This window comes from Acidovorax sp. (assembly GCF_034519795.1).
Classification (GTDB): domain Bacteria; phylum Pseudomonadota; class Gammaproteobacteria; order Burkholderiales; family Burkholderiaceae_C; genus Acidovorax.
On sequence record NZ_JAXHOB010000004.1, the window covers coordinates 1 to 113,973 of the forward strand.

The 113,973-nt window shown below is 67.7% G+C and carries 99 protein-coding genes, 1 tRNA gene, 1 pseudogene and 2 riboswitches (1 of these 103 only partly in view); of the genes and pseudogenes, 38 read left to right on the forward strand and 63 right to left on the reverse strand.

Features of this window, described 5'->3' with window-relative positions; all coding sequences use genetic code 11:
* The first annotated feature begins 215 nt into the window (after positions 1-215).
* Together U5N23_RS03790 and U5N23_RS03795 are read left to right on the forward strand one after the other, a co-directional pair.
* Positions 216-1,001, forward strand: a complete 786-nt coding sequence (locus U5N23_RS03790; protein WP_416208568.1) for an AsmA family protein — start codon at positions 216-218, stop codon at positions 999-1,001.
* 94 nt (positions 1,002-1,095) lie between these two features.
* On the forward strand, positions 1,096-1,611 hold the full coding sequence (locus U5N23_RS03795; protein ID WP_322591511.1) for a M23 family metallopeptidase: 516 nt from the start codon (positions 1,096-1,098) through the stop codon (positions 1,609-1,611).
* Positions 1,612-1,886: 275 nt separating this feature from the next.
* Here U5N23_RS03795 and U5N23_RS03800 read toward each other — a convergent pair.
* From U5N23_RS03800 to U5N23_RS03825, 6 genes and pseudogenes are all read right to left on the reverse strand, one after another.
* Positions 1,887-5,149, reverse strand: a pseudogene (locus U5N23_RS03800) (error-prone DNA polymerase).
* A 12-nt stretch (positions 5,150-5,161) separates the two neighbouring features.
* The gene (locus tag U5N23_RS03805; RefSeq protein WP_322591512.1) at positions 5,162-6,688 is read right to left on the reverse strand and encodes a DNA polymerase Y family protein; all 1,527 of its coding nucleotides are present in this window, start codon (positions 6,686-6,688) and stop codon (positions 5,162-5,164) included.
* Positions 6,648-7,484, reverse strand: a complete 837-nt coding sequence (gene imuA, locus U5N23_RS03810; RefSeq protein WP_322591513.1) for a translesion DNA synthesis-associated protein ImuA — start codon at positions 7,482-7,484, stop codon at positions 6,648-6,650. The genes U5N23_RS03805 and imuA overlap by 41 nt, the downstream gene beginning before the upstream one ends.
* 400 nt (positions 7,485-7,884) lie before the next feature.
* Positions 7,885-7,961: transfer RNA gene (locus U5N23_RS03815), tRNA-Pro, on the reverse strand.
* A gap of 243 nt (positions 7,962-8,204) precedes the next feature.
* A complete protein-coding gene (infA, locus tag U5N23_RS03820) occupies positions 8,205-8,453 on the reverse strand; it encodes a translation initiation factor IF-1 (RefSeq protein WP_007856902.1) in 249 nt (82 codons plus the stop codon).
* A gap of 393 nt (positions 8,454-8,846) precedes the next feature.
* The gene (locus U5N23_RS03825) at positions 8,847-10,076 is read right to left on the reverse strand and encodes an HPP family protein (protein ID WP_322591514.1); all 1,230 of its coding nucleotides are present in this window, start codon (positions 10,074-10,076) and stop codon (positions 8,847-8,849) included.
* Positions 10,077-10,425: 349 nt separating this feature from the next.
* Between U5N23_RS03825 and U5N23_RS03830 the strand changes: the two genes are divergently transcribed.
* From U5N23_RS03830 to asd, 8 genes are all read left to right on the forward strand, one after another.
* On the forward strand, positions 10,426-11,613 hold the full coding sequence (locus U5N23_RS03830; RefSeq protein WP_322591515.1) for an ABC transporter substrate-binding protein: 1,188 nt from the start codon (positions 10,426-10,428) through the stop codon (positions 11,611-11,613).
* A 155-nt stretch (positions 11,614-11,768) separates the two neighbouring features.
* Entirely contained in the window at positions 11,769-12,407 is a 639-nt protein-coding gene (locus U5N23_RS03835) for a LysE family translocator (protein WP_322591516.1), read from the forward strand.
* Positions 12,408-12,435: 28 nt separating this feature from the next.
* Positions 12,436-13,299, forward strand: a complete 864-nt coding sequence (locus tag U5N23_RS03840) for a branched-chain amino acid ABC transporter permease (protein ID WP_322591517.1) — start codon at positions 12,436-12,438, stop codon at positions 13,297-13,299.
* Positions 13,300-13,345: 46 nt separating this feature from the next.
* Entirely contained in the window at positions 13,346-14,338 is a 993-nt protein-coding gene (locus U5N23_RS03845; RefSeq protein ID WP_322591518.1) for a branched-chain amino acid ABC transporter permease, read from the forward strand.
* On the forward strand, positions 14,331-15,110 hold the full coding sequence (locus tag U5N23_RS03850) for an ABC transporter ATP-binding protein (protein ID WP_322591519.1): 780 nt from the start codon (positions 14,331-14,333) through the stop codon (positions 15,108-15,110). The genes U5N23_RS03845 and U5N23_RS03850 overlap by 8 nt, the downstream gene beginning before the upstream one ends.
* Before the next feature lies 1 nt (position 15,111).
* Positions 15,112-15,840: an ABC transporter ATP-binding protein gene (locus tag U5N23_RS03855; RefSeq protein ID WP_322591520.1), complete on the forward strand. Its 729-nt coding sequence runs from the start codon at positions 15,112-15,114 to the stop codon at positions 15,838-15,840.
* A gap of 33 nt (positions 15,841-15,873) precedes the next feature.
* The gene (locus U5N23_RS03860) at positions 15,874-17,106 is read left to right on the forward strand and encodes a hypothetical protein (RefSeq protein WP_322591521.1); all 1,233 of its coding nucleotides are present in this window, start codon (positions 15,874-15,876) and stop codon (positions 17,104-17,106) included.
* Positions 17,107-17,141: 35 nt separating this feature from the next.
* Positions 17,142-17,993: an archaetidylserine decarboxylase gene (gene asd / locus U5N23_RS03865; RefSeq protein WP_322591522.1), complete on the forward strand. Its 852-nt coding sequence runs from the start codon at positions 17,142-17,144 to the stop codon at positions 17,991-17,993.
* Between the two features lie 13 nt (positions 17,994-18,006).
* Here the strand turns inward: asd and U5N23_RS03870 are convergent, their stop codons facing one another.
* The 16 genes from U5N23_RS03870 to U5N23_RS03945 all read right to left on the reverse strand — a co-directional run bounded on the left by U5N23_RS03870 (position 18,007) and on the right by U5N23_RS03945 (position 35,550).
* Positions 18,007-18,216 (reverse strand): hypothetical protein, encoded by a 210-nt coding sequence (locus tag U5N23_RS03870; protein ID WP_322591523.1) that lies wholly within the window; start codon positions 18,214-18,216, stop codon positions 18,007-18,009.
* A 307-nt stretch (positions 18,217-18,523) separates the two neighbouring features.
* Positions 18,524-19,342, reverse strand: a complete 819-nt coding sequence (gene hutG / locus U5N23_RS03875) for an N-formylglutamate deformylase (RefSeq protein WP_322591524.1) — start codon at positions 19,340-19,342, stop codon at positions 18,524-18,526.
* A 35-nt stretch (positions 19,343-19,377) separates the two neighbouring features.
* Positions 19,378-20,766 (reverse strand): formimidoylglutamate deiminase, encoded by a 1,389-nt coding sequence (locus U5N23_RS03880; protein WP_322591525.1) that lies wholly within the window; start codon positions 20,764-20,766, stop codon positions 19,378-19,380.
* Complete coding sequence (locus U5N23_RS03885; protein ID WP_322591526.1) at positions 20,763-21,896, reverse strand: histidinol-phosphate transaminase; 1,134 nt, start codon at positions 21,894-21,896, stop codon at positions 20,763-20,765. Before U5N23_RS03885 ends, U5N23_RS03880 begins: the two co-directional genes overlap by 4 nt.
* On the reverse strand, positions 21,893-23,284 hold the full coding sequence (locus U5N23_RS03890) for an FAD-binding oxidoreductase (protein WP_322591527.1): 1,392 nt from the start codon (positions 23,282-23,284) through the stop codon (positions 21,893-21,895). The genes U5N23_RS03885 and U5N23_RS03890 overlap by 4 nt, the downstream gene beginning before the upstream one ends.
* A gap of 4 nt (positions 23,285-23,288) precedes the next feature.
* Positions 23,289-24,551, reverse strand: coding sequence for an imidazolonepropionase (gene hutI / locus U5N23_RS03895; protein WP_322591528.1), 1,263 nt, complete (start codon positions 24,549-24,551; stop codon positions 23,289-23,291).
* A gap of 9 nt (positions 24,552-24,560) precedes the next feature.
* Entirely contained in the window at positions 24,561-25,136 is a 576-nt protein-coding gene (locus U5N23_RS03900) for a HutD family protein (protein ID WP_322591529.1), read from the reverse strand.
* Positions 25,137-25,223: 87 nt separating this feature from the next.
* Entirely contained in the window at positions 25,224-25,979 is a 756-nt protein-coding gene (locus tag U5N23_RS03905; protein ID WP_322591530.1) for an IclR family transcriptional regulator, read from the reverse strand.
* A 19-nt stretch (positions 25,980-25,998) separates the two neighbouring features.
* Entirely contained in the window at positions 25,999-27,720 is a 1,722-nt protein-coding gene (hutU, locus tag U5N23_RS03910) for a urocanate hydratase (RefSeq protein WP_322591531.1), read from the reverse strand.
* Positions 27,721-27,771: 51 nt separating this feature from the next.
* Positions 27,772-29,355: a histidine ammonia-lyase gene (gene hutH / locus U5N23_RS03915; RefSeq protein WP_322591532.1), complete on the reverse strand. Its 1,584-nt coding sequence runs from the start codon at positions 29,353-29,355 to the stop codon at positions 27,772-27,774.
* 71 nt (positions 29,356-29,426) lie between these two features.
* Positions 29,427-30,233, reverse strand: a complete 807-nt coding sequence (gene hutC, locus U5N23_RS03920) for a histidine utilization repressor (RefSeq protein ID WP_322591533.1) — start codon at positions 30,231-30,233, stop codon at positions 29,427-29,429.
* A 23-nt stretch (positions 30,234-30,256) separates the two neighbouring features.
* Positions 30,257-31,039, reverse strand: coding sequence for an ABC transporter ATP-binding protein (locus U5N23_RS03925; protein ID WP_322591534.1), 783 nt, complete (start codon positions 31,037-31,039; stop codon positions 30,257-30,259).
* Positions 31,036-31,872: an ABC transporter permease gene (locus tag U5N23_RS03930; RefSeq protein WP_322591535.1), complete on the reverse strand. Its 837-nt coding sequence runs from the start codon at positions 31,870-31,872 to the stop codon at positions 31,036-31,038. The genes U5N23_RS03925 and U5N23_RS03930 overlap by 4 nt, the downstream gene beginning before the upstream one ends.
* A 22-nt stretch (positions 31,873-31,894) precedes the next feature.
* Positions 31,895-32,860, reverse strand: coding sequence for an ABC transporter substrate-binding protein (locus tag U5N23_RS03935; protein WP_179681045.1), 966 nt, complete (start codon positions 32,858-32,860; stop codon positions 31,895-31,897).
* 299 nt (positions 32,861-33,159) lie between these two features.
* Positions 33,160-34,308, reverse strand: a complete 1,149-nt coding sequence (locus U5N23_RS03940) for an acyl-CoA dehydrogenase family protein (protein ID WP_322591536.1) — start codon at positions 34,306-34,308, stop codon at positions 33,160-33,162.
* Positions 34,309-34,326: 18 nt separating this feature from the next.
* Entirely contained in the window at positions 34,327-35,550 is a 1,224-nt protein-coding gene (locus tag U5N23_RS03945) for a CoA transferase (RefSeq protein ID WP_322591537.1), read from the reverse strand.
* Between the two features lie 95 nt (positions 35,551-35,645).
* On the opposite strand from U5N23_RS03945, the gene U5N23_RS03950 reads away from it, so the two are divergent.
* Positions 35,646-36,578, forward strand: coding sequence for a LysR substrate-binding domain-containing protein (locus U5N23_RS03950; RefSeq protein ID WP_322591538.1), 933 nt, complete (start codon positions 35,646-35,648; stop codon positions 36,576-36,578).
* 1 nt (position 36,579) lies between these two features.
* Here the strand turns inward: U5N23_RS03950 and U5N23_RS03955 are convergent, their stop codons facing one another.
* Genes U5N23_RS03955 through U5N23_RS03970 form a run of 4 tightly spaced genes read right to left on the reverse strand, consistent with a single transcriptional unit; the run spans position 36,580 to position 39,569 of the window.
* Positions 36,580-38,064, reverse strand: a complete 1,485-nt coding sequence (locus tag U5N23_RS03955) for a HAMP domain-containing sensor histidine kinase (RefSeq protein ID WP_322591539.1) — start codon at positions 38,062-38,064, stop codon at positions 36,580-36,582.
* Positions 38,061-38,753, reverse strand: coding sequence for a response regulator transcription factor (locus U5N23_RS03960; protein ID WP_322591540.1), 693 nt, complete (start codon positions 38,751-38,753; stop codon positions 38,061-38,063). Before U5N23_RS03960 ends, U5N23_RS03955 begins: the two co-directional genes overlap by 4 nt.
* A 17-nt stretch (positions 38,754-38,770) precedes the next feature.
* A complete protein-coding gene (locus tag U5N23_RS03965) occupies positions 38,771-39,070 on the reverse strand; it encodes a hypothetical protein (RefSeq protein ID WP_322591541.1) in 300 nt (99 codons plus the stop codon).
* Between the two features lie 19 nt (positions 39,071-39,089).
* Positions 39,090-39,569 (reverse strand): Spy/CpxP family protein refolding chaperone, encoded by a 480-nt coding sequence (locus U5N23_RS03970; protein WP_322591542.1) that lies wholly within the window; start codon positions 39,567-39,569, stop codon positions 39,090-39,092.
* 988 nt (positions 39,570-40,557) lie between these two features.
* Between U5N23_RS03970 and U5N23_RS03975 the strand changes: the two genes are divergently transcribed.
* Positions 40,558-41,325 carry a heparan-alpha-glucosaminide N-acetyltransferase gene (locus U5N23_RS03975; RefSeq protein WP_322591543.1) on the forward strand — a complete coding sequence of 256 codons (768 nt, stop codon included), beginning with the start codon at positions 40,558-40,560 and terminating at the stop codon, positions 41,323-41,325.
* A 64-nt stretch (positions 41,326-41,389) separates the two neighbouring features.
* On the opposite strand, the gene U5N23_RS03980 is transcribed toward U5N23_RS03975, so the two are convergent.
* The 5 genes from U5N23_RS03980 to U5N23_RS04000 all read right to left on the reverse strand — a co-directional run bounded on the left by U5N23_RS03980 (position 41,390) and on the right by U5N23_RS04000 (position 45,122).
* A complete protein-coding gene (locus tag U5N23_RS03980; RefSeq protein ID WP_322591544.1) occupies positions 41,390-42,175 on the reverse strand; it encodes a peptidylprolyl isomerase in 786 nt (261 codons plus the stop codon).
* Positions 42,176-42,242: 67 nt separating this feature from the next.
* Entirely contained in the window at positions 42,243-42,527 is a 285-nt protein-coding gene (locus U5N23_RS03985) for a BolA family protein (protein ID WP_322591843.1), read from the reverse strand.
* A 5-nt stretch (positions 42,528-42,532) separates the two neighbouring features.
* Positions 42,533-43,072, reverse strand: coding sequence for a septation protein A (locus U5N23_RS03990; protein ID WP_322591545.1), 540 nt, complete (start codon positions 43,070-43,072; stop codon positions 42,533-42,535).
* 158 nt (positions 43,073-43,230) lie between these two features.
* A complete protein-coding gene (msrB, locus tag U5N23_RS03995; RefSeq protein WP_322591546.1) occupies positions 43,231-43,638 on the reverse strand; it encodes a peptide-methionine (R)-S-oxide reductase MsrB in 408 nt (135 codons plus the stop codon).
* The gene (locus U5N23_RS04000; protein ID WP_322591547.1) at positions 43,635-45,122 is read right to left on the reverse strand and encodes a protein adenylyltransferase SelO; all 1,488 of its coding nucleotides are present in this window, start codon (positions 45,120-45,122) and stop codon (positions 43,635-43,637) included. The genes msrB and U5N23_RS04000 overlap by 4 nt, the downstream gene beginning before the upstream one ends.
* A gap of 419 nt (positions 45,123-45,541) precedes the next feature.
* Between U5N23_RS04000 and U5N23_RS04005 the strand changes: the two genes are divergently transcribed.
* Both U5N23_RS04005 and U5N23_RS04010 read left to right on the forward strand, forming a co-directional pair.
* The gene (locus tag U5N23_RS04005; RefSeq protein ID WP_145699468.1) at positions 45,542-45,835 is read left to right on the forward strand and encodes a DUF4148 domain-containing protein; all 294 of its coding nucleotides are present in this window, start codon (positions 45,542-45,544) and stop codon (positions 45,833-45,835) included.
* Positions 45,836-45,895: 60 nt separating this feature from the next.
* Entirely contained in the window at positions 45,896-46,189 is a 294-nt protein-coding gene (locus tag U5N23_RS04010; RefSeq protein WP_322591548.1) for a DUF4148 domain-containing protein, read from the forward strand.
* 149 nt (positions 46,190-46,338) lie between these two features.
* On the opposite strand, the gene U5N23_RS04015 is transcribed toward U5N23_RS04010, so the two are convergent.
* From U5N23_RS04015 to U5N23_RS04025, 3 genes are read right to left on the reverse strand one after another with little or no spacing between them, the layout of a single operon-like run.
* Positions 46,339-47,094, reverse strand: a complete 756-nt coding sequence (locus tag U5N23_RS04015) for a GntR family transcriptional regulator (RefSeq protein WP_322591549.1) — start codon at positions 47,092-47,094, stop codon at positions 46,339-46,341.
* Between the two features lies 1 nt (position 47,095).
* Positions 47,096-48,871, reverse strand: a complete 1,776-nt coding sequence (locus tag U5N23_RS04020) for a glycerol-3-phosphate dehydrogenase/oxidase (RefSeq protein WP_322591550.1) — start codon at positions 48,869-48,871, stop codon at positions 47,096-47,098.
* Positions 48,868-50,418 (reverse strand): FGGY family carbohydrate kinase, encoded by a 1,551-nt coding sequence (locus tag U5N23_RS04025; RefSeq protein WP_322591551.1) that lies wholly within the window; start codon positions 50,416-50,418, stop codon positions 48,868-48,870. The genes U5N23_RS04020 and U5N23_RS04025 overlap by 4 nt, the downstream gene beginning before the upstream one ends.
* A gap of 181 nt (positions 50,419-50,599) precedes the next feature.
* Between U5N23_RS04025 and U5N23_RS04030 the strand changes: the two genes are divergently transcribed.
* The 8 genes from U5N23_RS04030 (at position 50,600) to U5N23_RS04065 (ending at position 61,880) form a co-directional block, all read left to right on the forward strand.
* Positions 50,600-51,646 (forward strand): substrate-binding domain-containing protein, encoded by a 1,047-nt coding sequence (locus U5N23_RS04030; RefSeq protein ID WP_322591552.1) that lies wholly within the window; start codon positions 50,600-50,602, stop codon positions 51,644-51,646.
* 11 nt (positions 51,647-51,657) lie between these two features.
* Positions 51,658-53,178 carry a sugar ABC transporter ATP-binding protein gene (locus tag U5N23_RS04035; protein ID WP_322591844.1) on the forward strand — a complete coding sequence of 507 codons (1,521 nt, stop codon included), beginning with the start codon at positions 51,658-51,660 and terminating at the stop codon, positions 53,176-53,178.
* On the forward strand, positions 53,175-54,209 hold the full coding sequence (locus tag U5N23_RS04040; RefSeq protein ID WP_322591553.1) for an ABC transporter permease: 1,035 nt from the start codon (positions 53,175-53,177) through the stop codon (positions 54,207-54,209). The genes U5N23_RS04035 and U5N23_RS04040 overlap by 4 nt, the downstream gene beginning before the upstream one ends.
* Positions 54,206-55,213 carry an aldo/keto reductase gene (locus U5N23_RS04045; RefSeq protein WP_322591554.1) on the forward strand — a complete coding sequence of 336 codons (1,008 nt, stop codon included), beginning with the start codon at positions 54,206-54,208 and terminating at the stop codon, positions 55,211-55,213. Before U5N23_RS04040 ends, U5N23_RS04045 begins: the two co-directional genes overlap by 4 nt.
* A gap of 34 nt (positions 55,214-55,247) precedes the next feature.
* Positions 55,248-56,102 carry an aldolase gene (locus tag U5N23_RS04050; RefSeq protein WP_322591555.1) on the forward strand — a complete coding sequence of 285 codons (855 nt, stop codon included), beginning with the start codon at positions 55,248-55,250 and terminating at the stop codon, positions 56,100-56,102.
* A 194-nt stretch (positions 56,103-56,296) separates the two neighbouring features.
* Positions 56,297-60,976 (forward strand): LamG-like jellyroll fold domain-containing protein, encoded by a 4,680-nt coding sequence (locus U5N23_RS04055; RefSeq protein ID WP_322591556.1) that lies wholly within the window; start codon positions 56,297-56,299, stop codon positions 60,974-60,976.
* A 253-nt stretch (positions 60,977-61,229) separates the two neighbouring features.
* Positions 61,230-61,523, forward strand: a complete 294-nt coding sequence (locus U5N23_RS04060; RefSeq protein WP_322591557.1) for a DUF4148 domain-containing protein — start codon at positions 61,230-61,232, stop codon at positions 61,521-61,523.
* Between the two features lie 60 nt (positions 61,524-61,583).
* Positions 61,584-61,880 (forward strand): DUF4148 domain-containing protein, encoded by a 297-nt coding sequence (locus U5N23_RS04065; RefSeq protein ID WP_322591558.1) that lies wholly within the window; start codon positions 61,584-61,586, stop codon positions 61,878-61,880.
* A gap of 104 nt (positions 61,881-61,984) precedes the next feature.
* On the opposite strand, the gene U5N23_RS04070 is transcribed toward U5N23_RS04065, so the two are convergent.
* A complete protein-coding gene (locus U5N23_RS04070; protein ID WP_322591559.1) occupies positions 61,985-62,623 on the reverse strand; it encodes a 3-oxoacid CoA-transferase subunit B in 639 nt (212 codons plus the stop codon).
* A gap of 2 nt (positions 62,624-62,625) precedes the next feature.
* Positions 62,626-63,333 carry a CoA transferase subunit A gene (locus U5N23_RS04075; RefSeq protein ID WP_322591560.1) on the reverse strand — a complete coding sequence of 236 codons (708 nt, stop codon included), beginning with the start codon at positions 63,331-63,333 and terminating at the stop codon, positions 62,626-62,628.
* Between the two features lie 90 nt (positions 63,334-63,423).
* On the opposite strand from U5N23_RS04075, the gene U5N23_RS04080 reads away from it, so the two are divergent.
* Positions 63,424-63,966 carry a PAS and helix-turn-helix domain-containing protein gene (locus tag U5N23_RS04080; RefSeq protein WP_057206148.1) on the forward strand — a complete coding sequence of 181 codons (543 nt, stop codon included), beginning with the start codon at positions 63,424-63,426 and terminating at the stop codon, positions 63,964-63,966.
* 168 nt (positions 63,967-64,134) lie between these two features.
* Here U5N23_RS04080 and U5N23_RS04085 read toward each other — a convergent pair whose 3' ends face one another.
* The 11 genes from U5N23_RS04085 to U5N23_RS04135 all read right to left on the reverse strand — a co-directional run bounded on the left by U5N23_RS04085 (position 64,135) and on the right by U5N23_RS04135 (position 75,514).
* Positions 64,135-64,524, reverse strand: coding sequence for a carboxymuconolactone decarboxylase family protein (locus U5N23_RS04085; protein ID WP_322591561.1), 390 nt, complete (start codon positions 64,522-64,524; stop codon positions 64,135-64,137).
* 114 nt (positions 64,525-64,638) lie between these two features.
* Positions 64,639-66,843 (reverse strand): catalase/peroxidase HPI, encoded by a 2,205-nt coding sequence (gene katG / locus U5N23_RS04090; RefSeq protein WP_322591562.1) that lies wholly within the window; start codon positions 66,841-66,843, stop codon positions 64,639-64,641.
* 143 nt (positions 66,844-66,986) lie between these two features.
* Positions 66,987-67,904 carry an SMP-30/gluconolactonase/LRE family protein gene (locus tag U5N23_RS04095; protein ID WP_322591563.1) on the reverse strand — a complete coding sequence of 306 codons (918 nt, stop codon included), beginning with the start codon at positions 67,902-67,904 and terminating at the stop codon, positions 66,987-66,989.
* Positions 67,905-67,930: 26 nt separating this feature from the next.
* Entirely contained in the window at positions 67,931-68,830 is a 900-nt protein-coding gene (locus U5N23_RS04100; RefSeq protein ID WP_322591564.1) for an amidohydrolase family protein, read from the reverse strand.
* A gap of 6 nt (positions 68,831-68,836) precedes the next feature.
* Positions 68,837-69,793, reverse strand: a complete 957-nt coding sequence (locus tag U5N23_RS04105) for a tripartite tricarboxylate transporter substrate binding protein (protein WP_322591565.1) — start codon at positions 69,791-69,793, stop codon at positions 68,837-68,839.
* 17 nt (positions 69,794-69,810) lie between these two features.
* Positions 69,811-70,803 carry a tripartite tricarboxylate transporter substrate binding protein gene (locus U5N23_RS04110; RefSeq protein ID WP_322591566.1) on the reverse strand — a complete coding sequence of 331 codons (993 nt, stop codon included), beginning with the start codon at positions 70,801-70,803 and terminating at the stop codon, positions 69,811-69,813.
* A 48-nt stretch (positions 70,804-70,851) separates the two neighbouring features.
* A complete protein-coding gene (locus U5N23_RS04115; protein ID WP_322591567.1) occupies positions 70,852-71,790 on the reverse strand; it encodes an NAD(P)-dependent oxidoreductase in 939 nt (312 codons plus the stop codon).
* Positions 71,787-72,473, reverse strand: coding sequence for an RraA family protein (locus tag U5N23_RS04120; RefSeq protein ID WP_322591568.1), 687 nt, complete (start codon positions 72,471-72,473; stop codon positions 71,787-71,789). The genes U5N23_RS04115 and U5N23_RS04120 overlap by 4 nt, the downstream gene beginning before the upstream one ends.
* 65 nt (positions 72,474-72,538) lie before the next feature.
* On the reverse strand, positions 72,539-73,534 hold the full coding sequence (locus U5N23_RS04125; protein WP_322591569.1) for a tripartite tricarboxylate transporter substrate binding protein: 996 nt from the start codon (positions 73,532-73,534) through the stop codon (positions 72,539-72,541).
* A 17-nt stretch (positions 73,535-73,551) separates the two neighbouring features.
* On the reverse strand, positions 73,552-74,472 hold the full coding sequence (locus tag U5N23_RS04130) for an amidohydrolase family protein (protein WP_322591570.1): 921 nt from the start codon (positions 74,470-74,472) through the stop codon (positions 73,552-73,554).
* Positions 74,473-74,518: 46 nt separating this feature from the next.
* The gene (locus U5N23_RS04135; protein ID WP_322591571.1) at positions 74,519-75,514 is read right to left on the reverse strand and encodes a tripartite tricarboxylate transporter substrate binding protein; all 996 of its coding nucleotides are present in this window, start codon (positions 75,512-75,514) and stop codon (positions 74,519-74,521) included.
* Positions 75,515-75,636: 122 nt separating this feature from the next.
* On the opposite strand from U5N23_RS04135, the gene U5N23_RS04140 reads away from it, so the two are divergent.
* Genes U5N23_RS04140 through U5N23_RS04150 form a run of 3 tightly spaced genes read left to right on the forward strand, consistent with a single transcriptional unit; the run spans position 75,637 to position 77,406 of the window.
* A complete protein-coding gene (locus U5N23_RS04140) occupies positions 75,637-76,428 on the forward strand; it encodes an IclR family transcriptional regulator (protein ID WP_322591572.1) in 792 nt (263 codons plus the stop codon).
* Between the two features lie 31 nt (positions 76,429-76,459).
* Positions 76,460-77,041 (forward strand): peroxidase-related enzyme, encoded by a 582-nt coding sequence (locus U5N23_RS04145; RefSeq protein WP_322591573.1) that lies wholly within the window; start codon positions 76,460-76,462, stop codon positions 77,039-77,041.
* Between the two features lie 8 nt (positions 77,042-77,049).
* Positions 77,050-77,406 carry a hypothetical protein gene (locus tag U5N23_RS04150; protein WP_322591574.1) on the forward strand — a complete coding sequence of 119 codons (357 nt, stop codon included), beginning with the start codon at positions 77,050-77,052 and terminating at the stop codon, positions 77,404-77,406.
* Between the two features lie 13 nt (positions 77,407-77,419).
* Here U5N23_RS04150 and U5N23_RS04155 read toward each other — a convergent pair whose 3' ends face one another.
* The 4 genes from U5N23_RS04155 to U5N23_RS04170 all read right to left on the reverse strand — a co-directional run bounded on the left by U5N23_RS04155 (position 77,420) and on the right by U5N23_RS04170 (position 82,771).
* Positions 77,420-80,497, reverse strand: a complete 3,078-nt coding sequence (locus U5N23_RS04155) for an EAL domain-containing protein (RefSeq protein WP_322591575.1) — start codon at positions 80,495-80,497, stop codon at positions 77,420-77,422.
* A gap of 157 nt (positions 80,498-80,654) precedes the next feature.
* Complete coding sequence (locus U5N23_RS04160) at positions 80,655-81,077, reverse strand: acyl-CoA thioesterase (protein ID WP_322591576.1); 423 nt, start codon at positions 81,075-81,077, stop codon at positions 80,655-80,657.
* Positions 81,074-81,970, reverse strand: a complete 897-nt coding sequence (locus U5N23_RS04165; protein ID WP_322591577.1) for a DMT family transporter — start codon at positions 81,968-81,970, stop codon at positions 81,074-81,076. The genes U5N23_RS04160 and U5N23_RS04165 overlap by 4 nt, the downstream gene beginning before the upstream one ends.
* 18 nt (positions 81,971-81,988) lie before the next feature.
* Positions 81,989-82,771: an SDR family oxidoreductase gene (locus tag U5N23_RS04170; protein WP_322591578.1), complete on the reverse strand. Its 783-nt coding sequence runs from the start codon at positions 82,769-82,771 to the stop codon at positions 81,989-81,991.
* Positions 82,772-82,911: 140 nt separating this feature from the next.
* Here U5N23_RS04170 and U5N23_RS04175 point away from each other — a divergent pair, with 140 nt between their 5' ends.
* Complete coding sequence (locus U5N23_RS04175) at positions 82,912-84,618, forward strand: electron transfer flavoprotein-ubiquinone oxidoreductase (RefSeq protein WP_322591579.1); 1,707 nt, start codon at positions 82,912-82,914, stop codon at positions 84,616-84,618.
* Positions 84,619-84,675: 57 nt separating this feature from the next.
* Here the strand turns inward: U5N23_RS04175 and U5N23_RS04180 are convergent, their stop codons facing one another.
* The 11 genes from U5N23_RS04180 to U5N23_RS04230 all read right to left on the reverse strand — a co-directional run bounded on the left by U5N23_RS04180 (position 84,676) and on the right by U5N23_RS04230 (position 98,760).
* Complete coding sequence (locus tag U5N23_RS04180) at positions 84,676-85,794, reverse strand: AIR synthase-related protein (RefSeq protein WP_322591580.1); 1,119 nt, start codon at positions 85,792-85,794, stop codon at positions 84,676-84,678.
* Between the two features lie 203 nt (positions 85,795-85,997).
* Positions 85,998-87,686, reverse strand: a complete 1,689-nt coding sequence (locus tag U5N23_RS04185; RefSeq protein ID WP_322591581.1) for a methyl-accepting chemotaxis protein — start codon at positions 87,684-87,686, stop codon at positions 85,998-86,000.
* A 115-nt stretch (positions 87,687-87,801) separates the two neighbouring features.
* A complete protein-coding gene (locus U5N23_RS04190) occupies positions 87,802-91,458 on the reverse strand; it encodes a hydantoinase B/oxoprolinase family protein (RefSeq protein WP_322591582.1) in 3,657 nt (1,218 codons plus the stop codon).
* A gap of 41 nt (positions 91,459-91,499) precedes the next feature.
* Positions 91,500-92,048 (reverse strand): hypothetical protein, encoded by a 549-nt coding sequence (locus tag U5N23_RS04195; protein WP_322591583.1) that lies wholly within the window; start codon positions 92,046-92,048, stop codon positions 91,500-91,502.
* Positions 92,049-92,079: 31 nt separating this feature from the next.
* Positions 92,080-93,045, reverse strand: coding sequence for a TRAP transporter substrate-binding protein (locus U5N23_RS04200; protein ID WP_322591584.1), 966 nt, complete (start codon positions 93,043-93,045; stop codon positions 92,080-92,082).
* Positions 93,046-93,101: 56 nt separating this feature from the next.
* Complete coding sequence (locus tag U5N23_RS04205; RefSeq protein WP_322591585.1) at positions 93,102-94,394, reverse strand: TRAP transporter large permease subunit; 1,293 nt, start codon at positions 94,392-94,394, stop codon at positions 93,102-93,104.
* Positions 94,395-94,416: 22 nt separating this feature from the next.
* The gene (locus tag U5N23_RS04210) at positions 94,417-94,926 is read right to left on the reverse strand and encodes a TRAP transporter small permease (protein WP_322591586.1); all 510 of its coding nucleotides are present in this window, start codon (positions 94,924-94,926) and stop codon (positions 94,417-94,419) included.
* A 130-nt stretch (positions 94,927-95,056) separates the two neighbouring features.
* Positions 95,057-96,022 carry a TRAP transporter substrate-binding protein gene (locus U5N23_RS04215; protein ID WP_322591587.1) on the reverse strand — a complete coding sequence of 322 codons (966 nt, stop codon included), beginning with the start codon at positions 96,020-96,022 and terminating at the stop codon, positions 95,057-95,059.
* An 18-nt stretch (positions 96,023-96,040) separates the two neighbouring features.
* On the reverse strand, positions 96,041-96,865 hold the full coding sequence (locus U5N23_RS04220; protein ID WP_322591588.1) for a putative hydro-lyase: 825 nt from the start codon (positions 96,863-96,865) through the stop codon (positions 96,041-96,043).
* Positions 96,866-97,317: 452 nt separating this feature from the next.
* Positions 97,318-98,226 (reverse strand): LysR family transcriptional regulator, encoded by a 909-nt coding sequence (locus U5N23_RS04225; protein WP_322591589.1) that lies wholly within the window; start codon positions 98,224-98,226, stop codon positions 97,318-97,320.
* A 75-nt stretch (positions 98,227-98,301) separates the two neighbouring features.
* Positions 98,302-98,760 (reverse strand): Lrp/AsnC family transcriptional regulator, encoded by a 459-nt coding sequence (locus U5N23_RS04230; RefSeq protein WP_007860247.1) that lies wholly within the window; start codon positions 98,758-98,760, stop codon positions 98,302-98,304.
* Between the two features lie 435 nt (positions 98,761-99,195).
* On the opposite strand from U5N23_RS04230, the gene U5N23_RS04235 reads away from it, so the two are divergent.
* From U5N23_RS04235 to U5N23_RS04280, 10 genes are all read left to right on the forward strand, one after another.
* Positions 99,196-100,167, forward strand: coding sequence for a TRAP transporter substrate-binding protein (locus tag U5N23_RS04235; RefSeq protein WP_322591590.1), 972 nt, complete (start codon positions 99,196-99,198; stop codon positions 100,165-100,167).
* A 109-nt stretch (positions 100,168-100,276) separates the two neighbouring features.
* Positions 100,277-100,771 (forward strand): TRAP transporter small permease, encoded by a 495-nt coding sequence (locus U5N23_RS04240; RefSeq protein WP_322591591.1) that lies wholly within the window; start codon positions 100,277-100,279, stop codon positions 100,769-100,771.
* Positions 100,768-102,045 (forward strand): TRAP transporter large permease, encoded by a 1,278-nt coding sequence (locus U5N23_RS04245; RefSeq protein WP_322591592.1) that lies wholly within the window; start codon positions 100,768-100,770, stop codon positions 102,043-102,045. Before U5N23_RS04240 ends, U5N23_RS04245 begins: the two co-directional genes overlap by 4 nt.
* A 14-nt stretch (positions 102,046-102,059) precedes the next feature.
* Positions 102,060-102,143: riboswitch (glycine riboswitch) on the forward strand.
* A 21-nt stretch (positions 102,144-102,164) separates the two neighbouring features.
* A riboswitch (glycine riboswitch) is annotated at positions 102,165-102,296 on the forward strand.
* A gap of 50 nt (positions 102,297-102,346) precedes the next feature.
* Positions 102,347-103,483 carry a glycine cleavage system aminomethyltransferase GcvT gene (gene gcvT / locus U5N23_RS04250; RefSeq protein ID WP_322591593.1) on the forward strand — a complete coding sequence of 379 codons (1,137 nt, stop codon included), beginning with the start codon at positions 102,347-102,349 and terminating at the stop codon, positions 103,481-103,483.
* An 87-nt stretch (positions 103,484-103,570) separates the two neighbouring features.
* Entirely contained in the window at positions 103,571-103,945 is a 375-nt protein-coding gene (gcvH, locus tag U5N23_RS04255) for a glycine cleavage system protein GcvH (protein WP_322591594.1), read from the forward strand.
* Between the two features lie 40 nt (positions 103,946-103,985).
* Positions 103,986-106,874 carry an aminomethyl-transferring glycine dehydrogenase gene (gene gcvP, locus U5N23_RS04260; protein ID WP_322591595.1) on the forward strand — a complete coding sequence of 963 codons (2,889 nt, stop codon included), beginning with the start codon at positions 103,986-103,988 and terminating at the stop codon, positions 106,872-106,874.
* Positions 106,875-107,775: 901 nt separating this feature from the next.
* Positions 107,776-108,129 carry an FKBP-type peptidyl-prolyl cis-trans isomerase gene (locus U5N23_RS04265; RefSeq protein ID WP_416208573.1) on the forward strand — a complete coding sequence of 118 codons (354 nt, stop codon included), beginning with the start codon at positions 107,776-107,778 and terminating at the stop codon, positions 108,127-108,129.
* 40 nt (positions 108,130-108,169) lie between these two features.
* Positions 108,170-109,237, forward strand: coding sequence for a MerR family transcriptional regulator (locus tag U5N23_RS04270; protein WP_322591597.1), 1,068 nt, complete (start codon positions 108,170-108,172; stop codon positions 109,235-109,237).
* A 69-nt stretch (positions 109,238-109,306) separates the two neighbouring features.
* Complete coding sequence (locus U5N23_RS04275) at positions 109,307-109,690, forward strand: hypothetical protein (protein ID WP_322591598.1); 384 nt, start codon at positions 109,307-109,309, stop codon at positions 109,688-109,690.
* A gap of 104 nt (positions 109,691-109,794) precedes the next feature.
* A complete protein-coding gene (locus U5N23_RS04280; RefSeq protein ID WP_322591599.1) occupies positions 109,795-111,123 on the forward strand; it encodes an MFS transporter in 1,329 nt (442 codons plus the stop codon).
* Between the two features lie 127 nt (positions 111,124-111,250).
* Here U5N23_RS04280 and U5N23_RS04285 read toward each other — a convergent pair whose 3' ends face one another.
* Positions 111,251-111,913 carry an NAD(P)H-dependent oxidoreductase gene (locus U5N23_RS04285; protein ID WP_322591600.1) on the reverse strand — a complete coding sequence of 221 codons (663 nt, stop codon included), beginning with the start codon at positions 111,911-111,913 and terminating at the stop codon, positions 111,251-111,253.
* Positions 111,914-112,136: 223 nt separating this feature from the next.
* Here U5N23_RS04285 and U5N23_RS04290 point away from each other — a divergent pair, with 223 nt between their 5' ends.
* Positions 112,137-113,973, forward strand: partial view of an ATP-binding protein gene (locus U5N23_RS04290; protein ID WP_322591601.1) — the 5' portion only. The gene runs 347 nt beyond the window's last position; the window shows 1,837 of its 2,184 coding nt (coding positions 1-1,837); it begins with the start codon at positions 112,137-112,139; its stop codon lies off the right edge, out of view.

The window sequence follows — 113,973 nt, forward strand, 5'->3', positions numbered from 1 at the left end:
GCCAAGGCCAGCAACACCCACCGTGGCAAGACCGATGGCAAGGTGCTGCCGGACGCCAACTTTGGTGGCCGAGCGCTGGAGTGCCATGGACATGGACATCGCGTTCAAGGGAGAGCACATCATCCGATCCGAAAGCCTGCCGCCGGAAGACCTGAGCCTGCGGGTAGCCAAGGCGGACAACGCGCAACCTCAGGCTTGCGCCGCTGACCTTTGGCGTGGCCAAGGGCAAGATCGAATCGGGAGGTCGTCATCGATGGCCGCACGCCCCCCTCAAGGCACAGATACGCGGCAAGGTGGAGGGGCTCCAGCTCTCGGCCCTCTTTCCCAAGGTGGAGCTCATGAAAAAGAGCTTTGGCCGCATGGATGGCGCCGTGGCCCTGCACAGCAGCGGCAACAACGTGGCCGACCTCCTGGGCAAGGGCACGGGCGAGGCGCGCCTGTATGTGCGCGAGGGCACGCTGAGCAAGCAGATGCTGGACCTGGCATCCCTGAACGTGGGCAGCATCGTCGTGGGCAAGCTGTTCGGCGACGACAAGGAGGTGCGCCTGCGCTGCGCGGTGGCCGACTTCACCGTGGTCGATGGCCTGGCGCAGACGCGCGTGGTGAAAATGAGCACCGACGATGCAGTGATCGAGGCCACCGGCACCATTGACCTGGGCACGGAAGCGATGAACCTGCGCATCAAGCCCGAGTCGCTGGAGTGGAAGTTCTTCTCGCTGCGCACCCCGCTGTACGTCAGGGGTACCTTTAGCAACCCGGATGTCGGCGTGGAACCGGGGCCCCTGCTGCTGCGCGCAGGCGCTGCGGTGGTAGCGGCGGTGGCGGCACCGGTGGCCCTGGCGTTGCTGCCGGTCACCGTGCCGGCCGCCGATGACGACACCTACTGCAAGCCGCTGCTGGACCTGGCCAAGGAGCCTGTGAAGCCGGGTGCCCAGGGCGCTGCAGGCACGACATCGCAGCCCGCGCGGGATGCCGCCAGCCGGCAGCGGCCAGCGCGCTGAGTCGGCCTGCGGTTTCTGGGCAGGCGCAGTGCGGGAATAATCCTCCCTTTTTCTCACCGGTGCGCTGCATGGCCGACGCGGTGCGCCCCCCTGCATGAAGACTCTCCAATCCGTGGGCCTGGCCCTGCTCGGGCTGTTGCTCATTGGCCTGATCGCCCCTGAACGCATCCGCATCCCCGTGGCCGGAGCCACCACGAAGGACTGGAATGCCCAGTCGTTCTGGTTCGAGCCCTGGGGCACGTCGGGCGTGCACAAGGGCATCGACATCTTCGGCAAGGCGGGGGCGCCCGTGCTCAGCACCACGGATGGCATCGTGCTCTTCACGGGCGAGATCGCCAAGGGCGGCAAGGTGGTGCTGGTGCTCGGGCCGCGCTGGCGCCTGCATTACTTTGCCCACCTGGACCGCATCGGCACCCATGCGCTGGCCCCGGTGGCCTCGGGCAGCCCCATCGGCACCGTGGGCGCCAGCGGCAATGCCCAAGGCAAGCCGCCGCATCTGCACTATTCCATCGTGCGGCTGCTGCCTGCGCCGTGGAAGATCGACGGGGCGACCCAGGGTTACAAGAAGGCCTTCTTCATGGACCCAGGCGCGTACCTGAAAGCGCAGTAGCCGCAACGCTCATACGGATTGCATTTGATCGTATAGCCAGTGTCCCGAGTTAGAAATTCGTTGAATAAATCTGCCGACAATCCCCGCCATGCGTCGTTGCAAATGCTCGCCATGCGCCCGGCATGTCTGCGCTTTGCGCCTAGCTTGGCAGCGATTTCGGCAGATTTATTTCTTCAACGAACTTCCAACTCGGGACACTAGGCGGGAAGCTGCAGACAGTGCCATAGCACGGCAAGGCGAACCAACAACGCTAGACGGTCAAAGGCGAATCCGTATCAATGGAAGTCCCGGCTGCCATCGAGTGCCCCGGCCATGCGGCCCAGCAGCGGCGTCAGGTCCTTGAAGCGCTGCGCCACCAGGTGGCGCACCACGAAGGCTTCGCCTGCGACGTCTTTCCCTTTTTCTTCGTCCTCCCCATGCCGGCTGCACTGCCACACCCCTGCACGGCCAGCAGGCGTGAGCGCAGGATGGCGTCGCGCCACCGCTCCACCATGGCGGGCCAGACGATGACGTTGACGGGGCCGGTTTCGTCCTCCAGCGTGACGAACATGGTGCCCTTGGCCGAGCCGGGCCGCTGGCGCACGGTGACGATGCCGCAGGCGCGCACCAGCCGGCCATCGGGCACATTGCGCAGTTGCAGCGCCGTGAGCAGGCGCCAGCGCGCAAGCCGGCTGCGCAGCAGCGACAGCGGGTGGCGGCGCAAGGTGAGGCCCGTGGCGGCGTAGTCGAACAGGATTTCTTCGCCCTCAGGCGCCTCGGGCAGTTGCAGCGGGGCTTCGTGCACGGGCACGTCGCGCAGCAGGGCCGGTGCGGTGTGCTGGGCGCTGGCGTCCCACATCTGCTGGCGCCGGTGGCCCGAAAGGCGGGCCAGTGCGTCGGCCGCGGCCAGCACCTGCATGTCCTGGTGGTTCAGGCGGGCACGCAGGGCCAGGTCTTCGGTGCTGGCAAAGGGGCCGCCCTGCACACGGGCCTCGACCAAGCGTTCTGCCGCAGCTGTCTCCAGGCTGCTCACCAGGCGCAGGCCCAGGCGCACTGCGGGCTGGGGCAGCGGTGGTGCGGGCAGGCCCTTGGCCGGTTGCAGCATTTCGGGCGTGCCCTCCAGCGTGCACTCCCAGTCGCTGCAGGTCACGTCGATGGGCAGCACGCGCACACCATGGCGCCGCGCGTCCTGCACCAGCTGCGAGGCGGTGTAAAAGCCCATGGGCAGCGAATTGAGCAGCGCCGCCAGGAAGCAGGCGGGCTCATGGCATTTGAGCCAGCTGCTGCTGTAGGCCAGCAGGGCAAAGCTGAAGGCATGGCTTTCGGGGAAGCCATACTCGCCGAAACCCAGCATCTGCTTGAAGACACGCTCGGCGAAATCACGCGGGTAGCCGTTGTCCACCATGCCATCAATGAGCCGCTTCTCGAAACGGTGCACGCCGCCTGTGCGCTTCCACGCGGCCATGGAGCGGCGCAGGGCATCGGCCTCCGATGCGGAAAATTTGGCGGCGATCATCGCGATCTGCATCACCTGTTCCTGGAAGATGGGAATGCCCAGCGTGCGCTTGAGTGCTTCTTCAAGCTCCTTTTTCTCAAGCACCAACGGCTCGCCTTTGCGTTGCCGCTCACGCGCCTGCAGATAGGGGTGCACCATGCCGCCCTGGATGGGCCCCGGCCGCACGATGGCGACTTCCACCACCAGGTCGTAGAAGACGCGTGGCCGCAGGCGCGGCAGCATGCTCATCTGGGCGCGGCTTTCGATCTGGAACACGCCCACGGTGTCGGCGGCGCAGATCATGTCGTAGGTGGCAGGGTCTTCGGCCGGCACCTGGGCCAGCGACCAGCGCTCGCCGCGCAGACCCGCACGCAGGTCCAGGCAGCGGCGCAGGGCGCTGAGCATGCCCAGGGCCAGCACGTCCACCTTCATCAGGTGCATCTCATCGAGGTCGTCCTTGTCCCACTGGATGATGGAACGATTTTCCATGGCCGCGTTCTCCACCGGCACGATGCGTGTGAGCAGCCCCTGCGTGAGCACGAAGCCGCCCACATGCTGGCTCAGGTGGCGCGGAAATCCCTTGAGCTGTGCCGACAGCTGCAGCCACAGCTCGGCGGTGTGCAGGCTGATGGGTTCGCCCATGGCCTGCGCCATCTCCTGCAGACGGTGCGCCGCGAATTCCTCATCGAACCAGTGGTGGTCCTTGGCGAAGGCATCGACCAGTTGCGCAGGCACGCCCAGGGCCTTGCCCACGTCGCGCAGCACGCTGCGCGTGCGGTAGCTGGTGACCACGGCGGCAATGGCGGCACGGTTGCGGCCGTACTTGGTGTAGACGTACTGGATGACCTCCTCGCGCCGGTTGTGCTCGAAGTCGACGTCGATGTCGGGCGGCTCCTTGCGCTCCTTGCTGATGAAGCGCTCGAACAGCAGCTTGGTGCGCTCGGGGTCCACCTCGGTGATGCCCAGGCAGTAGCAGACGGCCGAATTGGCGGCCGAGCCCCGGCCCTGGCACAGGATGCCCTCGCCGCGCGCAAAGCGCACGATGTCGTGCACGGTCAGGAAGTACATCTCGTACTGGCAATCGGCGATCAGCGCGAGCTCGCGCAGTACCTGTGCCACCACCTTCTCGGGCACGCCCTGCGGGTAGCGGCCGCGCGCGCCCTCCCAGGTCAGCCAGGCCAGGCCCTCCGCAGGCGTCATGCCCTCGGGCACGGCTTCCAGCGGGTACTGGTACTTGATCTCGTCCAGGCTGAAGGTGCAGCGCGCCGCAATCTCCAGCGTGGCCGCCAGCAGCCCGGGCGGGTAGATGCCGGCCAGGCGCACGCGCTGGCGCAGGTGGCGCTCGGCATTGGGCTGCAGGGCAAAGCCGCATTCGGCCACGGTACAGCCCTGGCGCACGGCGGTGATCACGTCCTGCAGCGGCTTGTGCGAGCGCAGGTGCATGTGCACGTCGCCCGCCGCCACCAGGGGCACGCCGGTGTGGCGCGACACCTGCTGCAAGGTGGCCAGCCACAGGTCGTCGTCGGGCCCGAGCAGCAGCTCCACCCCGAGCCAGAAGCGCTGGCCGAAATGGGCCTGCGCCTGTTCCACACAGGCCAGCAGTGCAGCGGTGTCCAGCGCATGCTGCACACTGCGGGCGGGGATGAGCAGCAACTCGCAGTCCTGCAGCTGTGCCACCTCGGACACCGGCCCCAGCTCATAGGTCCCCTTGGGCGCGGTGCGCCGCGCGGCGCTGATGAATTCGCACAGGTTGCCCCAGCCCTCGATGTTGCGCGGCAGCGCCACCAGCCGAAAGCCCGGGTAGGCGAACTCGCTGCCCGGGATGAACTGCAGGCCCAGTTCCTTGGCCGGGCCGTGGGCCCGCACCACGCCGGCCACCGAGCATTCGTCGGTCAGCGCCAGGGCCCGGTAGCCCAGCTCGGCCGCGCGCGCCACCAGGTCCTGGGGCTGCGAGGCGCCGCGCTGGAAGCTGAAGTTGGAGATGCAGTGCAGCTCGGCATAGTCCGGCAAGGCCAGCGGTGCGGCGGGGGCGGCCGGTGGGCGATCAGGAAGGGTGTGGGCCATGGTGCATTTCCATCACGCATACAGGCCCTGCAGGAACCAGCGGTCGCGCGACGCCCCCGCAGGCGCATGCGCCAACCGCTCGCGAAAGATCCAGATGCGGCCGGCCACAGGGCTCAGGGCCACGAAGTAGTCGCGCTGCACCAGTCCGCTGCGGCCTTGCGGACCTTGGCCGCCCTCACCCCCATCGGCGTCTTGGGCACAGGCCCCCTCCTCCCACCAGGCGGCATCGAAGCGGTGCGGCCCGGCCAGCAGGCCCAGCGGCCCCTGGTAGCACGGCCGGTGGCCCTGCATGGCCAGGCGCTGTGGCGTGCGCAGCAGCCAGGTGGGCCACAGCACGGCCTCGGGCGCATGCTCGCCCTGCAGCACCCTGGCCACGGCGCCCCCCGGGGCTGCGGCCGCCATGGGCTGCCAGCGCTGCATGCACTCGGGCCGGTGGTCTGCCTGCAGGGTGACGGACTGCACCTGGTCCGCCCCCAGGCGGGCCGACAGGCGCTCGACCAACTGGTGCCAGGCCTCGCCCTCCCCGTCCGTCCCAGACGATCCGTCGGGTGGCAGCAGGCTGGCGCTGGCATGGGGCAGGGGCGCAGTCTCCAGCGCGCGCAGCGTGATCTGGTTGGCCGGTGCGGCCAGGGGGGTGCGCGCCAGGTTTTCGGCCAGCAGGCGGCGCAGGTGGGCCAGTTCGTGCGTGGGCTGGGCGGTGCGCACGGGCAGTGCATGCCAGGGGGCGATGGGCACGCCATCGACCCGGCGCAGGTCGTGCCGCCAGGCCAGCTCCAGCGCCAGCACGCCCTGCTGGCGCGCCTGCAGCCAGGCCTGCAGGGCCGACAGCAGGCGGCTGGCGGACCACAGCAAGGCATCGGCCGAGGTGGCCAGCGCCGGCAGCTCGGCCGTCAGCTCGAAGCGCTCGGGCAGCTCCACCCAGGCGTGGTTGTGGGCGATGTGGCCGTAGGCCCGGTCCAGCGCCAGCAGCACGGCCGCGCCCAGCCGCCGGGCCACGCCATCGCGCGGCAGCGCGCGCAAGGCGCCCCAGGTGCGGCAGCCCATGCGCGCCAGGCTGGGCAGGTGCGGATGCAGCGCTGTCAGCGTGTGCAGCGGCAGGCCATCGGGCAGGTGCCGGGGCAGGGGCTGGCCTGCCAGTTGCAGACGAAGCAAGGCCAGGGCCTGCAGCGAGGTGGAGGCCTCGGCAAAAGGGGTCCAGCGCCTGGTTTGCTCCGCAGGCTCTGGGGATGGATCTGGATCGCCTGCCCCTGCGGGCGGATCGGTGCGCCAGGGCGGGCTGCGCAGCTGCAATTGCACGAGCAGCGCCTCGCGCCCGCCCCACAGGCGCTCGGTGCCCGAGACCTCCAGCAGCAGGGCCTCGCCGTCCACCCGCGCCACGCGCGGCGTGAACTGCAGCGCCCACCAATGCTCATGCGGGGCTTGCGGCAGGGGCTGGCGCGGCCCGGCTGCGGCCGGCAGTACGGCCACACCAGGGCGGGCATCGCTGTCCGTACCCGTGTCAGTGGGGGTGGGCGGCAACGGCCATGCGATCCAGTGCATGCTGCACACCTCCTGCGGCAGGCAAGCGATCCAGCCACGCCGCCCATGGCAGCACCACGGCAGGCCGCGCTGGCGGCTGTGGGGGCGCACGCCGCCCTTCGCCGCGCGCGGCCGACGCGGCCAGCACCCGGGACAGCGCTGCATTGCTGGCGGGCAGCACCACGGCCTGCTCCATGGGCGGCCCGCGGCGCTTGAGCACCTGCACCTGCATCTGCGCACCGCCCGCGCCATCGACGGCCTCGACCCACAGCCGCAGCGGCGCGGGCGATGCCTGCTGGCGCGCCCTGGCCGGGCGGAACACCCACAGCAACTGGCCCATCTGCGCGGCCGCCAGCTGCAGTCGCCTCAGCGATTCGGGCGCAGCCTGCGGCAGCCAGGCCAACACCGCCTGCACGTCGCGGCAGCGCAGGGCCTGCTCGGCCGCCCACAGCGTCTGCGCTGCAGAAGTGGTCTGCACACGGCACAGCCGCGCCGCATCCAGCCCACCCGCGCGCAGGGCCGGTGCAAAGGGCTCATGGGGCGGTGCCACCAGCACCACGGCCCCCGGCCGCGTGGCCGTGGCCTGGGCCAGGGCTGGCAGAACCAGTTGCCATACATGCAGGCCCGCCGCCGGTTGCAGCACCTCGGTCATGGCGCCCACGGGCCAGCCCCCGCCCGGCAACTGCGCATCGAGCCCCGCATGCCCCGTGGCCTGCACCCGTGCCGCAGTGGATGTGCCCAGTTGGTCGGCCAGCCACACGCCTGCCAGACGCGGTGCTGTGCTGGCAGCCAGGGAACGGAGGGGGACGGCGGACATGGGAGGGGCAAACGCGTGGGGGCATGCGCAAAAGCTCAGGCGACGGCGGAAAACCGCTGCGCACGCACCAGGGCCCTGGGCAGGGCATGCCTGTACATGGAGCCCGGGATGAAAGCCGAATACTGTGTTTTCATCCAGTTATCGTACCCGATTCCGGGTCGCGTGGTGGCTTTTCAGAGCATTCCTGCAGGTCATTGGCACCCGCCAGGGCGCTGGCCCAGGCTGCGCGGGCTTCATGGCCCACAACGGCAGAAAACTCGGGGGAAAGGATGATGCGGGGAGATCAGCGATGGCAAGCAGTTGCACCATGGCAGGGTCAGCGCGAACACACTCGCGTGCCAATGGCGACCCGGAAATGACAAAAGGCCTGCAGAATTGCTTCTGCAGGCCTTGCCAATAATGGTCGGAGCGGCGGGATTCGAACTCGCGACCCTCTGCTCCCAAAGCAGATGCGCTACCAGGCTGCGCTACGCTCCGACAGCTCGTATTCTAACCCGGGAAATTTCGGGTTCTGGCCAAATGCGCGCTTTTTTTGATTTTTTTGCAGCGACTGCACCGGACCAGGGTTCCATCGGCAGTGCTGTCATGCATCCAGGGGCGATGCAAACTGCGGAGATGGGGGAAAACTCAATCAATCAACCAACAACCAACGGGAAACAACTGCGGCGAGCCCGCAGGCACCAGCGCACGACCGCATCGCGGCCGCGTGGTGGCCAGCAATCAGCGGCTCGACGGACCTGGGCCGCGGCCGGCCAGGTGGCGGAAGGTGATGCGGCCCTTGGAAAGGTCGTAAGGCGACATTTCCAGGGAGACCTTGTCACCCGCCAGGATGCGGATGTGGTGCTTGCGCATCTTGCCGCCGGTGTAGGCAATCAGCTGGTGACCGTTGTCCAGCGTCACGCGAAAGCGCGAGTCGGGCAGCACTTCGGTCACGGAGCCTTGCATTTCAATCAGTTCTTCTTTGGCCATGTTCTCTTGTCTTTTCAAAAATCAAAAAATCTAGTGATCGGCACCTGAACGCTGGGGCATCCACCACGGCCGATGCAGCGTGGTCGGGCTCGACACACGGTGCATTGCGGGCGGTGGGAGTCGCTGCACCCGGGGCGCAGATCAGGCAGAGGGCCGGGGAGACGGCTTCATACGGATTTGCATTTGATCGTGTAGCCAAGCGGGAGCCGCAGACAGTGCCATAGCACGGCAGGCAAACCAACTATCGCTTACGGTCAAAGGCAAATCCGTATCAATGGACAGGCAGAGCGCTGTGCATAGCCTGTCGATTGTACCGCGATGTACCCCGGCTTGCCTATGGCAGGGGCGCTGCAGTGTCGCGGGACGGCACCAGGGGGGCCCTCCAGAGCCTCGTCAGGCAGCCGCATCCTGGCCTTGCACGGCGGCCGCCAGGGTGCGCACCAGGTCGGTCTGGGTGATGATGCCCACGAGGTGCCCGCCTTCGTCGACGATGGGGATGTGGTGGTGCCCGCCCTGAGAGAACAGGGGCACCAGGTCCATAGCGTGCTGGCCGACCTGGGCCACCTGCACGGGGTGCGACATGATCTCGCCCACGCTGGAAGGCTTGCCGCTGCGGCCTTTGACCAGGGCGCGCAGGCGCTGGCCCAGGCCCTCGTGCAGGTCGAGGTTGGCCAGGCGCATGAAGTCGGCCACCGTGACGATGCCAAGCACCTGCCGGCCGGCATCCACCACAGGCAGGGCCTTGATCTTTTCGCTGCGCATCAAGGCCCAGGCATCCTTGAGCGACACGCCCTGCTCCACCGCCATGGCCGGCCGGGACATGATGTCCGCGCAGCGCAGCTCGCCCAGCGTGCGCTGGAAAGCGGCGCGGCCCGCCAGCTGCAGCAGGCCTTCCAGGTCGGCGCGACTCACGTCCAGCACCTGGTTGTAGTGCGCCAGTGCCGCATCCACATCCGATGCGGCAAATGCGCCCTTGGCCACAGCGGTGCGCGCGGGGGACTGCTGCGGATGCGGGTAGCTGCGCCCGGTCAGGCTGTTGTAGACCACACCCGCCAGCAACAGCACCAGCACATTGAAGAGAACAGGAAACGCTGCCAGGTGCAGGCCATCGCCCGCCGTGAGCACCATGTACAGCGCCATGGAACCACCGGGCGGGTGCAGGCAGCGCAGCGGCACCATGAGCGCAATGGCAAGGCCCACCGCCAGCGCCCCCGCCAGCGCCGGGTCGGGCACCAGTGCAGCACACACGGCCCCCACCATCGCCGACAAGGTGCTGCCGCCCAGCACCGGCCAGGGTTGGGCCAGCGGGCTCGACGGCATGCCGAACACCAGCACGGCACTGGCGCCCAGCGCGCCCAGCATCCAGGGCCCATGGGCATGCCCGCCACCCACCCACCAGCGGCTGAGCACCGCCGTCAGGAAGATGCCCAGCACGGCACCCACGATGAAGCGCAGGCGTTCGCGGCCATCGATGCCCAGCGGGGCCGGCCAGAAATGGCGCAGCCAGCGCACGGTGCGCACGCGCGGGGACAACCGTGCCGCCGTGGGCGGGGTGGACGAAGACGTGGGATCGGGCCCGGGCGCCGGAGAGGGGGGAATGGAGGACGGGTGCGGTGCAGACATGCAGCCAGCCATTGTGCCGGGTGGCGGCTTGATGTGCACCAATTGGGTGCAAACCCGCTGCTGCCACGGTGGGTAAACGGGTGGACTATGCTCGAAACTACCTACCGCCTCCCCTCAAACGGCTGCACACGGCCTCAAAAACATGCTCTATACTGCATGTGTACCATGCCAAGTGCAGTTTACTTCACACTTGTTTTCCCCATGGATGGCCTGGAAACAATCCCCACGGAGCACGCCCGTGGGCCGCTGAAGGACGCCAGCAGCCAGCGCCGGTACGGGTAAGCCATAGGTTTTCACACAGGGGCTTGGGGTTAAATTACTTTAAGCCTAAACAAAGGAGACACTCCCCATGACCACTCGCCGCCTCGTCATCAGCCGCAGCGCAGCCCTCGTCGGCGCCGCTTCCACGGGCCTGCTGCTGCCCTCCATCGTGCGGGCCCAGAGCGGCAAGGTGCGCGTGGGCTTCATGCTGCCCTACACCGGCACCTTCGCCCAACTGGGCGTAGCCATCGAGAACGGTGTGCGCATGGCCATCGACCAGCAGGGTGGCAAGCTCGGCGGGCGCGAGATCGAGTGGTTCAAGGTGGACGACGAGTCCGAGCCCAGCAAAGGCGTGGAAAACGCCAGCAAGCTGGTGCAGCGCGACAAGGTGGATGTGCTGATCGGCACCGTGCACTCGGGCGTGCAGATGGGCATCCAGAAGGTGGCGCGCGACACCGGTGTGCTCAACCTGATCCCCAATGCCGGCGTGCATGCCGCCACCCGGGGGCTGTGCGCGCCCAACGTGTTCCGCACCTCGTTCAGCAACTCCCAGCCCACGCTGGCGCTGGGCAAGGCGATGGTGGACAAGGGCCACAAGAAGGCTGTCTGGATCACCTGGAAGTATGCTGCGGGCGAGGAAGCCTTCGAGGGCTTCAAGCAAAGCTACACCGCCGCTGGCGGCACCATCGTCAAGGAACTGGGCCTGCCCTTCCCGAACGTGGAGTTCCAGGCACTGCTGACCGAGATCGCCGCGCTCAAGCCCGATGCCGTGGCCTGCTTCTTCGCCGGTGGCGGCGCGGCCAAGTTCATCAAGGACTATGCGGCCGCCGGCCTCAAGGACAAGATTCCGCTGTATGGCTCGGGCTTCCTGACCGAAGGCGTGCTCGATGCGGCCGGCCCTGCGGCCGACGGCATCGTCACCACCATGCACTACAGCGACGCGCTGGACACGCCGCGCAACAAGCAGTTCCGCCTGGAATACGCCAAGGCCTTCCGCAGCCAGCCCGACGTCTATGCCGTGCAGGGCTATGACACCGGCCTGCTGCTGGTGCAGGGCGCCAACGCCGTCAAGGGCGACCTGGCCGCCAAGCCGGCGCTGTACAAGGCGATGGAGAGCGCCGTGATCGACAGCCCGCGGGGCAAGTGGACCATGAGCAAGGCGCACAACCCCGTGCAGGACATCTACCTGCGCGTGGTCGAGAACAAGGAAAACAAGGTGGTCGGCATTGCGGCGAAAGCCCTCTCCGACAGCGGCGCCGGTTGCCGCATGGCCTAAGCACCACCGCACACCTGGCGCAGCGGCGGGCCTCGGCCTGCCGTGCGGAGCGCTGGCCCTGCGGGTTTTGACACAATGGCAGCGCCTGCCAACGCGGCAGGCCAGTCCTTCGTGCGCCCGGACCTTGCGGCCACCCCCTTGGATCACCCTCTTCCATGACCCTCAGTACCTACCTGCTCTACCTGGCTGCCGTGGCCCTGCTGGTGCTCTCTCCCGGCCCGACCATGCTGATGTGCATGACCACCGCGCTGCAGCACGGCCCACGCCGGGCCATGGCCGCCGCAGGGGGCAGCGTCACTGCCGTGCTGGGCACCATGCTGCTGTCGGCCCTGGGCCTGGGCGCGCTGCTGGCCGCCTCCGAGACCGCCTTCTGGATCCTCAAGGCCGCAGGCGCCGCCTACCTGATCTGGCTGGGCATAAAGACCTTCCGCAGCCAGGGCAGCGTGTTCGACCAGATGCCCGAGGGCGCCACTGCGGCGCCCGCCGTGTCGGCACGCCGGCTGTTCGTGCAGGGCCTGATCGTGGGCGGCAGCAACCCCAAGGCCATCCTGTTCTTCACGGCCTTCTTCCCGCAGTTCCTGAACCCGGCGCTGTCCTTCGCGCCGCAGTTCGCCGTCCTGGCCGCCACCTTCGTGGCCTTCGAGTTCACGGTGCTCACGCTGTGCGCCCTGGGCGTGGCGCGTCTGGCCCCTGTTCTGCGCTCGGGCAACCGCATGCGCTGGTTCAACCGCATCTCGGGCGGGCTGTTCACCCTGATGGGCTCGCTGCTGCTGGCCACGCGCCGGGCGGCCTGAGACATCCCATCGCCATCTTCCGCACGCCATGGACTTCGCTACCTTCCTGATCCAGTTGCTCAACGGCGTGCAGTACGGCCTCTTGCTGTTCATGCTGGCGGCCGGCCTCACGCTGATCTTCGGGATCATGGGCGTGGTGAACCTGGCGCACGGCAGCTTCTACATGCTGGGTGCCTACCTGGCGTATTCGCTGTCGGGGTATTTCGGCAGCCTCACGCTGGCCATCCTGGGCGGTGCGGTGCTGGCCGTGGCCTTCGGGTTGGCGCTCGAATGGCTGCTGTTTCGCCACTTCTACCACCGCGACCACCTGGACCAGGTGCTGCTCACCTTCGGGCTGATCTACATCTTCGAGGAGCTGCGCTCCATCCTCTGGGGCGACGACGTGCACGGCGTCGCCATCCCGAAGCTGCTGGACTGGTCGATCCCGCTCACCGACACCCTGTCCTACCCGGTGTACCGTTTGTTCATCTCGGGCGTGTGCATCGTGCTGGCCATCGGCCTGTACCTCTTGATCTCCAAGACCCGCCTGGGCATGAAGATCCGCGCCGGCGCCTTCAACCGCGACATGGCCGAATCGCTGGGCGTGAACATCAAGCTCATCCACGCCATCGTGTTCGCGCTGGGCGTGGGCCTGGCGGCCGTGGCCGGCATGGTGGCGGCCCCCGTCTCCAGCGTCTACCCGAACATGGGCTCCTCGGTGCTCATCATGTGCTTCGTGGTGGTGGTCATCGGCGGCATCGGCTCGGTGCGCGGGGCCCTGATCTCGGCGCTGCTGGTGGGCCTGGTGGACACCTTCGGCAAGGTGCTGCTGCCCTCCGTGGCCGGCATGCTGGTCTACATGCTGATGGCAGCCGTGCTGCTGTGGAAACCCGAAGGTCTTTTCAAACAATGACAGCCGTTCCTGTGATCCTTGCCCTGCCAGCCCCCCGGAGGCCCGCATGAGCGCGCCCCGCACCAACCTGGAGGTGCTGCCGCGCAGCGTGCAGTTCGTGCTGCTGCTGGGCCTCGTCGCGCTGCTGGCCTTTCCGTTCGTGGGCAGCGACTTCTATGTGCAGATGGTCACGCGCATGATGATCATGGCCATCTTCGCGATGAGCCTGGATCTGCTGCAGGGCGTGACCGGCCTGGTCTCGCTGGGCCATGCGGCCTACTTCGGCGTGGCCGGCTATGCGCTGGCCTTTCTCACCCCGGCCGATGCGCCGGTGAGCCTGTGGTGGACGCTGCCGGCAGCGGTGGCGGGCTCGGCCCTGGTGGCGCTGTTCATCGGCTTCTTCGTGGTGCGCACGCACGGCATCTACTTCATCATGGTGACCATGGCGTTCGCGCAGATGGTGTTCTACCTGTTCTTCGACAACAAGGTGCTGGGCGGCTCGGACGGCATCTACATCAACCTGCGCCCCGATGCCTCGGTGTTCGGCTGGCCGCCGTTCGACCTGGAAGGGCGCCGCACCTTCTATTACTTCACGCTGGCGCTGGTGGTGCTGGTCTATGTGGGGCTGCGCCGCCTGCTGTGGAGCCCGCTGGGCCGGGCGCTGGCGGGCATCCGCGTCAACGAGCACCGCATGCGCGCCATGGGTTTTTCCACGCAGGGCTACAAGCTCACGGCCTTCACGGTCGCCGGCGCCCTGGCGGGCCTGGCGGGCTACCTGTGGGGGGCGCAGACAGGCTATGTGAACCCCGAGCTCATGGGCTTTCACATGAGCGCGCACGCCATCATGATGGTCATCCTGGGCGGCATGGGCAATTTCGCGGGGGCCATCGTCGGGGCCTTCGCGTTCGAGTACCTGCTGCATGTGTTCAAGGACATCACCAAGCACTGGCAACTGCTCATGGGCAGCTTCATCGTGCTGGTGGTGCTGGTGGCGCCGCGCGGGCTGCTGGGCATGCTGGTGCGCCTGCGCGCCGCCAAGGGAGGCACGGACCATGGCTGAGCACGAAGTCCTGCTGTCGGCCCGCAAGATCACCAAGCGCTTCGGCGGCCTGGCCGCCGTCAACGGCGTCTCGGTGGACCTGTGGCGCGGGCGCATCCATGCGGTGATCGGGCCCAACGGCGCGGGCAAGTCCACGCTGACCAACCTGCTCTCGGGCGACCTGCCACCCACTGCGGGCCAGATACGGCTGGGCAGCACCGAGGTGACGGGCTGGGCATCCGAGCGCATCTCGCGCCAGGGCCTGGGCCGCAGCTACCAGAAGACCAACATCTTCCTGCCCTTCACCGTGCACGAGAACGTGCGCCTGGCCGCTCAGTCGCGCGACCCGCAGCAGCCCTGGAACCCGCTGCGCTGGTGGCGCGACACACGCCAACAAGGCCCGCACAACCGCGCCAGCAGCGAGCGCGTGGACCGGGCCATCGAACTGGCGGGCCTGCAGGCGCGGCGCGATGCCGTGGCCGGCACCATGAGCCATGGCGAGCAGCGCCAACTCGAAATCGCCATGACCCTGGCCACCGAGCCCCAGGTGCTGCTGCTCGACGAGCCCCTGGCCGGCATGGGCGTGGCCGAGGCCGAGCGCATGGTGCAACTGCTGCTGCGCATCAAGCCGGGCCACGCGATGATGCTGGTGGAGCACGACATGGACGCCGTGTTCGCCCTGGCCGACCACCTGACGGTGATGGTCAACGGCGAGGCCATCGCCAGCGGCACGCCGCCCGACGTGCGCGCCGATGCCAACGTGCAGGCCGCCTACCTGGGCGAGGAGCACTGACATGGCACAACAGCAACACAACACTCCTCTCATCGAAGCCCGCGGCCTCAACACCTTCTACGGCGCCAGCCACATCCTGCACGGGGTGGATTTCACCGTGGGGCAGGCCGAGACCATCGGCCTCATGGGCCGCAACGGCATGGGCAAGAGCACCTTGCTCAAGTCGCTCATGGGCCTGGTGAAGCCGCGCTCGGGCAGCGTGGCCGTGGCCGGGCGCGACACCACGGGCCGACCGCCCTACGAGGTGGCGCGCCTGGGGATTGCCTACGTGCCCGAGGGGCGCGGCATCTTCGGCAACCTGAGCGTGGTCGAGAACCTGCAGATGGCCGCGCGCGCCGGCACGCGCGGCCAGCGCGACTGGACCTACGAGCGCGTGCTGGAGACCTTTCCGCGCCTCAAGGAGCGCCTGGGCCATGGCGGCCAGCAGCTCAGCGGCGGCGAGCAGCAGATGCTGACCATCGGCCGCGCACTGATGACGAACCCCGACGTGCTCATCCTCGACGAGGCCACCGAGGGCCTGGCCCCGCTGATCGCGCGCGAGATCTGGCGCATCTGCAGCCTCATCAAGGCCAGCGGCATCAGCAGCGTGATCGTCGACAAGAACTGGAAGCACGTCACCCAGATCACCGACCGCAACGTCATCCTGGTCAAGGGCCAGGTGGTGTTCGAAGGCAGCTCAGAGACCCTGTGCTCCCAGCCGCAACTGCTGGAGCAGCACCTGGGCGTGTAGCATCCGGCGGTCTCTGCACCGCCATGCTCGCCCATGTCCCCTGCCCTCGCCATCTTCCTCTCACTGCTTGCCGCCCTGGTGCTGCTCAACACCTGGGCCACGCGGCGCGTGCTGCGCAGCCACGAGTTCGGCAACCGCAAGGCCTTGATGGTGATGGGCATCTGGATCCTGCCCTTCCTGGGCGCATTCATGGCGCGCTACCATTTTGCGCCGCCAGCGTGTTCCGAGTCCGCTGCCCTGGACTGGCAGGACCCGGGCAGCGAACAGCCCCCCGCGCCCGAAGTCCTGCACATCGCCGGCCTGGCACCCTTCGAGGTCCAGGACCACCTGAGCACTCCCGACGACCTGCCCGTGATGGACTGGCAGGCACTCGACCAGTGGGCCGGACAGGCGGCCAGCCCCGAAGCCACCACAGCGGCCATCGCCCTGGGCCGCCGCGTCTGGCTGCTGCACCTGCGCGATGCGATCGGCCCGCACATGCACCTGCACGAGGGCCCGGACGTCTCCATCCTGTCGCCCCTGGAGCCGCCCGTGGTGCAGGCCATGGCGGACTATGTGGCGAAGACGCGCCAGCGCATCGCGCGCGTGCTCGATGGCGTGGCCCGTTTCCCCCCGGGCGAGAAGAGCGTGCTGCTGGTGCTCGAGAGCGAGGAGCTCTACTACCACTACGTGGGCCAGTTCTACCCCGATGGCGGTGAATTCGCCTTCAGCGGCGGCATGTTCATCCACAACGGCTGCCCGCACTTCGTGGTGGTGCAGGCCGACCTGTCGACCATCGAGCCCGTGATCGCGCACGAACTCACGCACAGCGCCCTGTCGTACCTGCACCTGCCCACCTGGCTCGACGAAGGCCTGGCCGTGAACACCGAGCACCGCTTGACAGGCGCGCGCCACCCTGCGCAGACGCCGCAGGCCATGCACCAGCGCCACCTGGCGTTCTGGAATGCCGAGCGCGTGCAGGAGTTCTGGTCGGGCGACTCCTTTCACCGCACCGATGATGGCAACGCCCTGTCGTACGACCTGGCCCGGATTGCGGTGGAGCAGCTGGCGCGCGACTGGCCCGCGTTCAGCCGCTTCGCGACCAGCGCCCGCCGCAGCGATGCGGGTGCCGAGGCCGCCGCCAGCGCACTGGGCATCGACCTGGGCAGCTACATCGGCGCGCTGGTGCAGGCGTCCGAGGACTGGGCACCCCGCCCCGCTGCCTGGCCAACGCAGCCTGCACAACAGGCTGCACACCTACATTTTTTGAGCGCCCGCCATCAGTAGAATGGCCCGCACCCCTTTCCAAGGATGTTCCCACAGTGTCTGACAGCTTCGCCGTTCTCCCCCAGTACCTGATGCCCAAGCAGGCCATGACCGCCCTGGCGGGAAAATTCGCCTCGGCCCAGCTCGGAGGGCTGACCACCTCGGTGATCCGTGGCTTCGTGTCCCACTACAAGGTGAACATGGCGGAGGCTGCCAATCCGGACATCGCGGCCTATGCCTCGTTCAACGACTTCTTCACCCGGGCCCTGCAGCCCGGAGCGCGGCCGCTGGCCGATGCCGACCTGATCTGCCCCGTGGACGGCGCCATCAGCCAGTTCGGACCCATCCAGAAGGACCAGATCTTCCAGGCCAAGGGCCATTCGTACTCCACCACGGCGCTGGTGGGCGGCGATTCGTCGCTGGCTGCGCGCTTTGACGATGGCTACTTCGCCACCTTGTACCTGAGCCCGCGCGACTACCACCGCATCCACATGCCCTGCGCAGGCCAGCTCACGCGCATGGTGCATGTGCCTGGCGACCTGTTCTCGGTGAACCCGACCACGGCGCGTGGTGTGCCGGGCCTGTTCGCGCGCAACGAGCGCGTGGTGTGCTTCTTCGACTCGGCCCACGGGCCCTTCGTGCTGGTGCTGGTGGGCGCGACCATCGTGGGCAGCATGGCCACCGTCTGGCATGGCCAGGTGAACCCGCCGCGTACCGGCGTGCTGCGCCACTGGGACTATCCCGCCGGCCAGGTGTCGCTGCAAAAGGGCGAGGAAATGGGCCGCTTCCTGCTCGGCTCCACCGTGGTGATGCTGTTCCCCAAGGGGCCGTTCCGCTTCAACCCCGCATGGGCGCCCGCAGGCCCCGTGCGCCTGGGCGAGGCCATGGCGCACCACCAGGCGGTGTAGGCGCTGCCTGCGGTCAGGCCCTGTCGGGCATGCGCGCGAGATGGAAGGCGGTGGGCGCCACCCGCAGCGTGTCGGGATGCACGGGGTTCTCATGCCCCACCAGGTAGACCATCATGGCATTGCGGCGCACGACGATGTGGCTCACCGTCTCGCGGCTCAACCCCAGGTGCACGAAGGCGCCAGGCTTGAACAAAGGCATGTAGTAGAAAGCCGCTGGGTCCACGGGGATGCGGCTCCTTCCGCAATGGTGGCCAGAGGGCGCACCTGCGGCCCTGCGAGGACCGCTGGGCCCATGGTAGCACCGATACCCGGCCCACGGCGGCCCGGCCGACGGTAAAGCTTGCGCGGCCTCAGAGGCTGGGAGTTTTTTGGCCGTGTCCGAATGGCGCGCCAAAACGCCCTGGATCTAGGCGCAAAGCACAGCCATAGCTCGGGCTATAGCCATAGCTCGGGCTATGGCGAGCATTGGCAACGACGAGCCGGGGTGTTTTGGCGTGCAAGGCGGGCATGGACGAAAGACTCTCAGCCTCTCAGCCTTTGGCGCGCGCCCGGGCAAAGGCCAGCGCGGCCTCCAGCATGCGTTGCAGGTGCGGCTGCACGCGAGCCGCCACCTCGGGCAGGTAGTCGAACGGCAGGGCTTCCTGCATGTAGCTGCACTGCGTCATCTCCAGCTGCACGGCATGCACGTTCTGCGCGGGCTGGCCGTAGTGGCGCGTGATGTGTCCGCCCTTGAAGCGGCCGTTGAGCACGGCGGTATAGCCCGGCGCGGCCTGCGCAATGGCCAGCAGCTCCAGCGCCAGCGCCGGGTCGCAGCTTTCGCCGTTGGCCGTGCCCAGGTTCAGGTCGGGCAGCTTGCCCTCGAAAAAGCGCGGCAGCACCGAGCGGATCGAATGCGCGTCCCACAGCACCGCCACGCCATGCGCGGCGCGGATGCGGTCGAGCTCGGCGCGCAGCTGCGCGTGGTACGGCGCCCAGAGGGCATCGCGGCGCGCCGCCACCTCGGTGTCGTCGGGCATGTCGCCGCGCGTGTAGATGGGCGTGTCGTCGAAGGTGTCGACCGGGCACAGGCCGGTGACGCTCTGGCCGGGGTAGAGGCTCGCGCCATCGGGCGGGCGGTTCAGGTCCACCACGTAGCGCGAATGCGTGGCCGCGAGGATGGATGCGCCCATGCCTTTCGCAAAATCGTACAGGCGCTCCAGGTGCCAGTCGGTGTCGGGCACCTGGCGGCATTCGTCGGTGAAGCGCGCGGCGATCGCCGGTGGCACATGGGTACCAACATGGGGCATGGAGACCAGCAGCGGCGCGGTGCCCTGGTGGAAGGTGAAGGCGGGTTGGGTGGTGATGCTCATGGCGTGGGTATCAGGGGACGCTTGTCAAAGTTCGTTCATTGTGGCGCGATGGTGGCCGCACGGGCCTGCGCAAAGGCAATGGCCGCACTCTCGTGCAAGGCATGGCGGCCGGCGGCAACCCGCTGCACGCCGCCCACCCACAACCGCTGCAGCGCACTGGTGCGGTGGCTGCCGAACACATGGGCCGAGAGCATGGATGCCACCGGCAGCCCGGCCAGCGCAATGTGCGCCGGGTCCAGCACCGCGAAATCGGCCTGCTGGCCCACGGCCAGCCCGGCCACAGGGCGGCCCGATGCCTGCGCCCCGCCCTGCACGGACGCGAGCCACATGGCCGTGCCCACCTGGGGCTGCGCGGCGCTGGCGAGCACGTTGCGCTGGCGCAGCGACAGGCGCTGGCTGTACTCCAGCATCAGCAATTCCTCGGCCGCATTCACGCAGGCGTGGCTGTCCGAGCCCACGCCCCAGGCGCCGCCATGGCCCTGCCAGCGCGGCATGTCGAAGATGCCGTCGCCCAGGTTGGCCTCGGTGGTGGGGCAGATGCCGGCCACGGCACCGGTGCGCGCCGCGTCGGCATATTCCTGCAGTGTCATGTGCGTGGCATGCACCAGGCACCAGCGCGCGTCCACGGCCGCGTGGTCCAGCAGCCACTGCACGGGGCGCTGGCCGCTCCAGGCCAGGCAGTCGTCCACCTCCTGCGTCTGCTCGGCGATGTGGATATGGACAGGGGCGTGCGCATCGATGGCGGTGAGGCCCTGCACGGCGGCGGCCAGGCTGTCGGGCGGCACGGCGCGCAACGAGTGCGGCGCCAGGCCCAGGCCCGCGCCCTGGGCCTTGGCCAGGGGAGACAGGCGCTCCAGTAGCGCGAGCATGCTGTCGGTGCTGCGGATGAAGCGCGCCTGGTCCGCACGCGGTGGCCTGGCGCCGAAGCCGCTGGTCTGGTAGAGCACCGGCAGCAGCGTGATGCCGATGCCCGCATTGCGCGCCGCGCGCAGCAGCGCCAGCGACAGCGTGGCATCGTCGGCATAGGGCCGGCCGCCCCGGTCGTGGTGCACGTAGTGGAACTCGCAGACCGAGGTGTAGCCGGCTTCGAGCATCTCCACATAGAGCCAGGTGGCAATGGCCTCCAGCGACTCGGGCGTGATCTGCGCCGCAAAGCGGTACATCAGGTTGCGCCAGCTCCAGAAGCTGTCCTGGCTTTCACCGCGGTATTCGGTGAGGCCTGCGAAGGCGCGCTGAAAGGCATGCGAATGCAGGTTGGGCATGCCCGGCACCACGGGGCCGGCAGCGCGCGGCGCCGCGCCAGCGGCACTGCCCGGTGCCACCGACTGCAGCCGGCCCGCAGCGTCCCACTGCAGCAGCACGTCGCGTGCCCAGCCACCGGGCAGCAAGGCGTGCTCGGCAAACAGCATGGTGGTGGCGCTCATGCAGCCACCTCCAGGATCGCGGCCAGCACGTCGGCGAAACGCGTGTTCTCCGCCTCCGTACCGATGGAGACACGGATGAAGCGCTCGAAGCCCGGCTCCTTCCAGGGCTTGGTGATCAGGCCCCGGGCCAGCAGGGACTCGTTCACCGGGCCATTGGGGCGGCCGATGTCCAGGAACAGGAAGTTGGTGGCCGAGGGTGCAATGCGAAGGCCCGGCAGCGCCTGCAGGCGCTGCACCAGCACGCCGCGCAGGCGCACCGTCTCGGCCACGCCCTGGCGCATGAAGGCCTCGTCGCCCCAGGCGGCCAGCGCCGCCGCCTGGGCCGCATGGTTCACGTTGAACGGGGTGCGCACCCGGTCGAGCAATTGCACCAGTACCGCGTCGCTGGCCAGGCCGTAGCCCACGCGCAGGCCCGCAAGGCCCCAGGCCTTGGAGAAGGTGCGCAGCACGGTCCAGGGCCCGGCACGGCCCTGCAACAGGGCCAGCACATCGGGGTAGCTCTGCGCATGGCAGGCGTACTCGTAGTAGGCCTCGTCCACCACCAGCAGGGTGTGCGCAGGCGTGGCTGCGAGCAGGCGCTCGAACTCCTGCGCGGTGAACATGCAGCCCACGGGGTTGGAGGGGTTGGCCAGCATGGCGATCTTGGGGCCGCGCGACAGCGCTTCGCACCAGGCGTCCACATCGAAGCCGAGTTCCGGCGTCAACGCCAGCAGCTCGACCTGCGCACCCATCATGCGCGGGTAGATCTCGTGCAGGCCGAAGGCCGGGCGTTGGGTCAGCACCCGGTCGCCCTGCGACAGAAAGGCCTGGCACAGCATCTGCAGGATGTCCTCGGACCCATTGCCCACGACGATGCGATCCGCTGCAATGCCTGTGCGTGCCCCGATGGCGGCGCGCAGCGCGGTGCAGTTCGCATCGGGGTAGGTGCCCACGCGCTCCGCCAGGTCCACCAGCGCACGCGCCACTGCGGGGCTGGCGCCATAGGGGTTCTCGTTGCTGGCCAGGCGCGCGATCTCGGTCACGCCGTAGCGCTGGCGCACCGCCTCGGACGACAGGCCCGCGTTGTAGGCGGGCAGCGGGGGCACCTCGGGGCGGGCCAGGGCCTGGATGGCAGATGCAGCAGCGTTCATAGGTCGAATACCTTGCCGGGGTTCATGAGATGGAGGGGGTCCAGCGCCTGCTTGACGGCGCGCATGGCCACCAATTCGGCCGGGGTGCGGCTGGCGTGCAGGTAGGGCTTCTTGTGCAGGCCGATGCCATGCTCGGCCGAGACGCTGCCGCCGAATGCCGCAACCTGGGCGTACACCAGCTCTTCGACAGCGCCCTCCTCCCCGTTCACGGTGGAGGCATCGGTGGACAGGTGCAGGTTGCCGTCGCCGATATGGCCGAAGAACACGCTAAGGTGACCGGGCCAGCGCGCGGACAGCGCGGAACGGCATTCCTCGGCGAAGCGGCCGATATCGGCCTGCGGCAGACTCACGTCGAAGTTGATCGGGGGGTGCATGTGCGCGGGCAACTCGGCCGTGGCCTCGCGGATCTTCCACAAGGCTTGCGCCTGGGCCTGCGATTGGGCGATGGCGGCATCGATGGCTTCACCGGCCTCCATGGCTTCGCCCAACACTTCTTCCAGCGCGTCGCGCAGGCCGGCTTCGTCCTGGCCGCCGACGTCGATGAGCGCAGCAAACGGGTGCGGCGCCTCGAAGGGCTCGCGCAGCGCCTGCCAGCGCAGCGAGGCCTCGACGAAACAGCGCCACATGAGCTCGAAGGCCGAGAGCGCGCCCGGAAAGCGCCCTTGCAGCCGGGCCAGCAGCGCCAGCGCGGCGTCGAAATCGGGCAGCGCCACCAAGGCCGTGGCCCGGGCGCGCGGCAAGGGCCGCAGGCGCAGCAGTGCGCGCGTGACCACGCCCAGCGTGCCCTCGGCGCCAATGAACCACTGCTTGAGGTCGTAGCCCGTGTTGTTCTTGAGCATGGGCCGCAGCATGGGCAGCAGCGTGCCATCGGCCAGCACCACCTCCAGCCCCAGCACCTGTTCGCGCACCATGCCGTACTGCAGCACGCCATTGCCGCCGGCATTGGTGGAGACGGCCCCGCCCACCTGGGCCGAGCCGCGCGCACCGAAGTCCACGCCGAACTGCAGGCCCACGGCGAGCGCGGCCTCCTGCACCGCCTGCACGGTGGCCCCGGCCTGCACCGTCAGCGTGGCAGAGCGTGCATCCACCGCCTCGATGGCGTTCATGCGCTCCAGCGACAGGGCCACCCCGTCCGCACAGGGCACGGCGGCACCGGCCAGCCCGGTGAGGCCGCCCTGGGGCACCACGGGCACGCGGTGGGCATGGCACAGGCGCAGCAGGACCGAGACTTCCTCGGTCCTGCGCGGGCGCACCAGCGCCAGCGGTGGCACGGGGGCCGTGCCGCTCCAGTCGGTGTGGTGGCGCGCGGGCACGGCATCGCCCACCTGCACGCGGTCGGCACCGAGCGCATTGACCAGTGCTGCCAGGAATTCACTGTGCGTGGCCATGGACTCAGGCCCCTTTCACGATGCGCCCCTGGCGCACGATGGTGCGCGCGGGCTTGTGGCCGAACCAGTAGGCCAGCTCCGCCGCATCGGCCAGCGGCCAGAGCACGAAATTGGCCGGGCGGCCCGATGCGATGAGGCCGTGCGTGTCCTGCAGGCCCAGCGCGCGCGCGGCGTGTGTGGTGATGCCGGCCAGTGCCTCGGGCACCGTCAGGCGGAACAGCGTGCAGGCCATGTTGGCCATGAGCAGCAGGCTCAGCGCGGGCGAGGTGCCGGGGTTGTGGTCGGTGGACACGGCCATGGGCACGCCGGCCTCGCGCAGCGCGTCGATGGGCGGCAGGTGCGTGTCGCGCAGCGTGTAGTAGGCGCCGGGCAGCAGCACGGCCACGGTACCAGCCTGCTTCATCGCATCGATTCCCGCTTGCGAGAGATGCTCGATGTGGTCGCACGAGAGCGCACCGTAGCGCGCGGCCAGCGCGGCCCCACCCATGTCCGAGAGCTGCTCGGCATGCAGCTTGACGGGAATGCCCAGTTGTTTCGCAGCGGCAAACACCTGCTCGGTCTCGGCCAGCGTGAAGGCGATGCGCTCGCAGAACACGTCCACCGCATCCACCAGGCCCTCGGCGGCCAGCGCGGGCAGCATCTCCTTGCAGACCAGGTCGGTGTAGTCCTGGCTGCGGCCCGCGTATTCGGGCGGCAGCGCATGCGCGCCCAGGAAGGTGGTGCGCACCGTCACGCCCAGCGCCTCGCCCAGGCGGCGCGCCACGCGCAGCTGCTTGCGCTCGTGCTCCAGCGCCAGGCCGTAGCCGGACTTGATCTCGATGGCGCAGACGCCCTCGTCCAACAGCGCCTGCAGGCGCGGCAGGGCCAGGGCGAAAAGTTCCTCCTCGCTGGCCTCGCGCGTGGCGCGCACCGACGAGACGATGCCACCACCGGCCCGGGCCACCTCTTCGTAGGTGGCGCCCGCCAGGCGCATCGCGAATTCGTTGGCACGCTGGCCGCCATAGACCAGGTGGGTATGGCAGTCCACCAGGCCGGGTGTGGCCAGGGCGCCCCGCGCGTCGAAGCGCGGCAGGGCATTCCAGGCCGCGGGCCAGGCATCCTCAGGCCCCACCCATTGCACGCTGCCGCCCTGCACCACCACGCAGGTGGTGGCACCCTGGGGCACAGGCATATCGGGTACGCACAGGTCGGGGGCCGGGCGCATGCCGATCCAGATGCCATCGGCCGAAGGATGGCTTTGAGGGGTGGGGATGGTGGTGGGTGTCATGGGCAAAAGTCAGTCGGAGGGTTCCATGTCCAGGTCGATCCAGGCCAAGGCTGGATCGGCGTCCAAAGGCTCCAGCGCATTCTCTGCGCTGCCATCGCTCCACCACAGCCCCTGGCCGGGTTCCAGCACTTGTGTTCCGCAGCGCCAGCGCCCACGCAGCACCATGCACAGGCCGGCGCGTGCGCGCCCGGCCACGCGCGCATGGCCGGTCACTTGCAGGCCGCCATGCCAGCAGCCCCGGCGCACCATGAGGTTGAAGTCGGTGGATGGGCCGCCCAGCATGTCGCAATCCACGGCGACATCGCCCTTGAAGGCCAGCGGCTGCCAGGGCTGGTCGAGGTCGTGGTCCAGTTGGCCATCGTTGGAGCGCAAGTGCACCCCGTCGCCGTCGAGCAGCATGATCTGCCGGTCCACGCCCGGGAAGGCCGAGAACGGGCCCGCCTGGGCAATCGTGGCCACGCTCACGCGCCACTCGAAGCCATCCATGCCCGCGCCCTGCGGCCAGCAGGCCAGCTCGCGGGTGCTGCCGCCACCGTTCTTCCAGGGCACGCTGGGGGTGGAGGCCAGGTCGAAGAACTGGACCATGTTCAGGCCTCCTGCCCGGGGACGGGGAACAGCAAGGCCATGGGGAGTGAAACGGTCATCGGAAAAATCACTTGTCGTCGTTGTCGGTCAATGCAGAACCAGTTGGCGCGAGATGCGCGCCGCAGCCACCACGGCCATGCGGATCAGGGCTTCTTCCTGCCCGCTGGCACGCACGATGGGTGCCATCAGCGTGATGGCCCCCACGGACTGGCGCGAGGCACCGAACAGCGGCACGCTGCAGCCCCAGACGCCGGGGTCGACCTCGCCGGCGGTCATGGCAAATCCCGCCTTGCGGATCGCATCGCACTCGCGCTGCGCGGCGTCGCGCTCGGGCGTACCGGCGCCCCACAGGCCATCGAGCACGGCAGAGCGCACGCCCTCGGGCAGGTGGGCCAGCACGCACTTGGCCGAGGCGCCTGCGCGCAGGGGCACGCTGCGCCCCTTCTCGAACGAGCAGCGCAGCGAATGCTGGCTCTCCACCATGTCCAGGCAAATGGCCTGGTCGTTCACGGCGACGATCAGGCCCACGCTTTCCTGCGATTGCTGGGCCAGCTCCACCATGTCGGGCCGTGCCTGGCGCACCAGGTGCGAGGCCAGATCGAACCCCAGCGCCAGTTGCAGGCTCAGCGGTCCGGGCGCGTAGAAGCCATCGCTTTCGAGCACGAAGCCCCAGCGCTTGAGCCGCGCGAGCTGGCGGTACAGCGTGCTGCGCGCCAGGCCCGTGCGCTCCATGAGCTCGGCCGCAGGCATGGACTTGCCCTGCTGGGCCAGCACGGCCAGTACCTGCAGCACCCGGTCGGCCGTCGGCACGGCCGCGAGACTCGATGGCGCACTCGTGGGCATGTTGTCGCTCTGCGGGGGATCAGCGCACCATGGGCAGCTTCAGGCCCTGCTTCTTGGCCGTAGCCACGGCCAGGTCGTAGCCGGCATCGGCGTGGCGCATCACGCCGCTGCCGCTGTCGTTGACCAGCACGCGCGCCAGGCGCTCGGCCGCGGCATCGGTACCGTCGGCCACGATCACCATGCCCGAATGCTGCGAGTAGCCCATGCCCACGCCACCGCCATGGTGCAGGCTGACCCAGGTGGCGCCGCCCGCGGTGTTGAGCAGCGCGTTGAGCAGCGGCCAGTCGCTCACGGCGTCGGTTCCGTCCTTCATGCTTTCGGTCTCGCGGTTGGGACTGGCCACCGAGCCGGTATCGAGGTGGTCGCGGCCGATCACGATCGGTGCCTTGAGCTCGCCGTTCTTCACCATCTCGTTAAAGGCCAGACCGGCGATGTGGCGCTCGCCCAGGCCCAGCCAGCAGATGCGCGCCGGCAGGCCCTGGAAGCTGATGCGCTCGCGCGCCATGTCCAGCCAGCGGTGGGTGTGCGTGTTGTTCGGGAACAGCTCCTTGATCTTGGCGTCGGTCTTGTAGATGTCCTCGGGGTCACCCGAGAGTGCGACCCAGCGGAACGGGCCCTTGCCCTCGCAGAACAGGGGGCGGATGTAGGCCGGCACGAAGCCCGGGAAGTCGAAGGCGTTCTTCACGCCCTCGTCGAACGCCACCTGGCGGATGTTGTTGCCGTAGTCCACCGTGGGCACGCCCATGGACTGGAAGTCGAGCATGGCCTGCACGTGCACGGCGCAGCTTTTGGCGGCAGCGGCCGTGAGGGCTGCGTGGCGCGCGGGGTCCTTCATGGCGGCCTGCCACTCGGGCACGGTCCAGCCGCTGGGCAGGTAGCCGTTGATCAGGTCGTGGGCGGAGGTCTGGTCGGTTACCAGGTCGGGCTTGATGCCGCCGGCCTGGGCGCGGCGTACCAGCTCGGGCAGCACGTCGGCGGCATTGCCCAGCAAGGCGATGGAGACGGCTTCCTTGCGCTCGGTGTGGTGCTGGATGAGCGCGATCGCGTCGTCGATGTCCTTGGCCTGCTTGTCCACGTAACGCGTGCGCAGGCGAAAGTCGATGCTGCTTTGTTGGCACTCGATGTTGAGCGACACGGCACCGGCCAGCGTGGCGGCCAGCGGCTGTGCGCCACCCATGCCGCCCAGGCCGGCCGTGAGGATCCACTTGCCCGCCAGGCTGTTGCCGTAGTGCTGGCGGCCGGCCTCGACGAAGGTCTCGAACGTGCCCTGCACGATGCCCTGGCTGCCGATGTAGATCCAGCTGCCGGCCGTCATCTGGCCGTACATGAACAGGCCCTTCTGGTCGAGCTCGTTGAAGTGCTCCCAGTTGGCCCACTTGGGCACCAGGTTGGAGTTGGCCAGCAGCACGCGCGGTGCATTGGCATGCGTCTTGAACACGCCCACGGGCTTGCCCGACTGCACGAGCAGGGTTTCGTCGTCGTTCAGGTCCTTGAGCGAGGCCAGGATCTGGTCGAAGCACTCCCAGTTGCGCGCGGCGCGGCCGATGCCGCCGTAGACCACCAGGTCCTGCGGGCGTTCGGCCACCTCGGGGTCCAGGTTGTTCTGGATCATGCGGTAGGCGGCTTCGGTGAGCCAGCTCTTGCAGGTGAGCTCGGTGCCGCGCGGCGCGCGGATCACGCGCGTGGGATCGTGGCGGGGGTCGGCGGAGGTGGCGGACAGGATGGCGTCGTTGGCGTTCATGGTGATCTCCTGGTCAACGTGGGTGCGAAGAAAACGGGTGAATGGACAAGCTCAGGCGTGGCTGGGCAGGCACTGGGTCAGCGGTGCGGGCCAGGCCGATTCGAGCGCCCACAGGCGCATGGCCTCGATGTCGGGCGCCATGTAGCGGTCCTGCTCCAGGAAGGCCACACGCTGGCGGATGGCGGCGAGTTGTGCCTCGATGAGCGCGGAACTCTTGAGCCAGGGGGCTACCGCAGCGCCCGGTGCCGGCACGCGCTCGAAGTCGATACCCTGCGCGGCAGCCATGGCCTCGATGCCGACGATGACGGCGGTGTTGCGCACCATGTCACCCAGGCGGCGCGCACCGTAGGTGGCCATGGAGACATGGTCTTCCTGGTTGGCCGAGGTGGGCAGGCTGGTCACGCTGCTCGGGTGGGCCAGGCACTGGTTCTCGGCCGCAAGCGCGGCGGCCGTGACCTGGGCGATCATGAAGCCCGAGTTCACGCCGCTGTCGCGGATCAAGAAGGCCGGCAGGCCGGACAGGCCGGTGTCCAGCAGCAGCGCCATGCGGCGCTCGGAGATGGCACCGATCTCGGAGACGGCCAGCGCGATGATGTCGGCCGCGAAGGCCACGGGTTCGGCATGGAAGTTGCCGCCCGAGATCACCTCGCCCGTGTCGGTGAAGACCAGCGGGTTGTCGGAGGCGGCATTGGCCTCGATGCGCAGCACGCGCGCGGCGTGGGTGAGGTTATCGAGGCAGGCGCCCATGACCTGGGGCACGCAGCGGATGGAGTACGGGTCCTGCACCCGGCCGCAGTTCGGGTGCGAGGGATCGATCTCGCTGCCCTCGAGCAGCCCGCGCACGGCGGCCGCCACGGCGATCTGCCCGGCCTGGCCGCGCGCCTCGTGGATGCGCGCATCGAAGGGCTTGACCGAGCCCTTGATGGCCTCGAGCGACAGCGCGCCCGACACCAGGCCTGCAGCCAGCACGCTCTCGGCCCCGAACAGGCCGGCCAGCGCCAGCGCCGTGGACACCTGCGTGCCGTTGAGCAGAGCCAGACCTTCCTTGGGACCGAGCACGAAGGGGGCCAGGCCCACGGCGGCCATGGCCTCGCGGCCACCGACCACCTTGCCGTCGACCTTGGCCTGGCCTTCGCCGATGAGCACACAGGCCATGTGGGCCAGCGGCGCCAGGTCGCCCGAGGCGCCGACCGAGCCCTTGGCCGGGATCACCGGCAACACATCGGCATTGGCCAGCGCCAGCAGCGCATCGACCAGCGCCGGGCGCACGCCCGAATGGCCGCGCGCCAGGCTCACGGCCTTGGTGGCCAGCACCATGCGCACCACCGGGTCGGGCAGCGATTCGCCCGTGCCCACGCTGTGCGACAGCACCAGGTTGCGCTGCAGCTCGGCCAGGCGGTCATGGGCGATCTTGGTGCTGGCGAGCTTGCCGAAGCCGGTGTTGATGCCGTAGACCACCTGGTCTTCGTCCACGATGCGCTGCACCGTGGCTTCGGAGGCCTGCATGCCGGCCAAGGCCGCGGGGTCCAGGGACAGGCGCACGCCACCGGCGCTCACGCGGCGCAGTTCGGCCAGGCTCACCTGCCCGGGGCGCAGCACCAGGGTGCTTGGGGATACAGAGGTTGCAGTGGTCATGGGTTAGTCCTGTATATACAAGTTGGCACAAGCGAAAAATGGAGGTTCGCAGCAGGCAAACCCCAGGAAATCTATTCAAAAACCGGGTTGCCGTCCGCCCGGAAGCGGCTCCCCAGCCGGTAGCGCGATGACGGGTGCAGGCAGCGCACCATGGTCACGGGCACACCCCGGCTCCAGGTGCGCCGCGTGAGCAGCAGGCAGGGCTGGGCCGGGTCCATCTCCAGCAGCAGGGCCTGGTCGGCCGTGGGCAGCACGGCATCGACCACATGCTCGACCTGGTCGAAGGGCACGTTGCGCACCAGGAATTCGGAGGGCTGCAGCAGCGTGAAATCCTGCTGCGCGAACTGCGGCACGACGCGCGGGTTCACGTAGCGGTCTTCGAGCTGCACGGGCAGGCCGTCCTCCAGGTGCACACAGACGGCGTGGAACACCGATTCGCCGGTGCGCATGTCGAGCGCTGCCGCCACTTCCATGGTGGCCGAGACGCGCTCCACCGTCAGCACCTTGCAGCGGTAGTCATGCCCGCGCTGGCGGATCTCGCTGGCCAGGTTGGCGATCTGCAGCAAGGTGGACTGGGGCTTGTCCTCGGCCACGAAGCTGCCCACGCCCGCCACGCGCACGATGCGGCCCTGCTCGGCCAGCTCGCGCAAGGCGCGGTTCACCGTCATGCGCGACATGCCGAACTGGGTCACCAGGTCGTTCTCGGACGGCAGGCGGTCGCCGGCCTTCCAGGAGCCGTCCTGGATCTTGCGCGCGATGTGGTCCTTGATCTGCTGGTACAGGGCCAGCGCGGACGCCTCGGGCTGCACCGCGGGTTGCGCTGCAGACCGTGGCAGTGCCTTGGGGCGCGGGGCGCGGGCGGCGGAGGCGGCTGGCATGGCGAAGGGTCGGCCCGGGTGGCTCAATGGGCGTCCGCCGCCATGGACTCGGCGCGGATCTCTTCGGTCAGGCGAGCCTTGAGGTCCATGAACTCGGGCGAGGTCTTGATCGTGTAATGGCGCGGGTGCGGCAGGTCCACGGCCAGCTCGGTCTTGATGCGGCCGGGCCGGGCGCTGAACACCGCCACGCGGTTGGCCATGAAGATGGCTTCGTCGATGTCGTGGGTCACGAACATCACGGTCTTGCGCTCGGCCTCCCAGATGCCCAAGAGCAGTTCCTGCATGAGCACGCGGGTCTGGTTGTCCAGGGCGCCGAAGGGCTCGTCCATGAGCAAAATCTTGGGGTCGTTGGCCAGCGCGCGTGCAATGGCCGTGCGCTGCTGCATGCCGCCCGAGAGCTGCTTGGGGAAATGCTGCTCGAAGCCGCGCAGCCCCACCTTGGCGATGAAGTAGGCGGCGCGCTCCTTCTGCTGCGCCTCGGGCATGCCGCGTTCGCGCAGGCCGAAGCGGATGTTCTGCTCGATGGTGAGCCAGGGGAACAGCGTGTAGCTCTGGAACACCATGCCGCGGTCGGCGCCCGGACCTTCGACGGGGCGGCCACCGAGCAGCACGCGGCCCGAGGTGGGATGGTCCAGGCCGGCCACGATGCGCAGCATGGTCGACTTGCCACAGCCCGAAGGGCCGAGAATGGTCACGAAGTCGTTCTCCTGCACGTCGAAATCGACAGGCAGCAGGGCCTGGGTGGACTGCCCCTTGGGGCTGACGAAGGTGCGCGAGACACCTTGGATGGACAGCAGCGGGCTCATCGCAGGGCGCTCCAGGCAAACAGACGGCGGTTGACGAATTTGAAGAAGGTATCCGACACCAGCCCGATGAGGCCGATGACGATGATGCCGAAGATGATCTGGCCGGTGTTGAGCAGCGCCTGGCTGTCGGTGATCATGTGGCCGATGCCCGAGGACGATCCGATCAGCTCGGCCACGATCACATAGGTCCAGGCCCAGCCCAGCACCAGGCGCAGGGTTTCTGCGATGTCGGGCGCGGCACCCGGGATCAGCACGCGGCGCACGATGCCCGTGGGGCTGGAGCCCAGCGTGTAGGCCGCCTCCACCAGGTCCTTGCGGGCATTGCCGACGATCACGGCCACCATCAGGATGATCTGGAACACCGAGCCGATGAAGATCACCAGCAGCTTCTGCATTTCGCCCAGGCCTGCCCACAGGATCAAGAGGGGAATGAAGGCCGAGGCCGGCAGGTAGCGGCAGAACGATACGAAGGGCTCCAGGAAGGCCTCGACCCCCTTGTGCGCACCCATCGCGATGCCCAGCGGCACGGCGACGATGGCTGCGAGGATGAAGCCGCCCAGCACCCGCCACACCGTCATGCCGATGTCGTGCAGGAAGCCGAACTCGGTGAACAGCAGCCAGCCCTCCTTGGCCATGGTGACGGGGCTGGCCAGGAACGTGGGCGACACGAAGCCCCCCAGCGTGAACACGGACCAGGCGGCGAAGAACAGAATGAAAAACGCCACTCCCAGGACCAGCCGCGTGCGGGTGCTCACAGGTTCTAGCGGGGCCAGGGCCCGGCGGCGAGGCCGCTCCGGCTCCAGCGAAGGTGCAACACCCATCACGCGACTCATGGTTCGATCCTTTGGTGGTTGCTTACTTGATGAAGCTGTCGTCGAACATCGCAGGGAAGTTCTCGGGCGCCTTGCGGATCACGCCGGCTTCGAGCAGGATGGCGCCGGCGTCCTTCATGAAGGAGGTCAGCTCACCCGCGAAGAACTTCTGGTTCGCCGCCTTGTCCTGCCAGCGCAGGAAGGCCGAGGACTTGGCGAAGGCCTCGCCCGTCTGCTTGACGGCCGCGCCCATGATCTCGTTGGACTTGGTCGGGTCGGCCTTGATCATCTCCAGGGCGTCGAAGTACGAATTGGCCAGCGCCTGCGCGGCCTTGGGGTTGGCCTTGAGCCACACGGGGTCGCAACCCACGGTGTCCATCACCATCGGGTATTCGATGGTCGTGGCCAGGATCTTGCCGGCGGCCGGGTTGGCACGCACGGTGGACAGGTAGGGCTCGTAGGTCATGGCGGCGTCGTTCTGGCCCGACACGAAGGCCTGGGCGGCAGGCTGGGGCTCCAGCGAGACGATCTTCACGTCCTTGAGGCTCATGCCGTTCTTGGACAGCATCCAGGCCAGGCCGAAGTACGGTGCCGTGCCCGGCGCGCTCACGCCGATGGTCTTGCCCTTGAGGTCGGCAAAGCTTTTGACATCGTTGCGCACGGCCAGGCCGTCGGCGCCGTAGGACTTGTCGAGCTGGAAGATCTGCACGATGGGCACGCCGTTGGTGTTCCAGGCGACATGGGTCTCCACCGTGGTGGCCGCGCACTGGATGGCCTTGGAGGCCAGGGCCAGGTGGCGGTCCTTCTGGGGAATCATCTTCAGCTCCACGTCCAGGCCGTTCTTCTTGAAGATGCCGGCCTTGTCCGCCAGGGTCAACGGGGCGAAGCCCGTCCAGCCGGACATGCCCAGGACTATCTTGGTTTCCTGGGCCTGGGCCGGTGCGGCCAGCCCCACCACACACGCAACCGCCGCTGCCAGCGACGCCATCTTCACAACCGTTCGGCTCATCATCAGCTCCTGTAGGGGAAAAAAGTACTTGTATGCATCCGGAGGGAAGCAGGCCTTGCTTCCTGGCACCGATGATGGAGGTTCTATCGTACCTGTCTATACAGGGTAAACGCTAGGAAACCGGACCCTCGGCCCCAAGAAACCGCCCCGCTTCCCGTCTCTTGGGAACGCCCTTCGGGACATCCCATGGTCGGGCCCGCTCGGGGCGCTGGCCGGTGCTTCACCGGCACAGCGATTTAGCAAATTGCGGGCCAGTGCCAGGCGCGCGGAATGCACCAAAAATGTGCAGCCACCCGAAGTCAGCCCAGCAGCGTGCGCGCAATGATGTTGCGCTGCACTTCGGAGGAGCCCTCGTAGATGCGCAGGATGCGCGCATCGCGCACATAGCGCTCCAGCGGCATCTCGCGCGTGTAGCCATAGCCGCCATGGATCTGCAGTGCCGCATCGGCCACGAAACCCACCATCTCCGAGGCATGCAGCTTGGCCATGGCCGACTGCAGCGTGAAGGGCTGGCCGGCCTGGCGCAGCGCCAGTGCCTGCAGGGTCAACGCCCAGGAGGCCTCCAGGCGCAGCTTCATGTCGGCCAGCATCCACTGCAGGCCCTGCTTGCCGGCAAGGGGTTCGCCGCCCACCAGGCGGTCTTTCATCCAGCGCGTGGCGTCGGCCAACGCCGCCTCGGCAATGCCCAGGGCCGTGGCCGCCACGTCCAGGCGGCTGTTGTCCAGCACCTTCATCGCCGTCTTGAAGCCCGAGCCCTCGGCGCCCAGGCGGTGGCCGGCCGGCACGTGCACGCCCTCGAACGCGACCTCGAAGGCATGGGCGCCCTGGATGCCCATGAGCTTCTCGGGCGAAGAGACTGTAATGCCAGGGGTATTGGTTTGCACCACGAAGGCGCTGACACCGCGCGCCCCGGCATCGGGGTCGGTCTTGGCGAAGACCACGAGGAACTGTGCCTCGCGGGCGTTGGAGATGAAGTGCTTGACGCCGTCGATGCGGTAGTGGTCGCCCTCGCGCACAGCCCGGGCGCGCAGGTCGGCGGGGTGCGAGCCGCCGCGCGGCTCGGTGAGCGCAAAGCCGGCCAGCCACTCGCCGCTGGCTGCGCGCGGCAGAAAGCGCTGGTGCTGCTCGGCGCTGCCGCCGATGAGCACCGCATCGGTGCCCAGGTAGTGCGCGCCGATCATCGACGAAGTGGCCGCGCAGGCACGCGCGATCTCCACCAGCGAGAGCAGCATGGCCGTGGGCGTGACGCCCGCACCGCCCAGGTGCTCGGGCAGGTTCATGCCCATCACGCCCAGGGCGGCCAGTTGGGGCACATGGCAGGTGACGGACAAGGCCCGCTCGTCGATCTCGCGGGCGCGGGGCGCCAGCACATCGGTGGCAAAACGGGCCACGGCGTCGGCAACGCCCTGGTCATCGGGGGTCACGCCCAGGCGGTTCATCGGGTTCATAAAAAGCTCCTTGCAGTGTCAATGGGAGGTGGTGGCAGCCTGCCCCGGGCCGAACAGCCCGGCCTCGCGCAGCGCCGCGAGCCGCTCGCTACCGCAGTGCAGCAGTGCGGCCATGAGCGCATCGGTGTGCTCGCCCAGCGCGGGCGCCGGTTCGGCGCGATTGGGCGCGGCGCCGCCGAACTTGACCGGCTGCGTGGGCACGCGCAGGCCCGGCAGGCGCGGGTCGTGCACCTCGCGCAGCAGGCCGCGCGCCCTGCCCTGTTCGGATTCGAGCGCCTGGGCCGTGGTCCACAGCGGGCCGCCGGGCACGCCGGCCGCCTCCAGCGCGGCCACCACCTCGGACACCGGCCGTTGCGCGGCCCAGGCTTCGATGGCCGCAGCGAGCACGGGTTCGTTGGCATGGCGCAGTTCGTCGCTGGCAAAGCGGGCATCCATGGCAAAGCCGGGTTCGCCGATGAGCTGCGCGAGCGATGCGAACAGCTTGTGATTGAGCACGGCCAGTGCGAAATGCCCGTCCTGCGCGCGGTACACCCCGAACGGTGCCGAGAACGCATGCCGGTTGCCGCTGCGCTGCGGGCTCTGGCCGGTGAAGAGATACCGCCCTACCCCCGTCACCAGGAAACTCAATGTGGCATCGAACATGGCCACGTCCACATGCTGGCCCTCGCCCGTGCGCCGCTGCTGCAGCAGCGCGGCCAGCGTGGCCCAGGAGGCGAACAGGCCGGCGATCACGTCGGACACGGCCTCGCCGACCATGGTGGGCGCGCCTTCGGGGTCGCCCGTGGATTCCATCAGGCCGCTCATGGCCTGCACGATGATGTCGTAGGCCGGCAGGTGCGCCAGCGGCCCGGTCTGGCCGAAGCCCGAAACACTCACGTAGACCAGCTTCGGATTCACGCCGCGCAAGGCCACAGGGCCGACGCCCAGGCGCTCGGCCACGCCGGGGCGGAAGTTCTCGACCACCACGTCGGCCGTGGCGGCCAGGGCGGCGACGGTTTGCGCCGCATCGGGGTGCTTGAGGTCGAGCACCAGGCTCTTCTTGTTGCGGTTGAGTGCCGTGAACAGGCTGCTCATGCCTTCGCGCATGGGGCCGATGTGGCGGTAGTCATCGCCCGTGGGCGGCTCGACCTTGATGACCTCGGCCCCCAGGTCGGCCAGCAAGGCCGTGGACAGCGGGCCCGCCAGCACGCGGCTGAAGTCGAGGATGCGCACGCCATCGAGCGGGCGGGTGGTTGGGGTCATGGCGGAAATCTCCAGGCAATGGAAAGGAAGTGCCATGTTTGCCCATTCCTGCATCAAAATAAAATATTCAATCTTGATGCAATGGATCAACTATCTTGATCAATCTCAGCCTGCGACAGCTCGAATACTTTGTGGCCGCAGCCCAGCATGGCGGCGCGGCGCGTGCCGCGCACGCGCTGAGCGTCTCGCAGCCCTCCATCTCCAAGGCCATCGCCGACCTGGAGGCGCTGTGGAGCGAAGTGCTGTTCGTGCGCCGCCATGCGCGCGGCCTGGAGCTCACGGCGGCCGGCCGGCTGCGCCAGCGCGAGGCGCAGGTGCTGCTGGACAAGGCGCGCGCGCTCGAAGGGCCGCGGCGCGAAGAAGAGGCGGGCCTGCTGCGCGTGGGTTGCCTGTCCACGCTGGCGCCGCGCTACCTGCCCGAGATCCTGGTGCGCATGCGCGAGCGGCACCCGCAGGTGGAGATCGAGGTGCATGAGGCGGACACCGAGACCCTGGTGCAGATGCTGGAACGCGGCGCGCTCGACACCGCCCTGCTCTACGACCTGGGCCTGGCGCGCGCCGTGCGGCTGGAGGCGGTCACCTCCTTCGTGCCCTATGCGCTGCTGCCGGCCGGCCATGCGCTGGCGGCGCGCAGCAGCCTTGCGCTGTCCACGCTGGCGCAGGAGCCCTTCATCCTGATCAACTTGCCGCACAGCCGCGAGTACTTTCTCTCGCTGTTCCGCCAGGCAGGCGTCACGCCGCGCATCGCGCACCAGACGCCCTCCATCGAGATGCTGCGCTCACTGGTGGCCAACGGCCTGGGCGTTTCGCTGCTCACCACGCGGCCGGTGCGCGACTGGAGCTACGACGGCAAGCGCCTGGCCTGCAGGCGCCTGCGCGGGCCGCTCGCGGCGCAGTCCGTGGTGCTGGCCACCCCGGGGCAGCAGGGCCCCGAGAACCCGCGCTCGGCACTGTTCGCACGCATTGCCAAGGCGGCTTTCGCGCAGCAACGCGACGAGATGACCGCGCCGGGAGCGGCTTCGCGTTAGCTCAGCCCTTGGTGGGCGCCACCTGCGCCGGTTCGGCCGGCAGCGTGATGCGCACCGACAGACCCGGCGAGGCATTGCGCAGCTCGAACTGCCCGCCATGCGCCTGTGCCACCAGCCGGCACAGGTACAGCCCCAGGCCCACGCCACCCGTGGCGCGCTGGCGCGCGACGTCGGGCCGGTAGAAAGCCTGGGCCATGCGCGCCAGGTGTTCGGGTGGCACGCCGGGGCCATGGTCGCGCACCTCCAGCTCGACACCCAGGGGGGTGCTGCGCAGGTGCAGCTCGGGCGGCGATGCCGTGGGCTCGCAGTGGCGCAGGCTGTTGTCCAGCAGGTTGCGCAGCACCAGGCGCAGGCGCCCGCGGTCGAGCGCCAGCACGGGCAAGGCCGGGTCGGCGATGACCACGATGTCGTCGGCGCAATCGTGCCGCACCTCCAGCTCGGCGATCACCTCGCGCGCCAGCTCGGGCAGGTTGGTCGGCTCGCGGTGCAGCGCGGCATGCCGGCCGGCCAGGCGCTCGCTCTCCAGCAGGTCGGAGATCAGGTGCGCCATCTCGCCCAGGTCGCGCATCAGCGCCTCGCGCTGCGGCCCCACGTCGGGGCCCTCGGGCAGCAGCTCGGTGTTCAGCCGTGCGCGCGTGAGCGGGCTGCGCAGCTCGTGGCTCATGGCCAGCAGCAGGGCGCGCTTGGCCTCCAGCATCTGGTGGATGTCCTCGCCCATGGTGTTGATGGTGGCCGCCAGTTGGCCCAGTTCGTCGGGCCGGTGGGCGTGGCGCACGGGAATAGGCTCGCCGAAGTCGCCTTCGCCAAAGCGCCGCGCGCCGCGGCGGATGTCGTCGAGCGGGCGCAGCAGGTGGCGCACGTAGACATACGACAGGCCGGTGAGCAGCAGCAGCACCGACAGCGTGACCCAGGCCACGCGCGGCTTTTGCTCCCAGGTCATGGCGTTCAGGCCGAATTCGATGAAATGCCCATCTGCCGTCGTGCGCTGCAGCAGGCGGTGGCCCTCGTCGCCGTCGTCCAGCCAACGCTCCTTGGGGTTGCGCGGGCCGCGGTCGCGCATCCAGTCCGGGCGCTGGATGTCGGGGTGCGATACCCAGTTGACCACCGGCCCTTCGATGCGCAGGTGGATCGGCAGGCGCTGCACGATGGCCTGCGCCCGCTCCACGCTGGGCGGGGTGCCGATCTCGCCGGTGAGGCGGTCCACGTAGTCCATGAGCAGCGGCCGCGCGGCCTCGCGCCAGCCGACCGACAAGGCCTTTTGCACCCCCCCCACGAAGGTGATGGTGGTCATGCAGGCCAGCACCAAAAACAGCAGCACCAGGCGGATGCGCAGCGAATGCCCGACAGCATCGCGCGCACGCCGGTGCCAGGGGCAGGGCTGGCCATCTTCGCCATGGCGATGGCTGTGGCGCCACCAGCCGCGCCGCGCCGCTGGCGGTCCATCCCCTGGCAGCTCTGCCGTTGCCTGCCGGCCCCAGCGCCTCATGGCGGTGCCTTTCGCAGGGCCAGCGAATAGCCGGCATTGCGCAACGTCTTGATGCAGTCCAGCGGCTCGAGCTTCTTGCGCAGGCGGCTGACCACGATGTCCACCGCCCGGGTGTAGAGCTCGGCCTCGTGCCCGCGCAGCTGGTTCAGGATGTCGTCGCGGCTGAACACGCGGCCCGGTTCGCGCGCCAGCAGATGCAAAAGGTCGAACTCGGTACCGGTCAGCTCCACCGCCACGCCCTGGCGCAGCACGCTGCGGCGGGCGGCATCGATGTGCAGGCCTTCGAATTCCAGCGGCCCATGCCCCTGCCCGTTGCCCGGCCCGTCGCTGCGCCGGCGGCGCAGCACCGTCTGCAAGCGCGCGACCAATTCGCGCGGTTCAAACGGCTTGGGCAGGTAATCGTCGGCACCCAGCTCCAGCCCCACCACCCGGTCCATCACGTCGCCGCGCGCGGTGAGCATGACGATGGGCAGATCCCCCTGCTTGCGGATGGTGCGGCACAGCTCGAAGCCATCCATCTCGGGCAGCATCACGTCGAGGATGGCGGCATCAAAGCCGCCCGCCGCGAGCTGCGCCAGCCCCTCGCTGGGCCTGAGCGCATGCGTGAGCTCCAGCTCGAAGCGCTGGAAATAGGTCGCCAGCGGGGGGCCGAGCTGTGCGTCGTCATCAATGAGCAGGATCCGGTGCATGGCCGATTCTAAGAAGGTCAGCTGTCCAGCGCGCCACCCAGCGCGCGGTGGCGCACGATGAGCTGGCGCAGGCGGTGCTTGGCACCGGTGTGCAGGGCGTCGAAGCGGTCGGCCGCGTCCAGCAGGGCGGGCAGCGTGAGGGCCGCATGCTCGGGCTGCCGCGCCAGCAGGCCCATGGCGTGCTCGCGGTCGAAGCGGGGGCCCCAGACCAGCGACATCAGCTCGTCATGGGGGTCCGGCAGGCCCGCCAGCAGGCGGGGGCCGTGCATGCGCACACGCTGGGTGAGCGTGTGGATGGGTTCCAGCGTGGGTGACATGCGGGGCTCCTTCCTGCGCTCAGCCGCGGGACATCCAGCCACCGCCACCATGGCGGCCGCGCTTGTCCATCATCTCGCGCACCTTCTGCTGCTGCGCGGGGTTCAGGCTGTCATAGAAGTCGGCCATGGCGGCGATCACCTCGGGGCTGGCGGTCTGCACGGCACGGGTCTTCTCGTCCATCAGCGCCTGGGCGCGGGCACGGTCGAAGGTGGCACCGGCGACGATGGCCTGCACCTCGGCGCGCGGGTCGGGCGTCTTGCCCTTGAACGCGACGCGCTGGGCCTGCAGGGTGTCGGCCAGGGCATTGAGCTTGACCTTCTGGGCATCGGTGAGGTCCAGCTTGCTGCTCACGCGGTTGACGACCTTGCCGCGGATTTCGGCGATCTTCTCAGGGCCCATCTCGCCGTGTCGGTGGCCGCCTGCACAAGCGGTCAGACCGCCCAGGACGATGGTGGCGCCGAAGACGCCGGCCAGGGTTTTTTGGATCCAGGGTTTCATGGTGCAGTCCTTTCATGGACGGTGTTGAACATGGGTCCTATGGTGCGCCTGGGCGGTTTTGGGGGGGTCTCGGGGCAGTTTCGGTTTATTTCAGAATGTATCTACGGGGGCCTCTCCACCTGCGCTTTCCGTGTTTGCTGCATGCCTTTGCCAAGGGCGGGAGCCGGGATGTGCGCCCGGCGGCGCACCTACCTTCTTTTGCGTCGCCAAAAGAAGGTAGGCCAAGAAAAGGCGACCCCGCTGCCCGTGTCCCCCTCGCACTTCGTACGAGGGGGCAGCCTGCGATGCTCGGTCCTGGGGTGACGCCGAAGAACTCCCTGCGCTGCCTCTGCGAGGCAGCTGCGGTCAAACAGCTTCGGCGAGCCAGATGACGAGGCGCGTGTCCTTCGGCACGCGCTCACCCCAGGCCCTGCGCTTCTCGGCACGGTCAGAAGGGGGTGGGAGCGGGCTCCATGCGGGCCATTGCTTCGCTCGGCCTGTGGTCCTTCGCTGCGCTCGGCTCGCCAGGGCGGCTGCGCCGCCCGTCGGCAGCGCGCACCGCGCGCGTCCCCGACCCCAGGCGCAGCTGCGCAGCAGCAGCCGTGTGGTACCCGCTCCCCACCCCTGCTGGCTGCGCCGAGAAGCGCAGGGGCTGGGGTGGGCGTGTGTGCCGAAGGACACACACGCTTCGTCATCTGACTTGCCGCAGCTGTTTGAGCGGAGTTCGAAGAACGCAGCGAGTTCTGCGGCACCACCCCAGTTCCGAGCATCGCAGGTTGCCCCCGTTCGCCCGACAGGGCGTACGGGGGACGCAGACTGGGGGTCGCCTTTTCTTTGCCTACTTTCTTTTGGCGACGCAAAAGACAAGTAGGTGCGCCGCCGGGCGCACATCCCGGCCTCCGCCCTTTGAACACAACAGACACCCCTACAGCCACCAGCAGCAGTGAACCCCAGTCGCGCTACGATCCACCCACTGACACCCCAGCGATCTACAGCGCGTTCGCCACGAATGAACCCACTCTCAAACCCATCCACCGCCCCCCGCTACGAAGCCGTAGACGCCCTGCGCGCAGTAGCCATGCTCTGGATGGCCGCCTTCCACTTCTGCTTCGACCTGGCCCATTTCGGCCTCTGGCCCCAGGATTTCCGCACCGACCCGGTGTGGACCACACAGCGCACCCTGATCCTGAGCCTGTTCCTCTTCTGCGCCGGCCTGGGCCAGGCCATCGCGCTGCACCAGGGGCAAAGCCTGGAGCGATTCACCCGCCGCTGGCTGCAGATCGCCGGCTGCGCCCTGCTGGTGAGCCTGGGCTCGTTCTTCATGTTCCCGCGCAGCTTCATCTACTTCGGCGTGCTGCACGGCATGGCGGTGATGCTGCTCATCGCGCGCTTCACCGCCGGGTGGGGCGCATGGCTGTGGCTGTGCGGCCTGGTGGCATTGGCCCTGCCCGTGGCGGCCACCCACCTGCTGACGGGGGCCTGGAGCGAGCTCGCACCGGCCTTCAATGCCCGCACGCTCAACTGGCTGGGGCTGGTGGCGCGCAAGCCCTTCACCGAGGACTACGTGCCCATCTTCCCCTGGCTGGGCGTGCTCTGGTGGGGGCTGGCCGCCGGACAGTGGGCCCTGCGCCGCCCCGGCGGACTGCTGCTGGTGCGACTGCCAGCCGCGCTTTCGCCCCTGGCCGTGCTGGGCCGTTGGTCGCTGAGCTTCTACATGGTGCACCAGCCGGTGCTCATTTCCATCGTGATGGGGCTGGCCTGGATCCACAAGCCCTGATCCCGGCAGGCCCCATGAAAAAACGCGGCCGAGGCCGCGTTTGTGCTGGAAGGCAGGGGATCGGTTACTCGATCTTGGCCTTGGTGCGCAGTTCTTCCTGGTACTTGGCCAGCTTTTGCTGCTGCAGCTGCTGGGCAACCTGCGGCTTCACGTCCTCGAGCTTGGGCAGCTCGGCCTGGCGCACGTCGTCCAGGCGGATGATGTGGTAGCCGAACTGGCTCTTGACGGGCGTCTGCGTCATCTTGCCCTTTTCGAGCTTGATCATGGCTTCGGTGAATTCCGACACGTAGCTCGAAGGGTTGGCCCAGTCCATGGCGCCGCCATTGGCACCGGAGCCTGGGTCCTTGGATTGCTTCTTGGCGATCTCTTCGAACTTGGCGCCCTTGTTGATGGCGGCAATGGCCGCCTTGGCGTCGGCTTCCTTCTCGATCAGGATGTGGCTGGCCTTGTATTCCTTGCCGCTGTTGGCGGCCACGAACTTGTCGTACTCGGCCTTGATTTCCTCGTCCGTCACGGGGTTGGTCTTCTGGAAGTCCAGGAACAGTTCACGGATCAGGATGGTCTGGCGCGCCATTTCCATCTGGACCTTGAAATCGCCCGAGGTTTCCAGGCCGCGCTTTTGCGCTTCCTGCATGAAGACTTCGCGGGTGATCAGTTCGTCCTTGATCTGGCCTTCGACTTCGGGCGTCACGGGGCGACCCGAGTTGGCCAGTTGCCGCTTGAACACCTCAGCGCGTTCCTTGGGGATGGCCTTGCCATTGACGATGGCGAGATTCTGGGCGGAAACGGGCAGGGCCATCGTGCCCAGCACGGCAGCGGCCACGAGGCCGGACAGGAGCTGTTTCTTCATGCGGAATCCAAAAAATGAGAAAGTAATTGCCAGCTGAAATCCGGCAGATGAGGACAATGGGGCCGGTTCAGAGGATTTCAATAGCGAGGGCGTGGACGCCCGCATCCAAAAATTCCTGCAGCGCATCATACACAAGGCGATGGCGCGCCACCCGGCTCTTGCCTGTAAGCAAAGGTGAGGCAATCCGCACCCGAAAATGGGTGCCAAAACCCGTGCCGTTGGCCCCCACATGCCCCGCGTGGTCGGCGCTTTCATCGATCACTTCGAGCGCTGTGGGCGCCAGGCGTTCGGCCAGGCGCTCGTGCATCTGCCGGGCCAGGCTGGGCACGGTGCTCGTATCGGTCGTGGCCATGGTGGTCATGCGGCGGGCTCGTCATTCTTGAGGTGGGGAGCGATGTAGATGCCCTGCGCCACCAGGAAAACCAGCGGGAAGGCATAGCCCCAGAGCTTGAACTCCACCCAGGCCTCGGTGCTGAAATTGAGCACCACGTAGGCATTGATGGCCGACATGAAGGCGCAGTAGATCACCCAGGCCACGTTCAGGCGCATCCACACGCCGTCGGGCAGCTCCATCTGGCTGCCCAGCAGCAGCTTGAGGTAGTTCTTCTTGAGGATCCACAACGCCACGGCGAGTGCGAGGGCCATGGCGCCGTAGAGCACCGTCGGTTTCCACTTGATGAAACGGTCATCCTGCAGCACCAGCGTGAGCGTGCCGAACAGCAGGATCAGCGCCAGTGTCACCTTGTGCATGGTCTGCAGCCGCCGGTCGATCAGGTAGATCAGGGCCATCTGCACCACCGTGGCCGCCATCAGCACGCCGGTGGCCACATAGATGTTGTAGAACTTGTAGGCGGCGACGAACAGGACGATGGGAAGGAAGTCGAGCAGGATTTTCATTGAATGCGAACGTCAATTCTTCATGTTTTGCGCAGCGCCCTCAGGCTGCAGAACCCGCGCTGGCCAGACCAGTGGCCGCCGCGCAAGGGCCGCCCCGCCGCGCTGGCGGCGTCCCCCTTGAGGGGGAAGGCGCGAAGCGACTCAGGGGGTGCGTCATTTCACTTGTCGTCGAAGTCAAGCGAGGCCGAATTCATGCAGTAGCGCAGGCCGGTGGGCTGGGGGCCGTCTTCGAACACATGGCCCAGGTGGGCCCCGCATTGTGCACACACCGTCTCGGTGCGCGACATGCCATGGCTGTGGTCCACGATTTCCTTTATGGCGCCGGGCACGGCTTCGGAGAAGCTGGGCCAGCCGCAGCCCGCGTCGAACTTGGTGTGCGAGTCGAACAGCTTGGCACCGCAGCAGATGCAGTGGTAGCTGCCATCGGCCCAGTGGGCCTCGTACTTGCCGGTAAAGGGCCGCTCGGTGGCGGCAAAGCGCGTTACCTGCAGGGCGCCGGGCTCGGCCCCTTTTTCCTGCAGCACGGCCTGCCATTGGGCATCGGTCTTGTGGACGGGATAGGTCATGATGAACAGCTGATCTCGATGGAAGAAGCCCATGCGGGCGGGAAGGCAGCGTAGGACTCGTGCCCGGGATGCTCCTCACATGGGCGCTCCAGCAGCCGCTGCAAGGTTTGGAGTGGGCCGAAGTCGCCAAGTTTCGCCGCGCGGATGGCTTCTTCGCACAGATGGTTGCGCAGCACGAACTTGGGGTTGGTGGCCAGCATGGCCTCAGACGCACGCTTGCGATCCGCCAGCCGGGGCTCGGCAAGGTATTTTTCCAGCCAGGTGTCCCAGGCCGTCTGGTCGGGCACCATGCCGCGCACGGGCTCGAATTCACCAGAGCCCACAGCGTGGGACAGGCGGCGCCAGAAAATGGGATAGTCCACACCGCCCTTGGCCAGCAGCACCAGCAGGCCGTCGATCAGGTCCGCATCGCCCTCGCCGGCCACCTCCCCCAGGCCCAGCTTGGCGCGCATGCGGGCCATGAACTCGGCAGGGAAAACGGTCTTGTACGACTCCAGCGCGGCCATGGCCAACTCCTGGTCGCCGATCAGCGGCAGCAGCGCCTGTGCCAGGCAGAACACATTCCAGTAGGCCACGTTGGGCTGGCGGTTGTAGGCGTAGCGGCCCTGGGTGTCGCTGTGGTTGCAGACATGGCCGGGCACGAAGGCATCGAGGAACTGGAATGGCCCGTAATCGATGGTCAGGCCCAGGATGCTCATGTTGTCGGTGTTCATCACCCCATGGCAAAAACCCACGGCCTGCCACTGCGCCATGAGCACCGCCGTGCGCTCGCTCACCGCCTGCAGCAACGCGGCATAGGGGTTGCCGCCGAATTGGGCCGATCCCCGGCACTCCGGGTAGTAGCGGTCGATCACGTAGTCGGCCAGCGCCTTGAGCTCCTCGTCCATGTCGTTGGCCGAGAAATGCTCGAAATGGCCGAAGCGGATGAAGCTCGGCGCCACGCGCGTCACCACGGCCGCCGTCTCGATCTCCTCGCGGCGCACCGATGCGGGCGACCCGGTGATGCACAGCGCACGCGTGGTCGGTACGCCCAGGCCCTGCATGGCCTCGCTGCACAGGAATTCGCGGATGCTCGAGCGCAGCACCGCCCGGCCGTCTCCCATGCGCGAATACGGCGTGCGGCCTGCGCCCTTGAGCTGGATTTCGAGCCCTGCAGCGGTCTCGCCGAGCAGAATGGCCCGGCCATCGCCCAACTGACCGGCCCAGATGCCGAACTGGTGACCGCTGTACACACTGGCCAAGGGGCGCGAGCCCGCAAGCAAGGCATTGCCCGTGAAAGCCTGCAAGGCCGCATCGCTGCGCAGCCAGGCCGCGTCCAGGCCCAGCAGGTGCGCCACGCTGGCACTCGTGCCCACCCAATGGGGGCTGGGCAAAGGCGTGGGCTGCAACCCGGTGAAAAAAGCCGGACCCAGCGCAGCAAAGCCGTGCTGCCAGGCCAGGCCGGATGCGGCAGTAGCAGCCTCGCCGTCGGAAGACATGTTCATGCACGGATTGTCTCCCAGGGGCGATGCCCCGCTGGCAGGCGGGGCATGCAGAGGGGTCTGCAGCCGCTTTGTGACCAGTCGTTTCAGTCGTTGCAATGATTGAGCCTGATCGGCAGGCAGCGTCATCCCGGCTTCACAACAATAAGAATTGACCAAATTCCTTAACCGCAAAGACTTTGTTGCTATCTTTTTGAACAATTGCAGCGGTATGAAATACGGGTAAACCCAGCCCTTCTATCCTATTTATTATTTCTAAAACTGGAACAGTTAGTTCGCGACTTAGTGGTTTTTCTTTGATCGCCTGCGGCGTACAGTTCAACCCATCGATGAGCCGAACCCGCAAGGCGACTCACCGAACCCGGTTCGAAATGGTTTTGTCCCGGTTTTTTGAGTCACTTTTTTCTTCCAAGGATTTCATCATGAACACGACCGCACGCTTCCTCTCCATCGCCGCTGTTGCCGCTTTCGCTTCTTTCGGTGCCCAGGCCGACGAAGCCGATGCTTCGCAATTCGCCACGAAGTTCGAAACCAACCGCACCCGCGCCGAAGTGGCCGCTGAGGCCGCTACCGTGGCCCAGACCCGCAGCATCGAGCCTGCTGGCTCCCGCGTGGTGACCTACAAGTCGACTGCTGACCGCGCTGCCGTGCGTGCCCAGGCTGCTGACGCTGTGCGCACCGGCCAGATTTCTTCCGGCGAAATCGGCGCGCTGTAAGCCGCCCCGGATTGAACTGACCTGACCCCCTGTCAAACCCAATAAAGAATCGAGATCACCATGAACAAGACTGCACGTTTCCTCTCCATCGCCGCTGTGGCTGCTTTCTCCGCTTTCGGTGCCCATGCCGACGAAGCCGATGGCTCGCAGTTCGCCCTGAAGTTCGACACGAACCGCACCCGCGCCGAAGTGGCTGCCGAAGCCGCTACCGTGGCACAGACGCGCAGCATCGAGCCAGCAGGCTCGCGCGTCGTGACCTACCAATCGACGGCTGACCGTGCTGCCGTGCGTGCGGCCGCTGCCGAGGCTGTGCGCCTGGGCCAGATCCCTTCGGGCGAAATCGGCGCCATGTAAAGAATGCGGGCCTTCCCATGGTGGTGGCATCTCACGGTCGTGGGTGCCGCCACCATGTGGAAGTGTTTCCCCTCTCTGCCCGGAAACGGGCACCATTGAAAAGGGCTCCTGTGCAGGAGCCCTTTTTCTTTGGGATCGGCCCCGGAGGTTCACGTCGTGGTTTGCACATGCAGCCGGCTCGACTTGCAGCGGTGCAAGGCGCTGTAGTACTCCAGACGACGGCCATTGGCACCGTAGGCGATGGACTCAATGCGCAAGAGCGGCTCGGGGCTTGCCAGTTGCAGCAGTTCGCAGGTCTCGGCGTCGGGCAGCACGGCATCGATCCAGCGCTCGGCGCGCACCAGGCGCACGCCGTACTGGCGGCGCAGCACATCGTAGAGTGAACGGTCGTCCAGGCGCATGCGGTGCAGGCCGGGCGCCAGGTCGGCAGGCACCACGGTTTCCACCAGCAGGCGCAGCTCGCCATCCACGCTGCGCAGCCGCTTCAAGGCCACCACCTGGGTGTCGTCCGTGAGGCCCAGCGCGCTGATCTCCTGCGGCGTGGGGTCGCGCAGCTGCTGCAGGAGGACCTGGGTGCGCACCGAGCGGCCCTTGCGCTCCATCTCATCGGAGAAGCCGAGCACGGTGGAGACGAAATCCTCATCGCGCTCGCGCGCCGCGACGAAGGCACCGCGGCCCTTGATCTTGTAGATCAGGTTGTTGCGCACCAGGTCGGCCAGCGCCTCGCGCACCACGATGCGCGAAATGCCGAACTGCTCGCCGAGTTCGGCCTCGGAGGGCAGCTTGGCGCCGATGGCCAGTTCGCCCTGCAGTATCTGCAGGCGCAGGGCATCGCGGAACTGCGCCCACAGGGGCGATTCGGAGTTGCGGTCGAGCAGGGGCTGGAGTTCGGTCGGTGCGTTCACGTCAGGACGGGCTCAGGGCCGGATGGATGGTCAATGGTGCATGGAAGGCCGGCGCTGCCGCATCGGTATCGGGCGCTGCCGTGGCCAGGCGCACGCCATGGCGTTCGCGCAGCGCGCTGGCGCAATTGTGCAACTCCTGCCGTTCGCGCCCGGCATCCCAGCCCAATGCCTGCCCGGCAATGCCGGCCATTTCGGCCAGCGCCGCGTCCGTGACGAGGCCACGGATGGCCAGCAGCGTGCGGCGGATCACCAGGTCGTCAAGGTGGATCACGCCGGTTTCGGTGCACAGCCAGGCCACCTCCGCCACCGAATAATCGGGGGCATGCTGCAGCGGCTCGTCACCCGCCACCTTGAAATGCTGGGCCATGCGCGAGGCCTGGGAGCCGTAGCGGCGCAGCAGCGCCTGTGCGCGGGCACGCGCCAGGCCCGCGTCCTTGGCAATGCGGTCGATGAAGCGCTCGGTCGCCTGGGCGCCCTGTGGCATGTCGGTGCCGCCGCCAATGGGCAACTGCCGGGTCGAGGCGGTGCGCCCGCGCCCCAGCAGGCGCAGCACCTCGTCGGTGGCCTCCTCGGCCAGCGCGCGGAAGGTGGTCCATTTGCCACCCACCAACCCCACCACCGGGATGTCGCGCGATGGCGAGGGTGCATCGATCACCACCGAATGGTCGCGCGAGATCTGCCCTGGCTTGTCGGCGTCCGAGCGTGCCAGCGGCCGCACGCCCACATAGGTGTAGACCACGTCACGGCGGCCGAAGGCGAGGTTGGGGAACACCTCGCCCAGCACGTCCAGCAGGTAGTCCACCTCGGCCGGCTCCGTGGCGATCTGGTCGGGGTCGTCCACCGGGATGTCGGTGGAGCCCACCAGCACCCGGTCCAGGAACGGGTAGACAATGCACACGCGCCCGTCCAGCGCCTCGAAGTAAGCCATGCGCCCGCCCAGCGCGTCGCGCAGCAGGGGGTGGTCGAGCACCAGGTGCGAGCCCTTGGTGCCCATCACGCGCGGCCCCGCGCCGCCCAACAACTCGGTGCTGCGGTCGAGCCAGGCGCCGCTGGCATTGACCACGGCATCGGCCGTCACCTGCACCACCTCGCCCGTGACTTCGTCGCGCAGCGTGAGGGTCTTGCCCGCGCAGCCCATCACGCGGCAGTGGTTGCTGGCCGCCGAGCGCGGCTGGTCGCGGCAGGCGTCGCGCAACAGCTCCAGCACCAGCCATTCGGGGTGGCTGATCCAGGCGTCGAAGAAGGTCGCCGTCCAGCGCACGGCCGCGCGGAACAGCAGGCGGTCGGCCGGCTGCACGCGGCTGATGTGGTGGTTGGGCATCACACGCTGGCGCCGGCCCAACAGGTCGTACAGGCGCAGCCCGGCGGCCACGGCGAGCAGGCCGCGCGTGCGCTGGGGCGGCGTGCGGCCCAGGAACTTGAGCGCGCTGCTCATCAGCCCGCCAAAGAAGCTCGACAGCGGCACCACGGTCTTGAGCGGCTGCACCAGGTGCGGCGCGTTGCGCAGCAACAGGTTGCGCTCGCGCGTGGCTTCGGCCACCAGCGAGAAGCTGCCGCTCTCCAGGTAACGCAGGCCGCCGTGGATCATGCGCGAGGGCGCGCTGCTGGCGCCGGCACTGAAGTCACCCTTGTCCACGATGAGGCAGTCCACGCCCTGCAGCGCAAGGTCGCGGAACACGCCCACGCCGTTGATGCCGGCACCCACGATCACGGTCGAGAAGTGGCGCCCCGCCACGGCGGCCGGGCGCACGAAAGGCAGTGGTGCGAGCGGGCTCATGGCAAGGCCTCCGCGCTCTGCGCGGCTGTGGTGGCAGGGGTGGCGGCAAGCGCTGGCCGTGGCGGGGCCGTGCCCGGCGATGTGCCCGCCAGATGGCCGAATACAGGGGACATGGTGGCTATGAGTTCGTTGAAGTAGGCATTGAAATCCGCATGGGCCCGCGCCTGGCCGGCGTCGGGTTCGACCGTGTCGCAGGGCGCGCGCAAGGGGTGGGTATCGATGCCCTGCGACATCGCCGCATAGATCGCCGCACCGCGCGCACCAGTCTCGTCGTCGGCGCAGCGCTCCACCGGGTGCCCGAGCAGACCCGCGAGCAGGCGCACCAGGCGCGTGTCGCTGGCGCCGCCACCGAGCACGGTGGAGGCCGACACCGGCAGCCCGCCGGCCGCCAGGCGCGAGGTATGGCGCGCGTGCAGCGCAGCGACCGCGTCGACCACGGCGCGCGCCATGTCGCCGCGTGTGTGGTGGCTTTGCAGGCCGACAAACCCGGCCGTGACGCCAGCGCCGCCGTTCACGAAGGGCAAGAAGCGCAGCCCCCCGGCCCCGAACGGCACCGACATCGCCAGGTCAACCACGGCCCGCGCATCGGGCAGGCCCAGCACGCCGGCCAGCCAGGCGATGTTGGCCATCGACGAAGGGCTGTTCTCCATGTACAGGCGCCGCTCGCGCGGCCCGAAATTGACGACCGCCACCACGTCGGGCCGGGGCTCCACCACCGGGCCGATGACGGCATTCACGCACCAGGTGCCCAGCACCGAGACCGCGCGGCCACGCTCTTCGGCACGGATGGCGGTCATCGACGCCAGCAGGTCGATGGCGCCCATGGCCACGGGAATGCCCGCGGGCAGGCCATGCGCCTGTGCGGCCGAGGTTTGCAACGTGCCGATCACCTCGCCGCTGTCTACCAGCGGCCCGAAGGCCTGGGGCGACAGATCGGCGATGCCCGAGGCCGCAAAGGCCAGCGGCGACCAGGTGCCCGTGGTGATCGAGAGCAGGCCCGCCGTGCTGACATCACTGGCGTCGGTGGCGATTTCGCCCGTGAGCAGAAAACCCACATAGTCCTTGGCGAACATCAGGCGCCGCAGAGCGCCGCTGCGCACCGCGCCACCGCCCAGCAGCTCGGCCGCGATCACGGTGGGCTGGCCCGGCCAGGGCTGGCAGCCGACATCGGCACGCAATTGCGGGCCATGGCTCCTTGCCAGGGACTCTGCCCGCGCGCCAGCGCGCTGGTCGGTCGAGGCCACGGCGCGGCCGCCGGCCAGTTCATTGCGGGCATCCAGTGCATACAGGCCCGCACCGTGCCCGGTGCAGCCGATGGCGCGGACATCGGCCACCCGGTTGCCAAGCTGGTGCGCCACGTCGCGCAGCACGGTGGACAGGGCCAAGCGGATCATGGATGCACCCACTTCGCAACCACCACCGGGCAAGCGGTCGTGCTGCAGGGGCATGCGGGAAAGGGCCACGGTGCGGCCGCTCGCGGCCTCCAGGGCCAGGGCTTTGAGGCTGCTCGACCCGAGGTCGATGCCAATGAGTAGTTGGGTCTTCATGTCATAACAGCTTCCGCCGAACCAGCCGGCATATCCAGTAGTGTTTCCCCTAACTATCTGGCGATTCGATCCAAGATTACATTCTACCTGTCATAACAACTGTCGTGACACCAAGCACCCCATCGCAGCCCTGGAGAAAGCAGCACACCATGCTGCACCGTTCAACAAGAGGAGACAAAAAATGAGGCGTAATTTCCTGAAGTCCGCAGCCGCCGCCGGTATCGGCCTGGCCGGCACCAGCGCATTCGCGCAGCAACCTGCTGCAGCCCTCGCCGCAGCGGGTGGCCTGCGCGGCAACCCCAGCGACGTCTACGTGATGAACGTGATGGTCTCGGGCGTGGAGTACTGGTTTCCGGTCTACGAAATGATGAAGCAGCTGGGCCGCACGCTGGGCGTGCGCACCCGCTACACCGGTACGCCGGAGTACGACGTGAACAAGCAGCTGGCCTCGTTCGAGCAGGAGCTGGCGCGCAAGCCCGCCGGCATCCTGCTGCACCCCATGAACCCCGACCCGTTCATCGAGCCCATCAACCGCGCAGCGGCCATGGGCATCCCGGTGGTCACCTTCGCGGCCGATTCGCCCAACTCCAAGCGCACTTCGTTCATCACCTCGGACAACGAGCGCGAAGGCGCGCAGGCCGCCGACGCGATCGCTGCATCGCTGGGCGGCAAGGGCGAATTCGCCGTGCTGGAGAACCCCGGCCAGGACAACCACGACCGCCGCATCGCCGCCTTCATCAACCGCATGAAGACCAAGCACCCCGGCATGAAGCTGGTGGGCCGCGCTGCCAGCAACCAGGACCCGAACAAGGCCTACCAGGCGGTGCAGAGCCTGGCGCAGGCGAACCCCAACCTGGGCGCGCTGTTCATGCCCGAAGCCAACTCGGCCCTGGGTGCGGCACAGGCCAAGGTGGAGACCAAGAAGAACATCAAGGTGATGTGCTGCGACGTGAACGCCAAGATCCTGGACATGATCAAGTCCGGCGACGTGTTCGGCGCCATCAACCCCAACCAGGGCATGCAGGGCTACATGGGCATGATGATGCTGTTCCTGGCCAAGAACCCCGGCCTCATCGACCCGATGAACGACGCCAAGCGCAACGGCACCAACCCCATGGCCGTGCCCTTCCTGGACAACGGCCTGGCCGTGGTCAGCAAGGCCAACGCCGACGACTTCTACTGGGACAAGTACCTCGCGCGCCGCGGCACCAAGGGCATCAGCGAGTGAGCAGCGACGCCATGGGTTCCACCTTGCTCGCGCTGCGCGGCATCAGCAAGCGCTTCGGCGCTTCGCATGCGCTCTCGGGCGTGGACTTCTCGCTGCAGGCGGGCGAGATCCACGCCCTGTGCGGCGAGAACGGCGCGGGCAAGTCCACGCTGATGAACATCATCGATGGCATCCACCAGCCGGACGCGGGCGAGATATCGCTCAACGGCCGCCCGGTGGCCATCGATGGTCCGGCCCAGGCCATGTGCCTGGGCATCGGCCTGGTGCACCAGGAGATCGCCCTGTGCGGCGACGCCACCGTGGCCGAGAACATCTTCATGCCGGAGATCAACGCCGGCCGGCAGGCCTTCGTGGACTACGCCGACATCAACGCGCGTGCCGCCAAGGTGCTGGCGCGGCTGGGCCAGGACATCGACCCGGCTGCGCGCGCGGACGATCTCCCCATCTCCAGCCAGCAGCTGATCGAGATCGCCAAGGCGCTCACGCTCGACTGCAAGGTGCTGATCCTGGACGAGCCGACCGCCGCGCTCACCGACAACGAGTCGGCAGCCCTGTTCAGGGTGCTGCACGACCTCAAGGACCAGGGCATCGGCATCATCTACATCAGCCACCGCATGGCCGAGATCTTTGCGCACTGCACGCGCGTGACCGTGCTGCGCGACGGGCGCAACGTGCATTCGGGCCCGCTGGCCGAGCTCGATGCCGATGGCCTGGTGCGCCGCATGGTCGGGCGCGACCTGGGCAACTACTACCCGCCCAAGCAGCAGGAGGCGGACCGCGGCGAGCATGTGCTCGAAGTGGAGCGCCTGGCCGATGGCGAGCGCGTGCACGGCGTCTCGTTCACCCTGCAGCGCGGCGAGATCCTGGGCATCGCCGGGCTCATGGGCGCGGGGCGCAGCGAACTGGCGCAGACCCTGTGCGGCCTGCGCCCCGCCACCGGCGGCAGCGTGCGCCTCAACGGCAAGCCGCTCTCCATCCGCAAGTACAGCGATGCGCTGCGCGCAGGCATCGCCTACCTCAGCGAAGACCGCAAGGCCGCAGGCGTGTACCTGGACCTGCCGATCGCGCAGAACATCGCCTCCATGGCGCTGGCGCGCGTGAGCTCGCGCTGGGGCCTGCTGCAGCGCGTGGCCGAGCACCGGCTGGCGCAGGAGCTGGGCGCGCGCCTGAAGCTCAAGTCCGACGGCGTGCAGATCGAGGTGGCCAGCCTGTCGGGCGGCAACCAGCAGAAGGTGGCCATTGCCAAGCTGCTGGCCACCAACCCGGCGGTGCTGCTGATGGACGAACCCACGCGCGGCGTGGACGTGGGCGCCAAGTCGGAGATCCACCACATCCTGCGCGACCTGGCCTGCCAGGGCGTGGGCGTGGTGGTGATCTCTTCGGAGCTGCCCGAGATCATCGGACTGTGCGACCGGGCCCTCGTCATCCGCGACGGCCGCGTCGCGGGCGAGGTGCAAGGCAAGGACATGACGGAAGAGGCCCTGCTGCGGCTGGCCTCGGGACTGGAACGACGACAAGAGGAGACGGCATGAATCACCCCGCACAACTGAACGCCGGCAGCGTGGCCGGCCTGCATCCGCCGCGCCAGGCACCGGGAGGCCCCGGCAAGCCCGGCGGCACCAAGCTCACCAGCATGCGCGAGATGGGCCTTCTGGTCATCATCCTGGTGCTCTGCGTGGGCATGAGCTTCGCCTCGCCCTACTTTCTGACCTGGGACAACATCCGCGCCATGCTGCTGTCCTTCTCCATCGAGGGCATCGTGGTGGTGGGCATGACCATCTTGCTGATCGTGGGCGGCATCGACCTGTCGGTGGGCTCGGTGGTGTGCTTTGCGATGGTGGTCACGGGCAAGCTCTTCCTGATGGGCTTCGATCCCTGGACGGCTGGGCTCATCGCGATCGCCGCCAGCGCGCTCATCGGCGCCATGATCGGTGGCTGCGTGGTGCGCATCGGGCTGAACCACTTCATCGCCTCGCTGGCCTTCATGGTCATCGTGCGCGGCCTGTGCCTGGCACTCACGCAGGGCACGCCCCAGTCGCTGTTCTCGCTGCCGGCCTCGTTCAAGTTCATCGGCCAGGGCACGGTGCTCGGCATCCCGGCGGTGATCCTGATCTTCCTGACCATCGTGGTGGTCAGCGACTTCGTGCTGCGCCGCGCCAGCCTGCTGCGCCGCGTGTTCTACACCGGCAGCAACGAGAAGGCGGCGCTGTACTCGGGCATCCGCGTGGGCCACGTGAAGTTCTGGGTCACGGTGTTGTGCGCGGCCTCGGCCGGCCTGGCCGGGGTGATCTACACCGCGCGCTTCGGCGCGGCCACGCCGACTTTCGGCGTGGGCATGGAGCTCAACGTGATTGCCGCCGCCGTGATCGGCGGCGCCAGCTTGAAGGGCGGCTCGGGCACGGTGCTCGGCGCCGTGCTGGGCCTGGCCCTGCTCTCGGTGGTGACCAGCTCGCTGATCCTGCTGGACGTATCGCCGTACTGGCAGGACGTGATCAAGGGCCTGATCCTGCTCGCGGCCGTGACCATCGACCACCTCATGAACACACGAAAGACCAAGCGATGAATGCCGTGATGATGAACGCAGCGATGAAGACCACCACCCTCGGCCCCTCGGGCATCGAGTGCTCGGCCATTGGCCTCGGGACCTGGGCCATGGGCGGCTGGATGTGGGGCGGCCAGGACAGTGCCGCCGCCGTCGAGGCGATCCATGCCTCGCTCGACGCCGGGGTGACCCTGATCGACACCGCACCGGCTTATGGCCTGGGCGCTTCCGAACGCCTCGTGGGCGCCGCGCTCAAGGGCCGCCGCCACGAGGCGGTGATCGCCACCAAGTGCGGCCTGGTGTGGCACACGCAAAAGGGCACGCACTTCTTCGACGAAGACGGCCACCCCGTGTACCGCCACCTGGGCCGCAGATCGATCTTCCATGAAGCAGAGGAAAGCCTCAAGCGTCTGCAGACCGACTACATCGACCTGTACATCACCCACTGGCAGGACAGCACCACGCCGGTCGAGGAGACCATGGACGCTCTGCTCACGCTCAAGAAGCAGGGCAAGATCCGCGCCATCGGCGTGAGCAATGTGGATGCCCCGACCCTGGCCGAGTACCTGCGCCATGGGCCCGTGGATGCTGCCCAGGAGCGCTACAGCCTGATCGACCGCGAGATCGAGCAGACCCTGCTGCCCCTGTGCGGCCGCAACAACGTGGCCATCCTGGGCTATTCCTCGCTGGCGCTGGGCCTGCTGGCCGGCCCCATCGACCCGGCGCGCGAGTTCACGGGTGATGACCAGCGCGCGAGCAACCCGCGCTTCAGCACCGGCAACCGAGCCAGGCTCAAGACCTTCTTCGACGAACTGGAGCCCCTGCGCCGGCAGTTCGGCTGCTCGTTTGGCCAGTTGATGATCGCCTGGACGCTGGCCAGCGGCAGCGTGTCGGTGGCGCTGTGCGGCGCGCGCACGCGGGCGCAGGCCACCGAGAACGCGACCGCAGGCGCGCTGGAGCTGCCCGAGGAAGCCGTGCAGCGCATCGACGATGCCGCAAGCGCCCACCTGAAGGCCCTGGCCTGACCCGTATCCACCCCCAACCCAAGGACTTCTTCGTATGTCGAAAGACAAGACCGCACGCCTGAACCGCCTGCTCACCAACGGCCGCTGCCTGGACATCGCACTCGACCACGGCGTGTGCAACGAGCCCAGCTTCCTCAATGGCCTGGAGGACATGCCGCAGGTGATGGACAAGCTCGTGGCCGCCGCGCCTGACGCCATCCAGCTCAACTACGGCCAGGCCGACCTGCTGCAGGACCGCCCCGGCCGCAACAAGCCGGCGCTGGTGATGCGCATCGACATGGGCAACCCCTACAACGCCACCGCGCACCGCGTGATGTGGGCCCTGCTGCAGAACGAACACGACCCGGTGCTGCCGGCCGTGCAGCGCGATGCCGCCTGCGTGGTGGTCAACCTGTTCATGCTGCCCAATGAACCCGACCTGTTCCGCCAGTGCGTGCAGAACATCGCGCGCGTGCGCGCCGACTGCGACCGCTACGGCATGCCGCTGATGATCGAGCCGCTGGTGATGCGCCCGCACAGCGACCAGGGCGGCTACATGGTCGATGGCGACGCCGAGAAGATCGTCACCCTGGTGCGCCTGGCGCGCGAGATGGGGGCCGACATCGTCAAGGCCGACCCGACCACCGACCCCGCCGAATTCCACCGCGTGGTGCAGGCCGCGCGCTGCCCGGTGCTGGTGCGCGGCGGCGGCCGCGAGGACCTGCAGCAGGTGTTCGCACGCTCGCGCGTGCTGCTCGACCAGGGGGCTGTGGGCATGGTCTACGGGCGCAACGTGTACCAGCACGCCAAGCCCTCGGCCGTGGTCGATGCGCTGATGGCCATGATCCACCGCGGCGCCAGCGCGGCAGCCGCCTGGGACCTCTACAGCACAGGAACGCACGCATCCTGATGCAGCGCAAGCACCACGCGCGCATGGCTGCGCACTGAAGGGCACAGAAAAAGAAAAGAGGGAACCCAGGAGAAAGCGCCCTGCGGCCGGTGGCGTCCACGCCACTGGCCGGCGTGCCTGCGCGCGCCTGCGCCGGGCTGTCGGAAAGATCGAGGAAGAAGGTTCACCAAGGACCACACACACAGGAGACGACGATGAAAATCCGGTATTACCTGATGGCACTGCTGCTGCCGTTCGCCACCTTGCTGACGCATGCGGCGATCACGGGGGTGAGTCCGATGACCACCCTCACCACCATGGCGGCTGCGGTCACGCAGGCCGCCGAAGTTCCGCTCCCGCTGCAGGGGCCGGGCCTGGGCAACCTGACCTATACCTCGGCCGAGCTGTTCAAGCCGGTCTCCATGATCACCCGCGCCTCGGGCGACGTGCCGGCCACCTACCCCGGCCGCAAGGACTACGGGCTCAACGTGGGCATCATGCTCAATGGCTATTTCCTGACCTCGTTCGCGCCCGACAGCGGCCTGGGCCCCGGCGGCTTTCTGCTGTACGACGTATCCAACCCGCGCGCCATCGCGCTCGCCAAGAAGATCTACGAGCCCGAGGGGCGCACCAAGGAGTTCCGCGAGGCCCATGCCTTCGGCACCGCGAAGATCGGCGGCAAGCAGTACGTGGTGGTGCCCAGCACCAAGGGCATCGAGTTCTGGGACTTCACCGACATCAACAACATCCAGCAGGTCAAGAAGCTGGCACTGCCCACTGTCAACGGCGGCGACTACACCAACGTGGCCTGGCAGCTGTGGTGGCAGGCCCCCTACGTCTACGTGGCCTCGGCCAACGACGGCGTCTACATCGTGGATGCGAGCGACCCGGCCAATGCCGTGATCGCCAACCGCGGTGCGGGCAAGCCCAACCCCGTGCCCACCGGCGAGCTCGGGGGCTTTCGCGTCGGGCCCATCTTCACCATGGGCAATCACATGGTGCTGACCTCAATGGACAACACCGACGGCTTTGCCAGCCTCGATATCTCCGACCCGCTCAACCCCAAGGTGCTGGACACCGTGGGCTCCAACCCCGTCTACTACGCCACCTGCTTCGACGGACGCAACCTGCACGCCTCGGCGCGCGGCGGCGGCGCAAAGATGTACAGCTACGACCTGTACGACCGCACGCAGTTCGTGGTGGAGGACAACCGGCTGGTCATCGACGAACAGCTGTACTGCGGCATGCAGGACCACTACGTGTTCCAGGGCGCGCAGTTCAAGGTGCACAAGGTGGACGTGAGCAACCCGCTCAACCATGTCGAGGTGGGCCAGGGCAGCCTGTTCGCCACCAACGATCCCGAGTACTCGCACTCCGACCACGGCCAGGTGGCGCCCATGGGCAACCTGCTGTTCATCGGCAACGACCACGGCTCGGGCAGCGGCTTCATCGTGCACCAGACGGCGCGCGACACCACGCCACCGGCCGTCAAGCAAACCTCGCCCACCAACGGCGCCAGGCAGCAGGCGCTGACCTCGCGCGTCGGCGTGGGTCTGACGGACAGCATCCTGCCCGAGAGCGTGAACGCCAGCACCTTCATCGTGCGCCCGCTCAACGGCAATGCACTGGCCGGCACCTACAGCGTGCAGCTGGGCATCATCAACTTCCACCCCACGCAACCCCTGGAGGCCGGCACCAGCTATGAGATCGTGCTCACGGCCGGCGGCGTGAAGGACTATGCGGGCAACGGCATCGCGGCCGAGTACAAGGCGGTGTTCCACACCGGCAATGCCACCGACATCAGCCTGATGAACCACTGGCCGCTATCGAGCACCCTGACCGACGAGATCGGCGCCAACAACGGCACGGCCTCGGCGGCCGACCAGTTCAGCAGCATTGGCCTGAACTTCGCGCAGCGCTCGGGCGGTGTGCCGCTCAAGAACGACAGCGTGGCCACCGCCCTGGGCGGCACGGCTTCGCTGGCGTTCTACATGAAGACCACGCAGGCCGGCTCGGCCAACGCCTGGACGGCGCCCGGCCTCTTCGGGCGCGACCAGTCGGGCGGTGCGGACGACGTATTCTGGGGCTGGATCGACAACACCGGGCGGCTGAACCTGTCGGTGGGCAACGTGGCGGCCAACAACCCCGGCACCCGCTCCACCGCAGCCGTGAACGACGGCAACTGGCACCATGTGGTGATGACGCGCGACGCGGCCTCGGGCGCGCAGACGCTGTACATCGACGGCACCAAGACCAGTTCCACCGGGCTCACGGGCACCAAGGGCCTGTCCAACAAGTTCGCGCTGCTCGGGCAGATCCAGGGCAACACCGACTTCTTTCGCGGCAGCCTGGCCGACGTGCGCGTCTATGGCCGCGTGCTCAGCGATGCCGACGTCACGCAGCTGCGCTCCCAGGCCATCATCGGCGACGCCGGCGTGAGCGGCGGGCCGCAGTTGGTGAACGGGCAACTGAGCTTCGACCCGACCCGGCTGGGCGGTGACGGCGGTGTCACCTACCGCTGGAATTTCGGCAACGGCACGCAGACCGCCTTCTCGTCCCAGGCCAACACCACCTACAGCTACAACCGCCCCGGCCACTACACGGTGACCCTGACGGTGCGCAATGCGGCGGGCCAGGAGACCTTCTACACCTACAACGTGACGGTGATCTTCCCGACGACGGCCACAGCACCCACGCACTCGAGCAACATCGTGGGCGATGCCAACAGCGTCTATGCGGTGAACCCCGACAGCGGCACGGTGGCGGCCATCGATGCGCAGGCCCTGACCAAGCGCTGGGAGACACGCGTGGGCGACGAGCCCAAGACCCTGGCGCGCGCCCCCGATGGCCGCATCTGGGTCACGGTGCAGGGCGAGGACAAGCTGGTGGCCCTGAACCCGGCCGATGGCAGCATCTCGGCCACGGTGGCCCTGCCCTACGGCAGCGGGCCCTACGGCGTGGCCTTCACGCCCAATGGCAGCAAGGGCCTCTTGACGCTGGAGAGCAAGTCCACGCTGATCGCCTTCGACCCGGCCAATGGCAGCACCACGGGCACGCTGGCGCTGGAGGGCGACCTGCGCGGCATCGCGGTGGCGGCCGACTCGCAGACGGTCTACGTCACGCGCTTCAAGTCGAAGATGACGGGCGGGCAGTTGCACAAGGTGGGCCTGAGCACCATGGGCCTGCTGTCCACCATCGCCCTGCCGGTGGACACGAGCACGGTGGACACCGAGAACAGCGCACGCGGCGTGGCCAACTACCTGAGCCAGGTGGTGGTCTCGCCCGATGGCTCGCGCGCGGTGCTGCCGGGCAAGAAGGACAACATCGTGCGCGGGCGCTTCCGCGACGGTGGCGACCTGCTGCACGACCAGACGGTGCGCTCCATCCTCTCGCAGGTGGACCTGGCGCAGGCCACGCACCTGCTGCCCGAGCAGATCGACTTCGACGACCGGGCACCGGCGCGCGCCGCCCTCTTCTCCCCGGCGGGCGACTACCTGTTCGTGGCGCAGATGGAGGGCAACAACATCGCCATCGTCGATGCCTACACCCGTGCCGTGCGCGGCGAGATCAACGCCAGCAGCGCGCCCCATGGCCTGTACCTGGACGCGGCGCGCAAGCGGCTGTTCGTGAACAACTTCCTGGCGCGCTCGGTCACCGTGCACGACGTGGCCGATGTGCTGGCCTCGCGCAGCGCGGCAGCCGTGTTCCTGCAGAACATCACCACGGTGGCGCAGGAGCCCATGGCAGCGGCTGCGCTGCGCGGCAAGCTGGTGTTCTACAACGCGGCCGACCGGCGCATGAGCAAGGACAACTACATGTCCTGCGCCAGCTGCCACGCCGACGGCGGGGACGACGGCATGGTCTGGGACTTCACCCAGCGCGGCGAGGGCCTGCGCCGCACCATCAGCCTGCAGGGCCGGCGCGGCACCGGGCACGGCAAGCTCCACTGGAGCGCCAACTTCGACGAGGTGCAGGACTTCGAGAACGACATGCGCAGCGCCTTCGGCGGCACCGGGTTCCTGAGCGACGCGGACTTTGCCGCCACCAGCGACCCGCTGGGCGCGCCCAAGGCCGGCCGCAATGCGCAGCTCGACGACCTGGCGGCCTACCTGGCCTCGCTCAACAAGTACATGCGCAGCCCGGCGCGCGCGGCCGACGGCAGCCTCACGGTGGAGGCCGCGCGCGGGCAGACCCTGTTCGCCAACGCCAACTGCGCCAGTTGCCATGCGGGCGGCACCTTCCAGGACGGCCTGCGGCACGACGTGGGCAGCATTCAGGCCTCCTCGGGCAAGGGCGCCAACCAGCCGCTGGCCGGCGTGGGCTTCGACACACCCACGCTGATCGGCAGCTGGGCCGCCAGGTCCTACCTGCACAACGGCCAGAAGGCCAGCGTGCTGGACGTGATCACCGGCGGCCACGGCAACGTGGCAGGCCTGCCCGCGGCCGACCGGCTGGCGCTGGCCGACTACGTTCGCTCGCTGGACACGGCGTCGGAGTTCACCACGCGCCTGCGCTCCAGCCACAGCACGCTGTGCGTCAACATCCGCGGGGCATCGGCTGCCAGCGGCGCTGTCGCCATCCAGTGGCCCTGCGGCACGGCGAACAACGAGACCTTCACGGTGCGCAACCTCGCGGGTGGCTACGTGCAACTGGTGGCCAAGCACAGCAACCTGTGCCTGGCACAGGACAGCGCGGCCACCAGTGGTGCGGGGGTCGTTCAACTGGCCTGCACGGTGGGCAACACGGCGCAGTGGACGCTGGCCGGCTCGACCGTGCGCAACCGCGCATCGGGCGCCTGCCTCGACGTGCCCAACAACTCGACGGCGCAGGACATTCCCCTGCTCACCTGGACCTGCAACGGCGGCAACAACCAGAACTGGAGCCAGTTGCCCTGAACACCCGCGCGAAGCGCACCCCTGGCCCGCGGCTGCACTGCAGACGCGGGCTTTTTTTTCTTGCCCGCTTATCGCACCACTGTTTCCAAAACTGGAACAGTCAGTTCGTGACTGGGTGGTTTTTCTTTGATCGCCCGCGGCGTACAGTTCAACCCATCGATGAGCCGAACCCGCAAGGCGACTCACCGAACCCGGTTCGAAATGGTTTTGTCCCGGTTTTTTTGAGTCACTTTTTTCTTCCAAGGATTTCATCATGAACACGACCGCACGCTTCCTCTCCATCGCCGCTGTTGCCGCTTTCGCTTCTTTCGGTGCCCAGGCCGACGAAGCCGATGCTTCGCAATTCGCCACCCAATTCGAAACCAGCCGCACCCGCGCCGAAGTGGCCGCTGAAGCCGCCACCGTGGCCCAGACCCGCAGCATCGAGCCTGCTGGCTCCCGCGTGGTGACCTACAAGTCCACCGCTGACCGCGCTGCCGTGCGTGCCCAGGCTGCTGACGCTGTGCGCACCGGCCAGATCTCTTCTGGCGAAATCGGCGCGCTGTAAGCCGCCCCGGATTGAACTGACCTGACCCCCTGTCAAACCCAATAAAGAATCGAGATCACCATGAACAAGACTGCACGTTTCCTCTCCATCGCCGCTGTGGCTGCTTTCTCCGCTTTCGGTGCCCATGCCGACGAAGCCGATGGATCGCAGTTCGCCCTGAAGTTCGACACGAACCGCACCCGCGCCGAAGTGGCTGCCGAAGCCGCTACCGTGGCGCAGACGCGCAGCATCGAGCCAGCAGGCTCGCGCGTCGTGACCTACCAATCGACGGCTGACCGTGCTGCGGTGCGTGCCGCCGCTGCCGAGGCTGTGCGCACTGGCCAGATCCCTTCGGGCGAGAAGATCAGCGCCCTGTAATCGAGCAGGCAAGGCAGGCTGCAGACCGCACTGCAGCATCCATGCAAAAAGGCCGGTGCCCCGCGAGGGGCACCGGCCTTTTGCCTTGGCTGGCCGCGCTCGGCTCACTGCAACACGGTCACGCCGGTCTTGGCCTGCAGGGACTCGAAGCTCACGCCAGGGGCCAGCTCGATGAGCTTGAGGCCTTCGGGCGTCACGTCCAGCACGGCCAGATCGGTGATGATGCGGTCGACCACGCCCACGCCCGTGAGGGGCAAGGTGCACTGGGGCAGGATCTTCAAGTCTTCGGTGCCGTCCTTCTTCTTCGCCACATGCTCCATGAGCACGATCACGCGCTTGACGCCGGCCACCAGGTCCATGGCGCCGCCCATGCCCTTGACCATCTTGCCCGGGATCATCCAGTTGGCCAGGTCACCCTTTTCGCTGACCTGCATGGCGCCCAGGATGGACAGGTTGATCTTGCCGCCGCGGATCATGGCGAACGACTGGTCGCTGCCGAAGATGGACGAGCCCTTGATGGTGGTCACGGTCTGCTTGCCGGCATTGATCAGATCGGCGTCCACCGCGTCTTCGGTCGGGAAGGGTCCGATGCCCAGCATGCCGTTCTCGGACTGCAGCCACACTTCCTTGTCACCCGTGAAATTGGCCACCAGCGTGGGAATGCCGATGCCCAGGTTCACGTAGAAACCGTCTTCGAGTTCTTGCGCCGCGCGTGCGGCCATCTGGTCTTGGGTCCACGGCATGGTCAGGCTCCTGCTTTCTCGGTGATGGTGCGTTTTTCGATGCGTTTCTCAGGGTGGGCGTTGTGCACGATGCGGTGCACATAGATGCCGGGCAGGTGGACCTGGTCGGGCTCCATGGCACCGGTTTCCACGATCTCTTCCACTTCGACGATGCAGACCTTGCCGGCCGTCGCGGCCGCAGGGTTGAAGTTGCGCGCCGTGAGGCGGAACTGCAGGTTGCCCGATTGGTCGGCGCGCCAGGCCTTGACCAGCGACACGTCGGGCACCAGCGAGCGCTCCATCACATAGGTTTCGCCGTCGAACTCGCGCAGTTCCTTGCCCTCGGCCACGATTGTGCCCACGCCGGTCTTGGTGAAGAAGGCCGGGATGCCCGCGCCGCCGGCGCGCAGCTTCTCGGCCAGCGTGCCCTGGGGCGTGAATTCGAGCTCCAGTTCGCCCGCCAGGTACTGGCGCTCGAACTCCTTGTTCTCGCCCACGTAGGAAGAGATCATCTTCTTGATCTGGCGCGTCTCAAGCAGCTTGCCCAGGCCGAAGCCATCGACGCCCGCATTGTTGGAGATCACGGTGAGGTTCTTCACGGCCGAATCGCGCAGTGCGTCGATCAGGGCCTCGGGGATACCGCACAGCCCGAAACCGCCGACAGCCATCAACTGGCCATCTGCAACCACGCCTTCCAGCGCCTTGGCTGCGGAGGGAAATATCTTGTTCACCACGATCTCCTTGCGAATGTTGGATACGCTACGATACTACGTACCCGAATAGGTAGTACCCCGTAAAGACTTGCACTATGGACGCCACCGATGGACGTTGATTACAAACTCGCGTTTGACATGGCCCCCGTGGGCCTGGTGCTCTCGCGCAACCGCACCATGGTGGACTGCAACCGGCAGGTCTGCGAGATGTTCGGCGCCTCGCGCGAGCTGCTGATCGGCCAGTCGTTCCAGGTACTTTATCCGAGCGCCGACGAATACGAGCGCCTGGGCGCGCACATGGAGCCCATCCTCAACGCCAAGGGCCACTACGCGGACAACCGCATCATGAAGCGCGCCAACGGCGAGGTGTTCTGGTGCCATGTGTCAGGCCGCGCCCTGAACCGCGAAGACCCCCATGCCTCGGGCATCTGGAGCTTCGAGGACCTGAGCTCGCAGCGCCCCGTGAAGGCCGAGCTGACCGGCCGCGAACGCGAAGTGGCCGCGCGGCTGCTCGAAGGCCTGACCTCCAAGGAGATCGGGCGCACACTCGACATCAGCCACCGCACGGTGGAGATCTACCGCGCGCGCCTCATGCGCAAGTACAACGCGTCCACTGCGGCCGACCTGGTGCACAAGCTGCTCGCAGGCTAGGAGCGTGCGCGGCAGAAGGCATCGAAGCGAAACGTCCGAAAACCGAGGATCGCTGGGTAGTACCGACAAGCCCAGGGTGGCCCCCTGGGCGCCCGAGGTGATACCCGGCGAGACCGGTTTGTCGGGCGTTGCAGCCGATGCTCCTTCTGCCGCGCACGCTCCTAGGCCTTACTTCTTCGGCCCGTCGACCACCTCGGCGGCCGTGCGGAATGCCTCCACCGCTGCGGGCAGGCCGCAGTAGATGCTGGCGTGCAGCAGCACCTCCTGGATCTCGGCCGCCGTGGCCCCGTTGTTGAGCGCGCCGCGCACATGGCCCTTGAGTTCGTGCTGCTTGCCCAGCGCGGTGAGAAAGGCCACCGTGACCAGGCTGCGCGTCTTCATGTCCAGCCCCGGGCGCTGCCAGACATCGCCCCAGGCATTGCGGGTGATGAACTCCTGGATCGGCTGGGTGAACTCGGTGGCGTTGCCGAAGGCATTGGCCACGAAGTCCTCGCCCATGACCTGCTTGCGCGTGGCCAGGCCTTTGTCGAAGTCCTTGGTGGATGGGGGTTGCGTCATGCGGGCACTCCAATACGGTTGGGGCCGCCATGTTAGCCGGCCCGCCCCTGCGGGCAGCACAACGCCACCGGCCCTGCCCCGCGAAGGGAAAGGACGGTGGCGTTGTCAGCTTGCTCAGGCGTCGGCGGTTGCGCCGGCAAGGTCAAAGCGGTCCAGGTTCATGACCTTGGTCCAGGCCTTCACGAAGTCCTGCACGAACACCGCCTGCGCATCGCTGCTGCCATACACCTCGGCCAGCGCACGCAGTTGCGAGTTGGAGCCGAACACCAGGTCGGCCACGGTGCCGGTCCACTTCGCAGCCCCGGTGGCCCGGTCAACCCCTTCCAGCACACCGGCCTCAGAGGCCGATTTCTGCCAGCGGGTGCGCATGTCCAGCAGGTTCACGAAGAAATCGTTGGTGAGCGCGCCGGGCTGCTGGGTGAACACGCCATGCCGGCCCTGGCCTGCATTGGCACCCAGGGCGCGCAGGCCGCCCACCAGCACCGTCATCTCGGGGCCGGTCAGCGTGAGCTGGTTGGCGCGGTCGATGAGCAGCTCGGCCACGGCTTCCTCCAGGCCGGGGCGCACATAGTTGCGAAAGCCATCGGCCAGCGGCTCCATGACCTCGAACGAGGGCACGTCGGTCTGCTCCTGCGAAGCGTCCATGCGGCCGGGCGTGAAGGGCACGCTCACCTCCTGGCCGGCGCTGCGCGCGGCGGACTCGATGGCAGCGGCGCCACCGAGCACGATGAGGTCGGCGATGGAGATCTTCTTGCCGCCGGTCTGCGCGGCATTGAAATCCTGCTGGATCGCTTCGAGCTTGCCCAGCACCTTGGCCAGTTGCGCCGGCTGGTTCACTTCCCAGTCCTTTTGCGGCGCCAGGCGGATGCGGGCCCCGTTGGCGCCGCCGCGCTTGTCGCCGCCGCGGTAGGTGGAGGCCGAGGCCCAGGCGGTGGACACCAGCTCCGCCACCGACAGGCCCGAGGCCAGGATCTTCGCCTTGAGCACCGTCACGTCCTGGTCATCCACCAGGGCATGGTCCACTTCGGGGATGGGGTCCTGCCAGATCAGCACTTCGGCCGGCACCTCGGGGCCCAGGTAGCGCACGCGCGGACCCATGTCACGGTGCGTGAGCTTGAACCAGGCGCGCGCGAACGCGTCGGCGAACTGCTCTGGGTGCTCCAGAAAGCGGCGCGAGATCTTCTCGTAAGCCGGGTCCTGGCGCAGCGAGAGGTCGGTGGTGAGCATGGTGGGCACGCGCTTCTTCGAGGGATCGTGCGCGTCGGGAATGGTCGCCTCGGCCCCCTTGGCGGTCCACTGGTGGGCGCCGGCCGGGCTCTTGGTCAGCTCCCACTCGAAGCCGAACAGGTTCTCGAAGAAGTTGTTGCTCCACTTTGTGGGCGTGGTGGTCCAGGTGACCTCCAGGCCGCTGGTGATGGCGTCGCCGCCAAAGCCGCTGCCGTGCTTGCTGATCCAGCCGAAGCCCTGGTCCTCGATGCCGCCGCCCTCGGGCTCCTTGCCCACCAGGGCGGCGTCGCCCGCGCCGTGGGTCTTGCCGAAGGTGTGGCCGCCGGCGATCAGCGCCACGGTCTCTTCGTCGTCCATGGCCATGCGGGCAAAGGTGTCGCGGATATCGCGCGCCGCGGCGATGGGGTCGGGGTTGCCGTTGGGGCCTTCGGGGTTCACATAGATCAGGCCCATCTGCACGGCGGCCAGGGGCTTGGCCAGGTCGCGCTCGCCGCTGTAGCGCTTGTCGCCACCCAGCCAGGTGGTCTCTGCGCCCCAGTAGACGTTTTCATCGGGTTCCCACACGTCGGGGCGGCCACCGCCGAAGCCGAAGGTCTTGAAGCCCATGGATTCGAGCGCCACGTTGCCGGTGAGGATCATCAGGTCGGCCCAGGAAATCTTGCGGCCGTACTTCTGCTTGATGGGCCAGAGCAGGCGGCGCGCCTTGTCCAGGTTGGCGTTGTCGGGCCAGCTGTTCAGGGGCGCAAAGCGCTGCTGCCCGGCCCCGGCGCCGCCGCGGCCGTCGGCCAGGCGGTAGGTGCCGGCGCTGTGCCAGGCCATGCGGATGAACAGCGGGCCGTAGTGGCCGAAGTCGGCCGGCCACCAGTCCTGCGAGTCGGTCATCAGCGCATGCAGGTCGGCCTTCACGGCCGCGAGGTCCAGGCTCTTGAACTCCTCGGCGTAATTGAACCCGTCGCCCATGGGGTCGACCAGCGGGGAGCTCTGGTTGAGGGGGCGCAGGTTGAGCTGGTTGGGCCACCAGTCAGCGTTGCCGCGGCCTTTGGGCGCGGCAGCCTTGGTGTGGTCGAAGGGGCACTTGGCTTCTGTCGTCATGGGTCTCTCCTTGTCAGTGGTTCAGGCACTTGGCAGAGCCCATGGTAAGAAGCAATCCATGGCGCGTAAATTGAATCGATTGAATTTCCTCGATAGTCAATATTTATCGAAATGCCACAACCATTGTCAAACAGCGTGCTAACTCAGAGACCGCGCGCCAGCGGCAGGCCCGGCGCCTCCATGCGCGCCCGCAGGATGTGCCCATGGGTCGAGTCGGTCACGAACACCGTCTGCCCGCCCTCCCCGCCAAAGGCCAGGTTGGTCGTCGAGGCGCCCGCTGGCCCGCGCAGCACCAGCTCGGGCTCGGCCCGGTGGTTGAGCACCCAGACATAGCCCAGGCCCGGGTTGGCCACGAGCAGGCGCCCCTGGGAATCCACGGCCAATCCATCGGGCCCGCTCGGGCCGTAGGAGGTGAAGAACTGCCCCACCTTGGCCACGCTGCCATCGGGCAGCAACGGCACGCGCCAGACGCAGTTGCCGCGCGTGGCGGCCAGGTAGAGCACGCGGCCATCGGGCGACAGCGCCACGCCATTGGGGCTGGGCACATTGGCCAGCAGCAGGTCGAGCTGGCCATTGGGGCGCAGGCGGTACAGGCGCCCGCTCGGGTCGTGCAGCCCGCTCTGCCCCTGGTCGGTGAAGTACAGGTTGCCCTCGGCATCGAAGACCAGGTCGTTCACGCCCTTGAAGCGCTCGCTGTTGCGGCGCTCCAGGTACGGGGCGACCCGGCCGCTCGCCACGTCCAGGCGCATGAGGCCGTTCTTGTAGTCGGTGATGAGCAGGGTGCCGGCATCGAGGAACTTCATGCCGTTGGGCTCGCCGTCGTATTCGGCCACCAGGGTCCAGGAGCCCGCAGGGTCGATGCGCAGGATGCGGCCCCAGGGGATGTCGGTCACGTACAGGTTGCCGGCAGCATCGAACACCGGGCCTTCGAGAAACGAGTCGGTGATGGCCCCCGCCCGATTGGCATCGGCCCAGGCGCTGCGCTCGCGCCGGCGCAGCGTCTCGGGCATGGCGGTGAAGAGTTCGAGGTCGCGTACTTGGGGGGCTTGCAGCAGAAACATGGGATGGCTTTCGTTGGCTCTGATCTTCACGCGGCAGGAAATCCGTACAGCCGCGCAGGGTTGTCCACCAGAATGCGGTCCATCGCGGCATCCGTGCCCGCCCAGGCCTGCAGCAGGTCCACCAGGTCGGCATCGTTCACCGTGCCCTGCGGCTCGGTGGTGTGCGGCCAGTCGCTGCCCCAGACCAGGCGCTCGGGCGCGGCCTGCACCAGCGCGCGGCCCAGGGGCAGCGTATCGGCGTAGCCCGGGCCCTGCACCGCAGAGCGCATGTAGGCGCCGGAGAGCTTGACCCAGGTGCTGCCCCTGTCGAGCAGGCGGCGCAGGCTGTCCCAGGCCTCGGACGACACACCCTGCGCCGGATCGATCCGGCCCATGTGGTCGATCACCAGCAGCACGGGCAAGGACTGCAGCACGGGTTCGAGCGCGACGATCTGTTCGGGCTGTGCGAACACCTGGATGTGCCAGCCACCGCAGTCCGCATGGCGCGCCAGCTTGCCCGCCAGGGTGGTCAGCATCTCTTCTGTGGTCATGCCCCAGGATTGGGGCGAGACGAAGTTCACACGCAGCCCCCGCACGCGCCGTGCGGCCAGGCGGCCCAGCTCCGCATTGCTGACCTGCTGGTCCACCACGGCCACGCCGCGTGCGCTGTCGCCCAGCTGGTCCAGCGCATCCAGCGTGCAGGCGTTGTCGGTGCCGTAGGTCGATGGCGTGACCACGACCGTGCGCGCGGTGCCCAGGCGATGCTGCAGTTGCCGGTAGGCGGCCACGGGTGCCTCGGGCGGTGTGCGCGGCCAGTGCGGCGACGGCGCAAAGCGCGCGTCGAAGATATGCATGTGGCTGTCGCACGCCAGGGCGGGCAATGCGCACAACGGACGGTTCAGGCCCACCGAATGCGGCACGGGCTCGAGAAGGGGTGGCAGGCCCATGGCCGGTCAATCGAGCTTGATATGGCCCTTGCGCACCACCTCGCCCCACTTGGCGTCTTCCTTCTTGAGGAAGGCGGCAAACTCGGCGGGCGTGGAGCCCACGGGCTGGGCGCCGATGTCGGCCATGCGCTGTTTGACCTCGTCTTCCTGCATCACCTCCTGCACGGCCTGGCGCAGCCTGGCGGCAATGGGCTCGGGCGTTCCCGCGGGCAGGAACATGCCGTTCCATTCAAAGGCCTCGTAGCCGGGGACCACCGTCTCGGCCACCGTGGGCACATCGGGCAGGCGCCTGGAGCGCTCGGGCGCCGACACGGCCAGTGCGCGCAGCTTGCCGCCCGCTATGTGGGGATAGGTGGCGGCCACGGTACCGAACATGAAGTCCACCTGGCCGGCCATCACATCGGTGATCGCTGGGCCGCCGCTCTTGTAGGGCACGTGCACCATGTCCAGGCCGAGCTGCTGGCGCATCAGCTCCGCGGCCAGGCGCTGCACCGTGCCGCTGCCGCCCGAGGCGAAGTTGAGCTTGCCGGGCGTGGCCTTGGCCCTGGCGACCAGGTCGTTGATGTTCTTGATCGGCGAGTCCGCCTTCACGATCAGCACGTTGGGTGCCAGCAGCACCAGCGACAGCGGCTGCAGCGCGTTGGCGGCGTACGGCATCTTGGGGAACAGGTGCGGGTTGATGGAGTACGGCGTGGCGTCGTACAGCAGGGTGTAGCCGTCGGCATTGGCCTTGGCCACGTAGCTCGCGCCGATGGTGCCGCTGGCACCGGACTTGTTGTCCACGATCACGCTGGCGCCCAGCCTGGCGCTCAGGCGCGTGGCCAGCACGCGCGCCACAGCGTCGGCTGCGCCGCCGGGCGCATAGGGCACGACGATGGTGATGGGGCGGTCGGGGTAGGCAGCATGGGCCAGGCCGGCGGCCAGGGCGCAGGCAGCGATCAGGGGTTTGAAAAAACGCAACATGTCATGTCTCCGATCATTCATTCAGCTTTGAGGTCCAGGTCCCTGGCGATCTGCGTGTAGGTGGCAACCTCGCGCTCGACCTGCGTGGCAAATGCCTTGCCGCAGGTGGAATCCGCATCCAGCCCCATGCCGCGCAGCTTCTCCACCGCAGTGGCGCTTTTCGCGAAATCCGCCGCCACGCGCTCCAGTTGCCGGGCCACGGCCTCGGGCACACCGGCAGGAGCCAGCACGCCGTACCAGGCATCGGCCGAGTAGTTGCCGCCACCGGCTTCGGCAAAGGTGGCGACATCGGGCAGCAGCGGCGAGCGCTTGGCCGATGCCACGGCCAGGGCCGCGAGCTTGCCGCTGCGGATCTGCGGCAGCACCGAGCCCAGGGTGGCGAACGAGCTGTCGAGCTGGCCGCCCATCAGGTCCGTCACCACCGGCGCAGCGCCCTTGTAGGGCACGTGGTTGAGCTGCAGGCCATTGGCCCGGGCGAACATCTCGGTGGCGAAGTGGCCTGAACTGCCCACGCCCGCTGTGCCGGCCGTGGTGCGGCCCGGCTCCTGGCGCGCACGTGCCAGATAGTCGGCCAGCGACTTCACCGGCAGGCCTGGCCCCACCACCAGCACGGTGGGGCTGGTGGCCACCGTGCACAGCGGCTTGAACGACTTCACCGCATCGAATTTCACCCGGTTGCTGTACAGCCCCGGGATCATCGTGTGGTTGGTGGCGCCGAACAGCAGCGTGTAACCATCGGCCGGTGCGCTGGCCACCGCCTGCGCGGCCAGGATGGTGTTGGCGCCCGGTTTGTTGTCGATGACGAAGGGCTGGCCCAGCGCACGGCTGGCGTGATCGGCAAAGGCCCGTGCCACCACGTCGGTGGGGCCGCCCGCCGCAAAGCCCACCACCAGCTTCACCGGCTTGGACGGATAGCCGGCGGCCTGCGCGAAGCAGGTGGCGGATGCCAGGGTGAAGGTGACCAGCAACGCCTTGCTTGCGAGCGCTGGAAGTCGTGTTTGCCTGTTCATTGCTTGTGTCTCCTCATCGTGATCCTCTGGATGTACCGCCCCGGCCCCTCACGCGGCCGCTGGGGCAGGACTGCGCGCCAGGACCTGCAGCAGGTTCTTCGCCGCGCCCACCCCCATGTTCACGTAGGCATCGCTGGTCACGCCGCCGATGTGCGGGGAGAGGGTGAAATTCGCCTCGCCCTGGAAGGGGTGGCCGGCCACCATGGGCTCCACCGCAAAGCTGTCCAGCCCCGCAGCCATCACCTGGCCGCTGCGCACGGCGGCCAGCAGCGCTGGCTCGTCGATCAGGCCGCCGCGCGCGGTGTTCACCACGATCACACCGCGCTTGCACTGCGCCAGGGTGGTGGCATTGAGCATGCCCCGGTTCTCCTCGGTCAGCGGGCAGTGCAGCGAGATGGCGTCGGACTCGCGCCAGATGGTGGCCAGGTCCACGCTCTCGATGTAGGCCGGCAGGTTCTTCGCAAACGGATCGAAGCCGAGAACGCGCATGCCCAGCGCATCGGCCATCTTCGCAAAGCGCAGGCCGATGGCGCCCAGGCCGACCACGCCCACGGTGCGGCCGCCGAGTTCCAGGCTCTTGTGCGTGGCCTTGTCCCAGTGGCCGGCGTGCATGCGCGCATCGAGCGCCACCACCGACTTGGCGCAGGCCAGCAGCAATGCCAAGGCCTGCTCGGCCACGGCCGCGGCATTGGCGCCGACGGCGGCCACCACCTCGATGCCGCGCGCCTTGGCCGCCACCTTGTCGATGGTGTCGGTGCCGCTGCCGTGCTTGGAGATGACCTTGAGCGAGGGCGCGGCATCCATCACGGCCGCGCCGACCTTGCCGTAGCGCACGATGATGGCCACGGGGTCGTGCGTGCGGCACAGGGCCACCAGGTCGTCCTTGGTGGGGGCCTTGCCGGCATAGACGATCTCGAAGTCGTCGAGCAGCGCCAGGGCCTCCCCGGCCAGGTCGGCGCCCGTCACGATGATGCTCGGGCGGCTCACAGCGATTCCCCTTCCTTGAGCACGCCAGCGGCGCGCAGGGCCGCCGGCAGCCACTTCGATGCCGTGTCGCCGCGGGCGATGGCCTCGATGCGGGCGGCCTCGTCGGCCACCTTCTTGTCGGCCAGGTCCATCATGGCGGGTGCCTTGGCGCGTTCGATCACCACCACGCCATCGGCATCGCCCACGACCAGGTCGCCCGGGTTAACGGTGGCGCCGCCGGCCGAGATCGGGTGGTTGATGCGCCCGGGCACGTACTTGGTCGGGCCGGCGGGGTTGAAGCCGGCGCTGAACACCGGAAAGCCCAGGTCCAGCAATTCGAGCTTGTCACGGATCGCACCGTCGACGACCACGCCGGCCAGGCCCCGCTTCTTGCAGGCGCTGAGCATCAGCGTGCCCATCAGGGCTGCGGTCTGGTCGCCCTTGCCGTCGATCACCAGCACGTCGCCGGGCTGGGCCAGCGCAATGGCGGCGTGGATCATGAGGTTGTCGCCCGGGCGCACCTCGACGGTGAAGGCCGGGCCTGCGACCTTCATGTCCTGGTGCACGGGCGCCACGCGGCCGTGCATGGTGCCGCGGCGGCCCGCCACATCGGCGAGGATGGCGGCCTGGAAGGTGGCGGCTTTCTGGACGACGTCGGCGCTGACGCGCTCGATGCCACGGATGATTTCGGGAAGCTGGCCCATTGTGCGATCCTTGTTGGGTTGGGGTATGCGGAGAAAAGCTGCGGTGCCGGTCTGCGACCGGGGGACTACTCGGCGGTGATGTTTCCGTCCTTGATCACCTTGGCCCACTTGGCCGAGTCGGCCTTCTGCAGGTCGCCGAGCTGGCGCGGCGTGCCGCCCACCAGGGTCACGCCGAGCTTGTCGGCCAGGGCGACGACGGCGGGATCCTTGAGCGCCTTGCCGATTTCATCGTTCAGGCGCTGCACGACGGCAGCAGGCGTCTTGGCGGGCGCGAACACCGCCTGCCATTGCTCGACGACGAAGTCCTTGAAACCCGCCTCGCCCATGGTCGGCACGGCCGGCAAGGCCTTCAGGCGCTGGGCCGAGGTGACCGCCAGGGCCCGCAGCTTGCCGGACTGCACATGCGGCAGCGCGGCAGCGGCAGGCGCAAACATGAACTGCACCTGCTCGGCCAGCGTGTCCTGCAGCGCCGGGGTGTCGCCCTTGTAAGGCACGTGGATGAAGCGCGCGCCGCTTTGCTGCTGCAGCAGCTCGCCCTGCATCTGCAAAATGGTGCCGTTGCCGCCCGAGGCGAAGGCCAGCTTGCCCGGCTGGGCCCGGGCCGCGGCCAGCAGATCGGCGACCGACTGAAACGGCTGTTTGGCACCCACCACCAGGATGTGAGGAATGGTGCCGATGGTGATCACGGGCTCGAAGCCCGCGATGGGGTCGTAGGGCAGCTTGCCCATGAGGTGCGGCGCGATGGCCTGCGGGCCGATGGAGGTGCCCAGCAGGGTGTAGCCATCGGGCGCGGCCTTGGCCACGAAGGCGGCGCCGATGGTACCCGTGGCGCCAGCTTTGTTGTCGACGATGACATTGGTGCCCAGCGATGCCGCCACGCGCAGCGCCAGGTTGCGGCCCAGCACGTCGGTGCTGCCGCCAGGCGGGTACGGCACGACCCAGGTGATGAGCTTGCCGGCGGGCCATTCGCCCTGGGCGAATGCGGGGCTGCCCGCCAGGGTGACAGCGAGGCCGGCGAGCACGCTGCGGCGCGACAAAGAAGGATGGTGCGACAGGGTCATGGCATGGGCTCCTGGTATCAATGGAAGGAATTGGGAAGTTCGGTCTGCGCGAAGCCGTAGAGCGCACTCGGGTTGTCCACCAGCACGCTGTGCAGGGTGGCTGCCCCCTGCCCTGCACCATCGATCCACTGCGCCAGGCGGTCCACCTGTCGGGCATCGTCGGGCAGGGGCTGCACGCCAGCGGTGGCGGTGGCATGGGGCCAGTCGCTGCCCCAGAGCACACGGTCGGGCACGCAGCGCAGGTAGCTGTGGGCCAGTGCGTCGAGGGCCGGGTCTTCCACCGTGTGCAGGGGGCTCACGATGTAGCCGCCGGACAGCTTGATCCAGGCCTTGCCCTCGGCGAGCAGCTCCAGCAGCAGTGCATGGGCGGCATGCGTGCCGGCCTGCGCGGGTGCGATGCGCCCGAAGTGGTCGAACACCAGGGGCACCGACAGGCGCCGCAGCACCGAAGCCAGCGAAGCCAGCAGGTCGGGCGCCATCAGCAGTTGCAGATGCCAGCCCAGCGGCGCGATGCGCGCGGCCAGCGGCTCCAGCAGGTCGGCCGTGCCCGACACGCCCAGCGAGAGGTTCAGCCGCACGCCGCGCACGCCCAGGGCGTGCAGGCGCTGCAGTTCGCCATCGCCTTCGCTGCCATCGATCACGGCCACGCCGCGTGCCTGCTCGCCCAGGGCCACCAGGCCTTCGAGCATGCAGCCGTTGTCGGTGCCGTAGGTCGATGGGGTGACCAGCACGGTGCGTGTGGTGCCGATGCGCGCCTGCAACCGGCCATAGTCCCCGGCCGAGGCATCGGGCGGCAGCAGCCGGGCCCCTGGGGCCGCAGGAAAGTGGCCGTCGTACACGTGCACATGGCAGTCGCAGGCACCGGCGGGGACGGCCACCGTTGGCTGGTCGGTGCCGGCCGAGAACGCTACAGGCGTGGCAAGGCAATCGCGGCGCATGGCGATGGTCCGGTGGGCGTGGGCTCAGAGGGGCGCGTCGGCCGGCTCAGTCGAGGCTTGCGCCCGAGTCCTTGACGATCTTTCCCCAGCGCGGCACTTCGGTGCGCAGCAACTGGGTGAACTGCTCGGAGCTACCGCCCATCACGTCGCCGCCTTCGCTGCGCAGCTTGTCGGCCACGTCGGGTTGCTGCAGGGCCTGGTTGATGGCCTTGTTGAGCTGGGCCACGATGGGTGCCGGCGTGCCGGCCGGCGCGAGGATGCCGAACCAGGTCACGGCGTCGAAGCCCTTGTAGCCCGACTCGGCCAGCGTGGGCACGTCGGGCAGTTGGCCGGCGCGCTTGGCCGAGGTGATGGCGATGACCTTGAGCTTGCCGTTGCGCACCTGGCCCAGCAGCGTGGGCACGGAGGACATGTACAGGTCGATCTGCCCGCCCACCAGGTCGGTCATGGCCTGGGCCGCGCCCTTGTAGGGGATGTGGCGCAGCTGGATGCCGGCGGCGTTCTCGGCCAGTTCACCCGACAGGTGGGCCACGGTGCCATTGCCCGAGTAGCCGAGGGTGATGGCATCGGGCTTGCCCTTGGCGGCGGCCACCACGTCGGCAAAGGTCTTGTAGGGCGAGCTCACGGGCGCGGCGATCACGATGGGCGAGGACGACACCAGCGCCACGGGCACCAGGTCCTTGAGCGGGTCGTAGGGCAGCTTGGGATACAGCGTGGGGTTGATGGCCAGGTTGCTGGTCTGGCCCATCACCAGGGTGTAGCCGTCGGGGGCCGACTTGGCCGCGGCGTCCACACCCAGGTTGCCACCCGCGCCGGGGCGGTTGTCCACGATCACGTTCCACTTGTTCTGGTCGGCGAGCTTCTGCGCCACGGTGCGCGCGATCATGTCCGTGCCGCCGCCGGGCGGGAAGGGCACGATCAGGCGGATGGGCTTGCTGGGGTAGGCGGCTTGCGCCAGCGCCGCGCCGGTGGGCACGGCTGCGGCAGCGAGGCCCAGAAAGGCGACGCACAGGGAACGCGAAAGCGAAGGGAAGGCAGGCATGGTTTTGTCTCCGTTGTGGTGGTTCGTCACGCCGGCCTGCATGGCCCGGCGCCGTGGGTACGACTTTACGCAGACGTTTCAACCCATACAATGCTGTTGCACACCATGAAACGAATTGCACCATGAGCAACCTTCCGCCCAAGCCCCTTCTTGCGGCCGCGCCCCCGGCGCCAGGCACGGCCAGCGAGGCCGGCGGCGTCATTGCCGTCACGCGCGCGCTGCAGGTGCTGGAGGCGTTTGCGCTGGGCGAATCGAGCCTGCCCCTGGCCGAGCTGAGCCGGCGCTGCGGCCTGCACAAGACGACGGTGCTGCGCCTGGCGCGCACGCTGGCGCAGTCGGGCTTCATGGTGCAACGCGAGGACGGCGACTGGCGCCTGGGCCCCGCCGCCGGCTGGCTGGGTGCGCGCTACCAGGCGGGCTTCGACGTGCAGAACGTGCTCGAGCCAGCGCTGCGCGAGCTCACCCACGCCACGGGCGAGAGCGCCGCCTTCTACGTGCGCGAGGGCCAGGTGCGCACCTGCCTCGTGCGTGTGGAGGGGCCGCAGGCACTGCGCCACCATGCACGCATGGGCGAAGGCCTGCCGCTGGACAAGGGCTCGCCGGGCCGCGTGATCCTGGCCTTCTCGGGCGAGCCGGGCAAGGACTACGAAGCCATACGGCAAAAGGGCTACCACTGGTCCATCGGCGAGCGCGAACAGGGCGTGGCCACGGTGTCGGCGCCGGTGTTCGGCATGCACTGGCGGCTGATGGGCTCGGTGTGCATCTCGGGCCCGGCCTCGCGCCTGCCGGCAGAAAAGCTCGAAGCCCTCGCGCACACCGTGATGGCCGCAGCCACCCAGTTGTCGTATGCGCTGGCGGGCAACACCGCAGCGCCCTCGCACAGTCCGGTACGCGCCACCCACTGGCATCCGTGATACTGATGGGATAAAACCCAAGGAGACCGACGTGACCCGCTACCCTGTTCCCTCGCTCGAAAGCCTGCCCGAGGACATCCGTGCCCGCATCCTCGAAGTGCAGGAAAAGGCCGGCTTCGTGCCCAATGTGTTCCTGGGATTTGCCCGCCGCCCGGCCGAGTGGCGCGCCTTTTTTGCCTACCACGATGCGCTGATGCTCAAGGAGGAAGGCAGCCTGACCAAGGGTGAGCGCGAGATGATCGTCACCACCACCAGCGCGGCCAACCAGTGCCTGTACTGCGTGGTGGCGCACGGCGCCATCCTGCGCATCTACGAGAAGAAGCCGCTCGTGGCCGACCAGGTGGCGGTGAACTACCGCAAGGCCGAGATCAGCCCACGCCAGCGCGCCATGCTCGACTTTGCGATGAAGGTCTGCGAGCGCTCGCACGCGATCGAGGACGCCGACTTCAGCGCCCTGCACGCGCACGGCTTCGACGACGAGGACATCTGGGACATCGCGGCCATCACCGCCTTCTTCGGGCTGAGCAACCGCATGGCCAGCTTTGCCGGCATGCAGCCCAACCCCGAGTTCTACCTGATGGGCCGCGTGCCCAAGGCAAAACCGGCTGGCTGAGTCGCCCCATGCAGCCGACCTGCCTACTGGCTGCCGGGCTGTATGCAGCCACCGCCCTCGCAGCCAGCGCCCAGGCCGCCTCCAGCGGCTTTGCAGCTGGCAGCGGCACCCTGGACGCACGGCCCCTGCCGGTGCAGGTTTCGCCGGGCGCGATCTCGCCCCTGTCGAGCAGCCAGCCGCCCCTGTTGCTGCAGCGCCGGGATGCCACCGGACCGGTGTACTACCTGGCGGCAGGCCTGGGCGTGCCGCGCTACGGCATTGCCGACCTGCCCGGTGCCGGTGCCTGGCGCGTGGTACCCGATGCCGACTGCGCGCGCCTGGTGCCCGTGGCGCTCGACGAGGAACCAACAACGTTGGCCGGTTGAAGGCAAAGCCGTATCAGGCGAAGTTGCCTTGCGTTGCGGTGGGACTTGTTCGCTGCACGAGCAGCGCCGTCGCAGCCTCCACGGGCATCGGTCGGGCGTACAGATAGCCCTGTACCTCGTCGCAACCATGGGTCTTGAGAAAGTCGCGCTGCTCGGCGGTTTCCACACCTTCGGCGATCACGCGCAGCCTGAGGCTCTTGGCCATGGCGATCACGGCCGAAGCGATGGCCTCGGCCTCGTCGTTGCCGTGCCTGCCCAGATCCAGCACGAAGGAGCGGTCGATCTTGAGTTTGCTCACCGGAAAGCGGCGCAGGTAGCTCAGGCTCGAATAACCTGTGCCGAAATCGTCGATGGCGATCTGTATGCCTTTGGCAACCAACTGGTGCATCAGCTCGACGGCCGCGTCGGTGTTGGCCATCAGCGTGCTTTCGGTCAGCTCCATCTCCAGCGCCCCGGGCGGAAGATCGAACTCCGAGATCACGCGGCCCACTTCGTGCAGGAAGTCGGGCGCCTGGAACTGCACCGCCGAAAGATTCACGGCAATCGGCAGGGGCGTGAGGCCCTGGCTGCGCCAGCCCGACCAGATGCGCGCCGCTTCGCGCAGCACCCAGTGGCTGATCTCGGCGATCATCCCCGAGGATTCGGCGATCGGAATGAAGCGTGCCGGAGATACCGGGCCGCGCGTCTTGTGCGTCCAGCGAAGCAAGGCCTCCATGCCCACCGGCGCCCCGTGCGCCAGGGTGAACTGGGGCTGCAGGTGCAGCTCGAGTTCGCCGACGTCGATGGCCTGGCGCAGGTCCACCGCCAGCAGCATGTCGTCGTAGGCCGAGGCATTCATCTCGGGCGCATACAGACGCCAGGTGTTGCGCCCGTGCGCCTTGGCGATGCGCATCGCAGCCTCGACGTTGTGCAACAGGTCCTCGGCAGTGCGTGCATGCTCGGGGTAGCTGGCGATGCCGATGCTGGCCGTGGGAGAGAACGGGTGCTCCTGCGGCCCCAGGCGGATGGGCGGGGCCAGCATCGCGCGCACCTGGCTGATCAGCAGGGCGTGGGTGACGGGGTTGCCCGAGAGCACGAGCATGAACTCGTCGCCGCCGTACCGGTACAGGCCCTTGAGATCGGCAGACAGCCCCTGCAGCCGCCGTGCCACCTCGACCAGGAGCACGTCGCCCTGGGCATAGCCGAAGGATTCGTTGATGCCCTTGAAACGGTCCAGGTTGACCAGCGCCAGCGACAGGCTGTTGTGCAGGGATGGGGGCTGGGCGTCGACGCCGGTGATGTGCTGCAGCAACTCCTGCTCCAGCCGGGCCCGGTTGGGCAGCCCCGTGACCGGGTCATGGATGGCCAGGTACTGTGCCTGGCTCTCGGCCTGCTTGAGGCGCGTCAGGTCCGTGAACAGGTCCACGTGCTGCTCCACCTGGCCGTCGGCACCGCGGTGCGCACAGACCAGCAGGCGCGCCGGGAAGACCGTACCGTCCTTTCGGCGGATGTTCATCTCGCCCTCCCAGAAATCCTCGGCCTTGAGGATGGCGCGCGCACGCTCGACCCCTGCAGGATCGAGCCCCGCATTGAGGATCACCGTGGGCTGCCCCCGCAGGTCTTCGAGCGTATAGCCCGTGATCTTCGTGAGGTGGGGATTGACCGAGACGACGCGCTTGTCACGATCGCCGACCACGATGGCAGCTGCGGAGCGGTTGAAGAAGCTCGCGGCCACGCGCAGCTGCGTTTCCACCTCGGTCTGGCGCGTGATGTCACGGCCTATGCCCACATAGTAGCGCCGGCCCTCCGACTCGAAGCAGCCGACGGTGCCTTCCAGCAGGAAGGTGCTGCCATCGGCGCGCAGCCGGGGGATGCGAACGTGGCGCGACTCGCCAGGCTGCATGGCCTCCAGGATGGCGGCCTGCTGCGCGGCCTGGTCCGGCGGCCGAAGGCGCTGGGCGTTCATGCCGATGAGCTGCTCGCGCGGGTAGCCATACACGTCGACCGTCGCCTGGCTCACGTCGAGGATGGTGCCGTCGTTGTCGGTCAGAAAGAAGATGTCGGTGGAGTCACGCATCACGTGCTCGTAATGCCGGCGCAGCCCGGCCTCGCGCGCGGCGTGGCGGTGGCGGTCGCCGCGGCGCCAGGCGGCGTAGAGCAGCGAGCCGAAGAGGATGAGCACCGCGACCCCGAGGACCAGGAGATTGCTGCGGTCGTGCACCGCTGCATACACCGCCTTTTCAGGCAGCAGACTGAGCACCATCCACGACGGCAGCAGGGTGTTCTCGCGCCGCGCCATCACTGCCACGCCATGGCGGTCGGGCCCCTGCACCATGGAAACACCGGGCTCTGTCAGCAGGAACTCCACCACGGACCCGGGCCCCTGAAGAGGCTGCAGCCCGGGCCCGCTGGCCGGTGCCAGGATCTGCAGGCCCCGTGCATCGCGGTGCACCAGAATGGTCTCGCCACCCCAGTTCGGCAGTTTGGCCTTGTCCAGTGTGTCCACCAGCCACTGGAGGTCCATTTCGATATAGAGCACATGGCCTGTTCCCCGGGTGCTGTCGGCAATGCTGCGCGCCAGGGCCAGGCGCAGCCCTGCACCACTCCCCGCAGGCAGTTCGATCCATCGCGGGTACGCGCCTGTTCCCGCCTGCACCACGCGACCCAGCTGCTGCGCGTCCAGTGCCGCTCCGCTGCTGAAAACCGCCTTGTCGGTGCCGACATCCACGACCGCAATGCTTCGGTAACCGTAGACGCGCCGTATGCCTTCAAGATGCTGTTGGATGAAGGGGGTGTACTCGGCGCGCTGCACGTCGCCCTGCCACCAGTGGTCGAGCGCCTTGACCAGCAGGGGATTGGAGCCGATGGCCTCGGCATCGCCCGAGCGTTCGGTGAGCCAGGTGTCCAGGGAGTGGGCCGACAGTTCGGAAATGACCCGCAAGGTCTCGGATGCGGTCCGTTCGGCCGCCCGCTTGCCCTGGAAATGCAGGGCAAACCCCAGCGCAATGGCGCCCGCCACAAAGGCCGCAAAGGCCAATGGCACCGCCCAGCCAGGCAGCCAGGCGCCAGGTTGCGCACCATTATTGCGCGCGGGACTGCTCTCTGTGGCCATGGCCGAAACCCCTCGTGACCGGGAAAAGCGGCGTGGCCAGAATGTCGCCAGCCTTCCCCCATTTCTTCAATGAACCCGTGCGGCCTCCATCAGCCGCCCGACCCCTGTGATCGGGCCATTTAGTCCGATTCGCCCAGAGGTGTCAAGCGCCGCAAAATCAGTCCTGAACGATGGCCAGCATCCAGTCCGGCAGGGCCACGGCCTTCTTCTGCGGGAAGTCGACCCAGATCGTGGTGGCACCGCCTGCGGCATAAACCACGCCCGGCCGGTCCACCCGCTCCATGGTGCCCCAGGTCTCGAAGGTGGTGCGGCCGGGGTCGCTCACATAGAGCTTGAGCAGCACCTCGGCCGGGTACTCGAGCTGCTGGTAGAAGTTGCAGAACGCATTGACGATGACCGGGCCCTGCCCTGCAGGGTCAGGGTTGCAGCCCACCGACACCAGCCAGTCGATGCGCGCTGTTTCCAGGTAGCGGAAATACACGGTGTTGTTCACGTGGCCCATGGCGTCCATGTCGCCCCAGCGCACGGGAAAGCGCATCTCGTGCACCAGTTTTTTCTTGTCGGGGATTTCAATCTTCATCGGTGTGCCTTGATGGAAGCGAGGATGCCCAAAGTGAACAGCCCCACGGCCGCCCACTGCGCGGGCGAGGGCCAGCGCCCCTCCCACGCGAACGAATATACGAGAGCGAACAGGGTCTCGCTCACGATGAGCTGCCCGCACAGGCTGGCGGACAGGCGCTGGCTGGCGATGTTCCACAAAATGGTGGCCAGCCAGCTCGAACCAAAACCGAGCGCCAGGCACACGGCCACGAAGACCCCGAACCCCGGTTGCACCGCCAGGGCGGGCAGGCTGGAGCCGCCCACCAGCCACAGCAGCAGGCCGCCCAGTCCCGTGGCCACACCCAGCCAGTTGGCCCAGTCGGTGGCGCGCACCTCGGGGTGGCGCTTGAGCCACGCCGCGTTGAGGATGGCGAAAGCCGTCCAGAACACCAATGCCACCAGCGCGATGGCAATGCCGCGCCAGTAGCTGCCGGCGCCGGGTGCCGCTGCATCCCCGTGCGGCACCTCGGCCATCAGCGCGAGTCCGGCCACGGTGAGCACCAGCCCGGGCACCAGTGCGGCCCAGCGCAGGCCCTGGGGCTTGCCCAGCAGCATGACCCAGACCGGAATGGTGCCGATGATCAGCGCCGGCATCTCGGCCCCCGCATCGCGGATCGCCCAGACCAGCAGCAGGTAGTAGCCCGTGAAGCCGAGCACGGACAGCCACAGTGCCGCCCAGGCCTGGGCAAGGGTGGGCCGGCGCGGCTGGCCCTTGAGGCCCCACAGCAGCATGCCCACGGCCACCGCACCGTAGGCCACGAAGCGACCCGCCGTCAGGTCCACCGAGGCAAACGTGCCCGCCATGTAGGGTGCCACGAACACCAGCCCCCAGAGCGCGCCTGCGGCGAGCCCGGCCAGGATTCCGGTCAGCATCGGGCCCGACGGCGTGGCCTATACCGCAAAGCCATCGTCTGCCGCGATCACGGCGCCGTTGATGAAATGGCTCTGGTCGCTGGCCAGCATGATGATCAGCGCATCGAGGTCCTCGGGGCTGCCCACGCGCTTGCGCGGCAGCATCTCGATGAGCTTTTTGCCCTGCTCGGTCTGCCAGTGGCGGTGGTTGATCTCGGTGTCGATGTAGCCCGGGCAGATGGCATTGGTGTTGATGCCGAAGCGGCCCCATTCCATGGCCATGGCCTTCGTCATCTGCACCACGGCGGCCTTGCTCATGCAGTAGGCACCGATCTGCGGCAGCACCTTGAGCCCGGCCATGGAAGCGATGTTGATGATGCGCCCGCCCGTGAAGCTGCCCGGCGCCGCCCCGCGCGAGCGCGCCAGCATGCGCTTGCCCACCTCCTGTGCGACGAAGAAGGCGCCCTTGACGTTGGTGTCGAAGATGAAGTCGTAGTCGTCAGGGGTCACGTCCTGCAGGCGCTGCGTGGTGCTCACGCCCGAGTTGTTGACCAGGATGTCGATGGAGCCCATCTCGGTCTCGGCATGGGCCACGGCGGACTTGATGGAGGCATGGTCGGTCACGTCCAGTTCGATGACATGGGCGTCGCCGCCCTCGCCTTCGATGCGGGCGCGCAGCTCCTTGAGCTTTTCGACGCGGCGGCTGGCCAGCACCACCCCGGCGCCCGCCCTGGCCAGGGTCTTGGCGAACTGGGCGCCCAGCCCGCTGGACGCTCCGGTGATGAACGCCACGCGGCCGGATAGATCGATGCTGTATGCCATTTAGAGAGCCTCCACTGCAGAAAAAAGAACGGTCGTTCGATTGTCCGAAATCCATGAATACAATCAGTCTCCAGGCAGACAGGAACCAGGGTCCTGTCCGAAGACAATCCACACGATATCAAACGCCCGACGAGAAACCCATGACGAACGAAGAAATCCTCGCCCAGTATGGTCCCCGTGAAGCAATGGAATACGACGTGGTCGTCGTGGGCGGCGGCCCCGGCGGCCTGGCCACCGCCATCCGACTCAAGCAGATGGCAGCCACCCATGGCAAGGACATCTCCGTCGTGGTGCTCGAAAAAGGCTCCGAACCCGGCGCGCACATCCTCTCGGGCGCCATCATGGACCCCAAGGCCCTGACCGAGCTGATCCCCGACTGGAAGGCCAAGGGCGCCCCGCTGAACCAGCCTGTGACCGACGATGCGATGATGTTCCTGGGCGAGAAGTCGGCCTTTCGCGTGCCCAACGTATTCCTGCCGCACAACTTCCAGAACCACGGAAACTACGTGGTGCGCCTGGGCAACGTGGTCAAGTGGCTGGGCGAGCAGGCCGAAGCCCTGGGCGTGGAGATCTTCCCGGGCTTCCCGGCCGCCGAAGTGCTCTACAACGACAACGGCTCCGTCAAGGGCGTGGCCACCGGCAACATGGGCATCGGCAAGGAAGGCGAGCCCACGGCCGACTTCCAGCTCGGGATGGAACTGCATGCCAAGTACACCATCTTCGCCGAGGGCTCGCGCGGCCACCTGGGCAAGCAGCTGATCTCGCGCTTCAAGCTCGACGCGCATTCCGACCCGCAAAGCTATGCCATCGGCATCAAGGAGCTGTGGGAAATCGACCCGGCGCGCCACCAGCCCGGCTTCGTGATGCACACCGCCGGCTGGCCCATGGAGAACGACACCTACGGTGGCGCCTTCCTGTACCACCTGGACGACAACAAGGTCACGCTGGGCTTCATCACCGGCCTGGGCTACTCCAACCCCTACCTCAGCCCGTTCGAGGAATTCCAGCGCTGGAAGACGCACGCCAACATCCGCTGGTACCTGGAGGGCGACGAGTCCAAGGGCATCAAGCCGGCCAAGCGCATCAGCTACGGCGCGCGCGCCATCACGGCCGGCGGCCTGCTGAGCCTGCCCAAGACCATCTTCCCCGGTGGCGCGCTGATCGGCTGCGACGCAGGCTACCTCAACGTGGGCCGCATCAAGGGCAGCCACGCCGCCATCAAGTCCGGCATGCTGGCCGCCGAAGCCGCCTACGACGCCGTGGTGGCCGGGCGCCAGCACGATGAACTGAGCGCCTACCCCGAGGCCTTCGAGAAGAGCTGGCTGCACACCGAGCTCAACAAGGACCGCAACTTCAAGAACTGGTTCAAGAAGGGCCTGGTCACCGCCACCATCATGAACGGCCTGGAGCAGTTCGTGCTCAAGGGCAACATCCCCTGGACGCTGCACCGCGACAAGCCCGACCACGTGCACCTCAAACCCGCGTCCGAGTGCAAGCCCATCATCTACCCCAAGCCCGATGGCAAGCTGACCTTCGACCGGCTCTCGAGCGTGTTCATCAGCAACACCAACCACGCCGAGAACCAGCCAGCGCACCTGACGCTCAAGGACGCGAGCGTGCCGGTCAACATCAACCTGGCCAAGTACGCCGGCCCCGAGGCCCGCTACTGCCCGGCCGGTGTCTACGAGTTCGTGCCCGACGTGGCCAAGGGCGGCGACGCCCAGCGCCTGCAGATCAACGCGCAGAACTGCGTGCACTGCAAGACCTGCGACATCAAGGACCCGACGCAAAACATCGTCTGGGTGACGCCCGAGGGCGGCGGCGGCCCGAACTACTCGGGCATGTGACAACGACAAAGGGCCGGCATTGCAGGCCCTTTTCCTTGCTGCCCCTGGGGCAGAGGGTCAGCGAAGCTGCAGCTCGTCCGCGCCGTACACGACCTTGATCGGCTCGATCACGACCTGCTTGGGCCCCTCTTCCACAGCCCCCGCGATCAGCGCCGGAATGCCCAGGCCTTGCGCCAGCTCCACCACGCGCGGCGCATCCTTGGCCGCCACGAACAGCGCGAAGCCGGCGCCCATGTTCAGCGTGCCATAGGCTTCATGGTCGTCGAGCTGGCATTCCTTCTGCATGAACGCCAGCACCGGGCTCACCGGCGGCACCTGCTGGATGCGGTAGGTCAGCGGCTTGGGGTGGCGCAGCAGCTTGCGCCATCCGTGGCCGGTGATGTTGGCGCAGTAGTGGGGGTAGATGCCATCGGCCGCCAGGGCTTCCGTCACCGGCGAATACAGCACGGTGGGCGCCAGCAGCGCTTCGCCGAAGGTCTGCCCGTTGCCGATGTCCGTGAGGTAACCCTGCGGCAGCCGCTCGGCCAGTTTGCGGGCCAGCGACACGCCGTTGGCATGGATGCCGCTGGAGGCCAGCAGCACGATGGCATCGCCCGCACCCAGTTGGTCGCCGACCGACAGCCGCGCCTTGGGGCTGATGATGCCGGTGCACGACGCCGCCAGGTCCACCCGGCCATCGGCCACCACCCCGGCGAGGGCCGGGGTTTCGCCACCGCCCCAGGCCACCTTGCAGGTGTCGCAGGCACGCTTCCAGCCGGCAACGAGCGCCTGCGAGCGCTCTGCGTCGCCGAACCAGTCCGAGCCCCCCGCCGCCCAGTAGGCCTGCACGACCAGGGGGGTCGCCCCCACGGTGATCAGGTCGTTGACCGCCATGGCAATCGTGTCCTGGGCAATGCCGTCGTAGTAGCTCTTGCCCGTGAGCCGGGCCATGTCGTCGGCCAGCAGGGCCTTGGTGCCCAGGCACTCGACGATGCTGGCGAGGTACATGGGACCGACATCGACCACATAGGCCGACTCCCCGCGCGAAGCAGCCACTTCGCTGAAACCATGGCTGGCCATGTGCGCCCCGGTCTGGGCCGCTGCGCGCTGTGCCGCAACCTTCAACGGGTCGATCAATTCGTAGTTGACGCCCGTCTGGTCATAGGTCAGGGGGGCAGGAGCAGGTGCAGCGGTCATGGGTTTTCAACGGAGTCTGGGCCGCCATTATCCCCCGCCAAGGACCCTCTGCATCAACCTCGCGGATCGGTGGCCATGCGGACCGGGATGGGCCGCAAGGCGTCTTCTTGCAGCCAATGGCAGGGCTATGGGCAGGAGAAGCAACGCAGCGGACCGCCAAAGGCCGCGCTGCCAACGGCCGCAGGAATTTGTGCGGAGGGTCTTCAAGCGCCCGCCCCGCCGGCCGTCAGATGGAATTGCCCCATCGCCCCCGCCAGCCGGTTGGCCTGGTCCTGGAGGCTCTGGGCCGCCGCGGCGCCTTCTTCCACCAGCGCCGCGTTCTGCTGCGTCATGTGGTCGAGCTGGTCCACGGCCTGGCTGACCTGGCCGATCTGGCTGCTCTGCTCGCTGCTGGCGGCGTTGATCTCGGACATCAGCGTGGTGACCTGCTGCACGCTGGTGACGATGTCCTGCATGGTCGAGCCCGCCGTGACCACCAGGCGCGCGCCATCGCTCACCTTGTCCACGCTGGTGGCGATCAGGGCCTTGATCTCCTTGGCGGCGTTGGCGCTGCGGCCCGCGAGGTTGCGCACCTCGCTGGCCACTACGGCAAAGCCCCGGCCCTGCTCGCCCGCCCGCGCTGCCTCGACGGCGGCATTGAGCGCGAGGATGTTGGTCTGGAAGGCAATGGAGTCGATGATGCCCACGATGTCGGCGATCTTCTTGCTGCTGGCGTTGATCTCGTCCATGGTCTTGACCACCTCGCCGACCACGTCGCCGCCCTTCTTCGCCACCTGGGCGGCAGTGTGGGCCAGGGTGTTGGCCTGGCGGGTGCTGTCGGCATTGGCGGCCACGGTCTGCGCCAGTTGCGCAATGCTGGCGGCCGTCTGCTGCAGGCTGCTGGCGGCGTGCTCGGTGCGCGCGCTCAGGTCGGTGTTGCCGGCCGCCACTTCGGAGCTGGCGACGTGGATGGACTCGCCCGAGTCGCGCACCTCGGTCACCACATAGTGCAGCGACTCGACCATCTTGTTGAGTGCCGTGAGCAACTCGCCGATCTCGTCGGTGCGGTCCGTGGCCATGCGCACCGTGAGGTCGCCCTGCGCCACCAGGGCTGCGGCGTCCGAGGCCTGGCGCAGCGGCAGCACGATGGAGCGGCGCAGCAGCCAGCCGAACAGCGCCGACAGCCCCACCACGAAGGCCACCGCCAGCGCGCTGACCCACTGGGCGCGCGAGGCGCCGGCGATCATTGCATCGGCCGCTGCGACCGAGGATTTCTCGGACTCGGCCAGCAGTTGGTCGATGGCTTTCAGGTACTGCGCCAGCGCCGCGGCGTGCACCTGCAGCTCCTTCTGGCTGATGACCTTGGACTCCAGTGCGTTCTGCACCAGGGTGTCGCGCAGGGCCGCATACTGCTGGCGCTGCGCCTGGGTCTGCTTCCACGCGGGCACCGTGCTCGCCGCCGCAGCCGAGGTGGCCAGCGCCGCGTCGATGCGCTTGCGCATGCCCTCCTCGGCCGCCAGCTGCGTGCGCATCTCGGCCACCAGGGGAAACACATCGCTCGATCCCGTGGCGCGCAGCGCGATCTGGCCGATGTGCACCGACTGGGTCTTCCACTCGCGCACCGCGCGCTCGATGGGCAACTGTTCCGCCGTGAGCAAGGTGGCCTGGCGCGTCGTGCCCTGGCCGGTGAGCCAGGTGGTGGAACCGAGAAGCGCCACCGCGCACCCCAGGATGCCGAAGGCGGCCGCCAGCTTCTGGCCCACGCTCAGCGTGCGCTTGCCGCGCGCAGATGCCGCAGCAAGGGAAGATCGCCCGTCCGGGCTGCCCTGGGGCAGGGTAGGCAGCGCAGCGGCATGGGAGGCCGTGACGGCCGGGGTGCGGGTGGCACTGGCCGTTGCGGGAAGGTAGTTCATGGCATTCTCCGTGGTGTTGGGTGTCATCCGCCCCATCGCGCGACGGGGCGGCATGCCCTTGCATTGCAAGCCCTGTGCCACAACCCGGGGGCCGCAACGCGGGCGTCAGGCGGTGTCAGTCTGCAATCGCGCACTCGCCGAAGCCGCCGCCGCCCGGCGTGGAAATCTCGAACACGTCACCCGGCTCCATGAGCGCAGCGCCGATGTGCGCCAGGTCTTCCACCTGCCCGTTGGCGCGCAGCACGCGGTTGAGCCCGGTGAGCCCGGCCTGCCCGCCGGCCATGCCGAAGGCCGGCTTCACGCGCCCGTTGGACAGGATGCTGGCCGTCATCTGCTCCAGAAAGCGCACGCGGCGCACGCCGCCATTGCCGCCGCTCCAGCGCCCCCGGCCGCCCGATCCCGCGCGGATCTCGTAGCTGTCGAGCACCACGGGGAAGCGGAACTCCAGGATCTCGGGGTCGGTCAGGCGCGAGTTGGTCATGTGCGTCTGCACCACGCTCGTGCCTGCAAAGCCGCGCACCACCCGGCCCTGCCCATCGAGCACCGCGCCCGCACCACTGCCGCCCGCGATGGTCTCGTAGTACTGGTACTGCGCATTGCCGAAGGTGAAGTTGTTCATCGTCGGCTGGCTGCCCGCCATGACGCCGAGCGCTCCGAACAAGGCGTTGGTGATGCAGGTCGAAGTCTCCACATTGCCCGCCACCACCGAGGCCGGCGGATTGGGGTTGAGCATGGAGCCCTGGGGGATGATGACCTGCAGGGGCTTCAAGCAACCAGCGTTGAGCGGGATGTCGTCGTCCACCAGGGTGCGAAAGACGTACAGCACGGCCGCCATGCACACCGCGCGCGGGGCATTGAAGTTGTTGACCTGCTGCGCGCTGGTGCCGGCAAAGTCGATCACCGCGCTGCGCTCGGCCACGTTGACCTTGACCGAGACGCTGATCTGCGCACCATTGTCCAGCGGCAGCGTGAACTGACCGTCCTTGAGGTGCGTGATCACGCGGCGCACCGACTCCTCGGCGTTGTCCTGCACATGGCGCATGTAGGCCTGCACGACATCGAGGCCGAACTGGTCCACCATCTTGGAGAGTTCCTGCACGCCCTTTTCATTGGCCGCGATCTGCGCGCGCAGGTCGGCCAGGTTCTGGTGCGGGTTGCGGCTCGGGTACGGCGTGGTGCCGCCGCCGGTGGCCAGCAGGTGGCGCACGGACTCTTCCTGCAAGACGCCCTGCGCCACCAGCTTCACGTTGTTGATCTGCACGCCCTCTTCCTCGATGCGCGTGGAGAACGGGGGCATCGACCCCGGCGTGGTGCCACCGATGTCGGCGTGGTGGCCGCGCGAGCCGACATAGAAGGTGGGCTCCTTGCCGCCCGCCACGTACACCGGCGTGATGACGGTGACGTCCGGCAGGTGGGTACCGCCGTGGTAGGGGTCGTTGAGCATGTACACGTCGCCCGGCTGCATGCTGCCGGTGTTCTCGCGGATCACGGTCTTGATGCTCTCGCCCATGGAGCCGAGGTGCACCGGCATGTGCGGGGCATTGGCGATCAGGTTGCCGGTGGCGTCGAACAGCGCACAGCTGAAGTCCAGGCGCTCCTTGATGTTCACTGAATAGGCCGTGTTCTGCAACTGCAGACCCATCTGCTCGGCGATGTTCATGAACAGGTTGTTGAACACCTCCAGCAGCACCGGGTCCACCGTGGTCCCGGCCGCGTACTGCACGCTGCGCGCCGTCACGCGGTCGAGCACCAGATGGTCCAGGTCGGTCAGGCGCGCCAGCCAGCCGGGCTCCACCACGGTGGTGGTGTTCTTCTCGGCGATGATGGCCGGGCCGGGGATCGTGTCGCCAGGTTGCAGGTCCTCGCGCACCACCAGGGCGGCGTCGTGCCACTGGCTGCCCGAGTACATGCGCACCGTCTCGCGCCGGGGGTGCACGCGCTCGGCATGCAGGGGCAGGCGCGGCTCGGCCGGCGCATCACCGGCGATCACAGCCTCGACCGACACGGCCTCGACCACCAGCGACTTGCCCACCATCAGGAAGGCGAAGCGCTGGCGATACGCGGCCTCAAAGGCCGCCTGCACAGCTGGCATGTCGCCGAACGGCACGACGAGGGCTGAATCGGTGCCCTCGTAGCGCACATGCACGTTGTAGCGCACCTGCACCGGGTGGTTGCTGACCTGCTGGCGTTCCAGCTCGGCCTGGGCAGCGGTACCCAATACATCCAGCCGCTCGGCGATCAGCGGCAGCGAGACCTCGGCCAGCGGCAGTTCCACCGCCTGCTCGCGGATCACGGTCTGGTCGGCCAGGCCCATGCCGTAGGCGCTGAGCACACCGGCCAGCGGGTGTACGAACACACGCGTCATGCCCAGGGCATCGGCCACCAGGCAGGCATGCTGGCCGCCGGCGCCGCCAAAGCATTGCAGGGTGTAGCGCGTCACGTCGTAGCCGCGCGCCACCGAGATCTTCTTGATCGCGTTGGCCATCTGCTGCACGGCGATCTGGATGAAGCCCTCGGCGACTTCCTCGGGCTGGCGCTGGGTCTGCACCGCCAGTTCCGCGAAGCGTGCGCGCACCGCCTGCGCGTCCAGCGTCTCGTTGGCCGCCGGGCCGAACACGCTGGGGAAGTAGCCCGGCTGCACCTTGCCGACCATCACGTTGGCATCGGTCACGGCCAGCGGGCCGCCGCGGCGGTAGCTCACCGGGCCGGGGTTGGCGCCCGCGCTTTCGGGGCCGACGCGAAAGCGCGCGCCGTCATAGCTCAGCACCGAGCCACCGCCAGCGGCCACGGTGTGGATGCTCATCATGGGAGCGCGCATGCGCACGCCGGCCACGTGGGTCTCGAACTCGCGCTCGAAGGCTCCCGCATAGTGGCTCACGTCGGTGGAGGTGCCCCCCATGTCAAAGCCGATCACGCGCTCCTGCCCGGCCAGGCCGGCCGTGCGCGCCATGCCCACGATGCCGCCGGCCGGGCCGGACAGGATGGCGTCCTTGCCCTGGAAGGTGTTGGCATCGGTCAGGCCGCCCGAGGACTGCATGAAGAACAGCTTGACCCCGGGCATCTCGCTGGCCACCTGCTCCACGTAGCGGCGCAGGATGGGCGAGAGGTAGGCGTCCACCACCGTGGTGTCACCCCGGCTCACGAACTTCATCATGGGGCTGGTCTCGTGCGAGGTGCTGATCTGCGTGAAGCCGACCTCCCTGGCAATGCGCTGCGCCGCCTGCTCGTGCTCCGTGTAGCGGTATCCGTGCATGAAGACGATGGCCACGCTGCGCAGGCCACGACCGTAGGCCGCCAGCAGGTCACCGCGCAGGGTGGCTTCATCGAGCAGTTGCAGCACACTGCCGTGTGCGCCCATGCGCTCACGCGCCTCGATCACCTCGGTGTAGAGCAGCTCGGGCAGCACGATGTGGCGGTCGAACAGACGCGGCCGATTCTGGTAGGCGATGCGCAGTGCATCGCGAAAGCCGCGCGTCGTGACCAACAGCGTGGGCTCGCCCTTGCGCTCGAGCAGCGCGTTGGTGGCCACCGTGGTGCCCATCTTCACGCATTCAACCAAGGCGGGCGTCACGGCATCGCCAGTTGCCAGGCCCAACAGATGGCGGATGCCGGCCACGGCCGCATCCTTGTACTGCTCGGGGTTCTCGGACAGCAGCTTGTGCGTGACCAGCGTGCCGTCGGGGCGCTTGCCGACGATGTCGGTGAAGGTGCCGCCCCGGTCGATCCAGAACTGCCAGCGGGGAATCTGTACGTGGGGTGTCATGGTGGTCATGGTGGTTCCGATGGAAGAAGAAAAAATGGGAGTGGCGGGAATCAGGCCGCGGTTGCGCAGGCTGGCGCCAGGCGCTGCAGAATTTCGCGCACAGCGGGGATGGGAGGCGCGCTGGCCAGGGCATGCGCCTGTGGGCACCAGGGCCCGCCGAGCGCCGTGGTCCAGGCCATCACGGGCAGGATGTCGGCGGGTGGCAGGGTCTGCATGGCCTCGATCACGATGCGCAGTTCCTGCGCCAGCCTGTTGCCGGGCGCAAAGCGCCAGTGGTACTGGCCGCAGCCCACGCGCACGGCGCGGCTGTCCTTCTCGGTCATGGCCACGAGCCAGTCGCAGTGGAAGTCTGCGCTGTCCGGCGCTGGCGGATCGGCCAGGCAGAAGGTGTAGACGTTCTCGAAGCTGCGGTTGAAATTGCGCACCAGGGTCTCGGCGATGGCCTCGCGGCCCTGGGCCGAGGGCGGGAAGACCATGCCGCCCTGGCGCATCTCCATCTGCAGCAGCGCACCGCCGGCAAAGGCCTGGGCGATCAGGTGCGGGCGGTTGCCATCCTTGGCCCGCAGGTATGTCTCGACGGAAAGCTGGGGGGTGTGCATGGTGCTTCTCCTGGAACGGGGTTGGGCAAGCTCAGCGCTGCGTGTAGTACGGGATGAAGATCTGGTTGGCTTCGCCCCCCACGGAGCGCACCCACTCGCGCGAGAAGCGCTCGCCCAGGCGCTTGAGTTCGGTGTCGAGCTCGGCGGAGGCACGGTCCACCTTGATGCCCTTGCGCTGCAGCTCGCCCACCGACTCGTCGGCCACGGCCTGGCTCATGGCCCAGCCACGCGCCTCGGCCTCGCCGGCGGCCTTTGTCACCGCCTGGCGCACCGCCGGCGGCAGCGCCTCGAAGGCCTGCAGGTTCACGAAAACGATGTTCTTGGGGAACCAGGCGTTGATGCCGTAGTAGTGCCGGATCTGTCCCCATACCTGGTTCTCGACCCCGGTGAGGGCCGAGGTGATCATGGAGTCGAGCTGGCCTGCGGACAGGGCCTTGCTGACCTCGACCATGGGCACGTCCACCGTGGCGGCGCCCAGCATCTCGGCGATGCGCACGGTGGCCGGGTTGTAGGTGCGCATGCGCGTGCCCTTGAAATCGGCCGACGAGCGCACGGGCGCAATCGAGAACAGCCCCTGCGGCGGCCAGGGCACGGCATACAAGGCCTTGAGCCCCTTGCGTGCGAAGTGCCCTTCGATCAGCGGGCGCTGCAGGTCCCACATGCGGCGTGCGTCGGCGTAGCTGCGCACCACGAAGGGAATCGCGTCGGCACCGGCGATCGGCATGCCCTTGACCAGGCTGGTCATGATGGTCTCACCCGCCTGGGCCTTGCCCTCCTGCACCGCCTGGGGAATGTCGGCGAGCTTGGCCAGCGTGTTGTTGGCGTGCACCTCGATGCGCAGGGCGCCCGAGGAAGCGCGCTCCACGTCCTGTGCGAACTGCACCACGTTGCGCGTGTGGAACGACTCGGCGCGGTAGCCGGTGGCCAGCTTCCACTGGGTCTGGGCGTGCGCCACCGGGGCTGCGGCGAGCGCGGCCAGCAAGATTGCTTTCATCATGATCGGCTCCAGTGACGAGGACGGGTGAGGCGCTAGGCTGGATGAAGCTGCGCGACCTACATGCGGTTGGGCAGCCACAGGACGATGCCCGGAGCGAAGTAGGTCGCCATGACCGCCGCGATCATCAGCGCGAACAGCGGCAGTGCGGTGCGGGCGATCCACATGATTTCCCGCCGCGTGAGGCCCTGTATCACGAACAGGTTGAAGCCGACGGGCGGCGTGATCTGGGCCATCTCGACCACCAGCACGATGAAGATGCCGAACCAGATCAGATCGAAGCCTGCGGCCTCCACGGTGGGCAGCAGCACCGCAATGGTCAGCACGACCATCGAGATGCCGTCCAGGAAGCAACCCAGCGCGATGAAGAACACGATCAGCAGCAGCATCAGCGAGAACGGCGCCAGGTGCAGCGAGCCGATGAACTCCGCCAGGTGCCGCGGCAGGCCGATGAAGCCCATCGCCAGCGTGAGGAAGGCAGCGCCGGCCAGGATGAGACCGATCATGCAGTACACACGGCATGCCGCCACCAGACCTTCCTTGAACAGCTTCCAGCTCAGGGAGCCCTCGATACTGGCCAGTATCAGCGCTCCGCCGACACCCAGCGCTGCGGCTTCTGTCGCCGTGGCAATGCCGCTGTAGATCGCGCCCAGAACCACGACGATCAGGGAGACCACGGGAATCAGGTGGCGCGAGGCGTACACCATCTGGAAGAAGCCCATCGGAGCATCGGGGGCGGGGACCTTGTCCTTGTTGAGCAGCCCCCAGACGACGATGTAGCCCATGAACAGCCCCCCCAGCAGCAGGCCGGGGATCACGCCGGCGAGAAAGAGCTTGGAGATGGAGACATTGGCGGCCACACCGTAGACGATCATGATGATCGACGGCGGAATCAGCAGCCCCAGCGTGCCCGCACCGGCCAGGGTACCGACGGAAATATCGTCGGGATAGCCGCGCTTCTTGAGCTCGGGCAGCGTCATCTTGCCGATGGTGGCGCAGGTGGCGGCGGACGATCCGGAGATCGCGGCAAAGATGGTGCAGCCGACCACGTTCACGTGCAGCAGGCGGCCCGGCAGGCGCTCCAGCCACGGAGCAAGCCCCTTGAACATGTCGCTGGACAGCTTGCTGCGAAACAGGATCTCGCCCATCCAGAGAAAGAGCGGCAACGCGGTCAGCGTCCAGCTGGAGGTCGAGCCCCAGATGGTCAGCATCATGCTGTCGCCCACGGGGCGGCTGGTGAAGAGTTCCATGCCGAGCAGCGCCACCGCCAGCAGCGACAGCCCGATCCACAGGCCTGATCCGAGCACTGCGAACAGCACCACGATCAGTCCGAATGCAATGATGACGTCCATGATTTTTCTACCTTGGTGGTTGTTATTCGGACCGTGCGGCCTCGGACGCTGCGATGAGGCTCTCGCCGCGGGCCCGCAGGACGAGGGCGTGGGCGAATGCGATGGCAAAGCCGATGCTGCCCACCGCCATGCTGATCTGGGGGATCCACAGCGGTGAAGCGTCTGCGGCAGGGGAGATGTCGTGCGTAACGTACGAGATCCAGACGGACCGGGTGGCATACCAGGCGACGTAGGCCGTGAGTGCCAGCGCCGCGATCAGGCAGAACCATTCGAAGAAGGCCCGGCCACGGGCCGGCAGCCGGTCGAGCATCAGCGTGACGCGGATGTGGTCACCGTTCTGCAGGGTGCCCGGCAGGGCGAAGAACAGCGCCGCGGCAATCGCATAGCCGGCATAGGCATCGAGCCCCTGTACGTCGATGAACGAGACTTGGCGCGACAGCACACCCAGCAGGACGATGAGGAATGCAGCCACCATCGACACGCAGGACAGGCCGGTGAGCAGGCGGTACAAATTTCGGACGAGCTTGTCCATGGCGATCTCCCGGAGTTCGCTGACAAATGAAGGAAAGGGGGACGAAGGGGATGGCCGGGCAGTACCCGCCGGCATCCTGGAGGCTGCCCCGGAGGAACCTCCGGCGGCAGCGGCAGGCGGATGCCCTGGCTTACTTGCGGTACGCGTCGATGATGGCCTTGCCTTCAGGGCCGGCAGACTTGATCCACTCCTCGGCCATGGTGCTGCCGATCGAGGCGAACTCCTTCTTGAGCGCGTCCGATGGTTCGGTGATGGTCATGCCCTTGGCACCCAGTTCCTTGAGGAACTCCTTGTCCAGGCGCTCGCTGGTTTCCCAACCGCGCTTCTCGGCTGCGACAGCGGCCTTCATCACGGCGTCCTGGGTGGCCTTGTCCAGGCTGTCGAAGGCCTTCTGGTTGACCACCGTGGCATTGCGCGGCTGCCATGCCGCCACGGGGTAGAAGTACTTGACCTGCTCATAGAGCTTGCTTTCGACACCGCTGGCCGAGGAAGTCAGGAAGTTGTTCACGGTGTTGGTGGCCAGCGCCTGCCCGAGTTCCGTGAGCTGGATGGTGACCGGCTGGGCCTTGAGCAGTTGCGCGATGCGCGTTGTTGCCGGACTGAAGGAACGCATCTTCGTGCCGGCCAGATCGGCAGGGCTCTGCACCGGCTTGGTGGAGTACAGCGACTGCCCAGGCCATGGCACGCTGAACAGCAGCTTCATGCCCTGCGAAGCCAGCAGCTTTTCCTGCGCAGGCTTGGCCACCTGGTACAGCTTCAGGGACTCGGCGTACGACTTCGTGAGGAAGGGGATCGAGTCCACCCCGTACAAGGGGTTTTCGTTGGCCGCGCCTGAAAGGATGAACTCGGCCGAAGGTACCTGCCCGGTCTGCACGGCGCGCTTGAGTTCGTTGGCCTTGTAGAGCGAGCCACCGGGGTGCAGCGTGATCTTGAGCTTGCCACCGGTCAGCTCATCCACCTCCTTGGCAAATTGCTGGACGTTGACCGTCTGGAAGGTGTTGGCGCTGTAGCCCGTGGGCAGGTCCCATTTGACTTGCGCCTGGGCACTGGCGGCGCAGACGGTGATGGCAGCGAGGGCAATGGCGATGCGTTTCATGGTGGAGGCTCCTTGAGGTTAAAAGCTGGCGAGCTGGTGGTTGAGAAGGTCGGAGATCAGCATGCAGCCCGGTGCGTGGGTGATGCAGAACGCCGGCTGGGCGTGCAGGATGGCGGACTGCGGCGTGACGCCGCAGGCCCAGAAGACGGGGATCTCGCCGGGCATCAGTTCCACGGCGTCGCCGTAGTCGGGCCGGGCCAGATCGGCAATGCCGATCAGGGAGGGATCACCGATGTGCACCGGTGCGCCGTGCACATTGGGAAAGCGCGAGGTCACCTGCACGGCGCGTATCACATCGGCCGCCGGCATGGGTCGCATGGTCACCACCATCGCGCCGCCGAAGGGGCCGGCCGGCTCGGTCTGCAGGCTGGTGCGGAACATGGCCACGTTCTTGCCTTCGTCGACATGGCGCAGGCGGATGCCGGCCTCGATCAGCGCCGACTCGAACGAGAACGAGCAGCCAAGGATGAAGGTCACGAGGTCGGGGCGCCAGAATGCAGCAATGTCCGTCACCTCCTCGGCCATCTCGCCATGGCGCCAGACGCGGTACAGCGGCACGTCGCTGCGGATGTCGATGCCCTGGCCCAGCGAAGGCAGCGAGAACTGGCCGGGCTCGCTCACCGCCAGCACCGGGCAGGGCTTGGGGTTGCGCTGGCAAAAGCGCAGGAAGTCGCCGGCCTGCACCTCGGGCAGGATGACCAGGTTGCCCTGCACGTGGCCGTCGGCCAGGCCGCTGGTGTGCGAGGTCCACAGGCCCTGGCGGATCACGCTGCGCACGTGCGCGGCGTTGCTGCTGCCTGCTGAACCAAAGACCTCGGGCGTGTTGTTGTGTGTGGAGTCCACCGTGGCTTCCTTGCGTTGCGAAATGTCAGATGCGTGACGATGGATGGATTGTGTTGGCGGTCCACCGCCACTGGCAAATTCAAAAAATTTCTCTCAGGTCATCGATTTTTTCGATGCACTACGCTGGAGCACACTTCACCCAACTTGGTGCTAAGTGAAAACCCTAGGGATCCGAAAGACGTGCCGTGGAGCCCTTGCGGACATGCATGGATACGGCGCAAAACGGCGCTCCACGGCGGTGGTGGAAGGGCGCGACAAGGGCATCTCGTGCCTGCGTGGCACAGGCACGGGGACTTCCATCCGGTCGCTGGATTGCACCAACAACTGGCATGGCCGGACTGCAGCGAAAACCAGGCGCCTGCCTGGCGCCCGCAAATGGGCGCCCAACTGCCACGCAGCAGCCCGACAGGCCTGCACAGGCGCAGCGCCCGGCACACTCCGTCAGCCAGGTTTCAGCTTCTGGCGCGGCCCTTGGGGCGCTCGGCCTGCAGTTCGACGAAGGCCAGCGCCGAGCGCACCACGCCTTCCACGGCCGGCGAGGACGGGTCTTCGCGGTAGCTCAGGTGGATGGGCAGCGGCCGCAGCTCGGCCTCGCAGGCCAGCGGGCGCAGGTCCGGGAAGGCCAGCAGCCGCTGCACGGCCTGGCGCGGCAGCGTGGCCACGCCGAAGCCGCCCTGCACCAGCTGCACCATGGCCGAGATGGAGGAGATGGTGTGCACGCAGCGCGGCTCCACCTGCGCCTGGCGCAGCACATCGAGCAGGCTCACATGCGGCTGCGAGCCACGCTGGAAGGTCAGGATGTCGGTCTCCGCGAAATCCGCCAGCGCATAGCGCCGCTTGCGGTGCAGCGCGCTGTTGCCCACGAAGACCATTTCCATGGGCGTGAGCGCCTGGGTGCGAATGCCCTCGGCCGAGGCGGGCAGCGCGGCGAACACCGTGTCCAGTGCGCCGCGGCGGATCTGGTCGAGCAGCACGGGGGTGGTCTCCACCGTGAGTTCGAGCTCGAGCAGCGGGTTGTCCTTGCGCAGCTGTTCGATCCACGGGATGAGCCAGGAGTGCAGCACCGATTCGATGGCACCGAGACGGATGGACACCTCCATGGGCCCACCCGACCCCATCTCGGCCTTGAGCTGGCGCTGCAGTTCGAGCATGCGCTTGGCGTAGGTGAGAAAGCGCGTGCCCGCCACCGTGAGCTTGAAACGCTTGTCGCTGCGGTCGAGCAGCAGCACGCCCAGCTCTTCCTCCAGTGCCGCCACGCGGCTGGACATGGCCGACTGCGTGAGGAACAGCTTTTCGGCCGCGCGCGTCACGCTGCGCAGGGAGGCGACCCAGTAGAAGGCTTCGACGAAACGCAGGTTCATGGTGCTTTGGTGGGTTTGCGGCGCCCGGATTGTGCGCCCGCTTTACCGCGACAGAGCAGCCAACATGCCAGCACCCTATTCAGCGAACAGCGGCAGGTCGGCCTTCTTGAGCGTGCGCAGCACGAAGCTCGAACGGCTGTGGCGGATGCCCTTGATCTTGTAGAGCTTCTCGCGCAGCAAGCGCTCGTAGTCGCGCGTGTCCTTGACCACCACACGCAGCAGGTAGTCGTAGTCGCCCGAGACCAGGTGCGCCTCGATCACCTCGGGGATGCTGGCCAGGGTTTCGCCGAACTTCTCGAGCGTATTGTCTGAATGGCTGTCCAGCGTGACCTGCACCAGCACGGTGTCCGACAGGCCCAGCGCCTGCGGATTGAGCCGCACGGTATAGCCCTGGATCACACCGGCCTCCTCCATCTTCTTGATGCGGCCCCAGCACGGCGAGGGGCTCAGGCCCACGGCCTGGCCGATTTCCTGCAGGCTGGCGCGTGCATCACCCTGCAGCACAGCGAGAATTTTTCTGTCGAGGCGGTCCATGCATTCAATTATTCATGCAATACGGCATCTGCAGCAAATTTTTCTGCAAAACTCTAATTTTTCACAAAATCCAGAAAGAACTGCTGCGCTCCGCAGCGCATACTTTGGACATCAAGGCGCTCTTACCGGAGCGCACAAACTGACAGGGCCCCGGACTGGTTACCGCCAGACCGGGGCACTTGGCAACATCACCGGAGCAGCATGGCCTCCACACGTCCTCCCGATCCCACGATCCGGGCGCATCCACGTCCTTCTGTCGCCCTCGCGACGTCGGCCAGGCCACAGGGCATTCATATGCACGCTTACCAGCACAAACCCCGATGCCCCGGGCATGTTGCGCCGCCATAATTTGGCGCAGGCGTGGAGTGGATACTCCATTGCTCGCGCGGGGACACAACACCCCGGCAGCCAGCCCAAAAATCAACAGGAGACACCATGCAACTGACCAGACTCGTCGTCGGCCTGAGCCTCGCGCTCGGCTTTGTGGCCACCGCTGCCGCGCAAACCACCATGCGCATCAGCATTTCCACGGCCCAGAACTCCCACCAGGGCGTGGCCATCGACACGTTTGCCAAGGAAGTCGAAAAGCGCACGGGCGGCCGCTACAAGGTACAGACCTTCTACAACGGCGCCCTGGGCGGAGAGCGCGAGTCGATCGAAGCCGTGCAACTGGGCACGCAGGAGCTCGCGTTCAGCTCCACCGGCCCGGTGCCCAATTTCGTGCCCGAGACCAAGATCCTGGATGTGCCCTTCCTGTTCCGCGACAAGGCCCACGCCCGCGCCGTGCTCGACGGCCCCATCGGCCAGGAGATGCTGACCAAGTTCGACGCCAAGGGCTTCAAGGCCCTGGCCTGGGCGGAAAACGGTTTCCGCCACATGACCAACAGCAAGCGCGACGTGAAGGAGCCGGGCGACCTGAAGGGCCTGAAGATGCGCACGATGGAGAACCCCGTGCACATCGCCGCCTACAAGGGCTTTGGCATCATCACCACGCCCATGGCCTTCCCCGAAGTGTTCACAGCCCTGCAGCAAGGCACCGTGGACGGCCAGGAGAACCCCCTGCCGGTGATCATCTCGGCCAAGTTCGACCAGGTGCAAAAGCACCTGACGCTCACGGGCCATGTCTACTCGCCCTGCATCTTCGTGATGAACAAGGCCTCGTTCGACAAGCTGTCGGCCGCTGACAAGCAGGCCTTCCTCGACGCCGCCAAGGAAGGCACCAAGGCCAACCGCGCCCGCGTGGACGAAGACGATGCCAAGGGCGTGGCCGACCTGCGCGCCAAGGGCATGACGGTGATCGACAACGTGGACAAGGCCAAGTTCGTCGCCACCCTGGCGCCGGTGAATGCCGAGTTCGAAAAGCAGTTCGGCAAGGCCGCGCTCGACAAGATCCGCGACGTCAAGTAATCCGCCGCGCTTCCCCCCCGGAACCAAACGCCCGTAGCACTCCAGCTACCGGGCGTTTGGTTCTTGCCTTTTGTCTCCTTTCTCTTGCTTGCGTGGCCGGCCTTGCCCCATGAAAAATGCATTTTTGACCTTTGAGCGCTGGACGACCTCCATCGCCATGCTGGCCGCCTGCGCCATGCTGGCGCTGGCCTCCTCGCTCGGCATGTTCCAGATCGTGATGCGCTTCGTGCTGGAGCAGCCCGCCGAATGGACCGAGGTGCTGATCCGCTTCAGCCTGATCTGGATGGTGTTCCTGGCCATCCCCGCCGCCTTCCGCCAGGGCGCCATGGTGAGCGTGGACGTGCTCTACCGCTGGAGCCCGCCGAAGATGCGGCGCGTGCTCGACTGGGTGGTGTCGCTCGCCGCCCTGGCGCTGATCGGCGTGATCATCTGGTGGGGTTGGGACTATTCCGTGCGCGGTGGTGTGCAGAGCATGGCCGGCCTGGAGTCGGTCTCCATGTTCTGGGCCTACCTGGCCATGCCTGTGGGCGGCCTGTTCTGCGTGGTCGGCATCATCGGCAACCTGATCGATCCCCTGCGCATGGAACTGGAGACGGCCCAATGAGCCTGGTCATGATTTCAACGATGGTGCTGTGCTTTGCACTGACCATCTCGGTAGCGGTTTCCATCGGCCTGGCGTCCATCCTGGGCATCCAGGCCTCCAACGCCAACATGCTCATTTCCGTCAAGGAGATGTTCGCCTCGATCAACAAGTTTCCGCTGGCCGCCATTCCCTTCTTCATCCTGGCGGGCAACCTGATGGAGACCGGCGGCATCTCGCGCCGCCTGGTCGAGTTCGCCAAGAGCATCGTGGGCGGCGTGCAGGGCGGCCTGCCCATGACCTGCGTGCTCACCTGCATGATCTTCGCGGCGGTGTCTGGCTCTTCGGTGGCCACCACCTTCGCCATTGGCGCCATCCTGATCCCGGCCCTCATCAAGCACGGCTACCCCACGAGCTACGCCGCAGCGCTGCAGGCCACCAGTGCCGAACTGGGCGTGATCATTCCGCCGTCCATTCCCTTGATCCTCTATGGCGTGAGCGCCGAAGTGTCCATCGGCGAGCTGTTCATCGCCGGGTTTGGCCCCGGGCTGCTGATCAGCAGTGCGCTGATGCTCTTCGTCTGGGCGTACTGCAAGTGGAAAGGCTGGGGCAAGACCGATGGCGAAGGCCGCATGCCCTTCGGCAAGGCCACGCTGCAGGCCGGCTGGGCGCTGCTGATGCCGGTGATCATCCTGGGCGGCATCTATGGCGGCGTGTTCACCCCCACCGAGGCATCGGCCGTGGCCGTGTTCTACGCCCTCATCGTGGGTGTGGTGATCTACCGCGAGATCCGCATCAACGATCTGTTCGCCATCCTGCGCAAGTCGGCCATCTCCTCGGCGGTGATCATGTTCATCATCGCCAACGCCGGGCTGTTCGCCTTCCTGATCACCCGCGCGGGGGTGCCCGATGCGATCGGCCGCTGGCTGGAGTCGGTGCTGCAGTCCCCCACCCTGTTCCTGCTGGGCGTGAACGCGGCCCTGTTCGTGATCGGCATGTTCATCGAGACCAGTGCCGCCATCATCGTGCTGGCCCCCATCCTGGCGCCTGTGGCCATGCACTTCGGCGTGGACCCCGTGCACTTCGGGCTCATCATGGTGGTGAACCTGGCACTGGGCATGATCACCCCGCCCTTCGGCGTGAACCTGTTTGCGGCCTGCACGGTGGCGCGCATCTCGCTGGACCGGATCATCAAGCACCTGCTGCCCTTCGTCGGCGTGATCCTGGTGTGCCTGATGTTCATCACCTACATTCCGGGCCTTTCGCTTACCTTGCGCGATCTGGTGTATTCAAAGTAGGTAGAATCCGCCGGGTCAGGAGAGAGCCTTCCCCAGCAATGGCGAGGGGGCCGCCGAAGGCGCAGGGACATCCCGAACGCTCAGGCAAAAGGACTGGCAACCGCCTGCAGGGATGCAGGCGTTCCCTTGCTGGAGAGAGGTGGCCGCACGATGCAACGCAGCGCGCAGGCCACCCACCGAAGGAGCAAGCCGCAGCCGCCAGCCAGGGCGGTGCGGTGAATCTCTCAGGTAAAGCGGACAGCAGGGCAAATCCCGCGACCTCGTTGAAGGCCGCGGCCCCCATTTGCCCGGAGTCCGCCCCATGCCTGCCCCCGCTACCACCCCCCTGCTCACCACGCCCCTGAACGCCCTGCACCTGGAGCTGGGCGCCCGCATGGTGCCGTTCGCCGGCTACTCCATGCCCGTGCAGTACCCCGCAGGCCTGATGGCCGAGCACCTGCACACGCGCCAGGCCGCCGGCCTGTTCGACGTGTCGCACATGGGCCAGCTCCAACTCATCGGCCCGGATGCCGCCGCCGCCTTCGAAACCCTGGTGCCCGTGGACGTGATCGACCTGCCCGTGGGCAAGCAGCGCTACGGCCTGCTGCTGACCGACGAGGGCACCATCATCGACGACCTGATGTTCTTCAACCAGGGCAAGGACACGCTGTTCGTGATCGTCAACGGTGCCTGCAAGGTGCAGGACATCGCGCATATCCAGGCGCGCATCGGCCAGCGCTGCGAAGTTGCACCCATGCCCGAGCATGCCCTGCTGGCGCTGCAGGGCCCGCAGGCCGTGACCGCCCTGGCCCGCCTGGCCCCGGGCATCGAGAAGCTGGTCTTCATGACCGGTGGCAGCTACACCATTGCCGGCTGCGACTGTTTCGTGACACGCAGCGGCTACACAGGCGAGGACGGCTTCGAGATCTCGGTGCCCGCCGCCCAGGCCGACACCCTGGCGCGCGCGCTGCTGGCCCAGCCCGAGGTCAAGCCCATCGGCCTGGGCGCGCGCAACTCGCTGCGCCTGGAAGCCGGCCTGTGCCTGTACGGCAACGACATCGACACCACCACCACCCCGCCCGAGGCGGCGCTGAACTGGGCTATCCAGAAGGTGCGCCGCACCGGCGGTGCGCGCGCGGGTGGCTTTCCCGGTGCCGACAAGGTGCTGGCGCAGATCGACAACCCCGCCAGCCTGGCGCGCAAGCGCGTGGGCCTGGTGGCGCTGGAGCGCGTGCCCGTGCGCGAGCACACCGAACTGCAGAGCCCTGATGGCCAGAAGATCGGCGAAGTCACCAGCGGCCTGTTGGGCCCTACCGTCAACGAACCCGTGGCCATGGGCTATGTCACGCCTGCGTTTGCCGCCATCGGCACCCGCGTGAACGCCATCGTGCGCGGCAAGGCGGTGCCGATGGAAGTGCGTGCCATGCCTTTCGTCCCTGCCAACTATTTCCGGGGCTGAAGCCCGCCCTGGCACGGCCCCTGCGTGGGCCGATGCCGCTTACATTGCAGATTCCTTCATTTTTCAAGAGCCACAGGAGCTTTCCCCATGACCGTCAAATTCTCCAAAGACCACGAATGGATCAACGCCGCCGACACGGCTGCCGCTGTCGTGGGCATCACCGTGCATGCCCAGGACGCCCTGGGTGACGTGGTGTTCGTGGACCTCCCCGAAGTCGGCAAGACCTTTGCCCAGGGCGAAGTCGCCGGTGTGGTCGAGTCCGTGAAGGCCGCGGCCGATGTGTACATGCCCGTCTCGGGCGAGATCGTCGAGGTCAACGAAGCGCTGCGCGCCGACCCCTCGCTGGCCAACTCCGACCCCCTGAACGCAGGCTGGTTCTTCAAGGTCAAGCTCAGCGATGCCGGCCAGTTGGACGCGCTGCTGTCCGAGACCGACTACACCGAATTCGCCAAGAACTCCTAAGCCGACGCCCCCTGCCCCGAAGAAGCCTGAGACCTGCCCCATGTTGATGCCCTCCGCCCTGCCGCTCGGCGCGCTCGAAAACGCCACCGAATTCCTGCCCCGCCATATCGGCATCGATGCGGCCGACGAAGCACACATGCTGTCGGTGATCGGCGAGGCCTCGCGCCGCGCACTCATCGAAAGCATCGTGCCGCGCTCGATTGCGCGCAGCACGGCCATGGACCTGCCGCTGCCCGTGACGGAAGCGGCGGCCCTGGCAGAGCTCAGGGCCATGGCCAGCAAGAACCAGGTGCTCAGGAGCTTCATCGGCCAGGGCTACTACGGCACGCACACGCCGGGCGTGATCCTGCGCAACGTGCTCGAAAACCCGGCCTGGTACACGGCCTACACGCCCTACCAGGCCGAGATCTCGCAGGGGCGCATGGAGGCCCTGGTCAACTTCCAGACCATGGTCTGCGACCTGACCGGCATGCCGATTGCCAACGCCTCCATGCTCGACGAGGCCACGGCCGCAGCCGAGGCCATGACCTTGGCCAAGCGCTCGGTCAAGAGCAAGAGCAACCGCTTCATCGTCGCCGGTGACGCGCACCCCCAGACCATCGAAGTCATCCAGACCCGCGCCAAACCGCTCAACATCGAGGTGGTGCTGGCGAACTCCGCCCCCGAGTGGGACACCGCTTTGGAAGGCGAGTATTTCGCCGTGCTGGCCCAGTACCCCGCCACCAGCGGCCGCATCGACGACCTGCGTGCCGACGTGGAGAAAGCCCACGCCAAGCAGGCCGCCTTCATCGCCGCCGCCGATCTGCTGGCCCTGACCCTGATCACCCCGCCCGGTGAATGGGGCGCCGACATCGTGGTCGGCACCACCCAGCGCTTTGGCATGCCCATGGGTGCCGGTGGCCCGCACGCGGCCTACATGGCCTGCCGCGATGAGTTCAAGCGCTCCCTGCCCGGCCGCCTGGTCGGCGTGAGCGTGGACGTGCACGGCAAGCCCGCCTACCGCCTGGCGCTGCAGACGCGCGAGCAGCACATCCGCCGCGAGAAGGCCACCTCCAACATCTGCACCGCCCAGGTGCTGCCGGCCGTGGTGGCCAGCATGTACGCCGTGTACCACGGCCCCGAGGGCTTGAAGCGCATCGCCCAGCGCGTGGCCAGCTACACCGCCATCCTGGCCAAGGGGCTGGAACAGCTGGGTGCCCCCGTGCGCGAACAGGCCACGTTTGACACCCTCACGCTCAAGACCGATGGCGCTACCGCCGCCATCGCAGCGCGCGCGGTGAAGATGGGCGCCAACCTGCGTGTGTACTTCGAGAACTACCTGTGCATCTCGCTCGACGAGACCACCACGCGTGCCGACATCGCACTCTTGTGGCAGGTCTTCGCCAAGGACGGCCAGGCCCTGCCCACCTTCGACGCGTTCGAGAAGGGCGTGGAGCCGCTGATCCCGGCCGAGCTGCGCCGTACCAGCGCCTACCTCACGCACCCGGTGTTCAACACCCACCACAGCGAGACCGGCATGCTGCGCTACATCCGCCAGCTGTCCGACAAGGACCTGGCGCTGGACCGCAGCATGATCCCGCTGGGCAGCTGCACCATGAAGCTCAATGCCACGAGCGAGATGATTCCCATCACCTGGCCCGAGTTCGCCCAGGTGCACCCTTTTGCCCCGGCCGAGCAGCTCGAAGGCTACCGCGAGCTCGACGAGCAGCTGCGCGCCTGGCTGTGCCAGGCCACGGGCTATGCCGGCATCAGCCTGCAGCCCAATGCAGGCTCGCAGGGCGAGTACGCGGGCCTCTTGGCCATCAAGGCCTACCATGAAGCGCAGGGTGATGGCCACCGCAACATCTGCCTGATCCCCAGCAGCGCGCACGGCACCAACCCCGCCAGCGCGCAGATGGTGGGCATGCAGGTGGTGGTGACCGCCTGTGACGCCAACGGCAACGTGGACATGGCGGACCTGCAGGCCAAGTGCGAGCAGCACAGCGCCAACCTGGCTGCCGTGATGATCACCTACCCCAGCACGCACGGCGTGTTCGAGACCCAGGTCAAGGAGCTGTGCGCCCTGGTGCACCAGCACGGCGGCCGCGTCTATGTGGACGGCGCCAACATGAACGCCCTGGTGGGCGTGGCCGCGCCCGGCGAGTTCGGCGGCGACGTGAGCCACCTGAACCTGCACAAGACCTTCTGCATCCCCCACGGCGGTGGCGGCCCGGGCGTGGGCCCCGTGTGCGTGGTGGCCGACCTCGTGCCCTACCTGCCCGGCCATGCCACGGCCGGTGTGCCCGGCGGCGTGGGCGCCGTATCGGCAGCCCCCCTGGGCAATGCCGCCGTGCTGCCCATCAGCTGGATGTACTGCCGCATGATGGGCGCCGAAGGCCTGCAGGCCGCGACCGAAACCGCCATCCTCTCGGCCAACTACATCAGTGCGCGCCTCAAGGACCACTACCCCACGCTGTACGCGAGCGCCAACGGCCATGTGGCGCACGAGTGCATCCTGGACCTGCGCCAGTTGAAGGACACCAGCGGCGTGATGGCCGAAGACGTCGCCAAGCGCCTGATCGACTACGGGTTTCACGCGCCCACGCTGAGCTTCCCTGTGCCCAACACGCTGATGGTGGAGCCCACCGAAAGCGAGACGCTGTTCGAGATTGATCGCTTCATCGACGCGATGATCGCCATCCGCGAGGAGATCCGCCAGATCGAAGCCGGCGCCTGGCCGCAGGACAACAATCCCCTCAAGAACGCGCCGCACACGGCGGAGAGCCTGCTCACCGGCGAGTGGACACGTCCGTACTCGCGTGAGACGGCGGCCTATCCTGTGGCTGCTCTGCGCAGTGCCAAATACTGGTCGCCTGTGGGGCGGGTGGACAATGTGTGGGGGGATCGCAATCTGGCGTGCAGTTGCATTCCGGTCAGCGACTACGCTTGATCTTGCGCGGCAGGGGTCTTCAGTTGCCTCCTTGCCTGTGTCGAGGGCGGAGGCCGGGATGTGCGCCCGGCGGCGCAGTAACTTTCTCTTGAGTCGCCAAGAGAAAGTCACCAAAGAGAAGGCGACCCCGCTGCCCGTGTCCCCCTCGCCAGGGGGCGAGGGGGCAGCCTGCGATGCTCGGTCCTGGGGTGACGCCGAAGAACTCCCTGCGCTGCCTCTGCGAGGCAGCTCCGGTCAAACAGCTTCGGCGAGCCAGATGACGAGGCGCGTGTCCTTCGGCACGCGCTCACCCCAGGCCCTGCGCTTCTCGGCACGGTCAGAAGGGGGTGGGAGCGGGCTCCACTCGGGCCATTGCTTCGCTCGGCCTGGGCGGGGCGATCGCGCTCAGCGCGTCGGCAGCGCGCACCGCGCGCGTCCCCGACCCCAGGCGCAGCTGCGAAGGCAGCAGCCGTGCGGTACCCGCCCCCACCCCTGCTGGCTGCGCCGAGAAGCGCAGGGGCTGGGGTGGGTGCGTGTGCCGAAGGACACACGCACTTCGTGCTCTAGCTTGCCGATGCTGTCTGAGCGGAGTTCGAAGAACGCAGCGAGTTCATCGGCACCACCCCAGTTCCGAGCATCGCAGGTTGCCCGTAGCGAAGCGCAGGGACGCAGACTGGGGGCCGCCTTCTCTTTGGTGACTTTCTCTTGGCGGCCAAGAGAAAGTTACTGCGCCGCCGGGCGCACATCCCGGCTCCCGCACCATGCAAAAGCACGGAGCAACCATGACAACAATACCGAACGAACACCCACAAGAACACGACTAAGATCGCGCCTGTCCAAAATATTCCATCCTCACAAGGAGAACCCTTTGCGCAATACCCTGTGCCTGCTGCTCGCCAGCCTCGTGATCGCCCCCGCCGCCATGGCACAACAGGCCAAGCCCGTCACCACGTCCAGCGGCCTGGTCTACGAATCGCTCAAGGACGGCACGGGCGAATCGCCCAAGGCCACGGACACCGTCAAGGTGCACTACAAGGGCATGTTCCTCGATGGCAAGGAGTTCGACAGCTCCTACAAGCGCGGCGAGCCTACGTCGTTCCCGCTCAACCGCGTGATCCCCTGCTGGACCGAAGGCGTGCAGCGCATGAAGCCCGGCGGCAAGGCCAAGCTGACCTGCCCGCCCGCCATCGCCTACGGCGCCAACGGTGCCGGCGGGGTGATTCCGCCCAACGCCACGCTGAACTTCGAGATCGAACTGATTTCCGTCGGCAAGTAAGAAGCGACCGGCGCGCGGGCCACTCATCCATTCCTTGCCCATGCTGCTGAAAGTCGGTGAACTGGCCCGGCGCACCGGCCTCACGGTGCGCACGCTGCACCACTACGACGAGATCGGGCTGCTCGCGCCCTCGGGCCGCTCCGAGGCCGGCTACCGCCTGTACAGCCAGGCCGACGTGCAGCGGCTGCATGGCATACAGACCATGCGCCAGATGGGGCTGGCGCTCAGCGACATCGGCGAGCTGCTGGCCGGCGAAGGCATGGCGCCCGAGCGCATCATTGGCCAGCAGATCCGCGCGCTGGACCAGCAGATCAGCCAGGCGACCGAGCTGCGCGCGCGCCTGGCCATGCTGCGCGATGGCCTGATGGCGGGCGCCGAGCCCGACATGGGCAACTGGCTCGAAGCGCTGGCGCTGATGACCACCTACGGCAAGTACTTCAGCTCGGCCGAGCTCAAGCAGATCTTCACCAGTTGGAGCCTGATCGAGGCCGACTGGCTGGTGGTCAAGGACCTGGTGCGCAGCGCCATGGACCGCCAGCTGCCGCCCGACAGCCCCGAAGTCCAGGCCCTGGCCTACCGCTGGATGGCGCTCATGCTGCACTGGATGGGGGGCGACATCGACCTGCTGGACCGCTGGGGCCACATGTTCCGCACCGAGCCCAGCACCCAGGGGCGCAACCATGCGCCACCGGGCGACATGATCGAATTCGTCGAGACGGCGATCAAGCTGCGCATGGCCCTGCTCGAAAAGTACGTGACCCGCGACGACCTGCGCGGCCTGGGCCACGTGCCCCATGCGCAGTGGGCCGAACTGGAGGTACAGGTGCAGCGACTGCTGGCCCAGGGCCTGCCCACGCACCACCCGGATGCCATCGCCGCCGCCCGGCGCTGGGACCGGCTGTTCGGCCAGTTGACGGGCGGCAACCCCGCGCTGCGCGAGAAACTGATCGCAGCGTCCGAGCAGGAGCCCCTGCTGCAGGCGGGCTCACCCCTGAGTGCGCCTGTGTGCGCTTACCTGAAGGCGGCGCTGCTGCTCCCTGCCGCGGCCGCACCCTTTGTCACGCAGGCTGCGGAAAAATCGCCGAAAAAAGTGCCCCAAAAGGCTTGACCCTCACGCAACGTGAGGCCCCACAGTCGGACCCGACACGCTGCCAACTGCAGCCAACGGACCGACACCATGAGCCCCCTGCCACCCCCATCGACCCCCACACCCGCTCGCTGGCGGGCACTGCTTCTTCACCCGGCAAGCCAGTGGCCGCTGTATGCGCTGGCGGGCACGGCCTGCCTGCTGGTGGCCTGCGTCCTGGCCGAAGCACTCACGCACCCTGAAGCGCTGGCGCTCGCCATTTTCCTGTTCACCGGCGTGGTGGCCGACGCCTTGCTGGCCCCCGGGGGCCCAGGCCGCTGGCTGCCCACAGCCCTGGCGCTCGCTGGGCACGCGGCGGCGCTGCTGTGGAGCCTGGCGCTCGCCAGCAGCCTGCTGCGGCTGTTGGCACCCCGGCATGCAGCACGGCAGGCGCAGCCGCTGCGACGCCAGGCACCGCCAGCGCGCTCGGCCTGACCGGGCAACCCACCCATCTCATCCCATCCACGCACGGAGCGGGTGCGGCCAGCGCCTGCCTGCGACCGATTCCAACCCATCCCATTGTTTCTCGAAGGAAGACCATGCCATCCATCCACGACAACCCGGCCCCGCCGAGGGCCGACCCGCGCACGGCGTTGTTGCGCGACCCCAACTTCCGCTGGCTGACCGCCGGCTCCGCGCTGACCATGCTGGGCGACCAGTTCACCCTGATCGCCCTGCCCTGGCTGGTGCTGCAGATGACCGGCGACACGCTGGTGCTGGGCACCGTGCTGGCCCTGATGAGCGTGCCGCGCGCACTCTTCATCCTGATCGGCGGCGCCCTGGTGGACCGCCACTCCCCCAAACAGGTGCTGATGCTCACCAAGTTCATCAACCTGGTGCTGCTGGCGCTGCTCAGCGGCCTGGTGCTCACCGGCACGCTCACGCTGTGGATGGTGTATGGGCTGTCGCTGGCGATCGGCCTGTCCACGGCCTTCAGCATCCCGGCGGGCACGTCACTGATGCCGCACGTGGTGGCGCGCGCACAGCTGCAGGCGGCCAATGGCATCAGCCTGGGCCTGCGCCAGCTCACCATGTTCCTCGGCCCGCTGCTCGCGGGCCTGCTGATCGCGCTGTTCGGTGACGGCGGCAGCAGCACGGCCGAGGCCCGGGCCAACGCCACGGGCATCGGCATCGCCTTCGCGCTCGACGCGCTGAGCTTCGGCATTTCGGCCTGGACGCTGGCCCAGGTGCGCACCCTGGCCGCAGCCACGCCGGCGGCCAGCCCCGCAGCCCCGCAGGCCGTGCTGGCCTCGGTGGCACAGGGCCTCGTGCACTTCTGGCGCGATGCCGAGCTGCGCACCTGCTTTCTCTACTGGAGTGCCATTGCGCTGTTCATCATGGGGCCCATCCACATCGCCGTGCCGGTGCTGGCCAGCAGCACGCCCGCGCTGGGTGCCGCCGCCTTCGGCACCATGCTGGGTGCCCACGGCGCGGGCACGCTGGCGGGCATGGTGGCCTCGGGCATGTTCCCCCGCCTGCGGGTGGGCAGCCTGGGGCTGACCATCCTGGTCTTCGACGCCATCATCGGCCTCCTGTTCATCCCCATGGGCATGGTCAGCGCCGTCTGGCAGGGGGCGGGGCTGATGCTGGCCATCGGCCTCCTGGGCGGCTTCATGCAGGTGCGCGTGTTCACCTGGATCCAGCAGCGCGTGCCGCCGGCGCTGATCGGGCGGGCGATGGGCCTGTTCATGTTCATCTTCATGGGCCTGGCACCCATCTCGGCAGCGGTGACGGGCTGGCTCATGAAGAGCATCACCCTGCCCCAGCTGTTTGCGGCCAGCGGCGGAGCGCTGGTGGTGCTGGTCGCCCTGGCCTTCGTGCTCACGCCGCTGCGCCGGGTCAGCGATGCACCGAGCACAGCGCGCTGAACCTGCGCCGCAACGAAAAAAACCGCCCGGCACCTGGGTGGCGGGCGGAACGTCTTGCAGACGGCGGAGGAGAGAGAGTCAGGCAACCGGGTCCGGCCTGCCCTTGCGGGCCGGCCGGACCTTTCCATCACACTTCGGTGACGAACTGTTCGCGCGGGCGGCGCACCTTCTTGAGGTTCACCAGCCAGTCGCCTTCGCTGGCGCGGTAGCCCAGCGGCAGGATGGCAACGCTGCGCAGGCCGCGGGCATTGAGGTCCAGGATCTCGTCCAGGGCCTTGGGGTCGAAGCCTTCCATGGGTGTGGAGTCCACGCCCTCGAACGCGGCGGCCATCAGCGCGGCGCTCAGGCCGATGTAGGCCTGGCGGGCGGCGTGCTGGAAGTTCACTTCGGCATCGCGCTGGGGGTACATGCCCAGCAGCATCTGGCGGTAGTTTTCCCAGCCTTCGTTCTTGAAGCCGCGCTGTTCGTTGGTCAGGTCGAACATCATGTTGATGCGCTCGGCCGTGTAGTTGTCCCAGGCGGCGAAGACCAGCAGGTGCGAGCCCTCGGTGATCTGTGCCTGGTTCCAGGCGATCGGCTGGATGCGGGCACGCACTGCGGGGTCGGTCACGACGATGATCTCGAACGGCTGCAGGCCGCTGGAGGTGGGCGCCAGGCGCGCGGCCTCCAGGATGCGTTCGACCTTGTCGGCCGGCACGCGCTTGGTGGCATCCATCTTCTTGGCGGCATAGCGCCACTGCAGCTTGTCGAGCAGCGGGTTGGCGACGGTGGTGTGTTCGGCGGTGGTCATGGCCAGTGTTCCTGAAATTTCTTGGTTGAATGGACGGCATCGCAATGCCGATGGGTGAACTGTAGGGAACGCGCAAGCGTTCGGTAAGGTCCTGCGGGGAAAAGGATTGTTCGGATTCGGTCAACAATCGCCCCATCCATGCGCGGTCTGGGGACTCCGGGGAGGCTTACACTAGTTTTCCTCCTCCATTGCGCGGTTCTGCCTTGTTGATCGCCCCTAGTCCATGAGTGAACCGGACCTGTCTTTCCTGGACCCGTCCCGGCGTTCGCCCGCGCTTGGTGCACCGGCAGACGCTGCGGCCGCTGCCACCGAAAGCACGGCAGGTGCTGCGGGCAGCCCCGCCGAGAGCCTGGTGGCCGAGCTGCGCGCCTACCAGGCCGAGCTGGAGAGCCAGAACAAGGTGCTGCGCTACAGCCAGGCGGTGGCCGAAAGTGCCTCGGAGCGTTTCGAGACCCTGTTCGCCAGCATGCCGTTGGCGCTGATGGTGATCGACGAGCACGACATGGTGGTGCAGGCCAACTCCATGGCGCACCGCTCGTTCCAGCCCACCGAACGCGACCGCCCGCTCAGCGCCCTGATGCCCTTCGTCAGCGCGGCCGACGTGGACCGCGTGCACAACGCCTTCGCGCAGGCCGAGAACCTGGGGCGCAGCGAGGTGAACGAGGTGGTCTTCGACATCGGCGAGGAACTGCGCATCAAGGGCGACCTGCACATCGCCCACATCGAGGCACCGCAGGCCGGCGGCGGCCCGCCGGTGTCGCAGTACCTGTGCGCGGTGATCGACCAGGGCCCGCTGCTCACCGAGCGCCGCGCGCTGCAGCACAGCGCCCAGGCCCTGCAGCAGCGCAACCAGCAGCTGTATGCCAGCGAGAAGCGGCTGGAGGCGGTGATCAACTCCGCGCTCGACGCCATCATCTGCGTGGACCAGCACCAGCGCATCACCGTGTTCAACCCCACGGCGGCGGCATTGTTCCAGTGCAGCGCCAGCGATGCGCTGGGCAGCCCGCTCGAGCGCTTCCTGCCCGGTGCGGCCCAGGGCCTGTCGTTCGCGCAGCTGACCACGCAGGCCATGCTGGGCGAGATGACGGCGCTCACGGCCAGCGGCAAGGAACTTGCGGTGGAGGTCAGCGTCTCGTTCGAGCGCCATGCCGAGGGCGAGACCACCACCGTGTTCGCGCGCGACCTCACCGGCCGCAAGAAGGCCGAGGCGCACCGCAGCGAGCTGGAGGCGCAGCTGCGCGAATCGCACAAGATGCAGGCCGTGGGCACCATGGCCGGCGGCATTGCGCACGACTTCAACAACATCCTCAGCGCCATCCTGGGTAACGTGGAGCTGGCCAAGGCCGACAGCGCGCCCGGATCGCCCGCCCTGGAGAGCCTGTGCGAGATCGACAAGGCCGGGCGCCGCGCGCGCGACCTGGTGCGCCAGATCCTGACCTTCAGCCGCAACGAGCCGCCGCAGCGCACGGCCGTGCCGCTGGTGGAGGTGGTGCACGATACCGAGCGCCTGCTGCGCGTGACCCTGCCCCCGGCCATCGAGCTGCACATGCAGCTGCAGCTGGACCTGCCCCCGGTGCTGGCCGACGCCACCCAGGTCGAGCAGGCCCTGCTCAATCTGTGCACCAATGCCATCCATGCCATCGGCAGCGCGCGCGGCAGCATCCATGTGGAGGCTGCCACCGTGCAGCCCGACCAGCGCCTGAGTGAGCGCCTGGGCCTGGCGGAAGGCCACTACGTGGCCCTCGCGGTGCGCGACAGCGGGCCCGGCATCGAGGCGGCCACGCTGCAGCGCATCTTCGAGCCCTTCTTCACCACCAAGCCGGTGGGCCAGGGCACGGGCCTGGGCCTGGCCGTGGTGCATGGCGTGATGCGCACGCACGAAGGCGCGGTGGACGTGAGCAGCATCCCGGGCCACGGCAGCCGCTTCACGCTGTACTTCCCGGTCGCGCCCGACAGCGCCGAGCCGGCACCAGCGCTGGTCCCGCCCCCAGCGCCCGCACCGCAGGCCACGGCACCGATCGACCAGCGCAAGCCCCACGTGATGTATGTGGACGACGACC

Excerpts from the sequence above, each read along its gene's own strand:
- U5N23_RS03795 (WP_322591511.1), top strand. The coding sequence starts at position 1,096 with ATGAAGACTCTCCAATCCGTGGGCCTGGCCCTGCTCGGGCTGTTGCTC.
- U5N23_RS03805 (WP_322591512.1), bottom strand. The coding sequence starts at position 6,688 with ATGCACTGGATCGCATGGCCGTTGCCGCCCACCCCCACTGACACGGGT.
- imuA (WP_322591513.1), bottom strand. The coding sequence starts at position 7,484 with ATGTCCGCCGTCCCCCTCCGTTCCCTGGCTGCCAGCACAGCACCGCGT.
- infA (WP_007856902.1), bottom strand. The coding sequence starts at position 8,453 with ATGGCCAAAGAAGAACTGATTGAAATGCAAGGCTCCGTGACCGAAGTG.
- U5N23_RS03825 (WP_322591514.1), bottom strand. The coding sequence starts at position 10,076 with ATGTCTGCACCGCACCCGTCCTCCATTCCCCCCTCTCCGGCGCCCGGG.
- U5N23_RS03830 (WP_322591515.1), top strand. The coding sequence starts at position 10,426 with ATGACCACTCGCCGCCTCGTCATCAGCCGCAGCGCAGCCCTCGTCGGC.
- U5N23_RS03835 (WP_322591516.1), top strand. The coding sequence starts at position 11,769 with ATGACCCTCAGTACCTACCTGCTCTACCTGGCTGCCGTGGCCCTGCTG.
- U5N23_RS03840 (WP_322591517.1), top strand. The coding sequence starts at position 12,436 with ATGGACTTCGCTACCTTCCTGATCCAGTTGCTCAACGGCGTGCAGTAC.
- U5N23_RS03845 (WP_322591518.1), top strand. The coding sequence starts at position 13,346 with ATGAGCGCGCCCCGCACCAACCTGGAGGTGCTGCCGCGCAGCGTGCAG.
- U5N23_RS03850 (WP_322591519.1), top strand. The coding sequence starts at position 14,331 with ATGGCTGAGCACGAAGTCCTGCTGTCGGCCCGCAAGATCACCAAGCGC.
- U5N23_RS03855 (WP_322591520.1), top strand. The coding sequence starts at position 15,112 with ATGGCACAACAGCAACACAACACTCCTCTCATCGAAGCCCGCGGCCTC.
- U5N23_RS03860 (WP_322591521.1), top strand. The coding sequence starts at position 15,874 with ATGTCCCCTGCCCTCGCCATCTTCCTCTCACTGCTTGCCGCCCTGGTG.
- hutG (WP_322591524.1), bottom strand. The coding sequence starts at position 19,342 with ATGAGCATCACCACCCAACCCGCCTTCACCTTCCACCAGGGCACCGCG.
- U5N23_RS03880 (WP_322591525.1), bottom strand. The coding sequence starts at position 20,766 with ATGAGCGCCACCACCATGCTGTTTGCCGAGCACGCCTTGCTGCCCGGT.
- U5N23_RS03885 (WP_322591526.1), bottom strand. The coding sequence starts at position 21,896 with ATGAACGCTGCTGCATCTGCCATCCAGGCCCTGGCCCGCCCCGAGGTG.
- U5N23_RS03890 (WP_322591527.1), bottom strand. The coding sequence starts at position 23,284 with ATGGCCACGCACAGTGAATTCCTGGCAGCACTGGTCAATGCGCTCGGT.
- hutI (WP_322591528.1), bottom strand. The coding sequence starts at position 24,551 with ATGACACCCACCACCATCCCCACCCCTCAAAGCCATCCTTCGGCCGAT.
- U5N23_RS03900 (WP_322591529.1), bottom strand. The coding sequence starts at position 25,136 with ATGGTCCAGTTCTTCGACCTGGCCTCCACCCCCAGCGTGCCCTGGAAG.
- U5N23_RS03905 (WP_322591530.1), bottom strand. The coding sequence starts at position 25,979 with ATGCCCACGAGTGCGCCATCGAGTCTCGCGGCCGTGCCGACGGCCGAC.
- hutU (WP_322591531.1), bottom strand. The coding sequence starts at position 27,720 with ATGAACGCCAACGACGCCATCCTGTCCGCCACCTCCGCCGACCCCCGC.
- hutH (WP_322591532.1), bottom strand. The coding sequence starts at position 29,355 with ATGACCACTGCAACCTCTGTATCCCCAAGCACCCTGGTGCTGCGCCCC.
- hutC (WP_322591533.1), bottom strand. The coding sequence starts at position 30,233 with ATGCCAGCCGCCTCCGCCGCCCGCGCCCCGCGCCCCAAGGCACTGCCA.
- U5N23_RS03925 (WP_322591534.1), bottom strand. The coding sequence starts at position 31,039 with ATGAGCCCGCTGCTGTCCATCCAAGGTGTCTCGCGCACCTTCGTCAGC.
- U5N23_RS03930 (WP_322591535.1), bottom strand. The coding sequence starts at position 31,872 with ATGAGTCGCGTGATGGGTGTTGCACCTTCGCTGGAGCCGGAGCGGCCT.
- U5N23_RS03935 (WP_179681045.1), bottom strand. The coding sequence starts at position 32,860 with ATGAGCCGAACGGTTGTGAAGATGGCGTCGCTGGCAGCGGCGGTTGCG.
- U5N23_RS03940 (WP_322591536.1), bottom strand. The coding sequence starts at position 34,308 with ATGAACCCGATGAACCGCCTGGGCGTGACCCCCGATGACCAGGGCGTT.
- U5N23_RS03945 (WP_322591537.1), bottom strand. The coding sequence starts at position 35,550 with ATGACCCCAACCACCCGCCCGCTCGATGGCGTGCGCATCCTCGACTTC.
- U5N23_RS03955 (WP_322591539.1), bottom strand. The coding sequence starts at position 38,064 with ATGAGGCGCTGGGGCCGGCAGGCAACGGCAGAGCTGCCAGGGGATGGA.
- U5N23_RS03960 (WP_322591540.1), bottom strand. The coding sequence starts at position 38,753 with ATGCACCGGATCCTGCTCATTGATGACGACGCACAGCTCGGCCCCCCG.
- U5N23_RS03965 (WP_322591541.1), bottom strand. The coding sequence starts at position 39,070 with ATGTCACCCACGCTGGAACCCATCCACACGCTCACCCAGCGTGTGCGC.
- U5N23_RS03970 (WP_322591542.1), bottom strand. The coding sequence starts at position 39,569 with ATGAAACCCTGGATCCAAAAAACCCTGGCCGGCGTCTTCGGCGCCACC.
- U5N23_RS03975 (WP_322591543.1), top strand. The coding sequence starts at position 40,558 with ATGAACCCACTCTCAAACCCATCCACCGCCCCCCGCTACGAAGCCGTA.
- U5N23_RS03980 (WP_322591544.1), bottom strand. The coding sequence starts at position 42,175 with ATGAAGAAACAGCTCCTGTCCGGCCTCGTGGCCGCTGCCGTGCTGGGC.
- U5N23_RS03985 (WP_322591843.1), bottom strand. The coding sequence starts at position 42,527 with ATGGCCACGACCGATACGAGCACCGTGCCCAGCCTGGCCCGGCAGATG.
- U5N23_RS03990 (WP_322591545.1), bottom strand. The coding sequence starts at position 43,072 with ATGAAAATCCTGCTCGACTTCCTTCCCATCGTCCTGTTCGTCGCCGCC.
- msrB (WP_322591546.1), bottom strand. The coding sequence starts at position 43,638 with ATGACCTATCCCGTCCACAAGACCGATGCCCAATGGCAGGCCGTGCTG.
- U5N23_RS04000 (WP_322591547.1), bottom strand. The coding sequence starts at position 45,122 with ATGAACATGTCTTCCGACGGCGAGGCTGCTACTGCCGCATCCGGCCTG.
- U5N23_RS04005 (WP_145699468.1), top strand. The coding sequence starts at position 45,542 with ATGAACACGACCGCACGCTTCCTCTCCATCGCCGCTGTTGCCGCTTTC.
- U5N23_RS04010 (WP_322591548.1), top strand. The coding sequence starts at position 45,896 with ATGAACAAGACTGCACGTTTCCTCTCCATCGCCGCTGTGGCTGCTTTC.
- U5N23_RS04020 (WP_322591550.1), bottom strand. The coding sequence starts at position 48,871 with ATGAGCCCGCTCGCACCACTGCCTTTCGTGCGCCCGGCCGCCGTGGCG.
- U5N23_RS04025 (WP_322591551.1), bottom strand. The coding sequence starts at position 50,418 with ATGAAGACCCAACTACTCATTGGCATCGACCTCGGGTCGAGCAGCCTC.
- U5N23_RS04030 (WP_322591552.1), top strand. The coding sequence starts at position 50,600 with ATGAGGCGTAATTTCCTGAAGTCCGCAGCCGCCGCCGGTATCGGCCTG.
- U5N23_RS04035 (WP_322591844.1), top strand. The coding sequence starts at position 51,658 with ATGGGTTCCACCTTGCTCGCGCTGCGCGGCATCAGCAAGCGCTTCGGC.
- U5N23_RS04040 (WP_322591553.1), top strand. The coding sequence starts at position 53,175 with ATGAATCACCCCGCACAACTGAACGCCGGCAGCGTGGCCGGCCTGCAT.
- U5N23_RS04045 (WP_322591554.1), top strand. The coding sequence starts at position 54,206 with ATGAATGCCGTGATGATGAACGCAGCGATGAAGACCACCACCCTCGGC.
- U5N23_RS04050 (WP_322591555.1), top strand. The coding sequence starts at position 55,248 with ATGTCGAAAGACAAGACCGCACGCCTGAACCGCCTGCTCACCAACGGC.
- U5N23_RS04055 (WP_322591556.1), top strand. The coding sequence starts at position 56,297 with ATGAAAATCCGGTATTACCTGATGGCACTGCTGCTGCCGTTCGCCACC.
- U5N23_RS04060 (WP_322591557.1), top strand. The coding sequence starts at position 61,230 with ATGAACACGACCGCACGCTTCCTCTCCATCGCCGCTGTTGCCGCTTTC.
- U5N23_RS04065 (WP_322591558.1), top strand. The coding sequence starts at position 61,584 with ATGAACAAGACTGCACGTTTCCTCTCCATCGCCGCTGTGGCTGCTTTC.
- U5N23_RS04070 (WP_322591559.1), bottom strand. The coding sequence starts at position 62,623 with ATGCCGTGGACCCAAGACCAGATGGCCGCACGCGCGGCGCAAGAACTC.
- U5N23_RS04080 (WP_057206148.1), top strand. The coding sequence starts at position 63,424 with ATGGACGTTGATTACAAACTCGCGTTTGACATGGCCCCCGTGGGCCTG.
- U5N23_RS04085 (WP_322591561.1), bottom strand. The coding sequence starts at position 64,524 with ATGACGCAACCCCCATCCACCAAGGACTTCGACAAAGGCCTGGCCACG.
- katG (WP_322591562.1), bottom strand. The coding sequence starts at position 66,843 with ATGACGACAGAAGCCAAGTGCCCCTTCGACCACACCAAGGCTGCCGCG.
- U5N23_RS04095 (WP_322591563.1), bottom strand. The coding sequence starts at position 67,904 with ATGTTTCTGCTGCAAGCCCCCCAAGTACGCGACCTCGAACTCTTCACC.
- U5N23_RS04100 (WP_322591564.1), bottom strand. The coding sequence starts at position 68,830 with ATGGGCCTGCCACCCCTTCTCGAGCCCGTGCCGCATTCGGTGGGCCTG.
- U5N23_RS04105 (WP_322591565.1), bottom strand. The coding sequence starts at position 69,793 with ATGTTGCGTTTTTTCAAACCCCTGATCGCTGCCTGCGCCCTGGCCGCC.
- U5N23_RS04110 (WP_322591566.1), bottom strand. The coding sequence starts at position 70,803 with ATGAACAGGCAAACACGACTTCCAGCGCTCGCAAGCAAGGCGTTGCTG.
- U5N23_RS04120 (WP_322591568.1), bottom strand. The coding sequence starts at position 72,473 with ATGGGCCAGCTTCCCGAAATCATCCGTGGCATCGAGCGCGTCAGCGCC.
- U5N23_RS04125 (WP_322591569.1), bottom strand. The coding sequence starts at position 73,534 with ATGACCCTGTCGCACCATCCTTCTTTGTCGCGCCGCAGCGTGCTCGCC.
- U5N23_RS04130 (WP_322591570.1), bottom strand. The coding sequence starts at position 74,472 with ATGCGCCGCGATTGCCTTGCCACGCCTGTAGCGTTCTCGGCCGGCACC.
- U5N23_RS04135 (WP_322591571.1), bottom strand. The coding sequence starts at position 75,514 with ATGCCTGCCTTCCCTTCGCTTTCGCGTTCCCTGTGCGTCGCCTTTCTG.
- U5N23_RS04140 (WP_322591572.1), top strand. The coding sequence starts at position 75,637 with ATGAGCAACCTTCCGCCCAAGCCCCTTCTTGCGGCCGCGCCCCCGGCG.
- U5N23_RS04150 (WP_322591574.1), top strand. The coding sequence starts at position 77,050 with ATGCAGCCGACCTGCCTACTGGCTGCCGGGCTGTATGCAGCCACCGCC.
- U5N23_RS04155 (WP_322591575.1), bottom strand. The coding sequence starts at position 80,497 with ATGGCCACAGAGAGCAGTCCCGCGCGCAATAATGGTGCGCAACCTGGC.
- U5N23_RS04160 (WP_322591576.1), bottom strand. The coding sequence starts at position 81,077 with ATGAAGATTGAAATCCCCGACAAGAAAAAACTGGTGCACGAGATGCGC.
- U5N23_RS04165 (WP_322591577.1), bottom strand. The coding sequence starts at position 81,970 with ATGCTGACCGGAATCCTGGCCGGGCTCGCCGCAGGCGCGCTCTGGGGG.
- U5N23_RS04170 (WP_322591578.1), bottom strand. The coding sequence starts at position 82,771 with ATGGCATACAGCATCGATCTATCCGGCCGCGTGGCGTTCATCACCGGA.
- U5N23_RS04175 (WP_322591579.1), top strand. The coding sequence starts at position 82,912 with ATGACGAACGAAGAAATCCTCGCCCAGTATGGTCCCCGTGAAGCAATG.
- U5N23_RS04180 (WP_322591580.1), bottom strand. The coding sequence starts at position 85,794 with ATGACCGCTGCACCTGCTCCTGCCCCCCTGACCTATGACCAGACGGGC.
- U5N23_RS04185 (WP_322591581.1), bottom strand. The coding sequence starts at position 87,686 with ATGAACTACCTTCCCGCAACGGCCAGTGCCACCCGCACCCCGGCCGTC.
- U5N23_RS04190 (WP_322591582.1), bottom strand. The coding sequence starts at position 91,458 with ATGACCACCATGACACCCCACGTACAGATTCCCCGCTGGCAGTTCTGG.
- U5N23_RS04195 (WP_322591583.1), bottom strand. The coding sequence starts at position 92,048 with ATGCACACCCCCCAGCTTTCCGTCGAGACATACCTGCGGGCCAAGGAT.
- U5N23_RS04200 (WP_322591584.1), bottom strand. The coding sequence starts at position 93,045 with ATGATGAAAGCAATCTTGCTGGCCGCGCTCGCCGCAGCCCCGGTGGCG.
- U5N23_RS04205 (WP_322591585.1), bottom strand. The coding sequence starts at position 94,394 with ATGGACGTCATCATTGCATTCGGACTGATCGTGGTGCTGTTCGCAGTG.
- U5N23_RS04210 (WP_322591586.1), bottom strand. The coding sequence starts at position 94,926 with ATGGACAAGCTCGTCCGAAATTTGTACCGCCTGCTCACCGGCCTGTCC.
- U5N23_RS04215 (WP_322591587.1), bottom strand. The coding sequence starts at position 96,022 with ATGAAACGCATCGCCATTGCCCTCGCTGCCATCACCGTCTGCGCCGCC.
- U5N23_RS04225 (WP_322591589.1), bottom strand. The coding sequence starts at position 98,226 with ATGAACCTGCGTTTCGTCGAAGCCTTCTACTGGGTCGCCTCCCTGCGC.
- U5N23_RS04230 (WP_007860247.1), bottom strand. The coding sequence starts at position 98,760 with ATGGACCGCCTCGACAGAAAAATTCTCGCTGTGCTGCAGGGTGATGCA.
- U5N23_RS04235 (WP_322591590.1), top strand. The coding sequence starts at position 99,196 with ATGCAACTGACCAGACTCGTCGTCGGCCTGAGCCTCGCGCTCGGCTTT.
- U5N23_RS04240 (WP_322591591.1), top strand. The coding sequence starts at position 100,277 with ATGAAAAATGCATTTTTGACCTTTGAGCGCTGGACGACCTCCATCGCC.
- U5N23_RS04245 (WP_322591592.1), top strand. The coding sequence starts at position 100,768 with ATGAGCCTGGTCATGATTTCAACGATGGTGCTGTGCTTTGCACTGACC.
- gcvT (WP_322591593.1), top strand. The coding sequence starts at position 102,347 with ATGCCTGCCCCCGCTACCACCCCCCTGCTCACCACGCCCCTGAACGCC.
- gcvH (WP_322591594.1), top strand. The coding sequence starts at position 103,571 with ATGACCGTCAAATTCTCCAAAGACCACGAATGGATCAACGCCGCCGAC.
- gcvP (WP_322591595.1), top strand. The coding sequence starts at position 103,986 with ATGTTGATGCCCTCCGCCCTGCCGCTCGGCGCGCTCGAAAACGCCACC.
- U5N23_RS04265 (WP_416208573.1), top strand. The coding sequence starts at position 107,776 with ATGGCACAACAGGCCAAGCCCGTCACCACGTCCAGCGGCCTGGTCTAC.
- U5N23_RS04270 (WP_322591597.1), top strand. The coding sequence starts at position 108,170 with ATGCTGCTGAAAGTCGGTGAACTGGCCCGGCGCACCGGCCTCACGGTG.
- U5N23_RS04275 (WP_322591598.1), top strand. The coding sequence starts at position 109,307 with ATGAGCCCCCTGCCACCCCCATCGACCCCCACACCCGCTCGCTGGCGG.
- U5N23_RS04280 (WP_322591599.1), top strand. The coding sequence starts at position 109,795 with ATGCCATCCATCCACGACAACCCGGCCCCGCCGAGGGCCGACCCGCGC.
- U5N23_RS04285 (WP_322591600.1), bottom strand. The coding sequence starts at position 111,913 with ATGACCACCGCCGAACACACCACCGTCGCCAACCCGCTGCTCGACAAG.